The organism is Bifidobacterium tibiigranuli (genome assembly GCF_009371885.1).
Classification (GTDB): Bacteria; Actinomycetota; Actinomycetes; order Actinomycetales; family Bifidobacteriaceae; genus Bifidobacterium; species Bifidobacterium tibiigranuli.
The window spans coordinates 1-115,343 of the sequence record NZ_QLZA01000011.1; the positions used below are offsets into that span (position 1 = coordinate 1).

Consider the following 115,343-nt stretch of genomic DNA (forward strand, 5'->3'; position numbering starts at 1 on the left):
GGCAACAGGCGACGAGCCAGCCGCAGGCACCGCCATCAGCTGGAACGAACTGCACGCCAGCACCCCATACCCTGACAGCACCAGCTAAAAACCAAACCTAAAACACCACGAAATGGCCTATAACCCATACATACACGAAGGCCCCCGAACTATACAGCTCGGGGGCCCCGCGGACTAACAGGGGATGGGCAAGAAACCACCCCACCGGATTCGGCAACGCTCCCTGAAAGTTCTTAGCGCCTGCCGAGAGTGTCGGGAACGTGTGGAAGTGCCGTGTCCAGCATCTCCATCATAACCGATAGTCTGGAACACGTCGAGCGAAATCCTGTGGAAGGGACAAGCACCGACCGTCCGGCAACCGTCGGACGACGCGCCGCACCCTTGCGGTGCGGACTAACAGAAAGGCATTTATTATGCCTAGCAGGAATGAGGAGCCGCATGGCGGTTCCATGTTGTGGCTCTTGGCAGTCCTCGTGATTGTCATCGCGACCAAAGTGGATTCCACTGTGGCCGACATCACCACGCTGGCAATAGCCGGCTGGGCGATGAAGACCCATAGCGCAGGCCGCAACTAGCGGCACACTCAGCCGCCCCGGCCGCAAGACCGGGGCGGTCTCTCATGGCCGTCCAGCACACCCCGAACGGCTACTGGAACGAATACGCCACTGACTGGACTATATAATTTCTGGCCTAATTAACTCGAAAACCAATGACTGAAGCTGCAAAGCAGAGCGAAGACTGTCCGGCCCGAACACGACTGAGGCCGGGAACCCTTGCGGTGACTGGGTTTCCGGCCTTGAAACTGTGGAGCGGATGACGGGAATCGAACCCGCGTAATCAGTTTGGAAGACTGAGGCTCTACCATTGAGCTACATCCGCGTGGGACTGCTCGTGTGCACCGTCCGAAAACCGCAGCGCCGGCTTTCCAGACCGACTGCACAACAAACAACCTGAGTCATTATACATGGATTGCGTCATTGAGCAACCTTTATGCAAGTCCCAGCGTAACTACGGCGGAGGCTATCGGGCCGTCATGACTCAGGGAGATATGCCACTGCAAACCTTTACTCCGCGCCGCCACACCCGGTTCGGCCACACCCTGCGCCTCTACACTCTGCGCCGCCACAGACAGAGATTCCGCCTCAGTCGCAAAACCGAGCGACTCGCGCAGCGTCGCCTCGGCATCCGCTCTGAACACAACATGCGGCCGCGAGCGCGAATCGTCAAGGATCTCAACGCCGGCCCACGGGAAATCATCGAGCGTATACGGATTCGCAGCATCGCCAAGCGCTTCGCACCACGCCTTAAGTACCGCTTCCTTGCCGGCCCAGCGCGCGGCGAGATGCGCCGATTCGCTGTCGTGCTTGACCTGCGCACGCATCGTGCACTGGCGCAGCTCGCGTGCGGAGAACAACTCGCGCATGTGCGACCCCGGCTCGGCAAGCTGGCTGGCGAAGGCGGCGACATCGACAACGTCATGGCCTATGGCAATGAGTTCCATGCGCGTGCCTTCTTTCTGCGTTTTTCACCTGCCCTCTGAGCCATAGGACTCGAAACCTCGACGGCGGCAGACTTCAGCGCCGCACCAGCTTCGCCTCGTAGGCCCCGAGATCGGCGTCCATCGGCCCCATGATACCGTCGCTGCCGCCGAGCCACGCGTGCTGAGCCTGCCCGGTGAAGTTGAACAGGCCGACCAGCGTCTCGCCGTGCGATTTGCGCACGAGCGCGAACACTCCGTCGTTATGCGCGTCCCAGGTCGAGACCCATGCGTCCGGCGCGAAGCAGGGGTCGTCGCGCATCGAGCGCAGCTCCGCCATGCCATCCCACAGCCGGTTTTGCAACGTGCCGGGCTGGGTGCGCAGCGCGGCTTTGCCCCAATCGAAGCGGCTGCGATGCAGGTTGCGGCTGTCCTCAACGCGGTCGGGGTCTTCTTTGTAATCCCAGCCGTTGAGCTGCGCGATCTCGTCGCCGCAGCTGAGCATGGGGAATCCGCGCAGGAAGGCCATCGCCTTGTGCATGAGCAGGTCGCGGCTTACCGCGGTTTCGAGCGCAGGCTTGTCGTGCGTGATCACCGCGCGTTCGACGCCGCACAGGCTCGCCGTGGTGCCGCAGCTGCGCGCGTCGCTGCTCGCGGCATCGTAGTTGTACAGCTCCCCCATCGCCCAGCTGCCGGGCACCGCGCCCTCGTAGAAATGGTACAGAAACTCCTTGTGTTCAAGCGGGTCGATGCCCAGCTCGCGCTCCTTGTCCTCGTCCAGCCCCCAGCCGATGTCGTCGTGGCAGCGCAGGTAATTCACGAACCAGCAGTTGGGCGGCAAGGCGTTGAGCGCATCGGTCTGCGCCTTGAGCAGCCGTGTGTCGCCGTTGGCCAGCGCGCTCCACAGGTTGACCATCATCGAAACGTTGTAGAGCATATGGCATTCGGGCTTCTCGGGCGTGCCGAAGTACGCGGCGAGCTCCTTGGGCGCCATCACGACCTCGCCTTTGAGCACGACGGCTGGGCAGACGCATTCGAGCGCGATGCGCAGCATGCGCACGATGGCATGCACCTGCGGCAGGTTGCGGCAGTTGGTGCCGAGCTGCTTCCAGATATACGGCACCGCGTCGAGGCGCAGCACTTCGACGCCGAGGTTCGCCAGGTGCATGGCGCTGCTGAGCATGGCGACGAGCACCTTGGGGTTGCGGTAGTTGAGGTCCCACTGGAAGGGGTAGAACTGGGTCATCACCCATTTGCCCATCTGCTCGTTCCAGCTGAAATTGCCCGGCGCGGCGCTGGGGAAGACCTGCGGCACGGTGCCGTCGAACTGGTCAGGCACCGTGCGGTCGTCGTAGCAGAAGTAATACGACTGGTACTCGGGGTCGCCCTCCTGCGCGCGCTTGGCCCAGCGGTGCGTGGAGGCGGTGTGGTTCATCACGAAGTCGAGGCACAGACTGATGCCGGCCTTGCGCAGCTTGGCCGTCAGCGCCGCCAAATCCTCGTTCGTGCCGAATGCCGGGTCGACGTTGTCGAAGTCCTCGACCGCGTAGCCGCCGTCATTGTGCGGGTGCGGCATCTGCAGGATCGGCATCAGGTGCAGGTAGGTGAGCTGCTGCTCCTGCAAATAAGGTATGCGATCAGCGAGCGCGTTGAGGCTGCCGGCGAACAGATCGGAGTACATCGTCATGCCGAACATGTCGCCGCGCTTGTACCATTCCGGGTCGGCCTCGCGGGCCTCGTCCAGCTCGCGCAAGTCGCCCGGCCGCGCGGCATAGGCCTCAGCCATCGCCTCTTTCAACGCATCGAGCGCTGATTGGTCGTCGTACAGCCCCATGAACAACTGGTCGAGTTCGTCGCTGCGTTCAGCGAGTCGCGTGCGGAAAACATCGTCGGCCTGCGCTGCATATCCCATGGGAAACTCCTTCGTTTCAGCTCTACGCCCACCAGTGTATCGCACAACGGACACGCGATAAAACCGGTTTGATGTACGCGGAGGCGTTAAGCGCAGAACCCTGTGGGTTCTGCGCAACCGACGCCGAGGCTCCACCAAGGGGCCGAGGTAGCAACGGAGATCCATCAACATCGCATTTCGCGCGCGAGGTCGCCAGCCTCGTCATCTTCACCGACGCCGGCGTGATCGACGAGGAAGGCACCCCCGACGAGATCTTCGGCAATCCCCAGAGCGAGCGCCTGAAGTCCTTCCTCTCGAAGGTGCTGTAAGAGGGGGGGGGCTGGCTACACCCTGCTATATCCCGTCGTCCCGCTATCCCGTTTGAAACGTCACAAGGCCCGCACTATTACGAAGATGGTGCGGGAATTGTGACGTATTCCGGCAGTTATATGACACAATTCCCGCACAAGGGTCGCGATAGTGCGGGAATTGTGACGGTTCGTGACTTCAATGACTGGCCAAGGGCGAACCCCGTTGTTTCCTCGGGCCCTTAGTGGACCCTCGGCATCGGCTGCGCACTGATGATGCCTTTGGTATCGTCCTTCGCGGCCTCGGTGGCCGATCACCCCAGCTACGGACAGCCCGCAGGGCTGTCCGCGTGACGCTTCGGCACCGTGCTGTCTGTTTTACGGCTCAGCACAGCGCTGCCCGCTAATGCCTCCGCCCGAATAAGCGTCACAAGTGAAGTACTCCGCTCCGACTTATACGCATACGGCGCCACCGATAACCGACATACTGCCCCTTTTGTGACGCTACCTAGTGCATCAGCGTCACAAAAGGGGCATTGCTATCCACGCCATCCACGGTGCCGGCTTGGCATTCGTCGACATAATGCCGCCTCAACAACGCTTCCACATATAAGCTCATATATATACATATAAGGTCATATAGGCACTTATAAATTTTTGGTATCTTTCGCGCCAATCGCCAAATTGCCCAAAAAAGACTGCAATGACGCGGTTTCTTCGATAACCCGAATTTTCGCGAAATAAGATATAAGAACTTATAAGGCCGTATAAATTCGCATGCCTGTTCTCTCACCGTGCAACAGCGTTAAGCGAACAGCCAGTACAGTGTTTGCTAGGCTGTATAGCCAGCATATATAAGGAGTAATCAGATGAACGACGACAAGCAGGGGCGCGAAAGCCACAATAGCCGCAATAACCAAGAGGACGCATGCACCCACGAGAATGACCGTGCATGCGGCTGCGGGAGCGGGCATCATGCCGATGCCCATGCGCACGCTCCGGCCCATGTGTCAGGAGGCGTCGATCACCCGGCGACAAAGATGCATATGAGCGAGGTCGAGGATCTTCCGTCCCTGGTCAGCATCCAGCCGGAGGCCACGGTCTCGCGCACCGTGCTGAGCGAAGACGGGCTGCGCATCGTCCTGTTCGCGTTCGACAAGGGCCAGGTGCTCACCGAGCATACCGCAGCCATGCCTGTCATGCTGCAGGTGAGCGAAGGGCGCCTGCTCATCACAGCCGACGGCCGCGACACCGAACTCGTGCCCGGCAAGGTAATCTATTTCAGTACCCGGCTGCCGCACACCGTGGAAGCGATCGAGCCCAGCAAGATGATGCTCTCGATGTTCGACACCCGCCAGCACTAGCCATTATTCGCCGTACGGACGCTCGACTCTACCTTCTGCGCACAGAGGGCATGGTCACACGTGCAGACGGCCATCCGCGCGCAGCCGATTCACATAATCCTCGGCCCATTGCAGGTCGAGGTCGCGCATGGCCTGGCCGAAGAATCCGCTGGCATTCACCACGCCGGGAACCGCGTGTTTACGGCCGTGCGCGGCGGCGAGGGAACGCGTCAGCGCGTCTTCGATGGATTGCAGCACCGCGTGGCCGTGTCCGCACAGATACATGTGCGCCCCGGAGTCCAGCCATTGCAGCAGGTCGTCGCCCAGCCGAGGCAGCGCATCCTGAATATGCTCGCCACGTCTAAACTCGCCGTCATGCCTCGACCAGACTGTATCCAAACGAGAGAGCACGCCGCAATCACGCCACTGTTCAAGTTCGTCGCGATACAAGAAATCCTCATCGGGAGACCGGTCGGCGAAAATCAGCCAATCGCCGATACGACTCTCCTGCGGTTCCGGCTGCGGCTCCGGCTCTGCTGCTGCGCGCTTTCGCACAGCCTCGCGCTCCTGCAGAAAGGCGCGGAACGGGGCGATGGCGCTACCCAGCGCAATCATAATCATCGGCGTGGCATCGTTCTGGGGCATATGGAAACGAGAATTCGGCACGAGCGAAAGCGAAATCCGCGTGCCAATCGGCGCATCGACCAGATACGACGTGCATGCTCCGCGATACTCGCGTCCGCAGGCGCGATACCGCACCGCAGTAATGGTCAGCTCGATGGCGCGGCCGCCCGCGCTCGGCGCGTTCGAAATCGAATACAGCCGTGTATTGCGCGCGGTGAACACATCCAGCAGTTGCTCGGGCGCAAACGCGGCGGGGTAATCCTCAAAGATCGCGGTCACAGGGTGGGTCCGTCCGTAATCGCGAGCCTGTTGCTCGTCAGTCAGCAGCTCCATCAGCCGCGTATTGCCGCCGATCTGCGCATAGCGGGTCATCAGCGCGAGATTGTTCTTCGTCACGTCGCGCGAAGTGCGCAGCGTCTCGTACACGTCCGCCACGCTTGCCGTATCCTGCGGCCGAGCGTTCTGCCCGGGGAAAGCGCAGGAGAACAGCCGCTCCATAATCTCGTCGCTATTGACATAACGCACCGCGACCATGTCTCCCGGCTGGTAGTCGGTTCCCGCGTCCGCCAGTTCCAGCCGGATTGCGAACACCTGCTTGTCCGAACCCTGCTTGTACGAACCCTGTTCATCCGACCCCAGCGCCGTCAGCAATGTTCGACTAGTCAGCACCGCGCTGTATTCGTTGGTTTCGGCATGCGAAGCTGCAGCAGAGGCTTTCGGCGGCTGCGCGAATCCGGGGCTTGGCATGCTGCCTGCAGTTGCGCATGCGCTCGATTCAGCGCGCGCCGAGGGTATTGTCACCGAACGTACGAGTGACGATCGCGTATCCAGCGCAGGCGCGGTCTGCGGCGCTTCCGCAGGTGGCATCGAGGGTGGCAGTGCAGGTGACGATGCAGACGGCATTGCGGCTGCAACATCCGCTGCCGACTGCTGAGGCTGCGTCCACCCTTCGCCGCCGGAGGCGGAAGACAGCTCGCCGCTGCACCCTTCGATACCGTGCCCTTCGCCACTGCACTCTTCAACACCGTGCCCTTCAACACCGAGCTCATTGCGGAGCACCGGAAGGAGCGCATCAATCCACGCGGCGGCGGTGCCCTCGTAGTCGTAATCGCATTCGCCGTGTTCGATCAGCCGCCGACCGCCCAGCTGCTCGTATCGTTTGTCGAATTGGCGGGCCATGCGATTGAAATCGTCGCCATAGTCGCTGTCGCCCAGTCCCAGCACCGCGAAAGCAACGCCATCAAGTGGCGTATCGCGGCACGTCATGACATAGTCATGCAGCTGCTCGGCCCCATACGGCGGCTCCCCCATGCCCTGGGTCGAGGTGACCATGAGCAGGATATCCTCCGAAGCGAGCCGAGCGGTGTCATAATCTGCCGCCTCCACCAGTTCGATGTCGCTCCAAAATTGCGCCACGGCATCTAGCAGCTGCTCGGCCACTTCCAAGGAGTTGCCAGTTTCCGAAGCGGCCAGTATCGTGACGTGACGCCGCTGCGATCCGAGCGCCTCGCTGAGCGTTTCGGTTCCGCCGTGTGTTTCGATTTCGCTGTGTATCTCTGCTTCGCCGCGCATTTCATCTTCGCCGCGTATCCCAGCTCCGCTACCTGCCTCAGCCCCGCTGTGTATCTCTGCTCCGCCGCGCATATCCGCTGTTTCGCTCATCCTGCCCGCCTTTCAGTCATATGGCCCTCCATGTCGGACACGGTCATATATCAGCGCATCCGTCCGCTCCTACTCAACGTGTCCGGCCCGCAGAAAGCGCGAGTCCTCGCTGCCACGCCGAGCGTTCGCACTTGAATCCTGCCGCGTTGACGACTCCATTATGAAGAAGACCGCTGCACACATCAAGACTTGATTTTCCACGATCCTGTGGTAACGGAAATCAGCCGGCCCGTGAGACAAGGAGCACGAAACGTGAGCACAACAGCGGGCGGGTCAACTACATATTCACCGAGCCTAGCGCCGGGCCAGCCACAAGCAAGCGTCGTACTTCTATCGAGAACTCACGCCCAGGCAAGCGCTGCCCGGCCTGCTCTCCCCCGATTCGCAAACTCAGCCTCTTCGCGAACTCATCGAACATCTCAGGAAATCTTGCACAGTCCTCAATGTGAATTTGGTCCCTTCCGGGGGGGCAAAGTTGGCAAAAAGGGCAACTTTGCCCCCCCGGAAGGCCGCATTATTCGGCATCATATTGCTTGTGCGACGAATCCCTTACCACCTATTGCGGTAGACGCGCGGGGAAGCGCCGACACACTGCTTGGACTGGGCGGAGAAGCAAGGCGAGGAATATTCAGTCCAAGCGTCGATCTTCCAAGAGAAGAATCATATCGAGGCCTGACAGATTTATACCATAGTCCATGGCAATGCGAATGCGGAAATGCAGCAATGCATATTCCCCTATTTGCGGCACCATGATTCCAAGTAAAAGCATATATCAGTCCGCCAATGACATAGACGAGCCTTCGCTAGCAAGAGGCCGCGGGAGTCGCAGTCGGCCGGACCAGAGTTTATCCTTCGTTCGCTCGATCCAGCACGGCCTCGGCGCGGGTTTCGATGAAGCCGCGCCGAGGCTGCGGAGAGCTTGTCCTGTGGAGAACAGTGAGCTCAGTGTGCCTGTGCGGTATCCGAGGTTCGCCCAAGGACGCTGGTGACGAGGATGGCGGCGGCGATGAAGACGCCCGATGCGCTCGCGACGGCGAGATGGAAACCATCAAGGAACGGCCCGGTGGCGACCATGGTGCCCAGAACCGCCACGCCGATGACGCTGCCGGTCTGGCGTGCCGCGTTGATCACGCCGCCTGCGAGCCCGGTGTACTGGGGCGGGGACGCCATGACGGCCGCGGAGGTCACGGCGGGCATGGCGAACGCCATCCCGAATCCGCCGATGAAGGTCAGCGCGGCGACCACCGGATAAGGCGTGCTCGCGGTGACGCGGACGAGGCTGGCGAACCCGGCCGCGCCGACGAGTAGGCCGATCAGCGTGGTGGGGAACGCGCCGATCCTCGCGGCGGCGCGCCCGCCGAGCGGGGACGCGATCACGCCGCTGCACGCCTGCGGGGCCAGGGCGAGGCCGGCGAGCCATGGCGCAAGCCCAAGGTAGTGCTGGAAGAACAGGGAGAGGACGAACAGCTGGCCGAAGAAGCTGATGTTCAGGGCCAGCCCGACGAGGCTGGCCACGGTGAACCGCGGGTCCCGGAAGATGCCCATGGGCAGCATCGGACGCCTTGAGCGCCGTTCGGCCAGCGCGAAGCCGGCGAGGATGAGCAGGCCGCACACGGCCGCGATGATCGCGCCAAGCGCCCAGCGGGTGTCGCCGCCTGAGATGATCCCGTAGGTCAGGACCGCCAGACCCAGCACACAGAGGAGCTGGCCGGGCAGGTCGATCCCATGCTCCCTGCGGGACTGGGACGCCGTGGCGGCGGGCAAGCCTTTCCAGGTCAGCCAGAGCGTGGCGACGACAATAGGAAAGTTGACCCAGAACACGGCGCGCCACCCGATCCAGGAAATCAGCGCCCCGCCCAGCACCGGCCCCACGGCGGCGGCCACCGCTCCGGCCCCGCCCCACAGGCCGATGGCGCGGGAGCGCTCGCGCGGATCATCGTAGATGCCGGAAAGCAGAGCCAGGGAGCCGGGCACGACCGCGGCGGCGCCAATGCCCTGCACCGCGCGTGCGCCGATCAGGACCGCCCCGTTCGGCGCGAACGCGCACACGGCGGACAGCGCGCCGAACAGCGCGAGACCGGCAATGTAGACGCGGCGCGCGCCGAGCCGGTCGCACGCGGTCCCGGCCGTCAGGAGCAAGGCGGCGAACACGAGCGTGTACGCGTCCACGACCCATTGCAGAACCGGGACCGGGGCGTGCAAGTCCGATCCCATCGCGGACAGGGCCACGTTCACGATGGTGGTGTCGAGCATGACGATGAAGAAGCCCAGCAGCACCGCGGCAAGCGCGGCGGGACGGCGAGATGAAGTCAATTCCGCACACCTTTGCATCGGGCAATCGCGATTCTCGCGTGACCGGTTTTCCTGCGAGGGAACATGCCGTCGTATTGGCCACGATATCGTCGTCGTTGCCCTATTTGAATATTCATCATCGCTTCCTTTCATGCGAATGGGGCGGCAAAGCCGTCCGCATACAAGTCTCCCGCCATGACTGTTCGGTGCTGGCCGAACAATCGCGGGGCGATAATGGTGGCATGTCGAATCGAGTCTTCCCGGAGGCGCTTCCGGACATCGCCGCCAGCGCCGCGGTTCTCGCCGACCCGTCGCGGGCCGCGATGTGCGCCGCGCTCATGGACGGGCGCGCGTGGACCGTCGGCGAACTGGGCGCGTACACGGGCCTGGCACGCTCCACCGCCAGCGAGCACGTCGACGTGCTCGTGGGCTGCGGGCTGGCCGCCGCAGTGCGGCAGGGACGGCACCGCTACATCCGGCTGGCCGGCGAGGACGTCGCCAACGTCATCGAAGCGCTCGGCGTGATCGCCGGAGGCACGCTTCCCACGCCGCCAAGCCTGCGCGCATGGACCGCGAACAAGAGCCTGCGCGAGGGACGCACCTGCTACAGGCACCTCGCCGGAGCCCTCGGCGTGCGCCTGTCCGAACAGCTGGAGGCGCACGGCTTCATCGACGACCACTGGCAGCCCACCGCCAGCGGCATCCACCTGCTGGACTCGTGGGGAATCCTCACCGACCCGGTGCCCTCGGGCGTGCAGTGCATGGACTCCACCGAGCGCCGCTTCCACCTGGCCGGACCACTCGGCACGGCAATCTGCCAGGCATTTTTCGCCCACGGATGGGTCGCACGCTTGCCCGGCAACAAGCGCGCGGCCCAGCTCACGCCATCAGGCAGCGCAGCCCTCCGCGCCGCCGACCTCAACGTAGACCAGCACAGCGATTCGTAAGACGACTCAGCGACGGCCAATGGGCGGGAAGCATCAACGGAATAAGGGAATCGGTATGCATTGCATTGCCGCAGCGGATACACCCCGCTCAACATGGCAGGCGATACACACCATCAACGGAACAACATGTAAGCGAAAGAAGGCAACGAATGATGAGTGACTATCAGGTTATCAGCATCGGAGCGCCCGACCACTGGCGAGACCATTTCGGCGGTTTCAACTCCGATTTGTCACGTCAGGGAAGACGCATCGTCGATCACGAACTGACCATGCAGTATATCAGCATGACAGCCAACGCTCTCGAACCAGGAGAGGAAGCCGGCTACTGGCACAAGCACTCCAAAATCGAGGAGCTCTACGTGTTCCTGGAAGGGCGAGGAGAGATGGGGCTCGACGACGACGTGATTACGGTCGGCCCCGGCACGGTCGTGAGGGTAGGGCAGAACGTCCTACGCACATGGCGCGCACTCCCGGACAGTGAAACGGAGCTGCGCTGGCTTTGCATCCGAGCAGGAGGCGAGCCTCTGCCGTCATTCCCGGACGATACCGGCCGCGAGCCCGGCCGCCCAATGCCCTGGGCGCAGACCGCCTGAGCCGTCCCTAGACAGATAAGCACTAGGCATATAGGCAATCTCCTTCACCGGACGACTTGGGAAGACTTCCGACAGACCCCCGGCGCGGATCACATGTCTATTGCCGAACAGGCCACAAACACTTGCCTTTGCGGCGTTGTCTGTCAAGCAGTAGCGGTCATCCAGCGCGGTCGGGCTCTCGCCAAGCGCACTGCGTGCGACAGCACAGAAACCAACAGCGAATGCGATCGTTGCCTCCCCAGAACGGCGACCCAGAAGCCAGGAACACCACCGATGCTGGCGACGAGAATGCCAAGGAGCGCGACGCCGATGACAAAGCCGGATGACTGAATTATGACGGGGTCGCCCTGATTCACTCTGATTCAACTGACTGTCCAGCTCTGACTGTCGTTCATTAGGCACTTTTCACCGCCCAACCGCCCGAACAGAGATTTCGTGAGCAACGCCATGCGCTTAGAATCGGCGGAATTTCAACAATCACGTGAAGTGCATGCGGGGCATGTACTTGGGGCAAGTGCCTAATGAACGAAAAAACTACCTAATGAACACTCCACGACAGCTCAGCGACGGCACTTGCACCTGGTGCAAGCACGATATTCGTTCATTAGGTAGTTTTTTCGTTCATTAGGCATTTCTCAAAATAGACGTCGAATCCGGCGTGGAGCATTTTGGCGGAATAACAACGTTTTCAAGAATCGACTCAAAGTATATCGGCCCGTTCAAACGTGCAATCTGCGCAAATGTGCCTAATGAATTTCCCACAGCAGTATAAATAGCGGAGCCGTTAAGCGGAGAGCCCAGTGCTGAGCCGTAAAGCAGACAGCACTGTGCCGAGGCGTTAAGCGGACAGCACTGCGGGCTGTCCGTAGCTGAGGTGAGCGGCCACCAAGGCCGCGAAGGACGGTGCCGCAAGCATCGTCAGTGCGTAGCCGACGCCGAGGGCCCACCAAGGGCCCGAGGTAGCAACGGAGTTCACCTTGAATCATTTACTCATGCACACGAACTGTCACAATTCCCGCATCAACTCGACCCTTATGCGGGCGTTGTAACGTAAAACCGCTGTTATACGAAACAATTCCCGCACCTAGTCGACCTTAGTGCGGGAATTGTGACGTTTGCCGGGCCTGAAACGTTACAACTCCCGCGGCGGCGTTAAGCGGACAGCGCTGTGCGCTGTCCGTAGCCGACGCTGAGGCCCCGCTAAGGGGCCGAGGAAACAACGGAGTTCACCCTGAATCAGTTTCGTGAGCACGAACACAATAAGCGATTGCACGCCCACTACAAACGAAAGGGGCGGAGAGAATCAACATTCTCTCCGCCCCTAATCTACTCAGTCACACTGTTCACGCTTCGAAGTAACCGGAAGTGCCAAGCCGCGCATCAGCATTCAGCAGCATGGCCTTCTCAACCTCATGGGCATCGTAGCTGCGCGAATCCTCGTGGAAGCGGCGGTTATCGATCGGCTCGTAGAGCGCGGCGCGGCCCATCATGCCTTCTTCGAGGTGACGCTGGCCGGCGGCGAGGCGTTCGTTGGCGCGGTTGCGCCATACTTCGAGCGCTTCAGTACCGGCGGTGTTCGCCACGGCGGCCTCGAAGGCACCTGGGTTCACGATGGCCGTGAATCCGCTGACGTGGCCGAAGCCGAGCGAAGTAGCCAAGCCGGCCTTGACCTTGCCGACTTCAAGCGGCTGCTTGAGCCAGACCAGATGGTCGTCGCGCTTGAGCTTGGGGTCGACGCAGTCCAGCGAGGCATTCGCAGGGATGCGGCCGGAGGTGAACAGCTGCGTCAGGCCATTGACCTGGAAGATGCAAGCACCGCCCTTGGCATGGCCGGTGAGCGACTTCTGCGAGATCACGAACAGCGGGTTGCCTTCGCTACGCCCGATGGCGTGCGCGATGGTGTTGTGCAGCTCTGATTCGTTGGGGTCGTTGGCGTTCGTAGAGGTGTCGTGCTTGGAAACCACGGCGATGTCGTCCGGAGTCACGCCCAGCTTCGCCAGATCGTGCACGAGCTTGGAGTCCATGCCGCCCTGCGCCGCCGCGAGCGCGCCGAGGCCAGGGGCCGGAATCGAAGTGTGCGCGCCATCCGCATAGCTGTGGATGAAGCCGACCACGCCGGCGACCGGCAGACCGAGCTTCAGCGCGATATCGCCGCGCGTGAGCAGAATCGTGCCGCCGCCCTGGGATTCCAGGAAGCCGCCGCGACGACGGTCATTGGCCCGCGAGAAGAAGCGCGGCTCGATGCCCTTGTCATACATCTCCTGCGAGTTGGCGGTCGCGTTCATGTTGCCGAAGCCGATCACCGACTCCACGCCGATATCATCGATAGCGCCGGTGACCACGAAATCGGCCTTGCCGAGCGCAATTTTGTCAGCGCCTTCCTCAAGCGACACCGCGGCGGTGGCGCAGGCGGAAACCGGCTGGATCATATTGCCGTAGCCGCCGATATAGGACTGCATGACGTGGGCCGCAACCACATTCGGCAGCGCCTCCTGCAGGATGTCGGTCGGAATCTCGTGGTTGAGGAAGCGGTCGAGGTACAGCTTGCGCATCGAGTTCATGCCGCCGAATCCGGTGCCCTGCGTCGAAGCGACCATCGAGGGGTGAATCGACTGCAGTATCTCGACCGGGCTGAAGCCTGCGGACAGGTAGGCGTCGACCGTGGTGACGATGTTCCACAGCGCGATCTGGTCCACATCGCCCACCATCGAAGCGGGGATGCCCCACTTGAGCGGGTCGAAGCCCTTGGGGAACTGGCCGCCGACCGTGCGGCTCATCGTGGCGCGGCGCGGCACGCGGATCATCGAGCCGGCGTGGCGCGTCACCACCCATTCGCCGGATTCCTCATCCTGCGCGATGGTGGTATGCGCCTCGTCAAGCTTGACGTACTCATCGGCAACGTTTTTGGTCGGCACAGAGAATTCGACATCGTGGTCGAGGAAGACCTCGGCCTCCTCCTCATCGGCACCGTCCTTGTAGTCGCTGCCCATGCCTTCATCGAAGGGGCGAATGCCGGAGCGGGCCACGACCTCGTCATGGTAGCGCTCGGCGATATCCTCCTCGGGCACGAGGTTGCCGTCGACGTCGTACCAGCCCGGAGCCGGGCTGTCCTGCCAAGTGACCAAGCCCATGTTCCACGCCAGTTCGAGCACCGCGCCGGCCGACAGCTCGACCGAGCCATCGGGGCGAATGCCCATCTCGGCCTCGAAGCGCGTACGGCCGGAGCCCCAGGGGCCAAGCTCGCCGACCGAAACGATGACGATCTCATCCTCGGGCTTCGCGCTGACGCCCTGCCAGTCGGCCAGATCGACGGGTGCCTGATGGCGGATGTGCGGAGTGGGGAGGGCCTTGAGAGTGGCGGATGCAGAGCCGTTCTTGTTCTCGTTTTGGCCGTTTTGCGTGATTTCAGCGGCGACGGAAGATTCCTTCAAGGCATCCGTCTCAGCCTCTGAACGCAACGCCTTAATATCAATCGGCGTCGAGCCCAAACCGCCGGTCAGGTCGGCGTCAAGCGGCGCGATGACCGCCTGCTCACGGGCCTGTTTCGTGGCCATATCGAGCAGCTGCACCGCGATTTCCTCGGTCGAATAGGTGCGCAGACCGTGCTTTTCGACGACGGCGACCAGCGGATCGTTGCCGCCCATAAGCCCGGTGCCTCGCACCCAGCCGATCTTCGGATGGGCGAAGGTGACGCGGTCGGACCAGTCCTGCTCGGCATGCGCGCGGGTAACGATGGCATCGAAGGCGCTCTTGACCTCGCCGTACGCGCCGTCGCCGCCGAATACGCCACGGTTCGGCGAGCCAGGCAGCACCACATGCAGCTTGTGCTGCACGTCGGTGTCCGCGCCGATCGCGCTGAAACCGGCGATGGCACGCTCCACGCCCCACAGCATCAGGCGGGACTGCGATTCGAACAGCTCGCCCGAATCGGCCATGGTGCCGTGCACCGGAGGCGCGGCGAAGGGGAAGAACAGCGTCGGCTCGTACGCGGGTTTGAGAATCGTGGTGGTGGCACCGGTCGTCTTTTTGGACACCGAACCGACCCACTGCACGAGCGCATCGACGTCGCGGTAGCTCGACAGATTCGCGGGAACCAGCCAGAGCTTGGCGTTGCCGACCGCATGGTTGCGGTACGTGCGCTTGGCCCATTCCTTCGTCGCCGTGGTGAAGCTGTGCGAGGTCGCAATAACCGTCGCGCCGCCAGCCAGCAGGCCGTTGACGACCTGCGCGCCAATCGAATTCGCAGCGACGCCAGTGACGATGGCCACATCGTTGGCCAAGCGAGAAGACTGCGGATCTTCGGCGAGCGGTTCAAGCGCCTGCTCGGCGATACGCGCGAAGGTCGCGCTGAGTTCCTCATTGCCATCGGCCCGGGCCTTGCCGGCGAACCAGCGGGCCTGAGTGCTCACATCCTGGCCGGCGCCGATGAAGTTCAGCGTGGCGATTGACTCGTCATCTCCGCCATTTTTATTGCCATAGTACAGCCGCGCAAGATCCTCGCGGGCCGAAGCCCAGCGGTCATCCAGCAGCAGCGCACGACGCTCGTCGAAGCGCGGCTCGACCTGCTTGGGCCAGTCAGCCCCCAGCTCGGCTTCGACGGCGGCGACCACGGCGGCGTTCGCATCCTCGGAAGGTGCTACGGCCGGAGCAGCGACGCCAAGCTCGTTCAGCACGAACCGTGCCGTGGCGGCGAGCACGCCGTCAGAGCCGGTGACCTTTTGCGCGAAGGCGTCCAGCGCTGCGGAATCTACAACCGCACCGCCTGCGGCACCGCCCGCATTGGGCAGGCCGACCGTGATGCCCCGGGCTTGCGCCACATGCTGCACGGCGGCATCGATCAGCGCGTTCGCCGCGTTGGCGTTCGCCGCCGGATCAGTGCCCAAGGACGCGAGCTCGCCGCCACGGGCGGAAGCGCCTTCGCGGGTCTCCAGCACCAGTGCGGAGACGACATGCGAAGCCCAGCCAGCGCCGAGCTGCCACGTATCGGTCACGCGCTTCTCGATCTGCGTGAGTTTGACACCCGAAGCGCCGAAGAGACCGCGCACGCGGTCGCGCACGATATCGGAAAGCACCGGGCCGAAGGCCTTGTAGTTCGGCGCGACCTTGTTGACCAGGGCGCTCAGGGCCGGAATCGCAGCCTCGGCGGCACCGTCCACGCTCGCCACGCCAAGTTCGGAGCTGATATCCATGAGCAGCTGGTTGCGGCGGGACGAGACGCCATTGGTCAGTGTGTCGGTCGTGTCCACATCGCCGATCTGATCGGGGCGGACCTTGGCCGCGTACGCCAGCAGCGTGGCGATGGCGTCCGAAGCCTTGTACGCGATGTCAGCCGGGCGTTCGCCGGAGGTGGCGACCGGGACGGATGGTGCGGCTGGAGCATCGTTAGCCGCCGGAGCCGGAACTGCAGCAGGAATAGGAGCGGCGTCCGCCGCCGTTTCTGTTTTCCTCGCGCTCGATGCATCGCGCTCGGCGTCACCTACGGAGAGTCCACTGGACTCTCCGCTTACCGGCGCCGCCGGATCCGTATCCGTCATATACACGCGGCTCTCGTCGCGGCCGAGGTTGTACACGGTGACCTTGCGGCCGGAGAAGTCGGGCAGCCTGAGGGTCTTCGCACCCAGGTTCGCCAGCGTCGGGGCATTGCCCAAGCCCACTTCGACGTACTCTTCGACGCCAAGCCCGCCCTGCGACGGCTCGCCGAACATAAGCGCCTGCGTTTCGATCCAGCGCACCGGGGAGGCGAACTGCCACGAGAGCAGTTCGGTGAGCAGCAGCCGGCCGAGCTTCTGCTCGTCGGCGGCGTAGGAATCCCAGATGGCCGGGTCGTCCAGCGCCTCCTTGATGCGAGCGGAAGGCACCACTTCGAGGATCTTCGCGGCGAATTCGCGGGTCATCGCGAAGGGCGCGGCCACGAGGTTCGGGATATAGCGGCCGACCAGGCGATCGTAGTCGATGGTCTGCGGCAGCAGCTCGTCGAGCTTGTCGCGGAACTCCGGCACGCCCTTGCGCAGCAGCGTGGAGTGGAACGGCACGTCGATGCCCGGCACGAGCATGAACACCGGCTTGCCGCCAGCCTCCTTCGCGCGGCGGTTGCTGTCGGCCTTGAGATATTTGAGGCCCTTGATGGTGCCCGCGATGGCGTACTGCTGCCCGGCGAGGTTGTAGTTGACGATTTCGAGGAATTCGCCGCATTCGGCGGACACCTGCTCGACATAGGCCTTGATCTGATCGTCGCCCACACCGAACTGGTTTGGCCGCAGCGCGCCCATGCGATAGTTCGAACGGCCCTGCGCGTCGCGCTCGATGAGATGGTGCATCGTGGAGCCGCGGTGGAACACGAGTTCCAGCACGGTTTCCAGCGGAATGATGCCAGCGAAGGAGCTCAGCGCATTGTATTCGCCCAGCGAGTGGCCGGCGAAGTACGCGGGCCAGATATCCGAGCCAGACTCGCGCAAGCGGGACGTCTGCGCGAAGGCCACGGTGGCGAGCGCCACCTGAGTGAACTGGGTGAGATTGAGCAGGCCGTCAGGGTGGCGGTAGGTCACGCCGTTGGCGGTCAGCTCGGTCGGATTGTCGCGCACGACGGCGAGGATCGAGAATCCGAGACGCTCGCGGGTGAGCTTGTCGGCGCGCTCCCAGGTCTCACGCGCAGCGGCGGACTGGGCGCGCTCGCCCAGAACCATGCCCTGCTGCTGGATGCCCTGGCCGGGGTAGACGAAGGCGGATTTCGGCGCATGCGCGACGGCGGTGCCGCGCGAGACGATCTGGCCGTCGATGCGGCAGGTCACCTCAAGCACCAGTCCGCCATGGCGCAGCTTGCCCACGCGCTCCACGCTGATCTCCACGGCGTCGTCCAGCTGGACCATGCCGTACATGTTGTAGGTCCACCCGGCGATCTCGTAATGCACGCCCTTGTCGTCAGCGGCCTGCGCCACATGCTGGGCGGTGCCCGAAAGCCACATGCCGTGCACCAGCGGCGCCGTGAGGCCGGAGACCGCAGCCCCGCGATGCGAGGTGTGGATCGGGTTGAAGTCGCCGGAGGTGCGGGCGAAGGCCGTCATCTCGTGCGGCGCGGTCACGGTGACGCGGCGCAGCATGCGACGCGGGGTATTCATCACCAGGTCTTCGTTATCATCGTCATCGAAAGGCGTGCCTTTGCCGTTGGAGCTGCCTCGGAACGAGAGGTAGTCGCCGTATTCGGGAGCCTCGGGCGGCAGCGCCTGCGAGTAGGAGCGGCCGCGGATGGCGAAGCGCTCGACCTCGTGGGCCAGCACGGTGCCGTCAGGCGCGGTGTGGGTCACATGGATGATCACCACGCGCCCGGAGGCGGATTCGAGGTAGTCCTCGGCCCAGCTGGTCAGCGCGATGCGCTCGCCGGTGTGGGCCAGCAGCTCGACCTCGGTCACATCCAGCTCGATCAGGTGGTCCAGGTGAACCGCGTTGAGCAGTCCTTCGATCACCGGGAAGCCGTGGACGTACACCGACCCCAGCGCCGTGTAGATGGCCGGCCAAGCCGGGCCGACCAGCGCGTCGGGCACGATGCGCGAGGCCAGCAGCGAGCCGGGCAGGGTTCCTGCGGTCGCCGCCTCATGGTCGAAGCCGAGGTTGGGAGACAAGGTGTAGCCGGTATGCGCCAGCCCGAAGGGATAGGACGCTTTGTCGTCCACGATTTCGACGGTCGGCATGGCGGCGAGCTTGTCGCCGGTGATGGCGGTGTTGCCGATGCCAGCAGTGTCGGCGAGCATCGCGTAGACGTGCTGCGGCAGCCGCTCGCGATCCACGACCGGGAAGCGGCCGGGCTTGGCGGCGTCGACGGTCAGCGGGATCACGATGTCGCGCACGGCGTGCTTGGACGTGCCGCCGTCAGGATCGTTGTCCCAGAAGGTGTCGAGGTGAATGTCCAGATCGAAGAGCGCATTGCCGTCGCGGCTTCCCGTCGCGGTGATCTCGTAGTGCGGGTCGCCCAGCGCGGTGCCGAAGGCCGGGTTGGCCATGAGGTGGCCGACCCAGGAGATGTTCGGGCTGCGGCGGATGAATTCTTCGGCGCTCGCGGCGGCGCTCAGCTGCGCGAAGGCCTGCTCCGGCTCGGCAGCCGCCCCAGACTCGCTCGCCTCAAGAGCTCGCGTGCGTTCGATGGCGGCCTGCTCGAAGCGGGAGAGGATATCGCCCACCGGCTCGTCCACGCTCGTGATGCCGGCGACCGAAATCGGCCCCGGGATGGCGCGCACGGAATCGGCGGAATAGCGCGGATCCTCAGACTGCCACAGCTGATCCTGGCCCCACCAGCGCAGCAGATCGTTGTCGATGGCCGGCACGAAGGGCATGGGCTTGGGATACTCGCGTACCAGCGAAATGAACCAGGCCACATCGTTGGGGATCACCTTGATCTCCTTGGCCTGCGGGTAGGCCTCGACCAGCGTTGCGATGGCCGCGTACGGGTCGGATTCCACCGAAGCGCGAGAGGCGAAGAGCGAATCGAATTCGCCGGACTCCTGGTCGCGCACGCGGGCCTCGATGCGCTGCAGCAGGTGCAGGAAGCGGTCGGCGTACGTGTCGTCGGCCCACGGGAAGGAGAGCCGTGCGAAGCGCTCGGCCCACTGGGCGTAGGTCATCGCGTCCACATCGCCGAAGTACGGGCGGGAGGTGGTGTTGAGCGTTTCGATGATTTCGTCGCGGCGGGTGAGCAGTTCCTCCGGGTGCTTCATCACGCGCACGAGCAGCCGCCCGCAGCGCGAGGAGGAATTCTCAAGCTCGTAGATATCGGCATGCAAATGGCTCAGACCCGAAGAGACCCCGCCCACTGCCTTGCCGCTCGGCACCCACTTCTCGCCGATCGGCGCGAAGGGGTCCTCGTCGGCCGGCGCCTGCACGATGCCGGGGGTTTCGACCAGCAGCCGCTTGACTTCGGGGCTGGTGTAGGCCTCCTTGGCGGTCATCGCGGCGGTGCCGATCATCACGGCGTCCACCGGCATATCCGGCAGATCGTAAACCTGCGCCCACTGGCCGGAGATGTAGTCCGCGGCGCGATCGGGCGTGCCGATGCCGCCGCCGGCGACCAGCACGAGGTTGTCGCAGGCGCGCACGTCAGCATATGTGTTAATGAGCAGATCGTCCAGCGACTCCCACGAATGGTGCCCGCCCGCAGCGCCGCCTTCGACCTGCGCGATGATCTTCGTCGGCGCGACGGCCTTGGCAATGCGCACCACCTGGCGAATCTGGTCAACGGTGCCCGGCTTGAATGCCACATAGGGGAAGCCGTCGGCGTTCAGCGTGGCGACAAGCTCCTTGGCTTCGTCAAGCTCGGGGATACCTGCGGAGACAACCACGCCGTCGATCGGGGTTCCTGAGGCACGCTTCTTGGGCACGATGCGCTGGGTGCCAAACTGCAGGTTCCACAGGTAGCGGTCCATGAACATCGCGTTGAATTCGATGGTGGCGCCCTCGTCAAGCTCCTGCTCAAGCTTGGTCACATGGCGGTCGAAGACCTCGGCGGTCACCTGGCCGCCGCCAGCCAGCTCGGCCCAGTAGCCGGCGTTGGCCGCAGCCGCGACGATTTCAGGCTCCACGGTGGTGGGGGTCATGCCGGCGAGCAGCACCGGCGGCTTGCCGGTCAGCTCGCTGAACTTGGTGCGGATACGGTCGCCGGAGGGCGTGCGAACCGCCTTGGGAGCGAAGGCCGTCCAGTCCTGCGTGCGGCCCGGCTCGCCTTCCATAGTCGAAAGCGAGGCCCTGTCGGCTCCGCTGGCGGCTTCGACCACGCCGACGCCAGTGCCTTGCACCAGCGCGCCGACGAGCTTGCCGACGGTCGTGCCGGGACCGAGATCGACGATCCACAGCTTGGCTGGGTCAGTCGAGGCGAGCAGTTCGTGCACACGCGCGGCCCAATCCACATGGTTGACCAGCACCTCTTCGGCGAGCGCACGGGAGCGCGATTCGTCCAATCCGCTGGCCGCAGCCCAGGCCACGGTCTGCTCGACGGCCTGCGCCATAAGCGACGAGTGGAAGGGCACGGTGACATCAAGATATTCGAGCACCGGCGCGAACACCGAGCCGCCGCGCACCTTCTCCTCGCGCAGCTTGGCCTGATGCTTGTGTTCCTTCTCGGTTTCCACGGCGAAGGCGGCCAGATCCTCCGGGTAGCCGGAGAGCACATGCTGGTTCGCCGAGTTGGTGACGGCAATCGAAATTGGGCCGCGCGGCTTGTTCACACGGGAAATCAGCGTTTCGACCTGCAGCTGGGTCGCGCCGCGCACCGACAGCATCGGCGTTGCTTCGCCGCTTTTGGGGCGCAGCGCGAGCATGCGGGCCTGGCGCGTGCCGGCCACGCCAATCAGCTGCGCGATGGCGAGAATCTGGTCGATATCATCCTGCGCGGCCTCGATGGAGCCGGCATCCACGATGGCCTGCACCATGTGCTCGGCGATGACGCCCTGCGAATGGCCCAACACGGCGACCGGCTTGGCCGCAATCACGTCATAGCCCAGGCTTGCGGCGTCAATCAATGCGCCCAATTGCGTCAGCGCGATACCCGGCACGCTGGCCGCAGCATCGGCTCCCGCTCCGAGCGAGGCCGTGTTTGCCTCGAAACCGAAGAGATCGACCGGCCCGCCGGTTGTGGCGAGCAGCTCGGGGTTGACGCTCACCAGCAGCCGATTGGCCGCATCGGCGTGCGCGTGCAGCGTGGCGGCAAGCGTAGGGTCGTTGCTCTGGTCGGCGAGCGCCGCCGTCCAAGGGGTCGATTGGCCGCCGAAGGCGAGCGCATGCGGCTCGCTGGACAGGCGGTTGAGGAAGAACGTGGTGTCGGTCATGACATTCCTTAATGGTTGGTTCTGATGAGTTGCGTTACGTGGTTGCGTGGTTGCGATGGCTAGGTTTTCGGCAGTTACGTTTTCAGCGATGGCTGTGTTTTCAGCAGTTGCGCTATCGTGCGAGTCCGTCATAGCGGCTGGTTGCCGTGGTGCTTGCCGGTGCGGCTCACGCGCTTCTTGTTGGCCAGCAGCCGCAGCGATTCGGCGATGGCCTCGCGCGTCTGCTCCGGGTCGATCATCGCGTCGATCTGGCCGGTTTCCAGTGACAGATTCGCGTTGACCGTCGTGCTTTCGTATTCCTCGATGAGCTGCGAGCGCAGCGCGTCTACGTCCTGCCCGCGCTCCTTGGCCTTCTGCAAGTCCTTGCGGTGGATGATGTTGACGGCGCCCTGTGCGCCGAGCACGGCTATCTGGCTGGTGGGCCAGGCGTAGTTCACGTCCGCGCCGATGGCTTTGGAGCCCATGACGATGTACGCGCCGCCGAAGGCCTTGCGCAGGATAACCGTAATAAGCGGCACTTGGGCGTTGGCGTACGCATAGATGACCTTGGCGCCGCGCCGGATGATGCCCGCATGCTCCTGGTCGGAGCCGGGCTTGTAGCCGGGCGTGTCCACCAGCGTGATCACCGGCAGATTGAAGGCGTCGCACAGACGCACGAATCGCGCGATCTTCTCGGAGGATTCGACGTCGAGGATGCCGGCCAGCACATTGGGCTGGTTCGCCACGACGCCGACCGGGCGGCCTTCTATGCAGGCGAAGCCGACTACGGCGCAGGGCGAATAGAGCTCCTGCACCTGCACGAATTCGCCGTAGTCCACGATGCAGCGGATCACTTCGAGCACATCGTAGGGCTGGCGGTCATTGTCGGGAATGATGGTGCCCAGGCGCTGCGCGGTGTCGCGGTCCGACCGGGTGGCGGAGTAGGCGAAGCGCGGCGCAGGGCTTTGCGAGCTGGACGGCAGGTAGGCCAGCACGGTTCTCGTGTAGTCGATGGCATCGGCCTCATCCTCGCCGAGGTAATGCGCCACGCCGGAGGTCGCGTTGTGCACGTAGCCGCCGCCGAGCGCCTCCATGCTGATCGCCTCGCCGGTCGCCGCCTTGACGACGTCGGGGCCGGTGACAAACATATTCGAATTCTCGCGCGTCATGATGATGAAGTCGGTGAGCGCCGGGCAATACACCGCACCGCCCGCGCACGGCCCCAGAATCACCGAGATCTGCGGAATGAAGCCGCTGGCCTCGCAGGTCTTCTGGAAGATTCTGCCGTACTGGGTCAGCGCGGCGACGCCTTCCTGGATGCGCGCGCCGCCGGAGTCGATAAGCGCCACGACCGGCACCTTAATCGACATCGCCATATCCATAAGATGGCAGATCTTCTCGCCTTCCGCCTGGCCAAGCGTGCCGCCCTTGACCGAGAAATCCTGCGCGTAGACAGCCACTTTGCGGCCGTAGACCTCGCCGAAGCCCGTGATGACGGCGCATCCGGCGCGGTCGCCATTGATGTCGCCGCCCGAGAATCGGCCGATCTCCTGGAAGGAGCCGGTGTCGAAGAGCAGATCGAGGCGTTCGCGGGCCGTGCGCTTGCCCTTGCCATGCTGGCGGGTGCGGGCGGCGTTCTCGGCGTCACGCGCGAGCTGCGCGGCGTGGGCGATGGCCGGGCGGATGGGCTGCGACTCGATGGGCGCGCAGCTCTCCATAGCCTTCTTGACGTCCGGGGCGTTCATGATATCAGTCATTGCTTGCCTCCTTCGCTCGCGGCGGTGCTGCTGCCAGCCTTGCCGCTACCGTCAGTGCCGCCATCCCCGTCCACATCGAGCGTGATGAGGGTGTCCCCCGCCTCCACGCCTGATGACGGCCCGACGAATATCTTGGTGACGGTGCCGGCGTCGGGCGCGTAGACGTAGTTCTCCATCTTCATGGATTCGAGCACGATGAGCAGATCGCCTTTGGCCACGCTCTGGCCTTCGGCGACGTTCACGCGGGTGATGACCGCCTGCATCGGGGAGATGATGACGCCGGGCTTCTGATCGGCGGCCTTGCCGCTTTCCACAACGTGCAATCCCTGACCGCGCAACGGCTGGGAAGCTCGCTTGGCACCGCGGGCGCGCGCTGCGCCGGTGAATGCGTTGACGATATCCACCGGGACCTTGAGCGTCACCCGCTTGTCGTTCATCTCGATGGTGAAGGATTCGGTCGCCACGCTCTGCGGCTGCTCGTCTTCGCCGCTCCCGCTCAAGGACGCCGGCTGGCCGCTCGCAAGCGTGGACGGCTCGCGGTTGAGATACTCGCGTTCCAGCCATTTGGTCGACACGTCGAAATCGTGCCCTTCGGCGGTGAACACCGGATCGTTGAAAATCTGCTCGTATAGGCTCGCCGGAGTCGGCACGCCTTCGATTCTCAGCTCGGCCAAGGCGCGACGGGCGCGCGCGACGGCGGAAAGGCGGTCCTGCGCGGTGACGACGAGCTTGCCCATCATCGAATCGAACTTCGGCGAGACCGTGTCGCCCTCCTCGACGCCCGAATCAACGCGGATGCCCGGGCCGGAAGGCCAGCGGATTGCACTGAGCGTACCCGAGCTCGGGGTGAGGTTCGTTGCCGGATCCTCGCAGGTGATGCGCAGCTCGAAGCTGTGGCCGCGCGTTTCCTTGACTTCATGGAGTTCGCCGCCGTTGGCGATGGTGATCTGCTCGCGCACCAAATCCAGCCCGCACACCTCTTCGCTGACCGTGTGCTCGACCTGCAGGCGCGGGTTGACTTCCAGGAAGTAGACCTTGTGCTGGCCGGTGACCATGAACTCGCAGGTGCCCAGGCCCTGGTAGTCGACGGATTCGAAGAGATTGCGCGAGTAGCGATGCAGCTGCTCGTTCGCGTCTTCGGACAGGAACGGCGCCGGAGCCTCTTCGATGAGCTTCTGGTTGCGTCGTTGCACGGAGCAGTCGCGGGTGGAGTACACGGTGAAGTTGCCGTGGCTGTCGCGCCCGCACTGGGTTTCTACGTGGCGCGCCTTGTCGATGAAGCGCTCGACGAAGTACTCGTTCAGGTCCCCGCCCTGCAGCGAGTCATGGCTCATATAGAAGCTGCGCAGCTCGTCGTCGTCATGCACCAGCACGATGCCGCGCCCGCCGCCGCCGTCCGTGCGCTTCATCATCAGCGGGTAGCCGTGCGTGTGCGCGAATTCGAGCAGCGTTCGGATGTCGCTCACCGGGTCGGAGATGCCTGGGACTGGCGGCACCTTGGCGCGCTTGGCGACGCGCCGGGCGGTGATCTTGTCGCCCAAATCGGTCAGCGCCTCAGGCGACGGCCCGATCCAGATGGCACCGGCGTCAATCACTTTCTGGGCGAAGGAAGCCACTTCGGAGAGGAAGCCGTAGCCAGGGTGGACGGCATCCGCGCCGCTGCGACGCAGTACGTCAATCATCAGCTCTTCGTTGAGATAGGTGTCGCGATACGTGTCGCCGGGAAGCAGATACGCCTCGTCGGCCATCTCGACGTACTGCGCGTTGCGGTCCTGCTCGGCATAGACGGCCACGGTGGAAATGCCCATTTCGCGCGCGGTGCGCACGACTCTCAGAGCGATTTCACCACGATTGGCCACCAGTATTGTGTTGACGTTTTTGACCATATATTCTAACGTAACCCGGCTATGCTGCCTCACGTCAGCGGCAAAGCTACAAAACGGCGCGAGCGTCTTTGTGGAATCATACAAACGGCTGGGGCAGCGACGCGCCTGCGAGGCCACGGTTATGAGGTCATACCTATGCTGGCATAGGGGCTCACAGCGACGTAACACTGGTGCCATAGCTTGGTATCGCAACGATATCCATACCCCGCTGCGGTATCAGCCACAGACCTGGCGTCCGCGCATTCGCACAAAAGGAGCGACCGACTTTTGTAGCTTGCGCCCAAGGACAGTCGCCGTCGAACTGGCTACGCTGGGCGACTGGTGCCGGGAGGCAATTGACGCTTCCGGTATCGACAGTGCAGCACGTAATCAGTGCGGCACATCAGTGCAATATGACATCAGTGCAATATGACAGTGCAACCCATTGTCCTGCTTCACACGCGGGCAAGAGATCCAGGAGGACCCATGCAAGCACGAAACACCATCGCATTATCATCATCCCGCCGGTTCGGGTATTCCCTGCTGAAATCCGGCATGTTCGCCCTGCTGCTGTGGGCCGCATCCGCCGCTGGCGCGATTCCGATTCCCGGCACGCCTGTGCCGATCACGCTGCAGACCTTCGTCGTGATGCTGGCCGCGCTGACCCTAAACTGGAAAGAGGCGGCAGGAGCAGTGAGCGCGTATCTCGTGGCAGGTGCCTTGGGCGCTCCGGTCTTCGCCGGCGGCACTTCGACTATGGCTCTGGTCGGCCCCAGCGCCGGCTTCCTCATTGGATTCCTGCCCGGCGTAGTCATCGCGGCGCTGCTCAAGGGCAAGGCCGACACCAACGGATTCGCTGGCTATGCGCGCACTGCGGCGCGCTACATGCTGGCGCTGATCGTCGGCTGCATCGTCGTGGTGTACGCCTTCGGCTTCCTCATCCAGTCGGCGGTGACCGGCGTGCCGCTGGGCGTCGTGGCCATGGCTTCCATGGGCTTCGTGCTCGGCGACCTCATCAAGGCGCTCGTCGCCTCGCTGGCCGTCTCCGGCCTAGCCAAGCTGTTCTGATTGGATTCACATATCGGCGTGAACCTACCGTACATAATGTAACGTTTTGAAGGTCAAATGCGTAGCCTTTTGTACGCTAGCTTCGAGTTAGCGTACAAAAGGCTACGCATACGTATGCTTAGGCGCTTAATACACCCACGTCGCCGGTGCGGACGATGTGCACCTCCCCGGCGTCATCGCGGACGCTGAGCGAGGCATCTGGGTTCAGGGCGATAGCCGTGCCGGAGACGACGCCGCCGGCGGCGAGTCGCGCCCTGACTTGCTTGCCCAGCGTCCAGCATTCCGCGCGCATCTCTTCGAGCAGCGCCGCGCATTGCGTCGGCGTATCGTCAACCAACAGCTGCAGGCGCGCGCGCAGCGAGCGCACGATTCCTGCGGCAATCAGGTCGCGCATAATCGGCGCGTCAGACAGGCCTTTGCGATGCATCTGCAACGAGGTCGAATCGGTTGTGGGCAGGCGCTCGGCCCGCACGGCGAGGTTGAGGCCGATGCCGAATATCACGCCGATATAATCGCGAGCGTCCGCGCTGCCATCCTGCGGCAGCGGCACGAGTTCGCATAGGATTCCGCCGAGTTTCAGACCGTGGCAGAACACGTCATTGGGCCATTTGAGCGAAAACTGGCAATCAGGCTGGATACTTTGGGAGCCGACCTCTTCGAGAGCACTGCGCAGCGCGTCAAGGCTGGCCAGCCCGGCGGTCATCTGAATCCAGCCGTTCACGCTCCCATCAGTTGCGAGCGCGCGCGGCAGCGCCGTGGCGAAGGACACGGTGAAGGACTCTCCGGGGACATTCATCCACTCGCGGCCCAAGCGCCCGTGGCCGTTGGTCTGCATATCCGCGGCGACCGCCATGATTGTGATGCGCCCGTCGCGCCTAAGCATGAGCTGCCCTTCGTCGATCAGGTGCCGGGCTACGGAATTCGTGGAATCCACCGTCGCGCGCGTGACGAGAAGATCGGCAGCTTCGGCGGTCTTCGGCATCTGCGGCGTTGCGGCTTGCAATAAGGTCATCATAGTTCAACAATAATGCGTAAATCCGCGCCATGCGCAGGAAGGCACGCGAATCATAGGGAATTATCACTGGCGGCGTAGCCAACTCGGCGCGGACCAGCACCCCTGACACATCGCGAAGCATCGCGCAGCGTCGTTCGGACGGCCCGCCGTTCGCAAGCCCACGGTAGAATCCATCACATGACCGATGCTTCATCAACCCGGCTGCACGCCCATGAGCCACAGCACGGGATACCCGTCGCATCGTCGCCTCGTACCCACGGCAATCGGAGAACCGGTGCCGCGCCCCGCGCCCGCAGCTTGCGCATAGCCGCCGCAGCGCGCTGGGCCTTGGCCATCGCCGCGTGCCTGTGGCTGAGCCTGTGCACGGCAATCGGCCCGCTGTACTGGTTCGACGGGGATGGCCTCGCACAATTTTCCTGGATTAACGCCGTGTTCGGTGTGCTTTCCTTTGCGATATATGGCACGCTGATCGTCATGCTCGTGCGGTTCGGCAATGGCGAGTCATTGCGCGGTATGCTGCCCGACAAGCTGCGACGGGCATCGCACAAGACGCTGTCAATCCGATTCTCCCGACCACGCTGGGTGGCCCGCGCCGCACATTCCACGCCGAGCCGAATCGCCGCCCGCGCGATGCACGCCGCAGCCCGGCTGTTGGTCAAAGCCACGGACCGGTGGTGGAAAATCGCGCTGATTCTGCTCATCGGCTGGCTATGGGTGCCGGTGACGCTGCTCTCCGCGTTCGGCGCGGACATCCGCTCGCAGATCCGCGAATTCAGCTGGGCCTACAACCAGTGGACCGGTCTGGATCAGCCTTACATCGGCTTCTTCTCCTTCGTGCCGATGGACATCTATCCGACCGCGCATTACCTGTGGCCCATGCACCCCACCTACCTGACCGATCAGCACAACATCGTGCTCACGGTGTTCTACGGGGGCACGACGGCCATCTCACGCGCACTCACCGGCTCCAACGACTGGGGTCTGGTGGCCCTGTCCGCCGTGCAGCTCCTGTTCGCGGCATTCTGCTGCACGTCCGCGCTGGACCGCTTCCTCAACCTGCCTTGGCTGCGGGATAGTGCCCGGATACCTGCACTCGTCACATCACTGCCAGAGCGTTTCCGCCCGCGCGATTTCGCCCATCCCGAATACGGGATGGAGGCTGCCAAGCACTCCGCGCATTCGATTACGTCTGTGCCTATACCTACGCCTGCACGTGCGGGTGCAGGCGTGCGGACGGCGATGCTGCTGTTCTTCCTGTGCTGCCCGCTGGTGCTGTTCTCTACGATATCGCTGACCAAATCGCCAGTGTTCGCCTTCGCCTTCGTCTGGTGGTTCGGCGCGGGGTACGAGCTGCATATGACCTCGGAGCATACGGCGCAACGCCACGGGCAAGGCGCGGCACGCCCGCGCAACTGCACACTGGTCGCGTTTGCGGTTTCCTCGATTATCATGCTTATTTCGGCCAAATACGCCTGGTACATACTGGTGCTCGAAATCGTGCTGCTGCTCATCGCCGACCGCAAGCGGTGGAAGACGTATGCCGTCGCGCTTATCCTGCCGGTGCTGCTGGTGCACGGCGCGCTGACCTTCCTGACGTCCAGCGGCGCGGTCATTCCCGGCGATCCGATCGAATCGCGCGGCGTCCAATTGCAGCAGATCGCGCGGGTCGCCAAGCTCGACCCCGGCTCGATTCCCCAGCAGGCGCGAGACGAGCTGGCCCCGGTCTTCAATCTCGATCAGATGGCCGCCGCCTATACCCCGTATGACACGGATCCGGTGAAATCCTCGGGCATCCAGTCGAAGAAGGTCAGCTACCGCTGGCGCACCGTCACCGAGACGGATATGACGAACTTCAATCGGGCCTGGCTGCGCATCGTCGCGGCGAATCCGCGCGTCACGCTCGATGCCTTCCTCGCGAAATGCTACGGCTATTTCGATGTGGCCGATCGGCCGTACGTTGCGATGGACTACTACGTCACCAGCAGCTACGTGATGCAATGGTCGACCTGGATACGCTACTGGCAGCCCGGATGGCGGCAGGCGGTGGTGCATAATGCCCGGAGTTGGAGCGATATGCCCGTGCTGGGATGGGTCACGCATGGCAATCTCTATGTGGTGCTGACACTGCTGATCGGCGCGGCCGAAGTGGTGCTGCGCCGGTGGCGCACGCTGGTATGGCATATGCCGCTGCTGCTGCTCATGGGAGTGCTGATTGACGCCCCCGCCAACAATTTTGAGCGCCATATGCTTCCTCTTGCCTTCGTGTTCGGCTTTCTCGCGCTGACCTTCTGGCGCGAGTCGCAAGCGGGGTCTCGGACAGGGTCCCAGGAGCAGGCGCAGCATGGCCGCGAGGTGCCGGATGCTGACGAATTCGGACCGCGCCTATCCCCTGCTAGTACGGTCGACTAAGCTGGAAGCATGAGCGACACCGAACTAGGAGACGAGACAGACGAGCGGGGCGATGCCAGCGAAGGCATATCCGTCGATGCCGACTTCCTCGAAGCCTTGGGAATCGCTCGAATTCCTGCGTCAGGCAATCCAGCAGACAGCGCTGCCGACCCTACCGACACTGCCGACCCCGCCAACGATGATTCGCAGCACGAAGCTTTCTGGGCACTGAGCGACGAGGCGCAGACCCGGCTCGAATCCATAGCCTTCGAATCGCTGCTGCATGGTCTGAGCGACGCGCGCGTCGAATCGCTGCTGCGCGTGCTCGGCTGGCCGGGCTCCTTCGCCTGCTTCGCCATCGCGGGCACGCCCAAAGCCTCCTATCACGATAGTCGAAGCACGATAGCCAAAGCCGTGCGCGATCTCGGCGGAAGCAGCTGCCTCATCGGGCGGCACGAATCGTGGTGCGTGGCCTTGGTGGAGGTGCGCGGAGCCGCAACCCCCGAAGTGACCTGCACGGCGGCGCTCAGCGCATTCAGCGACAAGCAGCCGGTCTGCCTGGGGCCGGTCAGAAAGAATGCCTCAGGCGCTGCCAAGGCCGTGAACGGCGTGCTCAATGCGCTGCGTTCCGCCCCTGCCGTGCACCCGCTCCCCCGGCCCATGCGGGCCGACGACGTGCTGCCCGAACGGGCGCTCATCGGAGATAGCGACGCCAGAAACGAACTGTATACGGCCGTGTACCACAGCCTGCTCAGCGACAATGCCGACGACCCGACGCTGAGCACCGTCTCCGCGTTCATCCAGTCCGGCGGCTCCCTCGATGCCACGGCTCGCGAGCTCAATGTGCACCCCAACACCGTGCGTTACCGGCTCAAGCGGGCGGCTGAAACCACCGGCTGGGATGCCACCAACCCGCGCGAATCCTATGTCTTGCAGACGGCCATCGCATTGGGCCGCATCCGCGACGCCCATTAGGGCAGCATCCCATTTAGTGCAGCGTCATAGTTACAGCATCACAGCGCAGCGTCTAAGCCGACCGGATACGACGAAGGCCCACGCCATTGCGACGCGGGCCTTCGGTGATTAGTCTCAGCCGAGCAATCAGGCTAGAGTGGCGACATCCAGCGGGATGCCGGGGCTCATGGTGGAGCTGATCGTTGCCTTGGTGAGGTAGCGGCCCTTCAGGGTGGAGGGCTTGAGACGCTTGATCTCATCGGCCACAACCTTGAAGTTCTCCTCCAACGCGCTCTCATCGAACGACGTCTTGCCGATGATGAACGAGAGGTTGCCGTTCTTGTCCACGCGGAACTCGATCTTGCCGCCCTTGATGTCGGACACGGCCTTGGCCACGTCCATCGTCACGGTGCCGGTCTTCGGGTTCGGCATGAGGCCACGGGGGCCGAGCACGCGGCCCAAGCGGCCGACCTTGCCCATCATGTCCGGGGTAGCCACGACGGCGTCGAAGTCGAGGAAGCCTTCCTGGACCTTCGCCACGAGATCGTCGTCGCCGACGATGTCAGCGCCGGCCTCGGTGGCCTCGCTGGCCTTCGGGCCACGGGCGAACACCGCGACGCGCGCGGTCTTGCCGGTGCCGTTAGGCAGGTTGACCACGCCGCGAACGAGCTGGTCCGCCTTGCGCGGATCGACGTTCAGGCAGTACACGGCCTCGATGGTCTCATCGAAACCGCGCTTCGGCATGCTCTTGATGAGCGCGATAGCCTCGGAAGCGGTGTACAGATTGTTGCGATCGACCTTCTCAGAGGCCTCGCGGTACTTCTTGGAATGCTTGGTCATCAGTCCTCTCCTCTCAGTCCGAAACCGTGATGCCCATCGAGCGCGCAGTGCCCTCGATGATCTTCATGCCGGCTTCAACGTCACGAGCGGAAAGATCAGCCATCTTGGTCTCAGCGATCTCGCGAACCTGAGCCTTGGTGACCGAACCGACCTTGTGCGTCAGCGGATTCTCGGTGCCCTTCGGGATGCCTGCGGCCTTGAGCAGCAGAGCTGCGGCCGGCGGGGTCTTGAGCACGAAGGTGAAGGAGCGATCCTCGAATACGGTGATCTCGACCGGGACGACCTGGCCCATCTTGTCCTGCGTGGCGGCGTTGTACGCCTTGCAGAAGTCCATGATGTTCACGCCGTGCGAGCCCAGAGCCGGGCCGAGCGGCGGGGCCGGATTGGCCTTGCCTGCCTCGATCTGCAGCTTGATCAGCGCCGAGACTTTCTTTTTAGGAGCCATGGTATGTGGTTCTTCTTTCTATGAAGCGGTACCTGCGGTCACCGCCCGCATGCCGTCAGGCTGTTGTCGCGCCATTCACGCACCGAAGTGCGCCCAGCGTCAGCACAGGCCATCCGACTCGCGCGGTTCCCTCCCGCAACTTGTCATGTGCTTGTTTGCGCCAGCAGGTTTCCTCGCCAGACACAAGCCTTCCTATTATGCTGCATCGGCGCGACAAGGGAGGAACGTCCTGAGGCGTTGCACCCCCCCCCATGCGACACGCCCGGATTAAGCTTCACAGGTTGTGGGATAGCTTTTCTGACTGGCGGAATTGCAACAGTCAAAAAAGCTATCAGCCTACTTGTGTATCTGAATCCGGGCGTGTCTGCACATCACCGCATTCGATCGGATGAAACTCCCCGACTACTGCGGCGTGCCTTCATGCTCGACGGCCGCTTTGCGGGCGGACGCTTCGGCGGAGGCGATGATGTCCTCGGCCGGCAGCGGGCGCAGGTGGTTCCACAGCAGGAATCCGATGCCTATCACCAGCATGGCGATGCCGGTCCACAGGTTGATGGCGATGCCGCCGGTCTTGGCGACGTCAGCGCCGGGCTGGAAGATGCCGACTGCGGTGACGATTACGCCGTAGATCGTGAACAGCACGCCGATCAGGCGGCGCAGATCGTTGTTGCGTGCGGACTTGACGGCCTGATCCTTCTGCTCCTGGGTCAGCATCTCCTTATCCGCCTGGGGTTGGGATTGATTTTGGACTTCATCAGTCATTGCATACGCTCCTTAATATTGCTCTCGCGTGTCTATGAGGACTCATGTCTGCGGATTCATGTCTTAGAAGAACGGGATGTAGAACGCGAGGCCGACCACGAAGATGACGCCGCCGAGCACCGCTGGCTTCTTGTACCACGGGACCTTCACCTTGGTCAGATCCTTTCCGGCGGCCTTCGCCGCGCGCTTGGCGTCTTCGAGCTCCTCGGCCTTGGCTGCCCGGAAGTACTTCAAGCCGCCGCTGGCGAAGGTGAGGCCTTCGAGCTCCTTATCCGTCTTGGCCTTGGTGAAGGGCGTGATGGCCGCGGCCACGATCCATGTAGCCAGGCAGGAGAAGATCGCGCCATACCAGGTCTCGGCGGTGGGAGAGCCGAAGATCGGGTTGCCTGCGGCCACGGAGCGCAGATAGAGAATATACGTGATCAGCGGCGCGATGATGCCGCAGATATAGCCGATGGTGCCGGCCTTGTTGGAGACGCGCTTCCACACCAGGCCGAGGATGAACACGGCGAACAGCGGGGCGTTGAAGAAGCTGAACAGGGTCTGCAGATACGTCATGATATTGCCGAACTGGCTGGCGATCCACGCGGTGAACACGGAGACGAACACGCCGATGACGGTGATGATGCGGCCCGTGTTGAGATAGTACTTGTCCTTCTGGCCCGGCTTGACGTAATTCAGCCACAAATCGTAGGTGAACACGGTGTTGAAGGACGAGATGTTCGCGGCCATGCCGGCCATGAACGACGCCATCATGCCGGTGACGGCGATGCCGAGCACGCCGCTGGGCAGGTACTGCTTGAACAGGTAGGGTATGGCTTCGTTGTATTGCAGCACGGGATGGGGGCCGGCGAACAGGTTGCCGACGGTGGCTGCGGCGATGAGCCCGGGGATGACGATAATCATCCAGATGAACATCTTCGGGATGGCGCCCACGATCGGCGTCATGCGCGAGGCGGTCATGCTCTTCGCGGCGAAGGCGCGCTGCACCTCGGTGAAGTTCGTGGTCCAGTAGCCGAAGCCGAGCACGAAGCCCAGGCCCATGATGATGGAGAACCAGTCGCCGCCCACGGGGTTGGTGACGTTGCCGATGCCAGTGCCGACCCATGCATGCATCAGGCCGCCGGAGCCGCCGAGCTTGGTCTGCAGGCCCGACCAGCCGCCGACGCGGTGCAGACCGATGACGGTGACGGAGATCAGCGCCGCGACGATGACGAAGAACTGCATGACCTCGTTGTAGATAGCGGAGGTCAGCCCGCCCAGCGTGATGTAGCTGAGCACGAACACGGCGGACACGATGATGGCGGTCCACTGGCTCCATCCCAGCATGGCCTGCAAAATCAGGGCCATGGCGTACAGGTTGATGCCGGACTGCAGAATCGTGGAGACCGCGAAGCACAGCGAGACGATGAGGTGTGAGCCTTTGCCGAAGCGCTGGTTCATGAACTCGGGCACCGAGCGCACGCCGGAGCCGTAGTAGAACGGCATCATGAAAATGCCGAGGAACACCATGCCGGGCACTGCGCCGATCAGGTAGTAATGAATGGTCGGCATGCCGATCTGCGCGCCGTTCGCGGCCATGCCCAGAATCTCAGTGGCACCGAGATTGGCCGCGCAGAACGCCCGGCGAGCAGGAAGTCCTCACTGGATTTCTGCTGCCTGTGAATCGAGTATCCAATCCAGACGATCATAGCGAAATAAATAGCGAGAATCAGCCAGTCGACCCAGCCTAACGACAGGCGTATCGCCGATTCCCCAGCAGCAAGTTCTACCATGCCACCGCCTTCTTTCCTCTTTGAACAATGATTCATCTTCAGCGCAATCAGACATTCGTTGTCACCGGTTACGCTAATAGCACATCATCGTAGGCTTTTGCGCGGCGCTCTTCAAACTCGTTTGACTGTTCTGCGGCCTGCTGCGCGGCGGCAACAGGCCAGTCGAACACGGTTCGATGTGCGGTTTTATGTGCGCTGTACTTTGCGATTGCGTGAGCTGCGTAAGGCTGCATGTGGCTGCGTATGCCTGTATGCGTTTGCCCCAGTCTGCGCTGACCGTCTTTTGTGATGTGCAGGCACGAGGCAGTCACGGAGCAGCTACGACAACGGAACATCGGTGTCGTGCCGTGTGCGCAGCTGGCATGTTCGGCATACGCAGCCGAAAATTTTTTCATTGACTATGCGACACGCCCGGATTAAGCTTCACAGGTTGTGGGATAGCTTTTCTGACTGGCGGAATTGCAGCAGTCAAAAAAACTATGAGCCTACTTGTGTAGCCCAATCCGGGCGTGTCGACGAAGTTAGAAGGGTAACGGGCAGCGAGCGGACTCAGTCCAGCTTCTCGACCTGTTCGAAGCCGAGTTCGACCGGCGTATCGCGGCCGAAGATGGAGACGAGCACCGTGAGCTTCTGCGTGGTGGGCTCGACGTCGGAGACGACGGCTGCCATCGTGGCGAACGGCCCATCGGTGACGGTGACCTGATCGCCGATCGCGTAGGAGACCTCGACCGTGCGCTTCTTGGCTGCGGCGGGCTTGTCGCCAGCTTCCTTGAGCGCCTCGGAGGCGATCATCGGGGCCATCATGCGCACGACTTCCTTGCGGCTGAGCGGTGCCGGCTCCTTGGTCGGGCCGACGAATCCGGTAACGCCTTCGGTCTCGCGCACGATACGGCGGGCGTTCTCGTCAGGCCACATGCGGATGAGCACGTAGCCGGGCACACGCATGCGCGTGATAATCTTCTTGCCCTTGTCGGTATGCTTCTCGACCTCTTCCATGGGCACTTCGATCTGGAAGATCTTGTCTTCCAGCCCGAAGCTCTGCACACGGGATTCGACGTTAGTCTTCACGCGCTTCTCGTAACCGGAGTAGGTATGCAGCACATACCATTTGCCGTCGAGCGTGCGCAGGCTCTTCGAGAACTCCTTGACGGCCTTGCTGCCCGCGTCATCGGGCTGCTCGGCGTCTTCTGCGTTGGATTGCGCGGCATCACCCTCGGCATCACCTTCGTCAGCGGCACCTTCATCAGCGTCAGCGTCATCAGCGTCAGCGACACCGTCAGCAGCAGTGTCGTCCACAACAGTATTGTCTACAACAGTGTCGTTCGCTACGGCAGCGTCGGCGTCGTTCTCGTTAGTCGAGGTCGCAGCGTCAGCACCGTCCGCAGCCTGCGATTTGGCGTCCTGTGCGGCCGGAGTGGCCGCAGCATCCTGGGCATTGTCTTCGGGGATATCGGGCAGCGCGTCGAGGCTGTCGAAGTTCAATTCATCATTCATGCGTCATTCACCTTAGATTCGCTCGAGCTCAGCCGAAGATCTTCAGGGCGAGCTTGCCAAGCCCCAGATCCATGCCGGTAACGATAAGCATCAGGAACAGCACGAAGACGAAGACGGCGAATGACCAGCCGAGCAACTCCTTGCTCGTAGGGCTTACGACCTTGCGAAGCTCATCGATGATCTGCTTGATGAACAAGCCGATGCGCATGAAAACATTTGGCTTCACGGCCTGTTCCGTTTCGTGTGCCTTCGCCATTTCCATCCTTCGCTTGGCTGATATTGCTTCGAGTACTGGCAGGGAAGGCGGGACTCGAACCCACAACCTACGGTTTTGGAGACCGTTGCGCTACCAATTGCGCCACTTCCCTATGGTGTTTGCCGCTGCCGCACGCAAAGCGTGGCGCATGGCAAAACTGCCAAGTAGCCATACTAGCGAACACCCTAGATTTCGTCCAATGGAGTACCAAGTCGTGTTGCCGGCAATCCTACTGAACCGTTAACAGGCAGCACAGCCGACTCACCCCACCCAGGCAGCCAGCCGCCTCATGCCTTCGGCGAGCTGGTCGTCTGCCAGCGCATACGAGAAGCGCAGATAGCCCGGTGCTCCGAATGCCTCGCCGGGCACGGCGGCGACATGCGCCTGATCGAGCAGTGCGGCGGCGAAGTCGGCGGAAGTCGTGCACACGGTGCCTTCGGGGCCGACAGGGCGGCCGAGCAGCGCCTGCACATTGGCGAAGGCGTAGAAGGCGCCCGTGGGAGTCGGGCAGATAATGCCGTCAACGGCGTTCAGCGCTGCGACGATGGCCTTGCGGCGCACATCGAAGGCGGCGCGCATCGTCGCCACTGCGTCCAGCGGCCCGCCCACGGCGGCCAGCGCCGCACGCTGCGAGACGTTCGAGACGTTCGAGCTCAGATGGCCCTGCAGGGTCGAAACCGCTTTGGCCACGGGGGCAGGCGCGACCATCCAGCCGACGCGCCAGCCGGTCATGGCGTAGGTTTTCGCCACGCCGTTGAGCACCAGCAGCTGGTCGCGCAGCTCGGGGACGCACGCGCCGATGTACGACACGCTGGCGTCGTCATAATGCAGATGCTCGTAGATCTCGTCCGAAATGACCCAGATATGGTGCTCAAGCGCCCACTTGCCGATTGCGGTGATGGTGTCCTTGCTCCACACCGCTCCGGTGGGGTTCGACGGCGTGTTGACCACAATGGCCTTGGTTTTGGCGGTGCGGGCCTGCTCGATGGCGTCGATATCCGGTTCGAAGCCGCGCTCCGCTCCGGCGAAGACCTCGACCGGCACGCCGCCGGCGAGTTTGACCGCCTCGGGGTAGCTCGTCCAGTACGGCGCGGGGATGATGACCTCATCGCCGTCATCGAGCAGCACCTGGAACGTCTCGTACACGGCCTGCTTGCCGCCGTTGGTGACCACGACCTGCGCAGGGTCGACGGCGTAGCCGGAATCGCGCAGGGTCTTGTCGGCTATGGCCTGACGCAGCTCGGGCAGGCCGGCCGTCGGCGTGTAGCGATGGTTGCGCGGGTCACGGCAGGCGTCTGCTGCAGCGTCGACGATGTAATCGGGGGTCGGGAAGTTCGGCTCGCCCGCACCGAAGCCGATGACATCCAGCCCGGCGGCCTTCATCGCCTTGGCCTTGGAATCCACCGCCAGGGTGGCGCTTGGCGCCACATTGCCGATACGTGTGCTCAGTTGTTGCCAGTCTGCCATGCTCATGGCTTCTAATGTAGCGAAGTCGCGGAACAACACACCTGCCGGGGGCACATCGCAATCCTAACGTGCACTTTGTCACGTTTTCGGGCGTCTGTGACGGCTGCGCGTCGCCTTTTGACCGCTAACACGAGGCTGGCGTACAAAATGTAACGAAAATCCACTCGGAAACGTGACAAAACGTACATCAGCATTGAGTTAGCGGTCAAAAGGCGACGCCAACGGCATCGCTACACCAGCACGAGGTTGTCGCGGTGGACGAGCGGATGAGCGTATTCCTGGCCGAGCAAGCGGCGCAGCTGCGCGGTATTGCGCCCGAGCATATGCGGAATCTCTTCGGAATCGAAGCCGCACAGCCCTTTGGCCAGATGCGTGCCTGATTCGTCGTCAATCCAGATCGGGTCGCCGGCGGAGAATTCGCCGCGCACCTCGACCACTCCGGCGGAAAGCAGGCTGGCCCGCCCGGCGCGCACCGCCTTGGCTGCACCTTCATCGACGACCAGCGTGCCGCGCGGCTCGGCGGCGAAGCCGATCCACAGCCGACGCGACGATCCGCGATGCTTCACCGGCGCAAAGGCCGTGCCAACGCCATCGCCCATCAGCGCCGGCCCGGCGTTGCTCGCGCAGGTGAGCACGGTGGGGATGCCGGAAACCGCGGCTACACGGGCCGCTTCAAGCTTGGTGATCATGCCGCCGGTGCCGATGCCCGATTCGCTGCTGGTGACCTGCACATCCTCCAACGCGCTGACAACATTGGGCACATAGGCGATGCGGCGTGCGCCGGGATGCGAGGGCGGCGCGGAATACAGCGCATCCACGTCGGTGAGCAGCACGAGCGCGTCCGCCCGCACGATGTTGGCGATGAGCGCGGAAAGCCGGTCGTTGTCGCCAAAGCGAATCTCATTGCTGGCCAGCGCGTCGTTCTCGTTGACAATCGGCACGACGCCGAGTTCGAGCAATCTGTCCAAGGTGCGCTGCGCATTGCGATACTGCACGGCGCGCGTCGTGTCCTCGGCGGTGATGAGAATCTGCCCGACACGCATGCCGAAATGGCCGAATGCCGCCTCGTAATGGGCCATCAGCAGCCCCTGGCCCACCGAAGCGGTGGCCTGCTGGGTGGCGACATCAGTAGGGCGCTGCGTGAACCCCAGCAGACCGAATCCGGCGGCGATGGCGCCCGAGGACACCAGCACCAGCCGAGCGCCCATCGCAGCAGTGCACGCGAGGGCCTGCACGAGCGCATCGAGCCGGGCCACATCGAGATGGCCGGCAGTATCGGTCAGCGAGCTTGAACCGACTTTGACGACGATGGTGCGCGCCTGCGCGATGGCCTGGCGCACTTGCGTCTGCGACGACGTGTTCATCGAATCCTGCTTCCTTCCGCAGCCGCCTGCTAGATTTCACGCAGCTCTCGCATACCATGCAAACGCTGCCGCTTCACTGTTCGACGGCCTTCTGCCCCCTGTGCTCCCGCCCGCACCACGATCTGGCGCACAGCCAAACCGCATGCGACTGCGGGACTCGTCTACGAGCATAGCGGCGTGGGCACCCACGCCACTATGCGCCTGCGACTATTCGCCGTCCTCGGCACGGCCCAGCAGACCGTGCTCGTCGTGGCGGTCATCGTCCACAGCCGGATCGGCCCAGTGCCCCGACGCCCGCTCCTCCTTCATGACCTCGCGCACGGCCGTCTTGGCATCCATCATCTCGTGATACTCGCGACGACGCTCCTCATTGGTACGCCTGCGGGCGCGGGTCTCGCCCTCGTCAAGGCGCAGATCCTTGCCACGCGCGCCAAGCTGCGCACCATCGAGCATTTCCGCGCCGGCGGCGATGGTCGGATCCCACTCGAATTCGACGGCGTTATTGCCCTGCCCGATGCGAATCGTATCACCGGGATGCGCGCCCTTCTTGCGCAGAGCATCCTCGACGCCGAGCTTGGCCAGCCGGTCGGCGAGATAGCCCACCGCCTCGTCGTTGTCGAAATTCGTCTGCCGCACCCAGCGCTCGGGCTTGGCACCGGTGACGGTGAACCAGAAGTCGCCGCCCTTGTCTTCCTCGCGCTCAATGTGGTAATCGTAGGCGCTGCCGCGCTCCTCGTCGCTGCGACGGCGACGACGGGCCGGCTCCTCCAACGGCTTGATGACCACGCGGGCCTGCTCCTCCTGGCGCTCCTGCTCAGCGATCTTCGCGCGCAGCTCGACCACCATCTCGCCCAGCGCGAAGCCCAGCTCTTTCAAGCCCTCATGCGAGGCCGTCGAGACCGCGAAGACGCGCAGCCCCAGCTTCTCGAACTCTGGGCGCACGAAATCGGCCAGCTCCTTAGCCTCGGGCACATCGACCTTATTGAGAATAATCACGCGCGGACGCTCGGGAATCGCGATGGCGCCCAGCGGCAGTTCCAGCTGATCGGCGTACTGCTCCAGCTCATGCTCGAGCGCACGATAGTCGGAAATCGGGTCGCGGTCGGGTTCGAGCGTCGCGCAGTCAATCACATGCGCGATGATCTCCGTGCGCTCGATATGGCGCAGGAATTCCAGCCCCAGGCCCTTGCCCTGCGAGGCACCGGGAATGAGGCCCGGCACGTCGGCGATGGTGTAGCGGTATTCGCTGGCCATGACCACGCCGAGATTCGGCACCAAGGTGGTAAACGGATAGTCGGCGATCTTCGGCTTGGCCGAGCTCATCGCGCCCACCAGGCTCGACTTGCCCGACGAGGGGAAGCCCACTAGCGCCACATCGGCGATGGACTTGAGCTCAAGCACCACGTCGCGCTCCTCGCCCGGCTCGCCCAGCAGCGCGAAGCCCGGCGCGCGGCGGGTCCGGCTGGCCAGCGCAGCGTTGCCCAGGCCACCCATGCCGCCGGCAGCCGCCACGAATCGATCGCCCTCATGGCGCAGATCGGCAAGCCGATCGCCCGGGCGCTTGGAAGCGCCCTGCGCGCCTTTGGCGGTGAAGATAACCGTGCCCAGCGGCACCGGAAGGATCAGATCCTCGCCTTTGGAGCCATCCTTGGTGTCACCCAGGCCCATAGTGCCGCTGCCCGCAGTGCGATGCGGCATGAACCGGTAATCCAGCAGGCTGTTCGCATTCGACGCCGCGACGAAGGTGACAGAGCCGCCGTCGCCGCCATTGCCGCCATTCGGGCCGGCCAAGGGCTTGTACTTCTCGCGTTTGATCCCGGCGGAGCCATTGCCGCCGTCGCCGCCCTTGACATGGACGGTGACGCGATCCACAAAATCACTCATGGTTTTACCTTACTTGGTGCGTTGTATTCGGGTTGGATTAGGTCGTGTGGGGCTTGAGCGCGGAAGGGTTACGGTCCGCGTAGGGCTTAAGTCGGCTACAGGAGTACAGTCCGTGTGGGGCTTTGGATGGCCCTTCTTCGACACACTCGAGGCCGTTTGGCCAAGCTTACAGTCGAAGAAGGGCCATCCAAAGCCCCACACTCGTAGGTAAGCGTGCGTCGGTAGACCATTCGTTGAGCGGAAAATGAAAAGGCCGTGCCATCGAGGCACGGCCTTTTCTTGAAAGCTGAATGTGCTAGACAGTCACACTGCCAGACAGTCAGGCAATTACTCGGCGGATACTACGTCTACGACTTTGCGGTCGCGGCGGATGCCGAACTTTACGTTGCCGTCGGACAGGGCGAACAGCGTGTGGTCCTTGCCCGTGCCGACGTTTTCGCCGGCGTGGAACTTGGTGCCGCGCTGACGCACGATGATGTTGCCCGCGATGACCGGCTCGCCGCCGAACTTCTTCACACCGAGGTATTGAGGCCCTGAATCGCGGCCGTTGCGTGAGGCGGATGCGCCCTTCTTATGTGCCATGATCTATTCCCTTTCGCTTCTTGTAAGTCGCTGGATTGCCGAGAATCAGGCAATCGCCGTGATCTTGACGGCGGAAAGCGGCTGACGGTGACCCTTGCGACGGGCGACACCGGTCTTGTTCTTGAACTTCTGAATATTGATCTTCGGCCCCTTGGCCTCATCGTCAACGACCTCGGCCTTGACGCTGAGCTTGGCCAGATCCTTGGCACCGAGGGTCACCTTGGAACCGTCGACAACGAGCGCGACCGGGAATTCCACGGCATCGCCCTTCTTCGCATCGAGACGGTTGACCAGGATGACGTCACCGACCTCGACCTTTTCCTGATGGCCACCGGCCTTCACAATCGCGTACATAATCCGTTCCTTGCTGTTTCTGGAAAGCTGTCTGTCCGGCACGTTTGAGCCCTACGGCCAGACACCAGCTATCTAACATACACCGACCCGTCTACCGACGTCAAATCATTGGCGTCACACGTCGTCACACGTCGCCGGTGCCATTTATTTACTCGTATTTATTTACTCGTCGTCGTCACGGTCGTCGCTGCCGTCAACGTCCACAGGCTCGTTCGCGGCAACCGCCGCCGCGGCGATCTGCGCGAGCTTGGCCTTGACGTCAGGGCTTGAGCCCTTCGGCGCCTGCACTTCGGGCGCGCCGTGACCGTGCTTGTTCGTCTTGACGAAGGGATCGCCGCCTTTCATCGCATACGGGTCGGCGTAATCGGAGGAAATCGTCGGCTCGTCGTGCAGGATGAAGCCGCGGCCCTTGCAGGTCGGGCATTCCTCGGAGAAGGCCTCGACCAGACCCTGGCCGACGCGCTTGCGCGTCATCTGCACCAATCCCAGCGAGGTGACCTCGGCCACCTGATGCTTCGTGCGGTCGCGGGCCAGGCATTCCACCAGCCGGCGCAGCACCAGATCGCGGTTCGCGGGCATCACCATATCGACGTAATCGATCATGATCATGCCGCCGATATCACGCAGCCGCAATTGGCGCGCAATCTCCTCGGAGGCTTCCAGGTTGCAGCGGGTCACTGTCTCCTCAAGCGACTTGCCTTTGCCGATGAACCGGCCAGTATTCACGTCGACCGTGGTCATGGCCTCGGTGCGGTCAATGACGATCGAACCGCCGGAAGGCAGGTAGACCTGACGCTCCATGCCCTTGCGCAACTGGCTGTCAATCTGCCACTTGTCGAACACGTCCTTGCCCTCATGCTCGCCCGGATCCCAGAGTTCAAGCTTGTCCTTGAGATCAGGCGCCATCGTGTCAAGGTATTCGGCGATGCGCTCGTAGACGCGCCCGCCCTCGACGATGAGCCTGGAGAAGTCGTCGTTGAAGATGTCGCGCACGACGCGGATGGCCACATCCGGCTCGCCCTGCAGCAGCTTGGGACGCTTGCCGTGCAGGAACTCCTCGCGTTTGGCGCTCACGCGCTCCCACTGGCGCGCCAGATTCTGCAGATCCTTGGTGAGCGCCTCTTCGGAAGCGCCCTCGGCGGCCGTGCGGATGATCACGCCCATATCCTTCGGCGCGATCTTGGAGACGATGGACTTGAGCCGGTTGCGCTCACGCTCGGAAAGCTTGCGGCTGACACCGGTCATGCCGCCGGAAGGCACCAGCACGAGGAAACGCCCGGCGAGCGTGACCTGCGAAGTCAGCCGCGCGCCCTTATGCCCGATCGGGTCCTTCGTGACCTGCACCAGCACCGGATCGCCGGAGCGATAGGCCAGTTCGATGCGCCGGGGCTGGCCCTCAAGGCGCGTCGAATCCCAGTTCACCTCGCCGGCGTAGAGCACGCCGTTGCGCGCCTGGCCGATGTCGACGAACGCAGCCTCCATGCTCGGCAGCACGTTCTGGATGCGGCCGAGGTAGATATTGCCGACGGTGGCGACCTCCTGGATGTCGGAGACGTAATGCTCGACGAGCACATTGTCTTCAATCACGGAGATCTGCGTGTGCCGTTCGCGCTCGCGCACGATCATAAGGCGCTCGACGTTCTCGCGGCGGGCCAGGAAATCCTGCTCCATGAGCTGGCCCTGGCGGCTGCGTTCGCGGCGATTGTCGCGCCGGCGCTGCTTCTTGGCCTCCAAGCGGGTGGAGCCCTCAATGTCGGTGATCTCGTCGATGTACTGCTGCTTGCGCGAACGACGCGCACTCTGGCGCTCATCGACGTCCTCGGCGTCCCGCTGCCCGCGGCGGCGACGGCGACGGCGCGTCAGCGTCGTGCCCTCGGAATCGTCCTCGCTGCGGCGGCGACGGCGCGTCTGCATGTGCTCGCCGCGGCTTTCCTCGTCCTCGTCTTCGTGTTCGTTTCGATCGTTACGGTCGTTGCGCCCATGCCTTGCGTCGTCGCGCTCGTTGCGCTCGTCACGTTCGTCGCGCTCATGTTCGCGCTGCGCAGCATCGTCACGGCTCGCGGCATCGTCGCGATCGGCACGGCTGCGCCGGCGACGACGCGAACGGGTCGAGGCCCCTTCCTCATCGTCATTAATCGGCCGGTAGGCGATGTTGTCGTATTCGAGGTCTTCCTCGATCTGCTCGACTTCACCTGCGGCACGCCGCTCCTGGGCGTTCAAACGACGCGAACGGCCGGAACGACCTGTTGCGGAAGATCCTTCGGACTCATCCTCGCGCTCGCTGCGGCCGCTCCGGGAACCGCTGTGATCGTCATCGCGCGATTCATCGCGAAACTCATCATGAGTATCGTGATTATTATGCCGACGGCGAACATGCGTGGATATTTCGCGCTCGTCGTTCTCAGTGTCCTCGTCACGCGCATCCTGGGCCTGGCCCCGGCGCGAACGGGTACGGCGCGTCACCCGCGGCTGCGCCTCGTCCGAATCCTCATCATCATCGCCCGCGCGAGAATGGCCGCCCGCATCAGCAGCAGCACCTGGCAGCACCGGCTCCTGGAACAGCAGCGAGGTCATAGGACGCGGGTTGTGGTGCGACTCATGGCCGACAGGCAACGACTCGACCACATCCGCCGCACGATCAGTATCATGCGCAGCCGGTTCGGACTCCTGGCGCGAGACCCTGCGCGAGCGGGTGCGGCGAGCCGGCTTGCGCTCTTCATCGGCCGGTTGAGCGGTGTTGGCTGCGGGCTGGTCCTCGACTGCGGCCGACTCATCGTCGGATTCGTGCGTGCGGCGACGGACGCGCGTGCGGCTTGTCGTCGTACGGGCGCGGCGCGAAACAACCGCCTTGCCGCCGCCTCGCCGTGCCGCAGCACCGCCGGACTCGCCATCGGACTGGTCGCCCGAATCGCTTCCAGTCTCGCCTGCTGTCTCATTGTCAGAATCGATATGCGGCTCCTCGAAAACCGGAGTCGCGCGCTCCTCCACCTTCAACGCAAGCGAGGCGCCAGCCGCACCCGCGCCGCGCACGACGCGACGCCCGACTCTGCGCCGGCGCACAGGAGTCTCGGCCGGCTCCGGCGCGGCAGATTCGCTGCCTGCTGCGTTTGCTGACGTATTGGTATTGCTGGTATTAGTGATTTCAGTAGTATCGGGCTGGTCGATGGAATCGACGCCCGCATGGTTTGCTCTGGGCACAATGCTCCTCGACGCCGCGCTGCAATCATGGCGTCTCTTCTGGCTTCCACCGGTTCCCACGCCACGCTCTCACCGCGGCCATACCCGTAGAAGCACCCTAAAAAGTCTTAGCTCATCGACGGCGGACACCGGCGCTCGCATATCATCACACGAGGGGATCAACACCATCGGAGGCTTTGGCGGCTTGCAGAACCACCGATGTCCAGTATGACACAAAAATCTGAACGCATCGGCACTTTCGCGGTTTGCTGTCGGCGATTCTGCCCCGCAGCCGTGTTCTGCCATGCATGCCATGCCATACGCGTGCCATATGCCCGGCTCAGCGTACGTTTTCCAGCATCTTCGCGAGGTCCGTATTGGAAAACGTACGATAACCGTCGCTCAGCGTACGTTTTCCGATACGGGAGTGCGGAAGGTGTGGGAAAACGTACGCTGAGGGTGGGTGCCCGCCTGTTGTAGTGACTCAGGCACTGAGCCATTCTTGGAGAATGTCGGCCAGCAGGGTCAGGTCGCTGATGGCTGCCTGCTCGTCGCGCTTGTGGGCCAGCAGGGCGCTGCCCGCGCCGAGATTCACGGCCGGGATGCCCAGCTGCGCGAAGCGGGCCACATCCGTCCAGCCGAACTTGGCCTGCGGGTCGCGGCCAGTGCGCTCCTTGACCAGAGCCGCCAGCGATGTGGTCAGCGGCGAGTCCATGCCGGGCCGGGCGCTGGGCGATTCATCGCGCATCTCGATGTCGAAGCCGGCGAACATGCCGCCGGTGGCCTTATGCTCGCCGTTGCCCAGCTGCGCACCGCACTCCTGCCCCATCATGAGCGCCTTGGCCTGCTCAAGCGTTTTATCCGGCGCGAAGCGGTAATTGACGTGCACACGGCACTCGTCGGGGATGACATTCGTGCCGGTGCCCCCCGAAATCAGCGTCGCGTTCACGCCCTCGCGATAGGTCAGCCCGTCCACGAGCACATCCTGCGGCTCGTAGGCCTGAAGCCGGTCCAACACCTCGGCGGCCTTATGGATGGCATTGTCGCCCATCCATGCGCGGGCCGAATGCGCGGCGACGCCATGCGTGACGACGTCGAAGCGAATCGTGCCGTTGCACCCGCCCTCGATGCCGCAGCTGGTCGGCTCGGCGATGATGGCAAAATCGCCGCCCACCCAGTCGGGATGCGCCTCGATCAACCGCCGCAGGCCGTTCTTATCCGCCGAGACTTCCTCGTGATCATAGAGAATGTAGGTCAGATCGTATTTCGGCTCGCGCAGAGTCGCCGCCAAGTACAGCAGCACGGCGTCCGAAGCCTTCATATCCGTGGCCCCGCGCCCCCACATCACCCGTTCGCCGGGATGCTCCTGCGCGATATCCTCGCGGATGAGCGGGTCGCCCGGTTCAAGCCAGCGCGGCGGGAAATTGTCCGCCACCGGCACGGTGTCGAGATGGCCGGCGAGCACCACATGCTGGCCGCGCCCGGCGATGTCGTCGGCGATGACCGTGTCGCCGTGGCGGCGGACGCGCAAACGCCCCAGCGAATCCAGGAAGATTTCCACCGCATCGGCCAATGGCCCTTCGTCATCGCTGACCGAATACATGCCCATGATCTGCGCGAAGATGCGGCTCAGCGCTGCCTGCGCGGTCTCGTCAGGGTCTACGGGGTCTATCATCTGCTGCTCGTTCGCCATGCCTGCCATGGTATCAGGGTGCTTGCCGCAGCCCCCACAAGCAGCTCCACATAATCGATATCCCAACATGTACCCCACATGCACCCGCTTACGCACACCGATTTCGTCGTACCCATGTCCAAATATGTGCTCACGCCTTGGGACTGCGCCACGCCGATGACGGCGCGCCATGGCACACTGGAAGCCATAGGTAGGGAAGGGAAGCGCCATGGGTTTGCTCAGCGCCATGCAGGGGTTCTGCGTCATCGGCATCGTGATCCTCGTGGGGTACATCGCCGCCCGAATGCAGATTGGCGGCCCGAGCGCGCAGATGGTGCTCAACCGCTTCAGCTTCTTCATCGCGAGCCCGTGCCTGATGTTTGCGATTATGGCGAAGGAGCCGATAGCGGAGATTTTCCACCCTTCGATCATCGTTGCCTTCTTCAGCGCAATGGCGGTCGGCGTTGCCTTCCTTGTGCTCAACCGGCTGTTCTTCCACCTCAATGCCGCCGAGGCGACCATCGGAGCGCTTAACTCGCTGTATCTCAATTCCAATAACATCGGTCTGCCGATTGCCACCTACATCCTCGGCAATCCGGGGCTGGTGGCTCCGATTCTGGTCATGCAGCAGGCGGTGTTCACGCCGATCGGGCTCACCGTGCTCGATGTGACGACCAAAGGCGAGGTCTCCGTCAAGGAGATCGCAAGCCAGCCGCTGCATCAGCCGCTGCTGCTCGGCTCGCTGGGCGGCATCGTGGTTTCGGCCATCAGCGCGCGCACCGGCTGGTTCGTGGTGCCGAAGTTCCTTTTCGACCCCATCGATATGATCGGCGCGTCGGCGGTCCCGATGATTCTGATGGCCTTCGGCATGTCGCTGTACGGCAGCCAGCCGATGCAGAACAAGCGCAACCGCGATGCGACCGTTGCCGTCGTCGTGCTGAAGAACATCGTCATGCCGGTCATCGCCTTCCTGCTCGCCTACTTCGTCATGGGTTTCCGTGGCGCGACGCTCTACGCCTGCGTGGTGCTCGCCGCGCTGCCGACCGGGCAGAACGTGTACAACTATGCGGCGCGCTACAACGTGGGCCTGAGCTTCGCGCGCGACGGCATCCTCGTCTCCACCCTCACCAGCCCAATCGTCATAGCCGTGGTCGCAGCGATATTGAGCTGAGCCGTTAAGCGAACAGCACGGCTGAACCGTAAAACAGACAGCACAGTGTGCTGTCTGTAGGTGAAGTGAGGCCCCGCCAAGGGGCCGAAGGACGGCGTGTTTTGCGCCGTCAGTACGCAGGCGAGGTGAGCGCCCGCCAAGGGCGCGAAGGATGGTGTCAAAGGCCCGGTGGGCTCTCCGTAGGCGAGGTGAGGCCCCGCTAAGGGGTCGAAGTAAACGATTGCAAACCTAATGGCGAGTCTTCGCTAGATCTCGTGTCCACCGCCAACTTTGCTCAGTCATCCGCGCGATAATCAAGCAGATCGAGTTTCGAGGCCACGCGATTCGAGGCGAAGGCGCCGATGGATACGAGCGCGTAGCACAGCGCGATGCCGCCGAAGAAGGCCAGCAGCGTCGCCGCATTCGTCATGGCTCCGGCCATCAGCGGGAACATAAGCGCCATCGAGCAGCCGCCGGCGATGAGCACCACGACGTTGAGCGGGGTGAGCACCTCGGCGAAGCGCGCCCGGTTGAGCGTGCGTGTATCCGTGCCCTCGAGCGCGAGCATGCGATACTCCTCCGCCTGCTCATAGACGTTGCCGGCCTGCATAACACCGCAGCTCACCGCCGCCAGAATCGCCGCGAAAGCAAGCGTCAGCAGCCCTCCGGTGCCGATATCGCGTATCAGGATCATGCTGGAATCATCGTGCCCGGAACTTGCATTGGCAGCCTGCGAGAACATCGCGCACACCGAGGTGATGCCGGCGATGAACACGGCCAGCGCGATGCCCGACACGTTGCGCCACGCGCGTTTGGGATTGTCGAGGATGCGGCGCATCGCAATCATCGTCGCGGCGTTGCGCGGCCTGCGCAGCCGGCTCTTGGCGCGGGCGGATATGGCCCACGTGCCCACGAGGTTGATCAGGAAAAAGCACAGCATGATGAATCCGATGACGATAACAACCATCGCGCTCTGCCCCATATGCGCAGCCAGTTGCGGCGTGCGGAATGCGCCGATTGCCAGCGCTACCGCACCGATGAACACCACGACGCGCCATGCGGTCGGCAGCGGCTGCGACGCGCGGCTGGTCACCCCAAGCGGCGTGATCGCCACCCGGCGCAACGCCGCCAGCGCCGACACCAATGACATAATCGTCACGCCAAGGCATACGGCCAGCAGCGCCCACGGCCCGACCCAGAGCTGTACGAAGGTGAAACGCTGATTCTGGAAGGGTATCAGCATCACCAGCGGCATCAGCGCCAAATACCCGCCGATGCCGAGCAGCGCGCCAGACAGGGCCTGACCGGCGGCGTCCAGAGCAGTCAGCCCTGAGACCTGCGGCACTGTGGCACCGACCAGTCGCAAGGCGGCGAGCCGTGCGTCGCGGCGGGACGCGGCCAGTCGCGCGGCCGAAGCGGCGAGTGCGGTGAAGGGAACCACGAGCAGCAGGCAGGCGAAGCCCGCAAGCGCTACATAGGTTCCGGCCATGGGGTCCTGCCCGGTTGCGGCCGCCGCGCTGCCTGCCGCACGTGTTGCCGACGCGCAAGCATGTTCGTTGAGCAGGCAGGCAAGCGTGTGATCGGCCGAAGCCCGCCAAATGAACGCATGCACGCCCCCGAGCACGGTGAGGAAAATCGCGCTCGCCGAGGCGAATGCGATGACGGCCAACAACGACGTATGCCGTTGCGCGCGCAAGCCAGGGCGGTGAAACAGCCTCCACAATCCGAAAATATTCATCGCCAGGTTCCCCTTCCGGTTGCCGCTGCGATTGGTGATGACGACAGCGCCGACGCTGCGAATGCCGGCGTCGATGCCGCCGCGCCCAAGGGCGAGAAAGCCGACTGCTGCATCGCCATGAACCCGGCTACTGACGGCCGGTACACCGTCGACCGCTCAGCAGGCAGCTGATTGTTCGCGAACGTTCCGGCTTGATGCGCAGGCATGGATCGCTGCTGCGCCACAGTGGGTGCGGCATTGTGTGGCAGTGCAGAAGCGGGCTGATTCGCTGCGGATGTCGGCTGTTGCGCAGGTTGCGTAGGCTGCACAGGTTGCGCCGCCGCTTGCTGACTGCGATTCGCGCGGCGCGGCTCCGCTTGCGAAAGCCGGCCGTCGCTCATCGTGACCATGCGCGAGCAGAATCCGGCGACGTTGACATCGTGCGTGACGACGATGACGGCGGCACCGCAGTCGTGCGCGGCCTGCATGAGGATGCCCATCACTTCGCGGCCCGTGGTCTGGTCAAGCGCTCCGGTCGGCTCGTCGGCGAAGACCACGGCCGGCTCGATGCACAGCGCGCGGGCGATGGCGATGCGCTGCATCTGCCCGCCGCTCATCTCGCCCGGGCGCTGCGCGGCAAGATGGCGCAGACCGAGGCGTTCGAGCCACAGCATCGCACGGTCGGTGGCCTGCTCGTAAGACAAGCCGCCCAACATCAGCGGCAAGGCGATGTTCTCCACAGCCGGCAGCTCGGGAAGCAGCTGACCCGACTGGAAGACGAAGCCGAATGCTCCGCGCCGCAGCTTGGTGCGCTCGGCGTCTTTCATCGCGGTCAAGTCGTTGCCTTGGAAGCGCACGGTGCCGCTGGTGGGCCGGATGATGCCGGCGAGCGCATGCAGCAGCGTCGTCTTGCCCGAGCCGGAAGGCCCCATCACCGCGACGCTCTCCCCCGCGGCGAGCGCGAAACTCACATGATTGAGCGCCAAGGCGTGCGGCACAGCAGGCATGGCGTTGGGAGAGCTGTTGTATGAGGTGCTGTTATACGGGGCGCCGGCTTGCGGAGCGCCCGCTTGCAGAGCTCCAGGGACTGCCGCCACGCCGGTTGCGCCATGCTCCGACCGCGCCCGGGCGATGTCGGCGGAATAATCCATCACGAGGTCGTTCGACTCAAGGACGATGCGGCCCGGCTGTGTCGCGTCATAGTTTGCCATTGGCGATGCGCCCGGAATTACCGTGCTCTGTGTTGGAGATTGCCAGGCCGGCGGCATCGAATCGCTACGCTGCGCTGAATTACGCGCTGCCGAATTACGCGCCGTAAAAATCCGCGTCCCCGAAATCAGCAGTGCTGCGTTCCGTGTCATTGTGCTCAGTATTGTGTTCATGCCTTTGAGCCTACGTACGCAACAATTCCGTCGTTATCGGGCAACGGGATGATTCCGGTGCAATTCGGCGCTCGCGCCTCATTCTCAAGGACTATGCGGCAGCGTCTTGCCACCATTCGCGCACACTCGATTGCAGCCATGACACAACGCCGATATGGCAAGCCGTTACTATGATTCGCTATGCCTACACTTGCCCAGAATCTTGCCATCGGACTTGCCGTATTCGCGTATATCCTCTACCGGCAGCTGCACACCCGGCCGGTGAAGGGTCGTTCGCTGCTGCCGTGGATCCTGCTTGCGCTCGGCGCGGTGCAAATCGCGGGGACGACGGGTCGTCATGGACCAGGCAGCCACGTTGGGGCGTTCAACACCGATCTGCTCGTAGTCGTGGCCGCCATGCTCATCGGCGCGGGTTTCGCATGCGCCAGAGCGTACACCTTGCGTATCTGGGTCGATAAGGGCATCGCGTATCGCAAAGGCAACGTGTGGACGGCGCTGCTCTGGATGCTGTCCATCGCCGTGCATTTCTCGCTGGACGCCTTCGTGCACACGCCCGGGCTGGCGGGCACATCGCTTGAGGCCTATTTCGGACTCATGCTGCTCATTCAGCGCGAAATCGCAATACGGCGCGCGGCGAAACTGCAATCTGCGATATAAGCCACTCGCCGGCACGTATGCGTAGCTTTTTGTACGCTAACTCGAGTCTGCCGTATGAAATGCAACGTTATGAGGCTCGATTGCGTTGCATTATGCACGTCAGCGTCGAGTTAGCGTACAAAAGAATACGCAGCAGAGCGACGCAAACCGCCAACATGGAACAGCGCATCGCGAACGCTTCGGCTATGCAGACTGTTCGACAGCAGCGTTGCCCGGTGCAGCATGCAAAACGCCATACGACGCGGCAAGCCCTTGCAGTCGCGCTGCAAAGTTGGGCCAGTCGGTGCGCAAGGCGGTCAGGAGACGGCGATCGGGGACCTGGTCGAAGGGCACCCATTCGATTTCGAGGCTTTCATCGTCGTTGGCGCAGGGCATGACGCGGCGGCCGGGCTTTTCGAAGGCGAACACGGTGGTGTAGGCCCACGGACCGTGCTCCTCGCGGTAGGAGCCGACCACTTCGATGTCCTGTGACGTGATATTGGCCTCCTCGAAGCTCTCGCGAAGCGCCCCTTCGATCGGGCTTTCGCCGTCGGCGATGGCACCGCCGGGAATGCCCCAAGCACCGCCTTCGGCACTCCACACGGCGCGGTGCTGCATCACGATGTCGCTTACGGCACCAGTCTGCGGGTCGCGACGTGCCAGCAGCACGCCGGCGGCCCCGTTCGTGCCCCAATGACGACGCCCGCACGCGCAGCTCACCCAGCCATCGCCCGGCTGATGCACGGTTTCCTTGGGCGGAACGGGCTGTGTCGCGTCCTTTTTGCTCGTACCCGCTGGAACGCCACGGCTGACATTCCACAAGTCGGTCCATTCGATGCCGAGTTGTGCAGTCAAATGGCGCAGCAGCGGCAGGCTCACGCCCATCACGCCGTGCGGGTCGCCGTCGATGCCCTCGATGAATGCGGAGCCGAAGCCCTCCAAAGTGAATGAGCCAGCGACTTCCAGCGGCTCGCCGGTGGCGATGTACCGCTCGATCTCCTGATCGGAATAGTTGCCGAATCGCACTGTGGCGTGGCTTGCGCCGCGAGACACATGCCCCGTAGCGAAATCGATGACGCAGTGCCCGGTCCACAATTCGCCATCATGGCCGCGCATCGCACTAAGCCGCCGCTGCGCCACATCGGCGTCATGCGGCTTGCCGTAGCATTCGCCATCAAATAGGAACATCGAATCGCAGCCGATGATAAGCGGCCCGACCGCGCTGTGGGCGATGCCGTCGTGGTTGGCCAGCACTTGAGCAATCGGCTCGGAAGCGGTCGGCACATCGATGCCGGAGAAATCGCGGGTGAAGGTCGAGCGCTCAGCAGGCTCGGAGCCCTTGGTATCGTTGTCGTTGCTGCCGTCGTTGGCTTCGCTGGTCTCGCGCGATGACGCCACAGCCTGCAGCGGATAGGCGGTTACCTGGTCGCCGTGCGCCTCGTCGGCCGCGCCCGCCACGTCTCGGTAGGCCCGGAACACGGCCTGTGCCTTGGCTTGAGCGAGTATCATCACGCGCTGCCCGATGCTCAAATCCTGCACCGTCACCCCGGACTGCGCAGCAGCGCGTTCCAAAGCGGCCGGCTCGTCCACATGCGAGACGCGGATGATCGGGCATACGCCTGCGGTGTACAGCACGTCGCGGCGCGACGGCGACTGCGATGCGAGCACGACTGGTATCGACAACTTCAGGCCTCCTCGATGGCGTTACTTAGCTTCGACCTCGACGCCGGTGGTGTTGACGCTCAGGTGCAGCACCCGCCAGATTCCCGATGACAACTGCCGCTGCGCGATGCGTTCGATGACCTCAGAAGCCGAACCGCTGTGCAGCACCAGCACGCACGGGCCTGCGCCGGAAATGGCCGCAGCGAAGCCCTGCGCACGCAAAGCCTCGATAAGCTCCCATGACGGAGCCATGAGATCCTTGCGATAGGGCTGATGCAGGCGGTCCTGCGTGGCGGCGAATAGCAGCGTGTTGGCATCTTCACGCAACCCCGCGTCATATGAACTGGCACCACGCGGACCCATCGCCGCGGGCAGCAGCGCTATGCGCGATAGGTTGAATGCCGCGTCCGCATAAGGCACCTTCGCGGGCAGCGCCTGTCGAGCCAGCTCGGTTGACTGCTCGAAGTCGGGAATGAAGACACATGCGCGAATCGCGTCGTCGACCGGGTACATCGTGGTGTGGAACCCGACCGACAGCGGCTCGCCGTCGCGAATCGGCACCGAACCAACGCCCTCTCCAGCGTCGAAGCGCCATGAAACCGTCAGCCCGCCGAACACCGCCGGCGCGACATTGTCAGGGTGGCCTTCGATGGACGCGGCCATGTCGAATACCGACTGCCGGTCGAAATGCTCGCCATGCGCGAACGCCGCAGCCGCGCTGATGCCGGCGACAATCGCCTCGGCGGAGGAGCCCATGCCGCGCGCCTGCGGAATGCGGTTGTGCGCCTCAAGCGTGAAGCCGAGCCGCCCCAGTCCGAAGACCTGACAGGCCTTGCGGAAGGTGGAAACCACCAGATGGGTTTCATCGCGCGGCAGCGTGTCTTCCCCCTCGCCGTGGATGATCACGCGCACGGAATCATCAGTGGCGTCATCAGTGGCGGAGCCGCCAGCTGCAGCACCATCAGCCGGGCTGTCATTCAGCGTGAACTTGAGCTCATCGTAATAGTCGAGGGCCAGCCCAACGGTGTCGAAGCCGGACCCCAGATTGGCGCTGGTCGCCGGAACGCGCACATGCACCTGACGGAATAAGGGATTCATAGATGAAGTCTTCCTTTGAAGCTTTGCTGCATATCAGTGCCGCATATCAGTCAAGCACTCGCAGGATCGACGGCGTGCCGGTCACGAAATCGAGGCTGCACACCGCCTTGACGGTCTCGCGCAGGGTCAGCTCGTCGCACTGATGCGTCACGATGCGCAGCTGCTGCAATTCGCCCGAATAGCCCGGATCGTGGCGCGTTGGCTGCAAATCCTGGTTCACGCCGTTGATCGACACGCCGCGATCGGCGAACTCCGTGGCGATGGCGGCGAGTACGCCGGGCTTGTCGTGAATCAGGAAACGGACGGCAAATGCCGCCTTCGAAGCGTCGATCGGCGCCTTGGGCAGGTCCTTGTAGAGCGGGATGGAAGGCCCGGTGCAGCCCTGCGCGATATGCCGCGCCTCGGTGACGATGTCGCCCACAACTGCGGAGGCAGTAGGCGCGCCACCGGCCCCGCGGCCGTAGAACATCAGGTCGTCGGCCGCCTCGGCGTGCACGAAGACCGCGTTGAAGCTGCCATGCACCGAGGCGAGCGGGTGGTTCTCGTCGATCAGCGCCGGGTAGACGCGGGCCGAAACCCCGGCCTCGCCGTTCTCCACGACGGCCAGCAGCTTGACGACCTTGTGCTCGGCGGTCGCGGCAGCGATGTCGTCGGCAGTGATCGAGGTGATGCCTTCGACGGTCACATCGTCGATGCTCGTGGCAGTGTGGAAGGCGAGCGTGGCCATAATCGCAGCCTTGTTCGCCGCATCCTCGCCCTCGATGTCGCCGGTCGGATCGGCCTCAGCGTATCCCTTGGCCTGCGCGTCATTGAGCGCTACCTCGAAGTCCAGCCCCTTGGTGGTCATCTCGTCGAGAATGTAGTTTGTGGTGCCGTTGACGATGCCGAGCATGCTGCTCACCCGGTCGCCGACCAGCGATTCGCGCAGAGGTCGCACGAGCGGAATCGCGCCGCCTACCGCCGCCTCGAAGTAGATATCGACGCCGTGCTCGTTCGCAGCCTGATAGAGCTCCGGGCCGAATTTCGCCAGCAGCGCCTTGTTCGCTGTCACGACGCTCGCCCCGGCTTCGATGGCCGTGAGCACGAAGGTGCGCGCAGGCTCCAGCCCGCCGATAAGCTCCACAACGATGTCGGCACGTTGGCACAGCTCGGCCGTATCGGTCGTCAGCAGCGCCTTATCGATCCACGGCGCATCGACCTTGTCAGGATTAAGGCAGGCCACGCCAACCAGTTCGATGGGCCTACCAGTGCGTGCCGAAAGCTCGTCGCGCTGCTCGACCAGCAGCCGGGCGGTCTGCGAGCCGACCGTTCCTGCGCCAAGCAGCCCTACGCGGATTGGGGCCTCGTCATGCTGTGTCATAGTGTCCTTCCCAAGTGTGTCTCATGTGCCGTCACTGCCCCGCAGGGCAGCCGCAACGCCTTACGCCGATGCATACCACGTCTATTCTAAAGGTTCCCGTCGGCCTTCGCGCCGCATGCCCATGTCGGTACAGGTTAGCGCCGTAAGCATCAGTTGCTTACATCCCACGACAGCAGGTCATCGATGGTCTGGCGTCGTATCATCACATGCGCGCCGGACACGCCCACTGCCACGACTGCGGGAATCAGCGCCTGGTTGTAGTTGCTGGCCATCGTGCGGCCGTACGCGCCGGTCACTGGGATGGCGAGGATGTCGCCGCGCGTGATGTCGGCTGGGAGTTGGCATTCGTGCACGAGGATGTCGCCCGATTCGCAATGCGTGCCGACGACGCGCGCGAGCATGGTCTCAGGCGCACCAGATCGGCTCGCCAGCCGCACCGCGTAATCCGCGTCGTAGAGCGCCGGGCGAATGTTGTCGCTCATGCCGCCATCGACCGAAACGTAAGCCCGCTCGTTGATTGCGCTGCCGTCCTGCGCCGTGGTTCCCTGCGGCAAAGCGACATGCTTGATCGCGCCGACGCGGTAGAGCGTCACGCCGGACGGGGCTGCGATGTAGCGCCCCGGTTCGAAGGAGATAACCGGCGCGGGCATGCCCAGCGCGTCGTTGGTCGCGGTCACAGCGTCGGCCAGCCGGCCGAGTTCGACGTCGATATCCATCGCGTCTTCGGCGTCGGTGTAGGCCACGGAGTAGCCGCCACCCAAGTCCACTTCGGGCAGGGTGTAGGCGTTGGTGGCGTAGAAGGTCTTGCGCAGCAGCATCATGCGCTTGGCCGCCTCGATGAAGGCGTTGGCGTCATGAATCTGCGAGCCGATATGCGAGTGGATGCCGACGAGTTCGAGATCGTCGCTCAGCCCGGCAATCGTCGCGAGCACAGCATGCGCGGGGCCATCCGCCACCGCCTGCATCGCGTCGGCGAGCGCACGGTCCGTGGCTGAGACCTCGTTGCCGTGCAGGTCGTAGGGGTAGCGCACGTCGTACTGCAGCTGGCGTTCCTGCGAGTCTTGAGGCTCTTGTGATTCAGTTGCCTGTTGCTGCGCCGCTGTATCCTGCCGTTTCGGCATAATGCGGGCGTTCGTCACGGCGGGCGTGGCGGCGGCGATCATATCGTCCAGAATGCCGAGCACTGCGGTCGGCGTGCCGGCCGGCAGCAGCGCCACGCCGAATTTCTGGTCTTCGTGCGCCGTGGAAATATACTCATGCCCGCCTGCGTGGATGCCGGATGTGACGCGCAGCATGACCTTGGCGCGTTTGCCGAGCTTGTGTGCGATGGCAGCGATGCGGGCAGGCTCGCCCGGCTCGTCGACGACGATTTTGGCGAAGCCCTGCTCGACGGCGAGCGCGATCTCCTCGTCGGACTTGTTGTTGCCGTGCAGCACCAGCCGCCGGCCTGGAACCCCTGCGGCCAAAGCGATGCGCATTTCGCCTATCGAACACGTATCAACGAACATGCCCGCCTGGGCCACGATGCGCACGACTTCCTTGGACAGGAAAGCCTTGCCTGCGTAGCTCGCATGGGTTGTCGTGTTGCGGAAGGCCTTCGCCGCCGCAGCGACGAAGCGCCGTGCGCGCGCGGAGACCTCGTCCGTGTCCATGACATACAGTGGCGAGCCGAATTCGCCTAGCAGGGACGAGGCGGTGCGTCCGTGGAAGGTCATCTCGCCGGAATCATTGATATCCGTGGCTTCGGGCCAAATCGGCGTCACGCCCATATGCTGCTCCTTGCTTGCTGTGTGTTGTATGTCCCGCTGTGTTGTATGTGGCCGGTTATGACTGGTCGTAGCGTAATTCCTACATCTGCTGCGGGGCGCTGACCCCGAGCAGATCAAGCCCCGATGCGATGACGGTGCGCACGGCGTCGTTGAGCTTGAGCCGTGCCGCGGCACGCGTCGGTTCCGGGTTCTTGGCGATGCGCAATGCCTCGCGCGCCTCCTCCGGCTCGCGCTCCTCAGGGTCGGTCAACGCCATCGGCACGACGCGTTCGAGGTTGTACCACTTGTGATAGGCGGATGCGAGGTCCTCCAGATAATGCGCCACGCGATGCGGCGCACGCGAATCGCCCGCCTGCGCGAGCACCGAGGGCCACTGCGCGAGCGCCGCCAGCACCACTCCGTCCGCTTCGGTGTCCAAAAGGCTGAGATCCGCATTGTCCGCGCTGATTGCGGCGGCCTCGGCATTGCGCCCAACGTTGCAGGAACGCGCATGGGCATACTGCACGTAATAGACCGGATTCTCGTTGGTGTGCGAGGCAAGCAGGTCCAAATCGATGTCCACGCTTGTGTTGTAGTCGGTGCGCGCGAGCGAATACCGCGCCGCATCCACGCCGACTGCCTCAAGCAAATCGTCAATGGTGACGACGTTGCCGGCGCGCTTCGACATGCGTACGGCCTTGCCGTCCTTCATCACGTTGACCAGCTGGCCGATGAGAATCTGCATGTTCTCGCCCGGCGTGTCGCCGAACGCCGCGCACATCGCCATCATGCGGCCGATATAGCCGTGATGGTCGGCGCCGAGCATGTAGATCGCCACGTCGGCCGGGTCCACGGCGCGGTGCCGCTTGTTCCAGTAATAGGCGATATCGGCGGCGAAGTAGGCGTAATTGCCATCCGACTTGATGATCACGCGGTCCTTGTCGTCGCCATGCTTGGTGGATGCGAACCAGGTCGCCCCGTCCTTCTCGAAGAGGTCGCCGTTTTCGCGCAAGACCGCGAAGGCCTTGTCCACCTCGCCGTCCTCGTACACGCTGTTCTCGTGGAACCACACGTCGAAGTTGACACGAAAATCAATCATCGACTGCTGGATTTCGGCGAACATCATCGGCACGGCGCGCTTGCGGAACTCTTCGCGCTGCTCGGAATCGCCTTCACCAAGCGCGTTGCCATCCTTGTCCACGCCGTCGTCGACGCGCGGCAGATTCAGGATATCGACGCCGTCGGCCTTGGCTTCGGCAATCACTCTGTCGGCGATTTCGTTGATATACGCGCCTTTATAGCCGTCAGCAGGCGTTTCCTCGCCGTGCGCCGCAGCGAGCAGGGATTTGGCGAAGCGGTTGATCTGCTCGCCGTGGTCGTTGAAATAATATTCGCGCACGACCTTCGCGCCGTTGGCTTCCAAAACCCTGGCCATGGAATCGCCGGTGGCCGCCCAGCGCACGCCGCCGATGTGAATGGGCCCGGTCGGATTGGCCGAAACGAATTCGAGGTTCAGCGTCTTGCCGCTCAGATGGTCGTTGCGCCCGTATTGTGCGCCCTGCTCGAGGACCGTGTCGACCACAGCCGCCGCCGAAGCGGAGTCGAGGGTGATGTTGATGAAGCCGGGGCCAGCGACCTCGACCGAGGCGATGCCTTCGGCATCGGACAGTTTGGCTGCGAATAACTGCGCGAGATCGCGCGGCTTCATGCCGGCCTTCTTGGCCAGTTGCATGGCGATATTCGACGACCAGTCGCCGTGGGCGCGGTCCTTCGGCCGCATCACGGCCAGCTTCTCGACCGGCGGGATCATCGCGTCATCCAGAGCGCCAGTATCAGGGCCTCCGGCCAGTTCATGGGCAATATCGCAAATCAATGCACTCAATGCTTCGGGATTCATTCTTATCAGTGTAGCTAATACGGCGACAGCGGAGTTCTTTCACGTTTTTGGCTCACACTTTTTTGCACCCGAGGAAAAAGTGTGAGCCAATCGCACACACCACATGGTAGCTTTGATCTGCACAAATGTTGGAATAGCAACGTTTACCGCTAGGCAAAAACGAACAACGAATGTTCGTTTGACTCACACTTTTTCGAGCATGACCAAAAAGTGTGAGTCGCATTGCAGAACACCACTAAATCTCAACGCTCCCACACCAGTGTGCTCAGCGAGCGCGGGGGTAGTTCGACCGGCCACAGCTCGCCTTCGGCCTGCACAGCGATGCGGCACGGGGCTGCGTCGCCGTTATTGACCACAAGCACCAGATGATTGCTCGGCGTAAGAAAAGCCACATGCTGCACGTCGGGCATATCGCGCGAAGCAGCACTGCCTACGCACTGCGAGCCGACCGGCACGAAACGGCCGAAATGGCCGATCACATAGTAATCCGCGTTCTTGGTGACCGCGCCGTTTGCACGATCGACTGTGAGCAGCCCGCGGTTTTGCGAATGCTGGCGGTCATGGCGCAGATAGTAGTAATCCGGGCCGCCGCTCGTATCCAGCGCGACGTTCCACAGCACCACGCATTGCGCCCAGTTGCGCAGCATCGCGATGACGCGGCTGCTCATGCGCAGCAAGGCCGCCTCCCAATTGCGCGGCCCCCAGTCGCCGCCCGAAGCCTCGGTAACCCAGATGCCTTTGCTCGGCCAGCACTCGTGAATCCGGCTCATCGTGGATGACGCCCCGCCGTAGTAATGCCACGCCGACCCGGCCACGGCCCGCAAGGCATCGTCGTGTGCGTAGAGCCTTTTCACGAACGCGCCGTCGGGATAGCGCCCGGTCGAATAGTTGTGATCCCAGCACATGATATTGATTTCACCCAAGCCCTCTGCACGTAGCCGGGGCGCGAGATAATCGGCGATGAACACGGCCTGTTCCTCGGGGCTCATCGCCATCGAAGGCCATATCGCCTGCGCATTATCCGGCTCGTTGACCGGCGTGAGACCGAACACGTCGAGGCCACGATCGCGGTACAGCCGCACGAACGCCGCCAGATAGCGGGCGTAAGCATCGTAATACGACCGACGCAAGCGTCCGACGCGGTGCGGCCAAGCCCAACGCCGGCCCAAGACGCTGAGATTCGTTTTCATCCACCACGGAGCGCTCCACGGCGAGGCGATGATGCGCAGGCCTTGCCGCTGCTGCGGCGCTGCGTCTCGTGTTGCAGCCCGCGCTGCTGTCCGTATCGCAGTCCGCACCACTGTCGGACCGGCACCTTGCCGCGCATTCTGTCGCCCATTCTCCTGTTCCACGCCACGTTCCATGCCTCGCAATGATGCAGCCTGAGCCGCCTTGAGCATCGGCAGAATCCGCTGCTCTTCCGGACCGAATTGCAGCGAGCGCAGCCGTCTGTCAGGCCATCGGCGCACGAATGAGTATGGCCGCGTCACATGATCGGAGGGCCCAATCGGCTGGCGCAGCATCGACAGCCCGATGCCCTCAACCGGGTCGAACAGGTCACGAATCATCTGGTCCGGTTCTGCGACCGCATGCGCCCACAAGTCAGCGGTCGCCTCGGTTATCGACGCTCCGAAGCCGTCAATCCGCTGCCGAAGATTTGCCGCATCCACCACGATTCGGGGCAACGAATCCACCGGTGCCCAAGCTGTTGCTGTTGTCGATTCGGCCGATGACCTCTCAGATACCGGCGCGGCCTCCCCCGGCACTTCAACTTCCTCCATGCAGTGCAGCAGGCCCGAGTCATCATCCCTAGCCTGAGTAACAACCATCCGCATGCCATTCATAGCCCAAGCATACGAACGCACGCCTACAGTGCGCGTGCGTTCACACTGCGTGAATGCACTGTCCGCCGCTCACTCATCATTCATTAGGCTGATTTCGGTGCGAAAATGCCTTTGCATGGTTTTGCCAAATATCGCCGCATTCCGAAAACTGCTGGAATTTCAACGATTTTGCGAGGAACGAGACGAGCAGATACTCGATGGCTATTTTGCGAAAGGCCTAATGAACGAAAAAAGCACCTAACGAACGTAGTTGCGCGGCGGTTAGCGGCGGATAGCCGCGCTTGCTACGATATTTCCTGATGGTTTCATAGGGAATGCGAATATCCATCTGGGTTTCCTGTTTGGGTGCGGCTATCGGGACGCAAAAGATCGTGTTGCTGCGTTCATTAGGTGCTTTTTTCGTTCATTAGGCTCTTTGCAAAGTAGACGACGAAATCAGCTAACACCACTTTGCTGGAATACCAACGTTTCCGACCCCTGACTGTTGCGTACTGCGGCGAGTGAGTCAGCGCAATTCATCCAAATGGGCCTAATGAATTTTCGAAGAGACTGCAGCGCATACACATTACAGATCGTACAAGCCAACGGAGGCTTTCGCGTTGCGGCGGAGCGAAGGCCATACCCCTAGCAAACCGTACGATCTTCATACAAATACACCGCAACGCAGAACAGCCTAGATACCAGGCGACACCAAGTGAGGAGTCTAAGCAGCCTCCCCCCAAAAGATCACGCAATTGCGATGGCATCGATCTCGACCAGCGCACCCTTGGGAATCGAGTTGCCGCCGAAGGCAACGCGGGCGGGCTTGACCGCGCCGGTGAAGCACTGCGCGTATTGCTTGTCGACCTCTGAAAAGTCCTCGACGTTGGCGAGATATATCGTGGCGCGCACGACGCGGCTGACGTCCGAGCCGGCTTCCTTCAATATGGCGGCGATGTTCTTCAACGACTGCGTGGCCTGTTCGGCGGCGCTCGCGCCCGCCAGTTCGCCCGTGGCTGGGTCGATGCCGAGCTGGCCCGAGACGAATACGAATCCGTTGGCCTTCACCGCCTGGCTGTATGCCCCCAAGGCGGCTGGTGCGGATGCGGTCGCTACTGCTTCGATGGCGTCACTCATGTGCTGTTCCCTCGTTTCCTTCGATGAATCCTCAACGTATATGTGTGCCGCGCGGCCCGGGTGGGCTGGTGGGCACTGTGTTCTGGACACAATGACCAATATAGACGCCCGATGTCACCGAAGGCATACTGGGCAGAAGCCAAGTGCCATGAACCTCAAGCTCATGCAAAGAAAAACATCGCAGGCCCCCGCCCATAAGGACAGAGACCTGCGATGTACAAGGCGAGCGAACGGCTATATTCGTTCAACAGTCGATATTCAATAATTGGCATTCAACAGTCGGCATTCAGCTGCCGATAATCACGCCTATTTATTGACCTTGCCCACGATGAACGAGACAATCAGCACGATAATCACCGCACCTACTATGGCAGGGATAATCGCTATTCCAGCCGCCTGCGGACCCCAAGAACCAAGAAGCGCTTGGCCGAGGGACGAACCCACAAGGCCGGCAACGATATTCGCAATCCAACCCATCGACTTGCCCTTGCTGGTGATGGCTCCTGCGATAGCACCAATGATGGCTCCTACAATGAGCACCCATATCCAATGCAACATGATCAGACCTGCTTTCTCTCAATGGCGTAACTGCTTGTGACGCTTGCAATTTTACCCGAGAGCAAAAGGTCGTGCGGGTCCGTTCTTAGCGAAAAAGCCTGGTTGCAAGTTGCGCTTCGTCCGCACAGTGCATCATCTGCACAACGCACCATCCGCACATCACCTCGCGGCACGCCACTGCGCTGCGGCTATCAGCCGCACCACGCCGTCATGGTATTCGTCAATCAGCGGGAAGTAATCGCACCTCGTCGTGCACACGACCTTCATTCCGCACTTTTTCATGACGCGCCCGGACTGCGGATTCGCCGCGTAATGGCCTCCCCACACGCCTTCGGCATGCAGCGTGTCGAAGGCGAATGCAAGCACCGCGTTCAGCGCCTCGGGCATGTAGCCCTTGCCCCAGAACGGCCGGCCAATCCAATAGCCCAGTTCCTTCGCATTGCGCAACGCCTCGCCATACTTCGCCGTGAGCTCGGCATCGGCGGTGATCGGATCGGCAATGTAATGGCTGACCGGCTTCAGCGCGATGCTGCCGACCGGCTCGCCGTAATCCTTGATGGTGATGGCCCAATTCCCGTCGACCGCAAGAACATTCTTGATGACGGACATGCTGTCTTCGACGCTCGTATGTGGCGGCCACCCGCAGCGCGGCCCGATTTCCGGATCGCTGGCGTAGCGGAACAGCGCCTCGGCTTCGGCCCGGTCGTCGGTTTTCCAAGGGCGCAGCAGCAAGCGCTCGGTTTCGATTGTGCTATTCATGCCCGCATCCTATCGCAAACTCAAGCAACTGGAACGTGCACGCGGTATTCGAAAGTCCATGCGACGCGGGCATGCTCGGACGTCAAAGCGAACTCCGGCGATGCAGGATCCATGAGATTGCACAGTTTCGCCCAATCGCCGTCGTCCAATGCAGCCCGGGCGAATGCACCGTGGAAGCACGCGAAGTCCTGCAGCACATATTCCTGCACCGCTTCGGGCAGTGGCGCACGGAACTCGACGGAGTCGGCCCAACTGTCAGTCAACGTCAGCCCAGGAAGGGCGCCGCTTGGCCATGTGTCGCCGCCATCGGCTCCCTGCGACGACCAACGGGCCATGCCTGTTTCAACTGCCGCCGCCACTCGCTCGGCGAATATGGGATCGGCAGCCGGAATCCAGTCGAGCGCAGTCGTCCACCGCAGCACGAGCCGGCCTCCCGGGCGCAGCACGCGCCGCACTTCCGGCAGCATGTCCGGCTGCCAGAAATTGCCTATCCAGACCATGTCAAATGAGCTGTCTGGATAGGGCAGCTGCTGTGTGGCATCAATGCAATCAAGCCGCAGGCCAGCTGCCGGGCCACAAGACTCGGCTGCCTCGATCATCGCAGGATTGGCATCGGCAGCCGTAACGCTTGCGGCACCTGCCGCCAGTACGATACGGCTGATCATCGCAGACCCGCAGGCAAGGTCAAGCACCTTCGCGTGTGTGGCACCTGCCCTCCTTGCCGAGCCAAGCGTGGAGTCAGCGCATGCCATTGCCGCAAGGGCGAGCCTCGCCGGGTAGGTCGCGGCACGCTGCGCCGGATTTCCCGCTCTGTCAGGCGTCGAGGCCGCTTCGGCTAGTCGCGAGTGATCGATGAGCTGAAGTTTTTCGCGGACATCCATCAAGGTGGGGAGCTGCGGCTCATCGGTCATACTGCCGTCCTTTTCGCTGGGCCTTGTGGCTTTCGTGCGCTGCATTGCGTTGTGTTGCGTTGTTTCATGATATTGTACTATGCCATCTCGGGCCTGTTCGCTGCCATGATGCTGCCATGAGTGGTTGTGCAGCGCGGAGACGGCTTGCTCGATTCGTCATAGTCGCACTGTCCATGTCCGGACAGACCATGTAGCCATATTCCCAGCCAAAAGCATGCTGGTTGCAATGCTGGTGACGAAGGCAACGCCACCGGAATCAGAACGCTATCAACCGCAATCACAAACCGCTATCGAGCCGCAATGCATAGGAGCCTAACCATGACGACGACAGTGCTGCACCACGACGACTACGCGCAGTCGCGCTGGAAGAATGGACTCGGCGTCACGCGCACAGTCGACATCGCTCCGGAAGATGCCAGCTTCGATACTTTCGCATGGCGGGTGAGCATGGCGGATGTCGGCGATCCGACGCCATTCTCGCCGCTTCCCGGCGTTGACCGCTGGCTCATGCCCGTCGCCGGATCGGGATTCGAGCTCACCATCAACGGCGTGCCATACCGCCCTGCGCGGGGCGAAGTCGTGCACTTCTCTGGCGACGACGAGGCTGCGGGCGGCGCGTCTGGCTCTGGGTCGCGCGACCTCAATCTCATGGTGCGACGCTCCCACGCCGCTGCCGACCTGCGCACACTTGCGATTGCCGCAAACGCACCGCTCGCCGCCCGCACGCTTACGGCGCATGGCGGTACCGTTCTGGCTATCCTGCTCGACGGCGATGCCGAAGTCGCCGGTGCCAAGCTGTCCACATTCGACGCAGTACGCCTCAGCGAGGATGCGCGCGAGGCCTTTGAGACTGCCGCAGGCTGCCTGCTCGCCGTCGCCTCGCTGGCAGGCCGCTAGCGTATCTGCCGCATCCACTGCACCCGTCGAATCTGCCGAATCCGCTGTATCCACCGAATCCGATGGCTGAATTGCAGCGAGTTGAGGGCGAGGGCGAATAACGTCCCGCCCTCAGCTTTTTGCATAGGAAGGCATGCAATGCGTAGGTCTTACCGCAGCATTAGCCCGACCAGCCGGTTTGCTCATCTTGCGCTTCCCATGTATTTTCAGATTAATGTGATTATAATTAAGTTAATCGTAAGCACATTAAATACATTGTGCTTCCCTGTCAAACCGCGAAGGAATAGTCATGGCATTTATTGGTCGCGAATATGAATTGCAGACGCTCAATCGTCTCGCAGATCAGCCAGGCTTCCACATGTGTGTCGTCTACGGCAGACGGCGCATCGGGAAAACGGCCCTGCTCTCTCGATTCTGCGAGAACCGGAAATCCTTGTGGTTCACGGCTCGCGAGCAGAGTTCCGCAGGAAATCTGCGGGATTTCTCCCAAGCCATCTATCGTTTCTTCTCCATTCCTACAGAAGCCGGAAGCATGGCGAACTGGGTGGATGCACTAAATTTCATTGCCCAGCAGGCCAAAAAACAACTCGATCAACCCTTTGTCTTTGTTTTTGACGAATTCCCTTACGCAGCACTATCGGAACGGTCACTGCCGTCGATATTCCAGATCGCTATCGATCATGTCTTCAAAGATACGAATGTCACTCTGATTCTTTGCGGAAGCAATGAGGGATTCATGGAAAGTGACGTGCTGAGCAGCAAAAGTCCTCTCTATGGGCGACGCAATGCCCAAATCAAGCTGCAAGCCTTCGACATGTTTGACGCCGTCAAATTCCTGCCGACAGCTTCATCATGGGAAGACAAAGTCAATTATTATGCGGCGTTAGGCGGAACTCCGTATTATCTCGAACAGATCGATCACAGCCTTTCCTTCGCCCAGAATATCGCGAATCTGTGTTTTTCGATGTCAGGGATACTCTACGAGGAACCTGCCATGCTCATGCGCCAGGAGTTGAGAGAACCAGCACTCTACAACTCCCTTCTCGACGCGATAGGAGCAGGTTGCACGAAGCCGAAAGAAATCGCCGAGCATGCCGGCGTCGATCACAATAGCGTCGGTGCATATCTGAAAACCTTGCAATCCCTAGGCCTCATCGAGCGCACCGTACCGTTCGGAGACAACCCTGCAAGCTCTCGAAAAGGGCTATGGGGATTCCGGGATCCGTTTTTCGCATACTGGTACCGCTTCGTCAGCCCAGCGACCGCTCTGATAGAAACCAGCACCGCGCAGGCGGCGGCCCATTACGCCACATCGGGCGAGGTCTTCTCAACGTATGTGGGACATCAGTTCGAGAGCATATGCTTGCAATGGCTGCTCAGGCAATGTCGACAGGGACCCATCGACTTCTCTCCCACAAGCTATGGACGCTGGTGGGGCAACGATTCCGAGGCACGTGCGCGGGCCGATATCGACATTGTCATGGCCGATTCACTGCATCGCACAGTACTGCTTGGAGAGTGCAAATGGCGCAATTCGATCAATGAGACCGAGGCGATTGAAACGCTTAAGAGACGCGAAAAACTCATCAGTACGAAGGGACGCAGGTCCTACTACTTCTTCACCAAAAATCCTCCGGCCTCATCCACGAGGGACAAGTCCAACCTCGACCCCAGTCTTACTATCGTAGACGCGGCCACGATGCTGGCTGACCAGAACGAGCCTCATTCGTAGCATGCCTGGATGACCCACGCAAATAGTCTGAATATCATTATTTGCTTGACTCACGATGCACGACCCTAATTCACATCCCCTGTGCCGGGCATACCGAACGCGAATCAATCGTATGGAATCTCGACGCCTCACCTCGCCATCTATGGCGCAACTATACCGAAAATGGTAACGTCGCGCCGTCGCGCCTCTCCTTGCTCGCCTATCGCTACCGGCTGCAGGCAATGGCTATCAGCACGGCTGCCGTTCCCGCGATGTGGTGAAGCGCGATGGGTTCGTGCAGGATGACGGCTCCTAGGGCGATTCCCACGAGCGGCGTCAGATAGGTGACCTGCGAGGCACGCAGCGAGCCCCATCGCGCGGTGATGTCGGTGTTCCACAGGTAGCCGAGGCCGGTGGAAAACACGCCAAGTATGAGTATTGCGATGATTGTTGACACGCTGAGCCGAGGGATTGAGTCGAATGCGCCGTTCCATGGCGAGATTGCCACGGTCAGCGTTGCGGCGATGAGCAGCTGCACAGCGGTGAGTCCAACGGGATCGCGCGCCGTGCCGGTCGGCACGAGAAAACGACGCATCCACACGTATGCGCACCCATAGCAGCAAGTGGCAGCGAGGCATGCCAACGCTGCGAGCCAGAACCGGGGACTACCGGCTGCCACCGTCAGCCGTTCTCCGCCGGGCTGCTTTTCCCACGGTGCCAGCACCAGAATAATTCCGGTCGCACCGAGCAGGACGCCTCTTATCTGCCTGGCGGTAAGACGCTCGCTGCGCAATGCGATCGCGCCGATGATAAGCGTCATCAACGGCGTGGTCGCGTTGAGCACTGCAGAAAGACTGGACGGAAGAAACTGCCCGGCCCAAGAGTAGAGCGCGACTGGAAGCACGAACATGAACACCGCGATGACCGCAAGATGCTTGAAGATACTCGCGCCCCGGGGCCAGGGACGATGCGTCACCAGCATGACAGCGGTTAGCGTCGCTGCGCCGAGCGCTAGGCGAAACAGCCCCACTTGAGCCGGGTTGAGTCCTCGCAGACTGATCTTGATCAGCAGAAAACTCGCGCCCCACAGCAGCCCGAGCAGACCGAATAATACGACAGTAGGCGTTTTATGGTTCTTCACATGCTTCATGTTCCTCATGTGCTTCAGATTGCGCGTATTATTGACATGAATCAAATCAATCGAATTCACCTAGACATGAAGGATGCTCATGGCAGTCACGCTTGCACAGCTCCGTGCGCTCGTCGCTGTGCATGATTTCGAAGGCTTTGCCGCAGCAGCGGATGAAATGGGAGTCTCCCAGTCGGCGGTTTCACATGCCATCACTGCGTTGGAGACCGAGCTTGATGCGACATTAGTCATTCGCAGGCCGGCAATCGCGCTCACCGCGCTTGGCTCCGAGCTCCTCCCCCACGCGCGTTCGGCACTTTCCTCCGCTGACGCCCTCGTGGCTACAGCGGCGCGCGCAGCAGGCAACCTCACCGGAACAGTGCGATTGGCGGCCCCGTCTACGGTCTGCTTCGGATTGCTGCCGAAGCTTCTCGCCGATTGGCAGCAGGCGTTTCCATCCATCACGGTAAGCGTCTTCGAGGGCGACGACCCGGAACTGGTCGAATGGCTTGACGACGGCGCTGCGGATGCTGCCATCCTCGTCAATCCGAGTCATATCCCCGCCGGAGCCGTGACAGTTGGCAAAGACCGCTATTGCGCAGTTCTGCGCGATGACCATCCGCTGGCCTCAGCCGAGAGCGTCACCGCCCGCGACCTCCTTGACGACCCGATTCTGATTTCCGGCGGCGGATGCGGCCCCGAAGTCACCGCGATGTTCCGAGCTGTAGACCCTCGTTTCGTTCCAGCGCAACGAGTGTATGACAATGCCGCACTGCTCAACTTCGTCGCGGCCGGGTTGGGCGTGACGGTCTTTCCCTCGATCGGCATGGGCTTGCTTGCGCCCAACACCCGAATGGTTCCCCTCGCTCCGGCCAAGGAGCGAAAGCTGATCTTCAGCGGGCCGTCGAACCGACCTTGGAGCCCGCTCGTTCAAGTCCTCATCAACACTGTCACGCCTTCCTTCGCCAAACTGTAAGAAGACGGCAATGAATGAACGCGGCACTCTCCCGGCAGATGACAAGAAGTCTCCTTGCCCACGCGGCTGAGTGCGGCCTTCTCACGGAAGAACCTTCATCGAATCGCGAGATTGAGCGCTTTATCAATACGCTGATTGACGGAATCAAAGCGTTGATTGACGGCGATGAACTCGTTGCTGAATTTAGCATCCATAGCCCGTATCTCGCTGCTGTTCCCGTCAATGCGTTTGCCCAGATTGGTCTCGACGCCATCGACGCGAGCGGTGAGACTCTTCTCAACGCCATCGATACGGATAGTGAGACCCTTTTCAACGCCATCGATACGCCCAGTAAGACTGGCTTCAACTTCGTCGATATGCCTAGTGAGACTGCTCTCGACACCGTCAATACGAGCGGTAAGGCTCTTCTCGACACCGTCAATACGCCTGCTGAGACCACTCTCGACACCATCGATATGCTTCTCGACACCGTTAATTTGCCTAGTGAGGCCGCTTTCAACGCCGTCGATGCGGAGGTTCGTGTCATCGATGCGCTTGGCAAGGCTTCGGTTGCCGGTTAGGACGAGCCTGGCCAGAGCCGCGCTGACAGCGAGGATTGCCGCGATGGTGGGGATGCTGTTGATGAGCATGTTCATGGCCAGGTTCCTTTCGTATGCCTTCAAGCATAGGTGATGGTTGCCATCTACGCTATCGGCCGGGTTCGCGCCCATGCAAGCGAAACAGGGCTATGTGGTCGAACGCTCGAACTTATCCACATCGTCGGCGTGTCGCAAGTAACGCAATGTGGATAACTCGTCCGGATGGACTCGCCCTCATACGCCTCACATACCTATATATCAGGCAACAATCTGCGTTGCCGTGGCATCCACTCTGAACTGCTCGCTGACGTATTTGGCGTAGGTCGCATGGCTGGCGACGAGCTCTTCGTGAGTGCCTGAGCCGGTGACCCGGCCATGCTCGACGAAGTAGATCCGGTCGCTGTCTACAATCGTGGCGAGCCTATGGGCGATCACGAGAGTCGTGCGGCCTTTCATCAGGTTCGCGAGCGCCTGCTGCACCATCATCTCGGATTCGCTGTCCAGACTTGCCGTGGCCTCGTCGAGCATGAGTATGGTCGGATTGCGCAGGAAGGCCCGGGCGATGGCGATGCGCTGGCGCTGGCCGCCCGAGATCTTGATGCCGCGCTCGCCCACTTCGGTCGACAGCCCTTGCGGCATCTGCTCGACGAATTCGCGGGCGAAGGCCAGCTCGAGCACATGCCACAGGTCATCATCGTCAAACGTGCCATCGAGTCCATATGTCAGGTTTTCGCGCACTGTGCCCGACATGATGGCGCTATCTTGGGAGACGAAGCCGATCTGATGCCGGTATGCCGTCAGATTCACGTCTCGGATATCGGTCCCATCGAAGCGGACGGCTCCTTGCGACGGGTCATAGAAGCGCTCCAGCAGGCTGAAGATCGTCGATTTTCCGCCTCCCGACGGTCCTGCAAAGGCAATCACCTGGTTGGGCTTCGCCTCGAAGGAGACATCGGTGAGCACCGGCTCTCCCGGCTCATAGGCGAAGCCGAGATGCTCGGCGCGAAGCGTGCGGCCCGCAAGGTCGACGTCGGAGCCAACGCTCAGGTCTTCCGATGCCTCGCCGAGTAGCTCTTGCACCCGTCTGGTGGAGCCGGCCGCCTTCGCCGTTTCGCTGAACAGCGAGGCGATGCCGCCGATGGAGCCCATGAGGTTAAACAGGTACATGATGAAGCTCATAAGCGTGCCGATGGCCATGGCGCCGATGGCGATGCGATGCATGCCGTACGCCAGCAGGCCGAAGATCATGCTCATCATGGTCATCATCATGATTGGCTGCATGACCGCGTCGAACACCGCCTCCTTGCGCCCGACTTTGAACAGTCTGTCGACCTCATGGTTGGCGCGGGTCTGCGCCTGCCGCTCCGCATTGGAGGTTTTCACCAGCCTGATTTCGCTCAGCGTCTCGCTGGCGATGCCGCTGAACCGGGCGAGGGCGTCCTGGCGCATATGGCCGATTCTGGAGCCGAACATCATCAGCGGAATCATGATGGCGAATACGACGGGTACGGCGATCAGCATCGCCAGGCTCATCCGCCAATCCATGCGCACCATCATGGCCACCGAGCCGATGATGAGTATGACGCTCGAGACAGTCTGGGGAAACGTGGTTGCCAGCAGCTGCTTGACCTGTGAGGTGTCGTTGACGAGCCGGCTTGAAGCTTCCCCGGCCTTGACGGTGTCGAAATATTTCACGCGCAGCGTGGTGAGCTTGTTCCACACGTTCTTGCGCAGATTCTGGATGACGTTCTCGCCGAATATTCCCAGCACGGTGCCGCCGAGCGCCGAAACGAGCGCGGAGGCGACGAACAGCAGCACCACTTTGGCCAGCAGCTGGTAGTCGATGCCTTTCGCGAAGCCGTTGACCAGCGATGAGGCCAGCTGCGGCACGTAGATCTGCACGCTTGACGAGGCGACAAGCAGGGCCACGCCAAGCGCCAGCAGGGAGTATTTCGGCTTGGTTGTTGCAATCAGCGACAGGAACTGCCGCATAGAGAATTTGGTGCCGTCTCGCCGCACCGCATCGTTTGGTCGCGCGCCGCTCATCTAGCGCCATCCCCTCTCGCGGGGGCCACCGCGATGTCCGTAGCCGCCGCGGAATGCCTCGCCCTCGTCCGGGAAGCCGCTGCGCCGCATCATATGCGCCCGGGCTCGGCCGAAGCGCGACGACATCTGGCTCAGTCGCCGCCAGCGCGCATCGTTGCCGAAGAGATCGAAGAGCTTGTGCTGGAATTCCTCGCCATCGATGCTGGCCTGCAGACGGGAAAGATAGCTGTCGAAGCTCGCTAGATCCTGTTGCGAGAAGCCCTTAAACAGGGCCTCGTTCAGCGCTGCGATGACGGAGTCACCCTGCTCGGCGCTTTCCCTGCCTTTGTCGGTGAGCCTGACGAAGGTGATTCTGGCGTCGTCTTCGGATTTCACCCGCGCGGCCATGCCCGCGCGCTCCAGTTTGTTGATGATCTGGGTGACGCTCGACGGCCGGATGTCGAGATATTCCGAGATACGGCCGGCCGTCACATTCTCCTCTTCGGAGAGCAGCCGCAGCGTCTCCAGCGTGTTATCGGTTTTCTCTTCGGCCTGCGTGGCGAAGATCAGAAAAGGCTGATAGCCGATGTCAGCTATCTTGTGCAGTATGTCATTGCGATTGACCATATCTGCCTCCATATCATTGTCATTCATCGTTATCGTTCATAACGAAATTAGTTAGTACGTTGTCGATCAACAAAACTAAATATACGACTATTATTTTGTTTGTCAAGTAATAAACTAACTAAATTATGCTGCGCGAAAATACGCACCCCCCCCACAGCTGCACATGATTCCGGTTCCCATATAGCACAAACTTGCGTGTACTCTATTATTGTCGTACAGTTATTTCATGGTACGGCAGTTCGGCATCGAGTTCACCGAATCCGCGGGAAAGCACGGGTTCACGTTTGACGATGTCCTATATGCGGCAAGACACATCATCCATAAAAGAACGTATCAGGAGAACGGCGAAACGTATCTCAAAATCACAGGACGACATCATGGCGACCCTTTGGTACCGAGTCTGGAAATCATCATGAAGATAACGGGCTCCGGGCAGCTTGTAGTCTTTCATGCGAATGCTGAACAAGCAGGGTTCTGGGACAGAGGCTAGGAAAGGAATAACGATGAACGACGATAACATTTGGCGCTGGGATGATACTAAAGCTGTCGATTCAGAAGGCGAGCAGGCCCAGAAGGAAATGGACGCACTGCTCATGAGGGCCACGGGTGCGAGAGACCCGGACGAAGCGGTGAACATGCTGCTAGGCCGCCCCCGCGCAGGCCAGCCTCATGAGGAGACCGTGCGACTTCAGGTGCGCGTGCCCGAATCATGGCAGAAAAGCCTTGACAGGCAGGCCAAAACAAAGCATCTGAGCCGGTCGGAATACCTCCGCCAACTGCTCGGAAAAGCCGCGATGCAAACGGCCTGACGAACAGAGCGGGTTTGCGGCGTTGCGGGTTTACCGTTGCTCGGCATCCGCTATGCAGTGTCTGTCATATGGACAGCGGGTCCGCAACGCCACAACCCACAAGTCCGCTCGTTCGACGGAATCTACGTGAGACGCTTCCCGCCAATTCACAGGCGTGTATCTCACGGAATATGTCGGAGATGCATTTCCGCCCTTATCGGCGAATCCTACGGTTCCACGGTCGCCAGTAACGGAAATAGGCATTCAGATCTTTCAAATCAGCGGATCTCCGCGGTTCCGTTGCTACAGATAACGGTTGCGTGCGGCGTGCCCAGCTTGCTGTCGGCGACGATTCCGCCATGCAGATAATGACTGCCGAAACGAATGCTGCCATTGCGAAGTTGGGCATCATAGCCGAATTCGGGCGGCATGCCGTGGATAGTAGCGCTGCCGTTGTCGCAATCGAGCGTGATATTGCCTAACCGGCCATGCCACCGGACACTTCCCGAATCGATACGAACAGATGACTCGCCCGCCGTCACCCGATTGAGCGCGCACGAGCCTCCCCCGATTTGCAGCGACAACTTCTGCGCTGCGACATTCTTGACAATCAGCCCCGCATGATCTGCTTCCAATCGCAAGGAATGAAGCCGTTCACGCACAGGAACCGTGATATCCAAATGCGGAAACCGCCACCAGCGCGCGGGGTCGAAACGCTCCCACGGTAACGTGATGTTCTCGACGATAATCAACTCCGCATCATACGAAACACGGAAATCCGCCGGGCTGCAGTGGCGAAAATGTACGATCAGCTTATCGTCTTCGTCGCCGGCGTGGATGGTCGCGCCCACTTGATGCAGCAGGATGCTGATATCGGCGCATTGCGGATTGAGGGCGAAGGTCTGTGTTGCGTTGTTTACAGAGTTGTTATTCAAAACAGTGTCGTTTGGGGTGGCGTCATCAAGAATTGCGTTCATAGTTGCCGTGACTCGATTCTTTCCGTCGCAGTTCGTTGCAGCCTGGCTTGCTTGATTCATATACAACGTTGCAATCTGACCGTTCGGAATTAATTAGTTAAATTTGACTAGTACAAATACTATACGCACTATACTGCTAAAATCACAAGTCCAGATACCGATATCGCACAGCGGCCGAACTCGACACGGGACGGCCACTGATAACGATCAGGCACACCATACGCATAAAAGAGGCAAGAACCATTGAGCGTTCAGACGACAAAGCTGCTGGTGCTCGGCGTTGTGCGCCTGCGCCAGCCGACATACGGATACGAAATCGAGCGGGAACTCACCTCGTGGAACGCCGACCAGTGGGCGGGCATCGCCCGTGGTTCGGTTTACAACCAGCTCAAAAGCCTCGTCCGAACCGGTCTGCTCGAATTCGATTCAGTCGCGAAAACCGGCAATATGCCAAGCAAAAACCTCTACCGAATCACGGAAAAGGGCAACACCGAATTCTTCAATCTGCTGCGCGCGATACTCGACAGCGACAAGCCGCAGCCGCTCGATATGCTCCCCGTCCTATGCTTCCTCCCCTCGCTCTCGAAGCAGGAAATCATCGACGCATGCCACCACCGCATCACCCGCATCACCTCGTTTCTGGATGCATTCGATGATCAGATGAAGCAGTGGTTCCCCGAGGATTCCAACACGCTGTATCTCGAAGAGATCTTCTGGCTCGAGCACGAGTCCTTCATCGCTGAAAAACGCTGGCTGGAAGCTTTTCTTGCCCGCATCAACGTCGGCCGATACCATTTCCGCGAAGACAGCGAGGCTGGGCACGACGAATGAGATCGAGTCAGGTTCGACGCCGATGCGCTGTTGCTGATTTCTGAAATGCCCGGATGCATTTTACCGCTGTGTTTCCGCTGCTTCCCACCAGCTGCTATTAAGCATTAAGAACCGAAGGGCGCGATTGGGCAAAAACGCGCGGTGATACACTGGCCGCATGAATGATGGCGATTCGCAATTGGCCTCAGCCGGAACTACTCCCGTGCCCGCAGGCGCGGCTGTGCCCACACCGTCCGTGCTGGCCGACGCCGCCCTCGGGCATATCGGCGTAGCGGGCGTGACGATTCCGGGCACGCTGCTATGCGTGCAGGAAATCGTGGCCGAATGCGCGCGTTTGCAGGGCCGCCCAGGCGCGCACCCGCGTATCACGATGACGAATCCGGAGCACGAGCGCAACGAGGCGCTGATGCTGGCCCACGACTGGGACGGTCTGACCGCGCTGATGCTCGAATCCGTGGGCGTGCTGGCACGGGCAGGTGCTGACTTCGTGGTAATCCCGTCGAATGCGCCGCATTTCGCCATCGACCGCATTCAGCAGGCGGCGACAATTCCGGTGGTGAGCATCGTGGCGGTGACGGTCGCCGAGTGCATGCGTCGCAGTTTCCGCACGGTGGGCGTGCTAGGCGTGAACACGACGGTCGAAGATGGCTTATACGATACGCCGCTCCGGGTGGCAGGCATGGTACCAGTGCGGCTTTCGACCGAGCGTCAGCACGAGTTGGATAAGTTGCTGCACGATGAGGTCATCAACGGCCCGCAGACGCCGACCACGCATGAGCATATGGTCAATCTCATCGGCGACCTGGTGGACGCTGGCTGTGACAGTTTCATCGCCGGCTGCACCGAGATCCCGGTGGTAATTACGAGCGAAGACGAGTCCCCGCTGCCGTTCGTCGACACGACGCGCTTGCTCGCCCATGTCGCCGCCCGTCGCGGACTCGGGCTGGAAAGCTAGCAATAAGGTTCAAAGGGAACAGGTTCATTGCCACTGTGCCGGAGACGTCTCTCTATGCAGACTGTGCCTTACGCACTCCAATCGCCTAGCGCGCCTTGGAGCGCGCCTAGGGCGGCATCGATGAGCGGCCATCGCTCGGCGTCGGGGCAGCCTTTGTCTACCCAGCGTAGGCAAGCGGCGTCGATGAAGCCGAAATAGCCCCACAAGGCATACCCGTGGCGCTCCTGGTCACTGGGGTCAAGCAGTCTGTCAAGACCCTGCACGTAGCGGCGGCGAGCGTCAGCACGCAGTTCGGCGGCAGCGGGCGGCTCGCCTCCCGGCTGGCGCATGGGCATGGCCCAGGCGTCCGGGTGGTGGGCGATGTGGTCGAGGTAGACTTCGGTCGCCGCCGCGATGCGATCGCGCACAGGAGTTCCAGTCGGCAGCACCTTGAGCGCGGCGGCCTGGCGACTCATAAGATCCGCTATGGCCAGCCGCACGACTTCGGCGTAGAGGTCCTCTTTGTTGGCGAAATAGCGGTAAACCAAGGCGTTCGAGGCGTCAGCATCGGCGGCGATCGAGGCGATGGTCACTTCGTTGTAGGGGTGCTCGGCGAAGGCGTTTGCCGCTGCATCCAGTATGGCACCGCGGCGGGAGTCGGGGTCGAGCCGGTGACGCGGCTTGCGGTCAATACGTGTCATGTTGACAGTCTACCGCTAGTGAACTACAGTCACTAATTGTTAGTAAACACAGTTCAGTAATAGGACGACTGGTGATCGGGAGGATGCCAAATGAGTGAAACAGCATCGCTGGCCGCGAGGAAATCGCAAACTCCAAAGTGGACCGAGCACGCAATCTGGTGGCACGTCTACCCGCCGGGATTCTGCGGAGCGCCGATACGCGACGCGGATATGACGCCCGTTCCGCGCTTGCGCAGGCTCACTAACTGGCTGGATTATGCGGTGAAGCTCGGGGCTTCGGGGCTGCTGCTAGGGCCGATTTTCGCCTCGCAGTCGCACGGCTACGATTCGCTGGACCAATTCCGCATCGACCCCAGGCTGGGAAACGACGCGGACTTCGACGCCTTCGTTGCCGCCTGCAAGGAACGCGGCCTGCGCATACTGCTCGACGGGGTGTTCAGCCATGTCGGCGCGCAACATCCCGACGTGCTCCAAGCCTTGGCCGAAGGACCGAACGGCCCGAAGGCCGGCTTGTTCGATATCGATTGGAATGCGCCGGGCGGGGCTGTTCCTCGGGTTTTCGAGGGGCACTCATCGCTCGTGCGGCTCAATCACGCCTCCGAGCAGGCCGCGGAATACACAACACAGGTGATGAATCATTGGCTGGCGCGAGGCATCGACGGATGGCGGCTCGACGCAGCCTACTCCGTCAGCACCGACTTCTGGGCGCGCGTCATTCCCGAAGTTCGGCGGCAATACCCCGATGCGTGGTTCCTTGGCGAAATGATTCACGGAGACTACAGTCGATTCGTCGCCGAATCCGGCGTCGATTCGGTCACCCAATACGAACTCTGGAAGGCGATCTGGTCGTCCATCAAGGACAAGAACCTCTTCGAGCTCGACTGGACGCTGACCCGCCACAACGAGTTTCTTGCCTCGTTCACGCCGAATACCTTCATCGGCAACCACGACGTGACCCGCATCGCCAGCACCCTCGGCCCCGACGGCGCAGTAACCGCGCTGGCCATCCTGCTCACGCTCGGCGGCATACCGTCGATATATTATGGCGACGAGCAGGGCCTCACCGGGATCAAGGAGCAGCGCCTCGGCGGCGATGACGCCGTGCGCCCAGAATTCCTTGAAACACCAGGCGAACTGCCAGCTCAGGCGCAAACCATCTACCGCGCTCATCAGGATCTCATCGGTCTGCGCCGCCGCAATCCCTGGCTCACGACCGCCACCACCACCAAGCTGCACCTCGACAACAAGCGCTATCGCTACCGCAGCACGGCAGCCGACACGAACGCCTATCTCGATGTCGACATCGACCTCACCACAGTGCCTTCAGCGACCATAGCTGATCCCAGCGGGCAGGTTTTGTGGAAGCAGGACCGGGTGTAGTCCGCGAGCAGCGGACGAGGCAGGCTATACAGCTCGATTAGCATTGAGTCCTCATGGCATCACGCAAGACAGTAAACGGCAATCGTTCCCGAGCGCACAGTCTCGTGCGCTCAAAGATCGGCGGCGGATACGCCGCAAAGCGACGGCCTTTGCTTTGCGCATTTCGCCTAAATTCCTGACGCGCTATTAGCTTTATCATGCTACACTTGGTACTTGAACATTGAAGTACCAATATCAAAGTGAAGGATGACATTATGCACATCGACTTTTCGGATCCTCACGTCTGGGATGCAAGCCCCGTGGTTTGGCTGTTCGTCATTGCTATGGGAATTGTGTTTCTCGTAGCGCTCATAGCGGCAATATGGGCCGCACTGCGGAAAAACCGCGACGCGAAGCAGCAAGGAACGCTGCGTTGGCGGCTGAATCTCGCAACGTGGGGCGGATGGCTTGTGCTGCCCCTGCTCCTCGCCGCGTACCCTTGGCACGGTTCAGCTACGTCGATACGAGGGTTCTTCCTAGTACTGTCAATCGTCTCGCTCGTGATGCTTGTGCGAGTATGGCGCTGGCCCGCAATCAGTCGTTGAATGCCAGTCGCCAACAAGTAACAGCCGAATCAGCGAATCAGACCATCAAAAAAAATCAGAACAAGTCCGCCGTGCCGTTCAACGTCGCCCTGATCGAGTCAATGCGACTATCATCCCACAAGACCGTCGGGTCGTTTTCGAAGCAGTAGGCGACAATCGCCGCGGCACCGCGCGAAGCAAGACTGCTGCTGCGCGAGGGGCTGTCCGCACGATTGCGCAGCACCAGACCGCGTATCAGGGCGATGAGCAGGTCGGCGACGTCATCCAGCGTCATATCGAGCTGCCCGCGCAACCGAATGCCGAACATATTCATCAGCAACGCATAATTCGCGACAAGCCGCTCCCGGTAGCGTTTTTCGGCATTGCCGATTTCCTGCTGGGCGATTTCCTTCACATCGCTGTCGGGCAGGCTCATCGTCAGGCTGGTCAGCGCGAAATAAGTGCGCCACTGCCCCGCCAGCGCCGCCGTGTGCTCAAAGTCCGGAGTCGTGGCGGATACGACGAGGCTGATGATGAGCTGCCAGCGGGCGTCGGCATCTCGCAGCTCCCCTATCCGTGGCAGCAATGATTCCTTGAGTTGACTGGTCGCCTCGGCACCTTGGGTGTTTTGCGTCGGAAGCGCTTCTTTGGCCAGCTCCACGATAAGATCGCCGATGAACTGGTCTTTCTGCGGCCAGAGCCGATAGAAGGCAGTGCGGGAAATCTCCGCCTCGCGGATGACATCCTCCATGCTCAGATGCTCCAACCCAAGCGGCAGGCCATTCTCGCGAATTTCGGCAACGGTCGTGCGCAGTGCGGCTTCCCGCGTCTGTGCCTCGCTCATACGAGGCCGCCGATTGCCGATTCTGGCGCGTTCGCGTCGCTGCCCGGTTTCCATTCGTCTGCCTCCCGATAATCGCCTTTGGCTATACGTCTACAAACATGCTACACTTTGTAATTGGACATTGAAGTACCAAATTCACACTACTTATTGAAAATACTGATTGAATTGAAACGAGGAATCATGAAAGCTCTTATCGTCATCGAATCGTGCTTCGGCAATACCGAGCAGATTGCCCAAGCCATTGTCGCAGGCCTGCGCTCTCGCGACATCGAAGCTGCTGTCGTGCAGGCAAACCAATCACCGAAAATCGACGATATTGAACTCCTTATCATCGGAGCGCCAACGCATAGCCTCGGTCTGCCAAAGCCTGCGACCAGGCGTCAGGCCAACGCCAAAGGCGGCCACGCCGAGGAATCAGGCGTATCGGAATGGCTTGACGCGCTGGCGAAATTGCAAGGCCGCCGCGTCGCCGCATTCGCCACCGTTACGGGAGGACGCTTCACGGGATCGGCGGCGCGCGCGATAGCCAAGAAAATGCGCCGTCATTCGGCTGATGTCGTCGCATGCGAGGATTTCCTTGTCAGTGGCACGCAGGGCCCGATTGCTGACGGCGAACTTACGCGCGCCGAGCAGTGGGGCGCTGCGCTGATCTGAGCAGCGCCTCGAAGGCGCTCGAACCGCGTGGGGTATCATCGAGCGAATGGGCAATCACCCTATCGAAGAGCGCACCCTCACAGACCCCGAACTCAACCAACTGCTGCGCGACGCAGTGGAGGAACTGGCTCGGCGCTATGGTTTTGAAGAGTTCCCGGAGGTGACGCCGGGCGCCACATATTGTGTCGCGCTGGCGGACAACGGGCATGCATGCGCATGCGGCGCGCTCCAATCCACCGAAGAAAATGGCCTCGGAGAAATCAAGCGCATCTTCACGCAGCCTCAATTCCGGGGTCACGGGTACGCCCGAGCCATGATGAAGCGAATGGAAGAACTGGCCCGCAGCAAAGGATTCACGCGTTTGCGACTGCAGACCGGAAACCGTCAACCTGAGGCAATCGAGCTGTACACCGCGACCGGGTGGACCCAGTGCGAGGCATACGGCGAATACGTCGGCGACACCTTCAGCGTCTGCTTCATGCGGAATCTGTAGCCGCTTGGAAGGCAGCATTCATATGTAGTAGGCGAAGCTGCGGCCTCTCCCGTCACAAAGCCGGGCCATCTTCTTCTGCGGGAAGCATAATAAAATCGACGACAAGCTGCGCAAGATTTCCATGCGCGTCGAGTCCCCAATACGCCGGATAATAGCCGTCGCCGTTCCCAGAATCACAGGCGAAACCAGTGTCCGACGCCCCAGGCGAGAATTGGATGGCTGCCGGTCTTGGCACCTTATTGATCGATTCCTCTGCTATCGCCTTGTCACGCGGAGTCATAGCGGCATAGGCTGGATAATCTACGATACATATGCACCCGGCATCCACAGGGACGACCTCGCCTGGATCATTCACTAGCGCGGCTGGGTGCCACGAGACTGGGATTTCCTCGCTCAATCGCACCCTCACGGCCGCATTGCGCTTGGCCACGGTCACCCGATCGATTGGATACGTTCCCGGTTCGACCATACGTGCAAGAGGTCGCGCATCATCATTGTCCCACCCGAAATCCCACACCGTAAGCATGCCACTGCTCGTGACAAGCGTCCCTATCGACTCAACTCGCGTCTGCGCCGTCTCCCCACTCCCATAGCGCACTTCATGATTCGTGAAGGTGCGATTCTCATCGAGCGCTGCGTCGCTTTCAGCAAGCGGCCCGAGAGGCGCATCCGGCGAACAGCCGCGAACACGCTCCGCGATGGTCATACCATCCACGAAAGGCTGAACCGGGTCATCGTAATAGGTGAAAATGTTAAGAATCTTGAATCCGTCATTGCGCCTTTGCAAGACATACTCATGGAATTTCTCAAGCGGCCCCTCCACCCGATTAAGCACGTAAGCAGCATCGCCTTGCTCTTCTGACCGGACAAATCGCTCGACCTGCGTCCCATAGTCTGGCGGAGTAGAGAAGCTTCCGCTGAGGTTTTGCGACGAATCGGCGAAATATCGTTGCGTCGTCTGCCCCATCAAATCGCGCCACAATTCGAAAGGATCGGAATCGTTTCGGGTCGTTCTCTTTTCCTCGAACGCCGGACTGGCAATCTGCCACTGCGCCTCGTACTCGCGCTGAAACTGCTGCACAAACAGTTCAGCGGGAGTAGTCGGCTCTACGACGTTGTGCGGTTTCGCTCTTTTCCAGAATTTCCACATGCCGACCACCCTACTGCATATTGCCCGCTAGCACTTCATCTCGCCGAGTAGCCTCCCGCAAGTCGCAAACGAACGTCCGCCTTTTACACAGCTATCGATGTCAACGAAGACCCTGCGCTACTTCGGCGCATTGCTGTGCTCTGCTATGAACTCGCTGATGATGTCGAGCACGCGCTGGCTCCAAAAGTCGTGCTCGTGGTCGGCTCCATCGACCAGCACGAGATGCGCGGCATTGCCGTTCTCAATCAGCCTGTCGCACATCTTGACCGACTGCTGGTACGGCACCACGCGGTCGCCGGTGCCATGCAGCAACAGCATAGGCGGGTAGCGCCGCCCCGGTTCCACCTGCAAATAGGGACTCATATCCGCTGCGCGCCGGCGCACCTCATCGGTGATTCCCGTCTGCGGCGTGGCACCGAGCACGGCTGCGAGCGGGCCTGCGTAGTACAGCCGAAAAGCCTCATTTTCCTGCCCGAACGCTTCAACCGCCTCGGTCAGATCAGTGGGAGGGAAGCAGGCGACCACGTAGTTGACCGCATCGCTCACGCCGGGATTCGTGCCATCCTCGTAGCGCGGATCGTCGGCGGTCAGCCCGATGAGCAGCGCGGTGTTGCCACCCGAAGATGTGCCCCAGATACCGATACGGTCGGCATCAACCTGCCACTCGTCGGCATGGGCGCGCAGGAAGCGCACCGCCGACTTCGCGTCTTCGAGATATGCCGGGAACACATACTCCGGGTTGCGAGACGCGTCGCGATGGTTCACTGTAGCGACCACATATCCCTCGCGAGCCAGCTGGGAAAGCTGCGCAATCTCCGTGTCGCGGTCTGGCGTGGTCCACGCGCTGCCTTGCACGAACACCACGGCCGGGTATCGCCGCGCGTCGTCATCGCCAAACGACTGCGGCGCAATGATATCCATCACCAAATGATCGGCACCGGTTTTGTACGCCACATCACAAGTCAATCGCGCCATCTTCGCCAGCGTCGGATTCGATGGCACACGGACAGCGGAGGACTCGGCAGGAGATGGCATCGGCGTTGGGCGAGCGGATAGGTTCCCCAGCTTCGCCTCAGCGCCATCCGATACGGATACATTGCGCTCCGGCTGATCTGCGTGACTATCATGCATATCGTGTTCCATACGCTTTGCCTACCTCCGATACGGGCCTAGACCGCTTTGTACCACTCAACTCATGCCAATAGTACCGTCCGAGACATGAAAAGCGCGAGACTGACACCTTAGTGTCAATCCCGCGCATTCATATGAATCAGTCCATCTTCACTTGACGAAACTGGCCGGATCCTTATCGAAGCTGGCGGCGCAACCTGGGTTGCAGAAGTAGTAGGTCGTGCCGTTGTAGTCGCGTGTGTCGGAGGCGTCGGCGGGGTCGATGGTCATACCGCAGACCGGGTCGGTGACCTTTGCTGGCGCCTCGATTTGGGTCTCGGAGCCAACGGGCGGCTGGACTTCGGACAGCTCAGGTGATTGGGCCGTTTGGGGCTGTTCCATCGTCGGCGACATCTGGGACTTCTGAGTTGCAGGTGCCGAATCGGCATCATCCGGGCCGCAGCATGCGCAATGCTTGTTATCCATGGTCATGGTGCCGTGGCGGTGGTCGGCAGCGGGCGAACCAGCGGAGCTGGTCGAGGCGGCGTGGCAGCAGTCGTCATCATGATGCATATGGTCCGTATCCATATGATTCATATGATGATGCATCTCACGGGAATCCGTTCCAGTGGCGGAATGATGCTCCGACTTTTCGCCCGAAGATATGCCCGAAGCTACGTTCGAGTCAGCACCCGAAGCTGCATGCTGTTGTTCGATTTTGACCGGACGGAATCCGCGCAGGCGGTTGGCGTTGATGACGACCGAGAGCGAGGAGAAGGCCATGGCAGCTCCGGCGATCATCGGGTTGAGCAGCAGCCCGGTGAACGGGTACAGCACGCCGGCGGCGACCGGGATACCCAAGCCGTTGTAGCCGAAGGCGAACCAGAGGTTCTGCACGATGTTGCGCATCGTGGCCTTCGACAGGTCGTAGGCAGTCACGAGTCCGCTCAGCTCGCCGGAGATCAGCGTGATATCCGAGGACTCGATGGCGATATCAGTGCCGGTACCGATGGCGATGCCCACGTCCGCTGCGGCAAGCGCAGGCGCGTCGTTGATGCCGTCGCCGACCATCGCGACCTTGTGCCCCTGCGCCTTGAGCCTGGTCACGACGCCACCTTTATCCTGCGGCTTCACGCCAGACTCGACCTGCTCAATACCGATCTGACGGGCGACGGCCCGCGCGGTGATATCGTTGTCGCCGGTCACCATCACCACGTCAAGCCCGCGCTGCTGCAAAGCCGTTATAGCCCCAGCAGAACCTGGCTTGATCGCATCAGCAACGGCCAGCACCGCGGTGAGTCGGCCATCGACCGCCAATAGCACCGGCGTCGCGCCTGAAGCGGCGAAACGAGTGGCAGCCTGCTCGGCAGCAGTTACATTGTCGACATTCGCATGCCGCAGATAGTCGGCGTTCCCGACCATGATGTCACGATTGTCAATACGCGCCGAAACGCCGCCGCCCGCATCCGATGAGAAGGATTCGGCGTGCAGCAGTGTCAGCTGATGATCGCGAGCGCCGTGCACGATGGCCTGAGCGAGCGGATGTTCCGACGATTGTTCGGCGCTGGCGGCCAAGGTGAGAAGCCGGTTGCGCGAATCGCTATCCGCTTCATCTGCTTCATCCTTTTCGTCAGCCCCCGAAATCACCTGCATATCGGTCAGACTTGGCTGGCCGGCCGTGATGGTTCCGGTCTTGTCGAGGATGATCATGTCGATCTTGTGCATGGTCTCAAGTGCCTGCGCCGAACGAATCAGGACGCCGTTCTGCGCGGCCTTGCCGGTGCCGATGGTCACCGAAAGCGGTGTGGCGATGCCGAGCGCACAGGGGCAGGCGATGACCAGCACCGACACTGCGGCGACCAAGGCATGGACCCCTTGCGGAGCCGGGCCGAACGCCCACCAGGCCACGAAGGTCCAGATGGCGATGAGGAAGACCGCCGGCACGAAGTATCTCGCGATGCGATCGGCCATGCGCTGGATTGGCGCCTTGGAGGTTTGCGCCCGGCGCACCAGTTCGATGATCTGCGAGAGCATCGTGTCCGCGCCGACCTTGGTCGCCCGGAATCGCAAGGCTCCCGAGCCGTTAACCGTCGCGCCGGTCACGGCGTCGCCGACCGTTTTGCGCGCGGGCAGCGGCTCGCCGGTCACCATCGATTCGTCGATGGCGGACTCCCCCGTGACCACGACGCCGTCGACCGGCAGCTTCTCGCCCGGCCGGATGACGACGATATCGCCCACGCGCACGTCATCGACGGAGATGTCCTGCGTTTGCGTGGATTCGATGGCGGATTGCACCGATTGCCCGGATTGCGCCGCTTCGAGCACGCCTCTATCCACAATCCGCGCGGTCTTGGGTTTCAGCCCGATCAGCCCACGAATCGCCTCACCCGTGCCCAGCCGAGCCTTGGCCTCAAGCAACTGACCGACGAGCATCAGCGCGATAATCGTGCCGACCGCCTCGAAATACGGCTCGCGCGAACTTACTGGCAGTAATTGCGGCGCAACGGTCACGACCACGCTGAACAGATAGGAGGCTGCAGTACCGAGCGCCACCAATGAGTTCATTTCGGGCGAGCGGTGGAGCAGTGAGGTCCAGCCGATGCGGTGGATGGGCCAGCCGGAGTAGAACATCACCGGAGTGATGAGCACGAGTTGGATCCACGGACTCATATGGAACACCATGAACATCGTGGCGACGAACACCGGCAGCGTCAGCACGACGGCGACAATCAGCCTGCGCCATAAATCGCGTATCTCCGTGCGCCGCGCGGCGTCGGAACGTTCCTGCTCGTCAGGTGAGGCAGCGGAACGGGGTGAATCGACTGCGCTGACCGCACTGGGCGTATCGAGTGAGTCGGGTGAGCCAGCTGAAACATGACTCAGCTGTGCTTTGCCTTGCGCCTGAGGAGCACGTGACACATGGCAGTCGCCCGGAACAAGAGTCCACGTTTCAGTTTCACCTGTGGCATCGCTTACGTCAGCTTCGCGCATTTCGTCAGCAGTACTCTTTTCGCCGCTCGCATTCCCCGCCGCAGACTCGCTATCAGACTCATTCGTATCGCACACGATGAGCTTGCCGTGCAGCATATTCATACCGCAGGCGAACTCGTACTCGCCCGGATGCTCGGGCGTGAACTCGACCGGCGTCGTTTCAAAGGCCGGCAGCGTCCTGTCGATGCCGAAATCCGAGAAGACCACATGCGAAGAGCATTCGCCGCTTTCGCGCCGGTCGAACATCAGCCGCACCGGAGTCCCCGCCCGCACGGCAATCGTCGAAGGCGAATAGCCGCCTTTGACCACCACACTAATCTGTTGTACGCCGCCATCGCCTACCCCAGCTTGCGTCGCCGGCGCATCCTTGCGCGGCAGCAGCAACAGCCACACAATCGCCACGGTGAGCAGCACCGCCACAGCCACCACCGCAATCGTTCCCATCATCGGTGTCATCACTCCTCCTCTACCTTCCTTCGCACAGGCACGGCATCACATAGGCAACCCACCATGCAGCCGCCTGCGCACATTCGCATTCCCGCATCGCTAAGTGCAGATACGCCCAGCGAACCATTTCAGCGCGTCGCGCCCTGCATTTTCACATTCCTTATTATACCCTATGGGGGTATATTTACAGACCTAGAATATACCGACGCGGGCTGCCCCGCAATCGCTCAGGCCCTCAGCGAACACGGCCGCGCTATCAGCCCCACGAATCGTTCTTGCAAGGCGCGATTCCTCTCGCACGAACCTATCTTCGTTATGTGAGGCGTTAACTTGACCTTGCGGAGGTCTATCTGCGTTATGTGAGGCGCTATTTCTCGGAGAGTCGGGTATCGACGGCCAGAAACAGCCATTTTCAGGCGGTGCTGCTTGGGGTGCCGCAAGATTAGCGCCTCACATAACGCAGATAGACCTCCGCAGCACCCCAATAACGCCTCACACAAGCGAGATACATGCGCCGCAGCCGAACGATTCACGACTTCGGCTATTGCACCCGCCTCTTATTGAGCCGACAGCGTCATCCTTGGCGTAAGTTGTCGCAAAGTTTTATTACGCTACTAGATTCGTAGCGCTACGATATCCGTGTCGTTATAGAATGACACAGCCAGACATATAGACACCCCAAATTAGCCAGACAACCAACATCCCACATCCCCGAAAGGACCACGCACCCAGCATGAGCAACGTCTTCGCCATTTTCCGCCGCGACTTGATGCGGCTGCTGCGCGTGCCTGCGGCGTGGGTGATCCTGTTTGGGCTCATATTCCTGCCGCCGCTGTACGCCTGGTTCAACATCATCGGGTTCTGGAATCCGTATGGCAACACGCACGGCATCCATGTGGCGGTGGCGAACGAGGACCAGGGCGCAGACAACGAGGTGATGGGGCGCATCGAGCTTGGCGATCAGATCGTCAGCCAGCTCAAAACCGACAACACGCTCGGGTGGCGCTTCGTGAGCCAGCCCGAGGCCATGCGCCAGGTCTATTCGGGCGATAGCTACGCGGCGATCATCATCCCGAAGGATTTCAGCAGGCAGATCAGCGGCATCACGACAGGGGCGGCCACTAAGCCGTCAACAACCACAGGGTCGAAATCACAGCCTGCAACAAATTCAAAGTCAACGACGGGGACATCATCGCGCCCAACGCTCGAATACTACGTCAACGAGAAAAAGAACGGCATCGCGACGAAAATCACCGACACCGGCGCGAATACCGTCGACCGGCAGGTCAATGATGCCTTCGTATCAGCGGTCAGCAAGGCCATAACCTCGGCGACGAACAATGCGGCCGGCGCTATCAACGCGCAGACCGACAGCACCACGAATCAGACGCTGCACGATTTGCGCACTGCCAAGCAGGATATAACCGACATCAGAGCCGTCATCGCTCATCTGCGCGCCACGCTCGCCGCAACCCCGCAGCAGACCCAAAGCGCGCGCGCCGCACTGCAATCGGCCGATTCGGCAGGAAAGCAGGCCGGGTCCAGCCTGCAGAACGCGTCGAAACTGATTGGCGAGACGCAAAACACGGTCGGCGGATTGCTCGCTTCATCCTCCACAAGCCTCGATCAGGGTTCGTCGCTACTCGCACAGGCCAGCGGGCAGACCAATCTCACGGTTTCCTCGCTTGCCGCACAGCTCACCCAGGCGAACGGCAAGGTCGCCACGGCGCTGGACACCGCAACAGCCCTGAACACGAGCAACGCGCAGCTTATTGCTGATCTCAAGCAGCTGCAGCAGGACTCGGGCGTGCAGGGCACGGACGGTATCATCGCCAAATTGCAGGAGCAGAACACGGCGCTGAGCAATTCCATCAACGGCCTCTCGCAGCTCAACACGGACACCGGCAACACCGTCACCGACACTGCGAATTCTTCGAAAGCCCTGAATTCCGCCACACAGGCCACATTGAACGACTTCAGCAAGGCGCGTGGCAGCTTGGTATCCGGCACGCTGCCGAATCTGAACAATTCGCTGACCTCGCTGGCCGGCTCCGCCAACGATTTGGGAGCGGGTCTTAGCACTCAAGGAGCGCTGATCGCGCAGGCGAATGTGGTGCTCAATCAGCTCGATCAGGCGATTTCCACCGCCGACTCCTCGCTGGCGGATACGGACGCCGGCTTGGGCGGCCTTTCGACACGGCTCGATACGCTGATTGTCGACCTCGGAACCCTCGACAGCTCGAATCTGCTCGCTGACGTACTCGGTGATGCCGGACTCGGCGGTGCAAATGGCACGACCGGTGCGAACGCGCTCGGTCCCAACGGCCAGCTCGACGCCGGCGCCATCGCCTCGTTCATGCTCTCCCCCACCCTGCTCAACACGCAGATCGTTTACCCGGTCAACTCCTACGGCTCGGGCATGGCCCCGCTGTTCACAAGCTTGTCGCTGTGGGTCGGGGCGTTCATGCTCGTTCTGCTCATCAAGCTCGAAGTCGACGACGAAGGTCTCGGCGCGCGCAAACCGACGCTGAATCAGCGCTACTGGGGCCGCTGGATGCTGCTGGCGCTCGTCGCCGCGATGCAGGGGCTGGTGACGGCAATCGGCAACCTCATCATCGGCGTGCAGAGCGTGAATGACTTCGCCTTCGTCGTCACGAGCCTTATCACCTCGCTGGTGTACGTGAGCATCGCGTACGCGCTGTCGGTTTCGTTCATGCATATCGGCAAGGTGCTGTGGATCGTGCTGGTGATGGTGCAGATACCCGGCTCTTCGGGCATGTATCCGATCGAACTGCTGCCCGGGTTTTTCCGGGCCATGAGCCCCTTCCTCCCCTTCACGCACGCCGTCAACGCGCAGCGCGAGACGATCGGCGGCTTCTACGATGGGCATTGGGCGGCCGACATCTTCCGCCTGCTGCTGTTCGCCGTCGCGGCCTTCCTGCTCGGTTTGGTGGCTCGCCCGCATCTGATCACGCTCAACCGGCTTGCGGCGAAGGAAATCGCGCAAAGCGACATGATCGTGAGCGAGCCGGTGATGTCGCACGGCCGCGAATACCGGCTTTCGCAGGCCATCGGCGTGCTGGCCGACAAGACAGAATACCGCGCGATGATCGAACGCAGAGCTGCCCGGTTCGCCGAGCTCTACCCCCGGCTTCGCCACGGCGCATTGGTCGCCGGGCTGGTGATTCCGCTGGTGCTGGCCGTGACCTTCTCGCTGACCACCGGCACAAAACTCGTCGCGCTGGCCGCTTGGCTCATTTATTTGTTGCTCATCGTGCAATTCCTCATGGCCATCGAACTCATGCGCGACAGCCTCGAACGCCAGCTGCGGCTGGGCACGCTCAGCGACGAGCGCGTGCGGGGCATCGTGCGCGAATACGCCGCGTCGAGGTGGCACTACGGGACGCATGCGCGGGGTGACGACACGAGTGCAAGTGCCGGCGCTGACGCTGGTGCTGGTCTTGTCAGCGGTATCGCCGGGGCTGCAGTGCTTATTTCAGGCGCGGCTGACGAGGCTGACGGAGTTGGCGAGGCTGACGGCGGCGGTAATGGCAGCGACACCAGCGATATCGAGCAAACCCAGCAGCTTCCTGCGCTGCATGACGCCGCACCGAGCAATGATGACGGGCACCCTGCTAAACGCGATACCAACACCGCCAAACCAATCCACGACCCGACCCACGAAGAAAGGGGGCACACGGCATGACCATGATAGGAAAGCTGTTCGTCGACGACGTGCGCCACCTGCTCAGCACCGTCGTGACCATCGTGATCACCGTCGGACTCGTGATGATACCGGGTCTGTTCGCCTGGTTTAACATCGCGGCCAGTTGGGATCCCTTCGGCAACACCAAAAGCCTCAAAGTCGCCATCGCGAACACCGACGCGGGCTATTCGAGCGACAATCTGCCGATAACCGTGAACGTCGGCGACCAGGTCGTAAGCGAGCTGCGGGCCAATACGGAGCTTGACTGGGCTTTCACCAGCAAGGACGAGGCCATCAACGGCACGAAATCCGGCAAATACTATGCGGCGGTCATTATCCCGAAGGATTTCAGCGCCACCATGCTGACCTTCTTCTCGCCGGGCGCCAAGCATCCTAAGCTCACCTATGTCACCAACGAGAAGCTCAACGCGGTCGCGCCGAAGCTCACCGGGGAAGGCGCCGACCAGATTGCGGCCGAAGTCAATACGACCTTCTCCACGACGCTAACCGGCACGGCGCTGCGCCTCGCCAGAACCGTCGTCAAACAGCTTGACGCCCCACAGGCCCAGCAGCGGCTCGGGAATTTCAGCGGCAATGTGACCGATCTTGCCAACCAGCTGAACGACACAGCCTCCATGCTGCACGCCTACCGCGCGATGCTCGACGCCTCGGGATCGCTGCTCACCAGCTCCGACCAATTGCTTGCCGCCACGGCAGACAGCGCTTCCAAAGCCGGCAATCAGCTCAAAAAGGCCCGCAGCTCGGTCGGCGATATCAACTCGGCGCTGTCAGCAAGTGCGGCAACGCTATCCGGGGCGCTATCGGCCAGCGGCTCCAGCTTTAACGCGGTCAACGGTTCCATCGACAAGACCTTTGCTGATGCTTCGGCGAGCGCAGGCGATGTGTCGGCCGGTTTGCGCCGGCAGTCCACAGCCGTGCAGCACCAGCTCGACCAGTATGGCGCGCTGCGCGATGCCGTGCAGCAGCTCGCCAACGCGACGCCTGAATCTTCGCCAGCCCATGCCCAGCTTGAACACGTTGCAGACGGTCTGCAGACCGTTATCGACCGGCTCACCGCGCTGCGCGATTCGCTCAATGGCGCAGCCAACGACGTGGATGCCAAAAACTCTGATGTCGCCGGGCAGCGAGCGCGGATCAAGCAGCTGTCATCGCAGGCCTCGTCAACCATTGACGGCGTGCACGCAGATGTAGACGGCACGCTCAAACCGCAAATCGCCAGCATCGCCGCAAGCCTGAATGACGCGGCATCCACGCTGGATACGAATTCCGGAGCATTGCAAGGCGCGGTCGACTCGCTGCACAGCACCGCCACGTCAGCCGACGCCGACATGGCCAGCATCAAGAAGGTGCTCGATTCGATGGCCGATCTGCTCACCGGTACGAGCAAGACGCTGTCCGAGTTCAGCGGCAAGCTCAGCGCTGCCTTGTCCAGCGGCGATATGCAGGCCGTGCGACGGCTGCTCAGCCAGGACCCCGCGACGCTGGCCTCGGCGCTGGCCGCCCCGGTGCAGCTGGAACGCAAGGCCGTGTTCCCCGTGGAGAATTTCGGCACCGCGATGACGCCGTTCTACACCATCATCCCGCTGTGGGTGGGTGCGCTGCTCGCTGTACTGATGCTGAAAACCGGGGTGTCGCGCCAGCGGCAGCAGGCTTTGCTGGATGCTGCGCGCGGAGGCAAAGGCGGCAAACGAGGTAAGGCGCGGGGTACCGGTGCCGGTTCTGACGCTGGCGATGGTACCGGCAAATCAGGCGATAACACATATGACGCCAGCCATGCCAGCCGAGCCATGCATGCTGTCGCCCCCGGCACCGCAGCAGACGAAACGGAGGGACAGCGGCTCAAGCCGCATCAGCTTTTCCTCGGCCACTTCGGCATTTTCGCCCTGATCGCACTGGCGCAAAGCACCTTCTCCTGCGCCGGAACCCTGCTGTTCCTGCGCGTGCACGCCGCGCACCCGTGGCTGTTCATGCTCTGCGGCTGGACGAGCTCACTGGTGTTCATGTTCTTCATCTACACCGTGCTGGTGAGCTTCGGCAACGTCGGCAAAGCGATAATCGTCATCGTGCTCGTCATGCAGGTCTCCGGCACCGGCGGCGCATACCCGCTGCAGGTCGTGCCCGGCTTCATCCAGAACTTAAGCCCCTTCCTGCCGGCCTTCCACGCAATCGAGGCCACACGCGCCGCTGTCGCGGGCATCTACATGAACGATTTGTTCCAGCAGCTCGGCATCGTGCTGATATACGCTGCCGCGATGCTGCCTGTCGGCCTGCTCCTGCGCAAGCCGCTGGTGCGCTTCAATCGCTGGGTCGAACGGCAGACATCCAGCACGAAGGTGCTGTGAGTTATGCGTGTATTGAACGAGAATTCAAAGATCAAGGAAGGAGACACCATGAAACGCAGCAACGACGCGGCGTTTGCTGACACAGCAGCTATTCGCGCAACCGATACGGCAGCAAGTGCAACGTCCGGCATGGCGCTAGCGCTATCGACATCGGCGCATGCAGCAGACGGCGCGACCACGGACTCCGCTTCCCACGATGCTCCGACTGCCGGCAAGCGCGGCAGGAGGATGCGCGCGGAAACCGACCGCAAGATACTGCAGGCATGTTTGCAAATCGCCATCACGCAGGGCATCGGCGCAGTCAGCATCGAGGAGGTGGCAAAGCGCAGCGGCGTGGCCAAAACCACGATTTACCGCCGATATCGCAACTCCGAGGACATGCTTGCGCAGGTGCAGACCCTGGAATTCGGCTGCACCCCGGAGCTGGCGGAGCTCAGCGCCACACACCCGAATCTGCAGCTCATGCTCGAACGCATCGTGCAGCATTTCAGCTCGCAAATCGGCATCGAGGCCGTCGGGATGGTGCTCTCCACGCGCAACCGCTATTTCAGCCGCATCGTCGAACAGGCGATTCTGCCCGAACGCCGACGTTTCGCCGATTTCCTGCATCGCGGCGAACGCGCCGGCGTGCTGCGAAGCGGACTGGACGCCGCATTCCTCTTCAACACCATCATCGGCTCGATGATCGCCAGCCAGGCGCTGCCGCTGCAGAGTACCAGCATGGCCGACCTCATCTGGCCTGCCATCGCCGCATAGCCGCATAGCCGGGCAGCCACCCCGCGCGACATGCCCGATAGCCCATACACAAGTCGGGCTATAGCGATTTTCGACCGTTGAAAACCCGCCAATCCTAAAAGCTATCGCCCGACTTGAGCACCTTAATCCGGGCGTGTCGCGGTGAGATATTGGATTGGCATGCCCGACGACCGCCCCCGGCCCTTACGAAATACTGCGGAAACATAACCATCATCTTGCACAAACAGAACGCATTCTAGAATGAAGGCGTTCTTAAGACATATGCCCCGAAACGACAAGATCGAAACGCAGGAAGGAGGGGCCGCATGATACCGAATATCTTCAATATCCAGCATTTTTCGACGCATGACGGCCCCGGCATCCGCACGACGATCTTCTTCAAAGGCTGCCCGCTGCGCTGCGCGTGGTGCCATAACCCCGAAAGCCAGTTGTTCACGCCCGAAATCATGGTGGACGAGAACGGTGTGCGCGAAGTGGTGGGCCGCGAGTATTCCGTTGATGAGCTGATCGAGGATGTCACCGCGGACGAGATGATCTACGACCAGTCGGGCGGCGGCGTCACGCTTTCGGGCGGCGAAGTGCTCTCCCAGGATCGCGGCTTCATTCTCGAACTCGTCCGCAGGCTTGCGGATCGGGAGATCAGCATCGGCATCGACACCTGCGGCGTGGCCCCCACGCGCATGATCGAAGACATCTGCGATGACGCCGATTTCTTCCTCTACGATCTCAAATTCATCAGCAATGCGCTGCACAAGCAGCATACGGGCGGCTCGAACCACCTGGTGCTGCGCAATCTCGAAGTGCTTTCGCGCCGCCAGGCCCGCATCGTCCTGCGGCTGATCATGCTGCCGGGCATCAACATGGACGAGGACACCATCGAGCGCACCATGCTCTGGCTGCGCACCCACGACATCGCCATCGAGCAGATCGATCTGCTGCCCTACCACACCTATGGCATGAACAAATACGCCAAACTCGGCCGCGAAGTCGAGTATTTCGAAGTGCCGCAGGAGGATGAGCTCGCGGGCGTCAAAACCCAGATCGAACGCTTCTATGACAACGTGACGATAGGAGGATGAGCCATATGCGCACAGCACCATTCGCCCGCAACCGCTCCAAAGGCCATCCGGGTGCCCGAAGCGGCGCGGAGACCATCAGCAGACGCTGAGATTCTCTTCTTTGCGCAGGCGCGCTGCTCGCCGCCTGCACATATCAATCGCTCGGTCAGTCGCAAAAGTTTCTATTGACTTTTGACTTTCACTGACCTCTGCATACGTTTCCTTTATATTGGAAAACCGTGGCAGCTGACCGTACGAGGCTTCGTTCCCATACGTGACATGTGCAATATCGACAGCGCAGCATCACCGGTATGTCGTTAGCACCGCTATCGCCACTGCCACCGCACTTCATAATGTTCCAGCGTTTTCCATCAACCAATCGCCACCACGCACCACATCGCAACCATAGAAACCAACCAAACGAGGCAATCATGACCGCTACGCAAACAGCACCAGCACCATTCATCGCAACCAGAAAACCCAAGGAATCCAGCGCCGCATCCGACACAACATCCAGCATGGAACCCAGCGAATCCGGCCGCTACGAGCGCGGCTCGACCCCGCGCACCAAACGATTGCGGCAGCTGAGCGAATCCACGCATCCCTCGATCTCGCTGGAACGCGCGCTTATCGAAACTGAGGTCTACCAGCGCTACGAGGGCAAGGTTCCCGCGCCCGTCCTACGCGGGATGTTCTTCAAAACCCTGATGCAGCGGCGCACCTTGTATTTGGGCGACGACGAGCTGATCGTCGGTGAGAAGGGCGTCGGCCCGCAGTCCGCGCCGACTTTCCCCGAGCTGTGCTGCCACACCCTGACCGATTTCGACAATATGAACAATCGCGAGCACGTTTCGTTCTCCGTCACCGAGCAGGACAGGGAGACGCAGCGCGACATCATCATCCCGTTCTGGTACGAGCGCGCGACCATGACGAAGATGCTCGCGAAGCTGCCCGAGCAGTGGCATCTGCTGTTCGACGGCGGCATGTTCACCGAATTCATGGCGCAGCGCGGTCCGGGCCACACCGTGGCCGACGGCAAGATCTATGGCAAGGGCTATCTGGACTTCATCGATGACATCGACGCGCGCTTAAGCCAGCTCGATTTCAACAGCGATATGCAGGCCGGCGCCAAACGCGACGAACTCGAAGGCATGCGCCTGGTATGCGAAGGCATGCTGATTCTGGGCCAGCGCTACGCCGAACTGGCGCGCAGCACGGCCGCCGAATGCGCCGACGCCGACCCGAAACGTGCGGCCGAACTACTCGACATCGCGGCGGTGTGCGACGTGGTCCCCGCCCACGCGCCGCGCACTTTCCGCCAGGCGCTGCAGATGTACTGGTTCACGCATGTGGGCGTCACCAGCGAGATGAACAACTGGGACTCCTACTCCCCCGGCAAGCTCGACCAGCATCTCGAACCGTTCTACAAGGCCGAAATCGCCAACGGCTCGCTCACCCGCGACGCCGCGCAGGAGCTGCTGGAATGCCTGTGGGTGAAGTTCAACAACCAGCCTGCACCGCCGAAGGTCGGCATCACGCTCAAGGAATCCGCGACCTACACCGATTTCTGCAATATCAACACCGGCGCGCTGCGACCCGACGGCACCAGCGGCGTATCGGAGGTCAGCTACCTGATTCTCGATACTATGGACGAGATGAAGCTGCTGCAGCCCAGCTCCAACGTGCAGATATCGCGCAAAAGCCCCGAGCACTTCCTGCACAAGGCCTGCGAGGTCTCGCGCAAGGGCTGGGGCCAGCCGGCGTTCTACAATTCCGAGGCCCTCATCCAGGAGCTGCTCACTATGGGCAAGTCGCTGGAAGACGCCCGCGAATCCGGCATCGCCTCGGGCTGTGTGGAAACGGGAACCGCAGGCAAGGAAGCCTACGTGCTCACCGGCTATCTCAACGTGCCGAAGGCGCTGGAGCTGGTCATGACGCGCGGATACGACCATTACAGCGGCAAGAAGATCGGCATCGATGTGGGCGACCCGCGCGACTTCAGCGATTACCAGCAGCTCTATGACGCCTTCGAGCGCGAGCTGCGCTATGTGGTCGACGTCAAGGTGGCCGGCAACAACCTGATCGAGCGGCTGTTCATGGACACGATGCCCGTCCCGCTGCTGTCCGTGATCACCGACGACTGCATCGCTTCGGCGAAGGACTACAACTGCGGCGGCGCGCGCTACAACACCAGCTACATCCAATGCGTCGGCATCGCGACCGTCACCGACTCCTTGGCGGTGTTCAAAAAGCAGGTGTTCGATAGCGGCGCGGCGACCATGTCCCAGGTGATTGACGCCTGCGAGGCCGACTTCGACGGCTACGACGAGCTGCATGAGCTGGCGTTCAACCAGACGCCGAAATACGGCAACGATGACGAATATGCGGACGATATTCTGCGCAGCGTGGACCGCAGTCTACAGAGCATCGTAGCCGGGCGGCCCACGCCGAAGGGCTCCAAGACGATTGTCGAATTCCTGCCCACGACCTGCCACGTGTACTTCGGCCAGACGATGATCGCCTCGCCGAACGGCCGCCACGCCGGCATTCCACTCCCTGACGGTATCTCGCCCGAAAAGGGTGCCGACCGCCGGGGCCCGACCGCAGTGATCCGATCGGCCGCGAAGCTCAATCAGCTCAAAACCGGCGGCGCGCTACTCAATCAGAAGTTCACGCCTTCAGTGGCAGCTGGCAAGAAAGGCATTCTGGGCATGTCCGCGCTGATTCGCACCTACTTCGCCATGGACGGTCACCATTTGCAGTTCAACGTGATCGACCGCGCCACGCTGCTCGACGCCCAGCTGCATCCGGAGGACTACACGGATCTCATCGTGCGCGTGGCCGGCTACAGCGACTATTTCAACAACCTTGACAAGGCCCTGCAGGATGAGATCATCGCCCGCACCGAGCAGGAGTTGTAGGGCTAGAACTGGGACCATAGGAGCGGCACTGACTTGCGCCGCGAATGACAAACGTGGGTTTGCTCGCTCTTCATTGCGCGAGCAAACCCACAAATCCACGCGGGTCATAGGTCAAAAGGAAAAAGTTAAGAAAATCCCCGGGGTTTCATGATGTTTCGCATGAGTGACTTACCGAGGCATTACTAGCAGTATAGCCACATGTCACAGGAAAGTCAGTCTCGCTCCGCACAGGTTTGCAATAAGGGCTGGTGCCATATCCGGGAAACTCCACGCTCAGCTACACTGTCGAAACCCGACCGTCTACACCAGGAAGCCTTCGGGGTAGATGTCGTCCTCGTCGAGGACGTAGGTGCTGACGCCGGTGGTGTAGGCCTTGCCGGTGATGCGCGGGATGACCGCGTCGTATTGGGCGACTGCGGTGCGCCTGACCGGCTCGCCGAGGAAGGTCGAGCCGGTGATTGAGGAGAACACGCCGCGTTCACCGAAGTCGATGGCACCGGAGTCCACAAGCGTGGCCAGTTTGGCGCTGGTTCCCGTGCCGCAGGGCGAACGATCAACCTGCAGCTCGCCGAACACCACGCCGTTGCGGTAATAGTGCTGCTTGTTGGGCGAAACGCTGCCGAACTCGACCAGGTCGACGCCGGAGATATCAACCAGCGGATGCTTCACCTCGCATTGCTCGCGTGCTGCAGCCAGAATCGCCATGCCCAGGTCCGCCACTTTGCGCGAGTTCGCCAGCGTGATGTCCAAGCCCAAGGCGTCCGCGTCGACCAGCGCGAAGAAGTTCCCACCGAAGGCGATGGTCGTCCTGACCTCTGGCACGCCGGGCACGTCAAGTTCCAGGGTCACATCGCGCAGCGCCACGAAGGAGGGCACGTTGGTCAGCGTCGCTCCAGTCACCTTGCCTTCGTGCACATGCACGCAGACGGTCACCAGCCCGGCCGGCGTATCGAGGCGCACGTCGATGTCGTCGTTGCGAATCTCGGCGAACGAGTCGTATTTGCCAGTAACAAGACCGGATTCGACGGCGAAGGTGCCCACGCCTATCGACCCGTGGCCGCACATATTCGAGAAGCCCTCGCTGTGCGAATACACGACGCCCAGATCGGCGTCCGGGCGTGTCGGCGGGAAGAGGAAAGCGCCGAACATATCGCGATGCCCGCGCGGCTCAAGCATGAGCAGCCGGCGAATCGAATCGCACTGCTCTTCGAGGCGGTTCCTCACGGCGATGGCGTTCAGCTCGTGCAGCTCTGGCAGCCCGCCCACGACGATGCGCGTCGGCTCGCCCTGCGTATGCGATTCGACTGTGACGATGCGCGGCCGCCCGGCGAGCGACTTGCTCCCAAGCAGAGAGCGGGCCGCAGACCCCGTCGCGTTATAAAACGAGCCGCGCTGAGCCGCTGCCACGGATTGCGCAGATGAAACTGGCGAAGCGGGTAAAACAGATGAAACAGATGGAATGGTGCTTGTTGTCGTCATGGCTCCTCCTCAGGATGCCTCGGATGCCGGTTGCGCGCACCGCCAACCAACCAGAACCAAGCAAGTCCCAAACAAGGCCAGGCAAAGTAAGCAAGCGGGTGGCGGCGTCCAGGCACTCCATCCCGCAGCGAGGAGAAAGAGCGTCCGGATTTACGGCTGTATCACAAATAGGTCGAGCACCCGGGCCACGATTCTGGTGGGTTCCCCGACAAGAGGCTGGGCGCCTTGGTACAGGCACCAGTCATAGAGCATGGAGCGTTCGGCCATCGCATAGAAGCGGACGATGTCGTGCACGGAGGTCGCGCGGGTTATCTCGCCCTTGTCCTGCCCTTCCGCCACGAGCTTGCGGTGGATGGCGAAGTAGTACCGCTCCTGATCCATCAGCGACCGGTCGCCGCGCGGGTTGAGCTGCGAGGCGAGCTGGGCCCGCAGCAGATCAACGGGCACGTTCTGCTCGATGAAGGTGAACAGCTGCACATTCAGCGTCTTGATCTGCTCCACGATGCTGATATCCGGCGACAGCTTCGTTTCGAGTTCGCGGTACTTGTCGTCAAGCACGTCGCTCAATGTGCCTAGCAGCATCGCCTTGCCCTGAAAATGATGGTAGAACGTTCCTTTTGCTATGCCCGCGCGTTCGATAATCTCATCCACCGTGGTTTTTTCGAAGCCCTTGGCCCGAAATAGCTCCCACGAGGCGTGGATGATATCCGCTCTTGCATCGCGCTGCATACATGGCTCCCACCATTCGACATAAGTCCTTAAGCACTATAGCTCAGAAGGCGAATGGCGGAAGTTACCATATCCTGCCGCGCTGTGGCATCATCCAAGATTGGCGAGGCTGGCGCGACTAGCGGGACCACTGGCAGCAAGCCGCTGACAGCGACTAACGAGGGCTGGCGGCGGGGCTGGCTCTGCAGCGCAGCCCTGATCGCGGCCTCGTCGACGGCGTATGGAAGAGAGCAACCTCACACATTGCTATTTCACACATTGTGGCGGTACTCGTACGGCAGCATCTTCAGCTGCCCGAAGTGGTCGAAGCTCTCGACGGCGTCAAGCGTGTCCCTGAGGATGCCGGTCTGCATCTCCTTGTTGTTCGGCTCGCCGGCGTTCGACCCGATTGGCACATGCGGGGCAGTGATGCGCGGCGCGCCCTGCTGCCGGGCGATCGGTGGAAGCGCGGCGATGAGGCAGGTGCTCATGCCCTGTGCCTCGCAGGCCCGCAGCACGATGGTCGCGGAGCGGTGGCATGTCCCACAGCCTCCGGTGGCGAGCACAATGTCTGCGCCCTCTGCCTTCAGCCGCTTGGCAATCTCCGGGCCGGTTTCGTTGCGGAACTTATCGACATTGCCGCCGCCGCCCATGAATCCGAAGAAGGTATCGACCAGGCCGCCGATAACGCCTTCGTCGCGCAGCTCGCGCAAGCGGTCGATGGGCAGCATGGCGTTAACGTCCTTGTTGATGTCCGAGTTGTCGAAGCCGCCGTGGGTGACCATCAGCTCGTCGCTCGGCGTATCGCTCGGTATTTCGCGGAAAGTGTAATCGCCGGCCGTGTTGAACGGCGTCTGCGTCTTCTTGTGGATGCCGCCGGAGGTGATAAAGGCGACGGTGCACTCGCTGAGCGGCTTAGTGATCGGCGTCCAGACGGGCGCGGGCGTAATGGGCACGAAGATCTCTGATCGAAGCCCGGGTGCGGTTGTCAGTGTTGGCATGATGCACTCCTTACTAATTGATAGACGATTGATTGACGAAATTGATGTGGATTGGGCTGTCGGACATTGGCGGGCATTGCAAATGCCGTGTTGCGGACTGTAGTACAGCCAGCAAAACAGCCCGCATTACAGCACATTGACGTAGCTGAGGTAGAACTCGCATTCCTGCCCCAGCGCCAGCGGCTTGTCGGTGTAGATGCTGCGCAGAGGAAGGGAAAGCACGCCCATGCGGCCATTGACGCCGATGCGCACGCCGACCTCGGTTATCTCCTTGATGACGCCGTGCAGCAGCACGGGTCGCAGCTCGATGTTCATGCTGGCCTTCCTCCTTGGTGGTTAGTGGTCGATATCGAACAGTGCAAGAAATGACGAGCAGCCGCTCAGACCAGTTCAGACCAACGCCTGATTGGCCTCGATTACGCTCTCGTCCCACTTGCGTTCCGGCGCGGCGATGGGGATGCCAGCCATCTTGGTCTTGAGCATGAGAATCGCGCGTTCGGCATCATCCTCGGTGAGCGTGTTGTCGGCGAGGATCTCGTTCTCAAAGCCGTCCGGGTCCTTGTTCAGCTCGATCATGGCATCCATGTATTGGTTGCCCACGACGAGCTGGCCTTGGTAGGCCGCGAAGGTGACTCCTACGACCGGCACGCCGCGCGAGCCGATGGCCGCGATGTTCTCCGAGAAGTCGATGTGATTGTTGCCGAAGCCCTCGGTGGTGATGATTGCGCCGTCGACCTCCATCGCCTCGATCAGCGAGCCGAGACGGCCCGAGACGAAGCTCTTCTCGTCGTTGACCTGCGGGGAGCCGATGAAGACCACGCCGGTCAAGTCCACCTCCTCGTCGGCCTGCAGCGCCTCGACCAGCGGTTCGCGGAAGAAGTGCCGCGTGATCTCCTTGGTGGCCGGCCCAATGCAGGCGAGCGCGTGAATGCCGCCGTCGAGCACTTCGTTGGGGCTGAGCACGACCGGCACATTGCCCATGTCGACGTTCTTCTCGCCACCCTGCACGCCGCACGGCTCGGTGGGGACGAGCAGGTTGTCGTGCATCGCGCCCTGGCCCATGATCTCCTTGACCAGCACCACACGCGGCCGGTCCTTGCGGCGCACGTCCTTGAAGGTCTCCTGCGCGACCGGAGTCTGTGCAGAGAGGTCCTTGATCTGCTCGCGGATGGCGTGCACGATGGCATCGCATGCGCTGTGCGCGGCGAAGGGGCCGCGGCGCTCCATGCCGGTGCCCTGCTCGATCTGCACGTCCACGCGAATCATGATGTCGCTCTCATCCGGGCAGCCGGGGCGCCCGTAGCGAATCTTCTCGTCCAGGAAGCCTTCACAGGAGCCGAATTCATGAATCTGCACGCCGGCCTCGTCCATGCCGGTGAGCACGAAGACCGCGCCGGAAAGCACGTTGGTGATGCCTTCGCCGAGTGAGCCTTCGGCCTTGGCGGCGATGGGAATCACATCCATAATCGTGTTGGAATACACATGGCGATCTTCGGGCGCGATCACGTCCATCGTGACTTTTTTGACCAGCGGATCGGCCTGTTCGGCGGCCTCGATCAGCGCGCCGTCGATGCTCAGCACACCGTCAGCGTAGGAGGTCGTCTGCCCGATGACGACGCTGGAAACGGGGTAGTCCTTCTTGACCAGCGTGCGCATGACGCGCTCTTCGGGGGCGGGTTCGGGTTCGGTGTCTGGCCCGGCTGCCGCAGCAGGTGCAAAGTTTGCGGGTATGCCTGACCCAGCCGGGCCAGCCGGGAAGACGAGATCAAGCCCTTCGGCCTTGTCGAGATGCAGATGGATATAGCCGTTCGGCGCATCGGTTGAGGCATCGGCAGAGGCGGCGGGTGCAGCAGAAACCACCGGAGCAGCGGCACTGGCCTCAGCCAGCGACTCCGCCGTTCCCGGCTCGCTCGCAGATTCCACAGCGCCGCCTTCCACCAAATCAGCGGTCAACTGCGTCAACGCCTCGCCGTCGGACTTGAGCGTGCCGCCCAACGCCTGGCCGATGGTGAGACCGTCATCGTTCAGGGTCATAAGATTCGATTCGACCATATCGTCGAAAATCGTCGGATCCTCGAAATCCTGCGCGCTCAGGACAGTTCCTGCCGGGCGTCGGCAGCACAGCACCGCCGGATCGGCCATATGGACCTCAAGCTCGTTGAGTGAGAGTGACATTCGTCTCTTCCTTTCTTAACAACACTGGCTACAAACTGACTGGATATTGGTTAGATTCTGGTTGAAAAATTGCTGGATTGCCGACTGCGCAGGCGCTCACCGGACAGGTCACCCATGTGCCGTTGCCGGCTGGGTTTTGCGGAAGGAGCGGACAAGACGTTCGTCGCCCGCTCGCAGGTAGGCATCCGTGGCGTGGTGCACGCGCAGGCCAAGCTTGGGGGCGATCTGCATGACCGTATTGCTGCAGTCGGTGCAGTGGCCGATCAGCAGTCCGGTCGCTCCCTGCTTCTTCAATGCCAAGACCGCCTGCGCCTGGCCCGGGCAGATGCCGGGATTGGCGCATTTGAGCCGCCCATTGGGCAGCCGCACGGCGTTCTTGCACAATTCAATACCGGCAAGGCTCGCACCTTCGGCGGCAACGATGGACTTGAGCCGCTCCTCGCTGGCCCCGCACGCGCATACGATGATGCCGACCGGGCCAGGGTCCGGGATTTCCGGACCTGCGATCATGATGCCGCCGCAGGTCGCGGTGATAGTGTCGTCCAGCTGCGCCGCGTTGCCCATGTACGGGCCGCCGGTGAGCAGCTGCGCATCCGGTCCCGGCTCGGCAATGTTCAGTGCCGCAAGCACCTCGCGCAGACTGATGCCAATCGGCACGTCATACAGCACGATGCTGGTGTCGCGCTCGTAGCCGCTGCCGTCGATCAGGCCCGCCACCGTGATGTCCTTGGTAGTGACCGGCTTGCGATCTACCACGGCCTCATGCACGCGCAGCAGCGTTTCCACGTTGATGACCACCGCCCCGGCCTCGCCCGGAATCGAGGTGGGCGCGATCAGCGTGCCGAGCACATCGCGCACGATGGCGCGCTCATCGCCCGCAGGGTAACGGTCCTGCAGAAAGAACACAGACAGGTCGAGGCTCCCCTGCGCTGCTTCAAGCGCCGAGTGTGTTGCCGACTGCACTGCTGTCTGCAGCGAGGCGACGGCTGCGACATTCTTCGCTTTGATGGCCACGATGCCCTTGCTCGCCCCGACGATGCGCATGGCGATGATCAGCCCCGAAACAATGCGCTCGGCATCGGTTTCAAGCCGCGCGATATTATGCGCTAGCAGCGGCTCGCACTCGGCGGCGTTTGCGATGACAACCGAAGCGCCTTTGCCGTATTCGAGCTTCTTCCAAGTCAGAAATCCCGCGCCGCCCATGCCCACCAGCCCGGCTTCGCGAATGAGGCTCAGCGCGTCGGCCTGCGGGTCGTCAGGGAGCAGCCGCGCGGCAGGAGCTACGGGAGCAACATGGCTGTCGGGTGCTACGGCGCTTTCGCCCGGCACCGCGCTATTGGCGTGCTGGCTCTGCTGCGCGAAAAGGCTCTCGGCCCCGACGATGCAATGCTTGCGAACCATGGCGTCCCCTTTCTTGGAATACAATTGCTGAATTTCGTTTTGTTCTGTGTTCTAGAATGCGTTCTAGTTATTAAGATACGATTGCCGTGTTTCGCGGCTTATGCTTTCGTGTTAAGACGACGTAACGCGAAAGCATCCGTGAAATCGCCAGCCAGCCCCGCACAGCCACGGCCGGTGGAATGAAAGTTCGCGCGATTTTTCTATTATTAATGATAATCGTTTGCAATTTATGGATTTCGAGTGTACGCTCCGAAAATATGACATTTACAGAGCAGCAATGCGATGGTTCGGTCACTGCTGCGCGTGAATCGCGCAGCAGCCCGGCCCAATCTGCGCCAATCCAAAAGGCGAGTGAGCCTGCGAAGCGGCGTGGCGCTGATATGCCTTCGGCACCGACCTTCTGGAACGACTTCTACACCAATAACACTTGGTCGCACGAGCACGGCACCGTGGGGCGTCATCTCGTCACCGAAGTGACGCATCTCAACCCCGGAACGGCTCTGGACCTGGGCTGCGGCGAGGGATCGGACGCTATTTGGCTCGCGCAGCAGGGCTGGCACGTGCTCGCAGTCGACGCCGCCGAAACCGCGCTCGACCGGGCGCGGGAGCATGCGGCCGCACTTGGCCTCGATCAAAGCATCCAATTCGCGCAATGCGATCTCGCCGTTGACTTCCCGCGCGGGCAGTATGACCTGGTTTCCGCGCAATACCTGCATTCGCCCGTCGCCCAGCCCGGCGAGCGCGAGCGCATTCTGCATCGCGCCACGCAGGCAGTCGCGCCGAACGGCCATCTGCTTGTGGTCTCCCACTGGACCGTGTCGTCCTGGCATCCGAAGATGCCAAACGCCAGTCAGGCGGCGCATCTCACTTTGCCCTCGCCGCAGGAGAATCGCGCCGCGCTCCAACTCGCCGACGGCCAGTGGGAGATACTGCGCGACGAGCTCGCCGATTTCGAGCAGATCGGCCCCGAAGGCCAGCGCGAAGTCCGCCAGGACCATGTGCTGCACGTGCGTCGATTAAGCTGACGGCGCGCCAGAACTTTCAGCCGCATCAGTCCACGTATCGCATTCTGCGAACGAAATCCAATCATCCCCGAATCACCTAGCAAACTCCCCAACCACACCACATATATAGATATATATAGAGAGAAAGAAACAACCATTATGGAGCACATTGCTCAGACGCCGGACCCGGTTCTGGTAGTCAGCGACATCCACAAGTCATACGGGACAGGCGCGAAGCGCAAGGAGGTGCTCAAGGGCCTGAGCCTGAGCATTCCTGCGGGCTCGATTCTTTCGCTGCTCGGCGCGAACGGCGCGGGCAAGACGACGCTGGTCACCATGCTGTCAACCCTTATGCTGCCGACTTCCGGCACCGCGAGCGTGTGCGGCTATGACATCGTGCGCGACGCGAAGCAGGTGCGCGAGCTGATCTCGCTCACCGGCCAGTTCGCCGCCGTCGACGCGGAATTGACAGGCCGAGAGAATCTGATCTTCTTCGCGAGACTGCGCGGGCTGAGCACGTCGGCCGCAAAAATACGAGCCGACGAACTGCTGGAACGTTTCCGGCTGGCCGACGCGGCGAGGCAACTGGTCGGCAGCTACTCGGGCGGCATGAGGCGACGGCTCGATATCGCCGCATCATTGATTGTCAAGCCCCGGCTGCTGTTCTTGGACGAGCCGACCACGGGCCTCGATCCCCTGTCTCGCCGCGAACTGTGGGACTTGGTCGAGGAGCTGCGCGACGACGGCGTGGCGATTCTGCTCACCACGCAGTATCTCGATGAGGCCGAGCGACTTGCCGACACCATCGTGTTGCTGCGCGACGGTCGCAGCGTCTTGGAAGGCTCGCCGGCTCAGGTCCGTTCGCAATTCGGCTCGCAAATCTGCCGGCTCGAACTGGACTCGCACGAGCAGGCGCTCCGTGCTTGCAGCGACATTCTGCCCGCACGTCTGGGTCTGCCCGCCGAAAGCTTCACCGCCGAAGGGCTTACCGTTTCCTTTACGGCAGCGGGCGGGGCCGACGATCTCACACGCGCAATCGGCGCGCTCAAGGACGCAGATGCGAACGTCGATTCCGCCACGCTCGCCATGCCCTCGCTGGACGATGTCTTCCTCGATATGGCGTTTGAGGACAGCGCTGGTGGCGGCGCGGCCGTGAAAGACAATCAGACGGCCGGTGATGCGCGATGAGCACAACTAGCACACCCCCGCTTTCCGGAGCAGCCGGAGCCCTATGGCGCAATACGGTGCGGTTCTTCCGCAACCGGGCCTCGCTGATGTCGGCGTTCATCATGCCCGGCCTGTTCATGGGCGCCTTCCTCATCGTCTTCGGGCACGCCGCCTCTCAAACAGGCCTCGACTACGCGCTCTTCCTGCTGCCCGCAGCGATGTTCCAAGCCGCGATGTTCTCCGCCGCCGCGTCCTCAATGGCGTTCGCCGTCGACGCCGAAAGCGGAATACTGGCACGACTGCGCTCCATGCCTACCTCGGCGCTGGCCATCGTGCTGGGCCGTCTGGGCACCGATCTCATCCGCACGGTGGCATCGCTGGCGACCGTATCCGTGCTCGCGCTGGTCTGCGGGGCCAAGCCGCACAGCTTTGGCGCGCTGGCGTTGGCCTTCCTCGTCGCGGCAGCCATCAGCGAAATACTCTCCATGTTCTTCGGCGGCATCAGCCTGCGGGCCAAGCACCCCGTGTCCGCATCGGGCGTGATTCAGAGCCTCGAAGTGCTGGTGCTCATGCTCTCGACCGCGTTCATACCCGTGGGCACGCTGCCACACTGGCTGCAGCCTATCGTGCGGCATCAGCCCTTCTCGCCCTGCGTCGACACGATGCGCAACATCCTCACCGGCAAGCCGCTCGGCTCGACCGGGTGGGAGGCCCTCGCCTGGCTGGCCATTGGGCTGTGTATTGGCGCGATATGGGTGACACGCTCATTGAGAAGGAGCAAATGATGCAGACGACTTCAACATCTCAGAACATGCAGCCGCTTATGCAGCCGCAACCGTCCGGCGACCCGCGCTACTCCGCCGCTGCAATCGCAGCCGCGCCGGGCCTGACAGCATGGCCCGTGGCGGTGTGGATTCACGCCGCGCGCATGCTGCGCCGCTGGTCGCGCTCCACGACGATACTGATCAGCTCGGTAGCCATGCCCGCCATGATGATGGCAGTCGTCGTCATCATGTTCCGTGGCATGATCGAGCAGTTTAGCGGCAAGCCCATGGATCTGCCCGGCATGAGCGTGATGATCGCCGTCACCGCCATGCTCAGCGGCGCGCTTACGAACGCCGGCAGCACCGTGCGCGAACGACACGAAGGGCTCACCGACCGCGTCCAGACCTTCCCCGGCCGGCCATCCGCCAGCTATATCGGCCGCATTCTGGCCGAGTCGATTCGCTCATTCATCGCCGCGCCTATCGCCATGATTGTCGCACTCATGTTCGGCGCTGACTTCGGCAGCCCCATCGCCGCACTTCGCGTGCTGCTCGTGATGCTGCTCACCGCAATCGCCAGCGGCGCGTTCGGCGTCATGATGGGTTACCTGGCCGAAACGCCCCAAGGCGCGGTGAGCGCCGCACCACTTATCATGGCGGCGATGTTCTTCAACACCGCCATGATGCCGCGCGACCTCTACGCACCCGCGCTGCGCCCCATCGTCGACGCCTCGCCCATGACCGCGCTGGCCGAGCTGACTCAGGAGGCCATCGCCGGGCGCATCAACGCCGGCCACATCGGCATGTTCGCCCTCTGGTTCGGCGGGCTGGGCGTCATCAGCATCGTCGTGGTGACGCTCAAGGCACGACGCCGGTCGTAGCAACGATGCCGATGCACCTTGGCAGTCCCTGAATCAGGTGTATCTCGGTTATGTGAGGCGCTATTGAGACGCTACAGAGGTCTATCTGCGTTACGTGAGGCGCTAATTCCCTAGCACCTCGAGTATCGCCGGCTAAAAAAGGCGGCTTCTTGCCGCCCGATACTCGACGCTCCGAAAAATAGCGCCTCACATAACGCAGATAGACCTCCGCGCGACCAAGTTAACGCCTCATATAACGCAGATACACAAGAAATCGACACTCCATGCCGTCATCAGTCGGAGCCTTGCCACAAAAACGCTACGGCTGGCACACAGCTAGAGCAGATAGAGAACGAGCAATCGCAAGGAAGCGATGCGACTAACAGCAATGACTACGTCTCAATCCTTGACACGTAACATGCCGAGCTATATCATTTGCGTTGGAAACAAAACGAGAATCATTATCATGTATATGTGAAAGAAGTATTGGGCATGAGTTCCAGCAACGCACCATCCACACCATCCACGTCCCCCAGCCAAGACAGCACCAACGCTGCAGCCACAACCAACCGCACGCCCGTCGTCACTACCAAGGCTGTCGGCAAGCTCGAACCGCGCACGCTTATTACTATCGGCGTCTTCGCGGCCATCTACTTCGTCGTCGCCTACGCCACCGGCATGCTGGGCCTCGTCAGCCCCATCGGCGAGGTGGCAGGGTTCATGCTCGGCACGCTTATCAACGGCACCGTAATCATGCTCTTCCTGGTCAAAACCCGCGCATTCGGCGCGATGACCATACTCGGATTCCTTGTCGGGCTGGTGATGATGCTGCTCGGCGAATACTGGGCGGTGCTGCCGATTTCCATCATCGTCGGGCTGCTCGCCGACCTCATCGTGCGCTCGGGCCGCTACCGCTCCAAAGTCCGCAACATCCTCTCTTACCCGGTGTTCCAGCTGTGGCTTATCGGCTGCATTCTGCCAATCTGGCTCAGCCCGGCGAGCTACCGTGAGCACATCAGCGCATCTATGGGCAAGCAGTACGCCGATGGCATGGTCAGCATCTTCTCCTCGCTTGGAATCGTTTTTATTGTTCTTATCATCCTCATCGGCGCTCTCGCGGCGTGGATTGGCACGCGCATCCTCGAACGCAATCTGGCGCACGCTGGCATTCTGTGATGACTGCGGCAGATACCTCAGCTTCGCGCGTTTCACCCACTTTGCCTGCTTTGGGCAAGGTGGGTGAAACGCCGTCAATGGCTGCTCCGGCCGCAAACGCCGCCAGCGTCTCCCCCGCCAGCTGTCGCCATCAGATCTGCGACCCGCGCACCACGCTGCTGACGCTGATCGTCATTAATGTGCTCGCGTTCGGCAGCGTTCCGCCCGAAATCGTCGCCCTGTCCGCCACCTTGGCGGCCGTGCTGCTGGCCACGCAGACCCTAGGCAAAAGCTTCTGGATTTTTCTCGCTGTCGCCTTCGGCTGCATTGCGCTGTATGTAGGCCTGCCATTGCTCGTGGGTGGCTGGTTCGCGGCGATCATCGTGACCATCGCGTACTGGACGTCCCGGCTTGCAATCACCTTCGGCCTGTTCGGGTTCCTGTTCCTTTCCACAAGAGTGGGCGCGCTGATCGCCGCGCTGTCCGCGCTGCGACTGCCCCGAGCACTCATTGTGCCGCTTGCGGTGATGCTGCGCTTCATCCCGACCGCGATGGACGAGCTCAAGGCCATCATGAACGCGATGCGTCTGCGCGGCGTCGTCTCCGGGCCGACCGATATGCTGGTTCACCCGGTTCGCATGGCCGAGTACACCGTGCTGCCGCTGCTGGCCTCGGTCACGCGCATCGCGGACGAGCTGAGCGCTTCGGCGCTGCTGCGCGGGCTGGGCCTGCCCAACCGGCCGACCTCGATCGTGCGGCTGCGCGTGCGCTGGACGGATGTTGTCATTCTGGCTGCCGTCGCGGCAATCGTCGCGCTGCATGTCATCGGATGGACGGTGCTGGGATGAGCGGAATCAGCAGCAGCGAACAAGGACAGTCCCAGACCGCCGAGCCGATTATCGACGTCGACAATGTGCAGTTCACGTATTCGTATGAGAATCTTGACGCCTCGCCCTACGGGCCGGAGGAGAACGCCGCGGCCCAGCCCCAGTCGCGGCAATCCGACGCCGATGCCGGTACAGTTCCTGCGCTGCAGGACGTGAGCTTCTCCGTGCCGCGCGGCTCGCTCACGGTGCTGTGCGGGGGCAGCGGGTCGGGCAAGTCCACGGCCCTGCGCCTGCTCAACGGCCTGATCCCGCAGTTCCACAGCGGCGAGATGTACGGCGACGTGACGGTGTGCGGGCTGGGCATTCCCACGCTCGACCTCGCCCGGTCCGGCGGCGTGAGCGCGACCGTGTTCCAGAACCCGCGCAGCCAGTTCTTCACCACCGACGTGCGCAGCGAGCTCGCCTTCCGCAACGAGAACCACGGCATCGACCCGGCGGAGATCGTGCGCCGCAGCAGTCTCGCCGCACGCCAGGTCGGCATCCAGAGCCTTTTGAACCGCAGCCTAACCGAACTGTCCGGCGGCGAGCTGCAGAACGTGGCCTGCGCCCAGGCCATCGCGCAAGGCACCGAGGTGCTGCTCTTCGACGAGCCGACCTCGAACCTCGACACGGCCGCCATCGCGCGCTTCGGCGAACTGCTCTCCCGGCTCAAGTCGATGGGCAGGACCATCGTCGTGGCCGAGCACCGGCTCTACTTCCTGCGCGACCTCGCCGACCAGGTCATCCACCTCGACAACGGCCGCATCGCGCACCGCTGGACCGACGAGCAGTTCGCCGCCCTGAGCGCCGAAGCGATACGCGGCCTCGGCCTGCGCACCATCACGCCGCCGAAGTCCCTGCCGCTCATGCAGCGGATCGTCGAAGGAAACAGCAGCGAGGTAGCGGACGGCAGCGCAGATACCGCAACAGCGGCGAGCGCAAGCCATGAGACAAGTGCAACCGAGAACGCAGACGATTACATCGCTGCGTCGTCGTCGGCCAATGCATCCGACGAACACCTTGCAGCACCGTCAGCCGAACCATCCAATACGGCATCTGCCGCTTCTACCGCCGCAACATCCGGAGACTCGACCGTTACCCCTGCCACACCCGCCGCATCCGAGCAGAGCGGCTTGCGCCTTGAGGACATCCGCGTGCATTACGGCAGGCGGCTGGTGCTCGACATCCCCTCGCTGGACGTGCACGCGGGCGAGGTCACGATGCTCGTGGGGCCCAACGGCGCGGGCAAGTCCACGCTGGCGAGCGTCATCTGCGGGCTGCTCGCCCCCGACAAGGGCGGCCGCATCCTGCTAGGCGGCAAGGCGATGAACGAGCGCGCGCGGCTGGCGGCCAGCGCCATGGTGATGCAGGACGTCGAACGGCAGCTGTTCTCGGCCACCGTGCGCACGGAGGTCTCGCTCGGCACGAGCGTGGCCGACCCGATGCCATTGCTCGAACGCTTCGACCTGCTGGATTTCGCCGACCGGCACCCCCTCTCGCTCTCCGGCGGCCAGAAGCAGCGCCTCATGATCGCCGCCGCAGTGGCCCGTGACGCCGCCGTGTACCTCTTCGACGAGCCGACCTCGGGCGTCGACCGCCGCCACCTCGACGCCATCGGCCAGCAGCTGCGCGAACTCGCTTCCGCAGGCCACGTCGTGCTCGTCATCACCCACGACCCCGAACTCGTGGACGCCTGCGCCGACACCATCATCGCACTGCACCCGCTTGCCACCACCGACGCGAACACCAATAAGGCCAAGCGCTCGGCACCGCAAGACAGGCACAATCGCGTGGAAAGCATCACGTTGGGCTGACGGAACATGACGGGGCAGGCAAAGCAGACAAAGCAGACAACACTGAGCAATTCAACACTTGGCGCTTCAATACTCAACCCTTCACCACAGAGCACTTCACCACCGAACGCCGCCCGCCTCACGACCTATCCCAAGGCCATACGCACTTCATATCTCACCAATCAGAAAGGATCACAATGACCAACGCCACCGGCGCTCCACCGGATTCAACAACTGCTGACGCGGTTAACGACACAGTTAACGACACGGCCAATAACGCAGTCAACGACGCAGTCAGCGACACCAGCAATATCGCCGCTGACGGCCAACAGCAAGCACAGGCACAATCCGAAACCGCTCCCGCCCCCACCCTCGAATTCACCAAGGAGGCGAAGCAGCAAGCCAAGCAAGAAACGCAGGAACGCAAGCGGCAGCTGAGCGACATGCTGCGCCCGGTACGCAGCGCGACGAATCTCGCAGTCGTATGCCAGGCCGTAGCCTCGTTCTGTACGATTCTGCCCTTCGTGGCAATCACGCAGATCGCGAACGCGCTTATCGCCGGACGTTCAGGATTCCTAGGGCACGGCGCTCCTGTCACGGATGTGCACGGAGCCGTGTGGGCCGGCATCTGGCTGGCGCTCGTCGGACTCGCCGGACGCGCCGTGTTCTCAACGCTTGCGCTGGGCATCACGCATTTCGCGGACGCACGGATGGGCACCTTCCTGCGCCGGCGCATCGTGAAAACGTTGAGCCACGCGCCGCTGGGATGGTTCACCAGCCACTCCTCAGGCGTGGTGCGCAAGGCGGCCATCGACGATATCGCTTCGATTCACTATCTCGTCGCGCACGCCTCCGTCGAAACCACGGGCGCGGCATGCACGCCGATTTTCGCGCTGATCTATCTCTTCGCGCTCGACTGGCGGCTGGCGCTGCTAAGCATCATTCCGCTGCCAACCTACGCGCTTGCCTACGCCTATATGGCCAAGGATTGGGGCGCGATGCAGGTGAAGGTGAATGCCATGATTCAGCAGATCAGCGAGGCGGCCATCGAATTCGTCTCCGGCATCTCGGTCGTCAAAACCTTCGGGAAAACCGGTCAGGCGCATAAGAAATACCGTGATACCGCGCAACGCCTGAGCTCCGAATACACCGAATACTGCCGGCCGATGATCATGACCGACGCCATCGCATCCGTCTGCATCATGACCCCGGTCATGCTCATGATCGGCCTTGCTGGCGGGTTCTGGATGATGGGACTGGGCTGGGTCAACGCGATTCAGGTCTTCGCGGCTTCCCTGGTGGCGGCGACGCTGCCCGCCGCGCTCATCACCGTGAGCTTCGGCATGCAGTCGCGCACCGAGGCCTCCGCCGCGGCCATGCGTATCCATGACCTGCTGGAAACGCCGCAGCTGCCGGCTCCCAAGGTGCCGAAAGCGCCGGAGGGCAACGCCGTGGTCTTCGATCACATCGATTTCTCTTACACGCCGGGCAACCCCGTGCTGCACGACATTTCGCTGGAACTCCAGCCCGGCACGGTCACCGCGCTCGTCGGCCCGTCCGGCTCCGGCAAAAGCACGCTGGCGACGCTGCTGCCAAGGTTCTTCGACCCCGAGCGCGGCTGTGTACGCATCGGCGGCGTCGACGTGCGCGAGATCGAGCCGACCGAGCTGTATAAACACGTCGGCTTCGTGCTGCAGGACGTGCAGCTGGTGCACCTGAGCATATTGGATAATATTCGTCTCGGCCGCCCCGATGTCACGCTTAATCAGGTGCGCGAAGTCGCTAAGCTCGCGCAGATCGACGAGCGCATCATGCAGCTGCCGCGCGGCTACGATTCGGTCGTCGGTGAGGATGCGATGCTCTCCGGCGGCGAAGCGCAGCGCGTGTCAATCGCTCGGGCGCTGCTCGCCGATCCGCCGATTCTGGTGCTGGACGAGGCAACGGCCTTCGCCGACCCTGAATCCGAGGCGGCCATCCAATTGGCACTGTCTCATTTGACTACCGGCCGCACGCTGCTGGTCATCGCGCATCGCCTGGCGACCATCGCCGGCGCGGATCAGATCGTGGTGATGAAGGACGGTCGCATCGCCGAGCAGGGCACACAAAGCGAATTGGTCGCCGCAGGCGGGCTGTATAGCTCGATGTGGCGCGAATATGAGGAGGCAGGGCGATGATCAGAGATTTGCTGACCATACTTGGCGACAAATACAGCGGCATGTTCAAGCGCGCGCTGGTGTGGATGGTGGTGGCCGCAGCCGCCGAAGGCGCGATGATCGTGTCGGTGCTGCCCGTGTTCAAATCGCTGTTCGACGGCACGCTGATCTGGCGGGCGTTCATCCTGCCGCTGGTGCTGACGGTTGTTGCGGCGCTGGTGCATGTGCAGCAGGCCGCGCAGTCGTACCGCGTCTCCGGAGCGGTGATGAGCGTGGAGCATGAGCGGATAGGCGACAAGCTCGTGCGCCTGCCGCTCGGCTGGTTCCATCCCGACACCGTCGGCCAGGTCTCGCAGATGATCACGAAGGGCACGATGTTCGTGTCCACGGCGGCCGCGCATCTGGTCAATCCGCTGATTCACGGTATCGTGACGCCTGCGATCATCGCGATAGGCGTGCTGTTCTTCGACTGGCGCATGGGTCTGGTGATGATTGTTTTCGCCCCGCTGCTCTGGCTCGCATCGAAGGCTTCCGCGTCGCTTATCGGCAAGGCCGACGACATCCTGCACGTCGAAAGCGTCAAGGTCGACAACCGGCTTATCGAATTCGCCCAGGCCCAGCGCGTGCTGCGTGCTTTCGGCCGTGGCGAGGAAGGCTATGCCCCGCTTGAGGACGCGATGAGCGACGAGTTGCAGGCGCACCGCAAGAATCTGTGGATCAGTCTGGCGGGCCTTGCGATATTCGGCATCGTCACCCAGCTTGCCTTCACCGCGCTGATTGTGGCCGGCGGCCTGTTTGCGCTGAACGGCATGAGCAATGCGGCGCTGATGTGCGCCATACTTGCGCTGACGGCACGGTTTATTCAGCCGCTTATGGAGGTCGGCGACTACGCCGGCGCCATCCGCATGGCGCGTAACGAGCTGGATCGCATGGCTGATGTACTCAACGCCAAGGAGCTGCCCGAACCTGCGCAGCCTGCGGCGTTCGACCAGTCGCATGCCAACGAAGTCGAGCTGCGCGACGTGAGCTTCACCTACCCCGGCACCGACCATCAGATACTCGATGATGTTTCGCTGCGCCTCGAACCCGGCACGCTGACCGCGCTGGTCGGCCCGAGCGGGTCGGGCAAAACCACCGTCACGCGGCTTATTGCGCGGTTCTTCGAGGTGGACGATGGCGCGGTGCTCGTCGGTGGCACGGATGTGCGCGAGCAGACGACCGAGCAGCTTATGAGCCAGCTTTCGCTCGTTTTCCAAGACGTGTATCTCTTCGATGACACCCTGTACGAGAACGTGCGGCTCGGCCGGCCTTCCGCCTCGCGCGGCG

84 protein-coding genes, 2 tRNA genes and 1 pseudogene (1 of these 87 running past the window's edge) are annotated in these 115,343 nt (G+C 62.0%); 35 read left to right on the top strand and 52 right to left on the bottom strand.

Annotated elements, in window-relative coordinates; genetic code table 11:
• Positions 1-413: 413 nt before the first annotated feature.
• Positions 414-575 carry a hypothetical protein gene (locus DDF78_RS12005; RefSeq protein ID WP_154677520.1) on the top strand — a complete coding sequence of 54 codons (162 nt, stop codon included), beginning with the start codon at positions 414-416 and terminating at the stop codon, positions 573-575.
• Between the two features lie 230 nt (positions 576-805).
• On the opposite strand, the gene DDF78_RS09790 is transcribed toward DDF78_RS12005, so the two are convergent.
• The 3 genes from DDF78_RS09790 to DDF78_RS09800 all read right to left on the bottom strand — a co-directional run bounded on the left by DDF78_RS09790 (position 806) and on the right by DDF78_RS09800 (position 3,389).
• Positions 806-879 (bottom strand) — tRNA-Gly (locus tag DDF78_RS09790).
• Positions 880-988: 109 nt separating this feature from the next.
• Complete coding sequence (locus tag DDF78_RS09795; RefSeq protein WP_152581555.1) at positions 989-1,501, bottom strand: holo-ACP synthase; 513 nt, start codon at positions 1,499-1,501, stop codon at positions 989-991.
• 73 nt (positions 1,502-1,574) lie between these two features.
• Positions 1,575-3,389 (bottom strand): alpha-amylase family protein, encoded by a 1,815-nt coding sequence (locus DDF78_RS09800; protein WP_152581556.1) that lies wholly within the window; start codon positions 3,387-3,389, stop codon positions 1,575-1,577.
• 68 nt (positions 3,390-3,457) lie between these two features.
• On the opposite strand from DDF78_RS09800, the gene DDF78_RS12465 reads away from it, so the two are divergent.
• A complete protein-coding gene (locus tag DDF78_RS12465; RefSeq protein WP_415482086.1) occupies positions 3,458-3,697 on the top strand; it encodes a hypothetical protein in 240 nt (79 codons plus the stop codon).
• 848 nt (positions 3,698-4,545) lie between these two features.
• Positions 4,546-5,040 carry a cupin domain-containing protein gene (locus DDF78_RS12140; protein WP_237564641.1) on the top strand — a complete coding sequence of 165 codons (495 nt, stop codon included), beginning with the start codon at positions 4,546-4,548 and terminating at the stop codon, positions 5,038-5,040.
• 54 nt (positions 5,041-5,094) lie between these two features.
• Here the strand turns inward: DDF78_RS12140 and DDF78_RS09815 are convergent, their stop codons facing one another.
• Both DDF78_RS09815 and DDF78_RS09820 read right to left on the bottom strand, forming a co-directional pair.
• A complete protein-coding gene (locus DDF78_RS09815) occupies positions 5,095-7,305 on the bottom strand; it encodes a flavodoxin domain-containing protein (protein ID WP_152581557.1) in 2,211 nt (736 codons plus the stop codon).
• Between the two features lie 942 nt (positions 7,306-8,247).
• Positions 8,248-9,618, bottom strand: a complete 1,371-nt coding sequence (locus DDF78_RS09820; protein WP_152581558.1) for an MFS transporter — start codon at positions 9,616-9,618, stop codon at positions 8,248-8,250.
• Here DDF78_RS09820 and DDF78_RS09825 point away from each other — a divergent pair.
• Positions 9,609-10,544, top strand: coding sequence for an ArsR/SmtB family transcription factor (locus DDF78_RS09825; RefSeq protein ID WP_237564642.1), 936 nt, complete (start codon positions 9,609-9,611; stop codon positions 10,542-10,544). The two genes, DDF78_RS09820 and DDF78_RS09825, sit on opposite strands and share 10 nt — an antisense overlap.
• A gap of 152 nt (positions 10,545-10,696) precedes the next feature.
• Positions 10,697-11,137 carry a cupin domain-containing protein gene (locus tag DDF78_RS09830; RefSeq protein ID WP_152581559.1) on the top strand — a complete coding sequence of 147 codons (441 nt, stop codon included), beginning with the start codon at positions 10,697-10,699 and terminating at the stop codon, positions 11,135-11,137.
• An 838-nt stretch (positions 11,138-11,975) separates the two neighbouring features.
• Here DDF78_RS09830 and DDF78_RS11775 read toward each other — a convergent pair.
• From DDF78_RS11775 to DDF78_RS09845, 4 genes are all read right to left on the bottom strand, one after another.
• Positions 11,976-12,113, bottom strand: coding sequence for a hypothetical protein (locus tag DDF78_RS11775; protein WP_154677521.1), 138 nt, complete (start codon positions 12,111-12,113; stop codon positions 11,976-11,978).
• 367 nt (positions 12,114-12,480) lie between these two features.
• Positions 12,481-21,945, bottom strand: coding sequence for a type I polyketide synthase (locus DDF78_RS09835; RefSeq protein WP_152581560.1), 9,465 nt, complete (start codon positions 21,943-21,945; stop codon positions 12,481-12,483).
• A gap of 128 nt (positions 21,946-22,073) precedes the next feature.
• A complete protein-coding gene (locus DDF78_RS09840) occupies positions 22,074-23,642 on the bottom strand; it encodes an acyl-CoA carboxylase subunit beta (protein ID WP_419465478.1) in 1,569 nt (522 codons plus the stop codon).
• A 35-nt stretch (positions 23,643-23,677) separates the two neighbouring features.
• Positions 23,678-25,567: an ATP-binding protein gene (locus DDF78_RS09845; protein WP_152581562.1), complete on the bottom strand. Its 1,890-nt coding sequence runs from the start codon at positions 25,565-25,567 to the stop codon at positions 23,678-23,680.
• Positions 25,568-26,032: 465 nt separating this feature from the next.
• Between DDF78_RS09845 and DDF78_RS09850 the strand changes: the two genes are divergently transcribed.
• Positions 26,033-26,614, top strand: a complete 582-nt coding sequence (locus DDF78_RS09850) for a biotin transporter BioY (RefSeq protein ID WP_152581563.1) — start codon at positions 26,033-26,035, stop codon at positions 26,612-26,614.
• Between the two features lie 118 nt (positions 26,615-26,732).
• On the opposite strand, the gene DDF78_RS09855 is transcribed toward DDF78_RS09850, so the two are convergent.
• Positions 26,733-27,629: a biotin--[acetyl-CoA-carboxylase] ligase gene (locus DDF78_RS09855; protein WP_152581564.1), complete on the bottom strand. Its 897-nt coding sequence runs from the start codon at positions 27,627-27,629 to the stop codon at positions 26,733-26,735.
• A 177-nt stretch (positions 27,630-27,806) separates the two neighbouring features.
• On the opposite strand from DDF78_RS09855, the gene DDF78_RS09860 reads away from it, so the two are divergent.
• Positions 27,807-30,038 carry a DUF6020 family protein gene (locus tag DDF78_RS09860; protein ID WP_237564643.1) on the top strand — a complete coding sequence of 744 codons (2,232 nt, stop codon included), beginning with the start codon at positions 27,807-27,809 and terminating at the stop codon, positions 30,036-30,038.
• A 9-nt stretch (positions 30,039-30,047) separates the two neighbouring features.
• Positions 30,048-30,992 carry a PucR family transcriptional regulator gene (locus tag DDF78_RS09865; RefSeq protein WP_152581565.1) on the top strand — a complete coding sequence of 315 codons (945 nt, stop codon included), beginning with the start codon at positions 30,048-30,050 and terminating at the stop codon, positions 30,990-30,992.
• Between the two features lie 126 nt (positions 30,993-31,118).
• On the opposite strand, the gene rplA is transcribed toward DDF78_RS09865, so the two are convergent.
• The 15 genes from rplA to dapE all read right to left on the bottom strand — a co-directional run bounded on the left by rplA (position 31,119) and on the right by dapE (position 47,046).
• The gene (gene rplA, locus DDF78_RS09870) at positions 31,119-31,811 is read right to left on the bottom strand and encodes a 50S ribosomal protein L1 (RefSeq protein ID WP_152581566.1); all 693 of its coding nucleotides are present in this window, start codon (positions 31,809-31,811) and stop codon (positions 31,119-31,121) included.
• Between the two features lie 13 nt (positions 31,812-31,824).
• The gene (rplK, locus tag DDF78_RS09875; protein WP_152581567.1) at positions 31,825-32,256 is read right to left on the bottom strand and encodes a 50S ribosomal protein L11; all 432 of its coding nucleotides are present in this window, start codon (positions 32,254-32,256) and stop codon (positions 31,825-31,827) included.
• Positions 32,257-32,658: 402 nt separating this feature from the next.
• On the bottom strand, positions 32,659-33,018 hold the full coding sequence (locus DDF78_RS09880) for a hypothetical protein (RefSeq protein ID WP_152581568.1): 360 nt from the start codon (positions 33,016-33,018) through the stop codon (positions 32,659-32,661).
• A 63-nt stretch (positions 33,019-33,081) separates the two neighbouring features.
• Positions 33,082-34,599: a sodium:solute symporter family transporter gene (locus DDF78_RS09885; protein WP_237564644.1), complete on the bottom strand. Its 1,518-nt coding sequence runs from the start codon at positions 34,597-34,599 to the stop codon at positions 33,082-33,084.
• Positions 34,548-34,793, bottom strand: coding sequence for a hypothetical protein (locus tag DDF78_RS12145; RefSeq protein ID WP_237564645.1), 246 nt, complete (start codon positions 34,791-34,793; stop codon positions 34,548-34,550). The genes DDF78_RS09885 and DDF78_RS12145 overlap by 52 nt, the downstream gene beginning before the upstream one ends.
• 549 nt (positions 34,794-35,342) lie before the next feature.
• Positions 35,343-36,287 (bottom strand): transcription termination/antitermination protein NusG, encoded by a 945-nt coding sequence (gene nusG, locus DDF78_RS09890; protein WP_152581569.1) that lies wholly within the window; start codon positions 36,285-36,287, stop codon positions 35,343-35,345.
• A 28-nt stretch (positions 36,288-36,315) separates the two neighbouring features.
• Complete coding sequence (gene secE / locus DDF78_RS09895) at positions 36,316-36,543, bottom strand: preprotein translocase subunit SecE (RefSeq protein WP_152581570.1); 228 nt, start codon at positions 36,541-36,543, stop codon at positions 36,316-36,318.
• 36 nt (positions 36,544-36,579) lie between these two features.
• Positions 36,580-36,655 (bottom strand) — tRNA-Trp (locus tag DDF78_RS09900).
• A 149-nt stretch (positions 36,656-36,804) separates the two neighbouring features.
• Positions 36,805-38,010 carry a pyridoxal phosphate-dependent aminotransferase gene (locus DDF78_RS09905; RefSeq protein ID WP_152581625.1) on the bottom strand — a complete coding sequence of 402 codons (1,206 nt, stop codon included), beginning with the start codon at positions 38,008-38,010 and terminating at the stop codon, positions 36,805-36,807.
• 230 nt (positions 38,011-38,240) lie between these two features.
• Positions 38,241-39,374 (bottom strand): glutamate 5-kinase, encoded by a 1,134-nt coding sequence (proB, locus tag DDF78_RS09910; protein ID WP_152581571.1) that lies wholly within the window; start codon positions 39,372-39,374, stop codon positions 38,241-38,243.
• A gap of 207 nt (positions 39,375-39,581) precedes the next feature.
• Positions 39,582-41,258 (bottom strand): GTPase ObgE, encoded by a 1,677-nt coding sequence (gene obgE / locus DDF78_RS09915; protein WP_152581572.1) that lies wholly within the window; start codon positions 41,256-41,258, stop codon positions 39,582-39,584.
• A 327-nt stretch (positions 41,259-41,585) separates the two neighbouring features.
• Positions 41,586-41,840 (bottom strand): 50S ribosomal protein L27, encoded by a 255-nt coding sequence (gene rpmA / locus DDF78_RS09920; RefSeq protein WP_152581573.1) that lies wholly within the window; start codon positions 41,838-41,840, stop codon positions 41,586-41,588.
• 45 nt (positions 41,841-41,885) lie between these two features.
• Positions 41,886-42,194, bottom strand: coding sequence for a 50S ribosomal protein L21 (gene rplU / locus DDF78_RS09925; protein ID WP_152581574.1), 309 nt, complete (start codon positions 42,192-42,194; stop codon positions 41,886-41,888).
• A gap of 162 nt (positions 42,195-42,356) precedes the next feature.
• Positions 42,357-45,359, bottom strand: a complete 3,003-nt coding sequence (locus tag DDF78_RS09930; protein ID WP_152581626.1) for an Rne/Rng family ribonuclease — start codon at positions 45,357-45,359, stop codon at positions 42,357-42,359.
• 496 nt (positions 45,360-45,855) lie between these two features.
• Positions 45,856-47,046, bottom strand: coding sequence for a succinyl-diaminopimelate desuccinylase (gene dapE, locus DDF78_RS09935; RefSeq protein WP_162000815.1), 1,191 nt, complete (start codon positions 47,044-47,046; stop codon positions 45,856-45,858).
• Between the two features lie 226 nt (positions 47,047-47,272).
• Here dapE and DDF78_RS09940 point away from each other — a divergent pair, with 226 nt between their 5' ends.
• Positions 47,273-48,214 carry an AEC family transporter gene (locus DDF78_RS09940; RefSeq protein WP_152581576.1) on the top strand — a complete coding sequence of 314 codons (942 nt, stop codon included), beginning with the start codon at positions 47,273-47,275 and terminating at the stop codon, positions 48,212-48,214.
• Between the two features lie 274 nt (positions 48,215-48,488).
• On the opposite strand, the gene DDF78_RS09945 is transcribed toward DDF78_RS09940, so the two are convergent.
• Both DDF78_RS09945 and DDF78_RS09950 read right to left on the bottom strand, forming a co-directional pair.
• Positions 48,489-49,931, bottom strand: coding sequence for an ABC transporter permease family protein (locus tag DDF78_RS09945; protein WP_152581577.1), 1,443 nt, complete (start codon positions 49,929-49,931; stop codon positions 48,489-48,491).
• Between the two features lie 227 nt (positions 49,932-50,158).
• Positions 50,159-51,178, bottom strand: a pseudogene (locus DDF78_RS09950) (ABC transporter ATP-binding protein); the annotation flags it as partial.
• A gap of 294 nt (positions 51,179-51,472) precedes the next feature.
• Between DDF78_RS09950 and DDF78_RS09955 the strand changes: the two are divergent.
• Positions 51,473-51,949, top strand: coding sequence for a hypothetical protein (locus DDF78_RS09955; protein WP_152581578.1), 477 nt, complete (start codon positions 51,473-51,475; stop codon positions 51,947-51,949).
• 183 nt (positions 51,950-52,132) lie between these two features.
• Here the strand turns inward: DDF78_RS09955 and DDF78_RS09960 are convergent, their stop codons facing one another.
• The 10 genes from DDF78_RS09960 to DDF78_RS10005 all read right to left on the bottom strand — a co-directional run bounded on the left by DDF78_RS09960 (position 52,133) and on the right by DDF78_RS10005 (position 64,881).
• Positions 52,133-53,611: a Maf family protein gene (locus DDF78_RS09960; RefSeq protein WP_152581579.1), complete on the bottom strand. Its 1,479-nt coding sequence runs from the start codon at positions 53,609-53,611 to the stop codon at positions 52,133-52,135.
• Positions 53,612-53,632: 21 nt separating this feature from the next.
• Positions 53,633-54,688 (bottom strand): homoserine kinase, encoded by a 1,056-nt coding sequence (gene thrB / locus DDF78_RS09965; protein WP_152581580.1) that lies wholly within the window; start codon positions 54,686-54,688, stop codon positions 53,633-53,635.
• Between the two features lie 46 nt (positions 54,689-54,734).
• On the bottom strand, positions 54,735-56,048 hold the full coding sequence (locus DDF78_RS09970) for a homoserine dehydrogenase (RefSeq protein WP_152581581.1): 1,314 nt from the start codon (positions 56,046-56,048) through the stop codon (positions 54,735-54,737).
• A 149-nt stretch (positions 56,049-56,197) separates the two neighbouring features.
• On the bottom strand, positions 56,198-57,817 hold the full coding sequence (locus DDF78_RS09975) for a diaminopimelate decarboxylase family protein (protein WP_152581582.1): 1,620 nt from the start codon (positions 57,815-57,817) through the stop codon (positions 56,198-56,200).
• Positions 57,818-57,896: 79 nt separating this feature from the next.
• Positions 57,897-59,693 (bottom strand): arginine--tRNA ligase, encoded by a 1,797-nt coding sequence (gene argS, locus DDF78_RS09980; protein WP_152581583.1) that lies wholly within the window; start codon positions 59,691-59,693, stop codon positions 57,897-57,899.
• Positions 59,694-59,935: 242 nt separating this feature from the next.
• Positions 59,936-61,537: a glycoside hydrolase family 30 protein gene (locus DDF78_RS09985; RefSeq protein ID WP_237564647.1), complete on the bottom strand. Its 1,602-nt coding sequence runs from the start codon at positions 61,535-61,537 to the stop codon at positions 59,936-59,938.
• A 726-nt stretch (positions 61,538-62,263) separates the two neighbouring features.
• A complete protein-coding gene (locus tag DDF78_RS09990) occupies positions 62,264-62,653 on the bottom strand; it encodes a Rid family detoxifying hydrolase (protein ID WP_152581584.1) in 390 nt (129 codons plus the stop codon).
• Between the two features lie 306 nt (positions 62,654-62,959).
• Positions 62,960-63,211, bottom strand: a complete 252-nt coding sequence (locus tag DDF78_RS09995; protein ID WP_434734875.1) for a GlsB/YeaQ/YmgE family stress response membrane protein — start codon at positions 63,209-63,211, stop codon at positions 62,960-62,962.
• 159 nt (positions 63,212-63,370) lie between these two features.
• Positions 63,371-63,970, bottom strand: a complete 600-nt coding sequence (locus DDF78_RS10000) for a GNAT family N-acetyltransferase (RefSeq protein ID WP_152581585.1) — start codon at positions 63,968-63,970, stop codon at positions 63,371-63,373.
• A gap of 20 nt (positions 63,971-63,990) precedes the next feature.
• The gene (locus DDF78_RS10005) at positions 63,991-64,881 is read right to left on the bottom strand and encodes a class I SAM-dependent methyltransferase (protein WP_162000806.1); all 891 of its coding nucleotides are present in this window, start codon (positions 64,879-64,881) and stop codon (positions 63,991-63,993) included.
• 318 nt (positions 64,882-65,199) lie between these two features.
• On the opposite strand from DDF78_RS10005, the gene DDF78_RS10010 reads away from it, so the two are divergent.
• Together DDF78_RS10010 and DDF78_RS10015 are read left to right on the top strand one after the other, a co-directional pair.
• The gene (locus tag DDF78_RS10010) at positions 65,200-65,778 is read left to right on the top strand and encodes a HutD/Ves family protein (RefSeq protein WP_162000807.1); all 579 of its coding nucleotides are present in this window, start codon (positions 65,200-65,202) and stop codon (positions 65,776-65,778) included.
• A 289-nt stretch (positions 65,779-66,067) separates the two neighbouring features.
• Positions 66,068-67,510, top strand: a complete 1,443-nt coding sequence (locus DDF78_RS10015) for an ATP-binding protein (protein ID WP_152581588.1) — start codon at positions 66,068-66,070, stop codon at positions 67,508-67,510.
• Between the two features lie 205 nt (positions 67,511-67,715).
• Here the strand turns inward: DDF78_RS10015 and DDF78_RS10020 are convergent, their stop codons facing one another.
• Entirely contained in the window at positions 67,716-68,630 is a 915-nt protein-coding gene (locus DDF78_RS10020) for a DMT family transporter (protein ID WP_162000808.1), read from the bottom strand.
• An 88-nt stretch (positions 68,631-68,718) separates the two neighbouring features.
• Between DDF78_RS10020 and DDF78_RS10025 the strand changes: the two genes are divergently transcribed.
• Together DDF78_RS10025 and DDF78_RS10030 are read left to right on the top strand one after the other, a co-directional pair.
• Positions 68,719-69,594, top strand: coding sequence for a LysR family transcriptional regulator (locus DDF78_RS10025; protein WP_162000809.1), 876 nt, complete (start codon positions 68,719-68,721; stop codon positions 69,592-69,594).
• Positions 69,595-69,608: 14 nt separating this feature from the next.
• Complete coding sequence (locus DDF78_RS10030; RefSeq protein ID WP_152581591.1) at positions 69,609-70,154, top strand: hypothetical protein; 546 nt, start codon at positions 69,609-69,611, stop codon at positions 70,152-70,154.
• 276 nt (positions 70,155-70,430) lie between these two features.
• Here the strand turns inward: DDF78_RS10030 and DDF78_RS10035 are convergent, their stop codons facing one another.
• Together DDF78_RS10035 and DDF78_RS10040 are read right to left on the bottom strand one after the other, a co-directional pair.
• Positions 70,431-72,218 (bottom strand): ABC transporter ATP-binding protein, encoded by a 1,788-nt coding sequence (locus DDF78_RS10035; RefSeq protein ID WP_152581592.1) that lies wholly within the window; start codon positions 72,216-72,218, stop codon positions 70,431-70,433.
• Positions 72,219-72,851: a MarR family winged helix-turn-helix transcriptional regulator gene (locus DDF78_RS10040; protein ID WP_202613267.1), complete on the bottom strand. Its 633-nt coding sequence runs from the start codon at positions 72,849-72,851 to the stop codon at positions 72,219-72,221.
• A 199-nt stretch (positions 72,852-73,050) separates the two neighbouring features.
• Between DDF78_RS10040 and DDF78_RS10045 the strand changes: the two genes are divergently transcribed.
• Together DDF78_RS10045 and DDF78_RS10050 are read left to right on the top strand one after the other, a co-directional pair.
• Positions 73,051-73,314 (top strand): hypothetical protein, encoded by a 264-nt coding sequence (locus DDF78_RS10045; protein WP_152581593.1) that lies wholly within the window; start codon positions 73,051-73,053, stop codon positions 73,312-73,314.
• Between the two features lie 13 nt (positions 73,315-73,327).
• On the top strand, positions 73,328-73,633 hold the full coding sequence (locus tag DDF78_RS10050; protein ID WP_152581594.1) for a ribbon-helix-helix domain-containing protein: 306 nt from the start codon (positions 73,328-73,330) through the stop codon (positions 73,631-73,633).
• A gap of 257 nt (positions 73,634-73,890) precedes the next feature.
• Here the strand turns inward: DDF78_RS10050 and DDF78_RS10055 are convergent, their stop codons facing one another.
• Positions 73,891-74,649 (bottom strand): DUF4097 family beta strand repeat-containing protein, encoded by a 759-nt coding sequence (locus DDF78_RS10055; protein WP_152581595.1) that lies wholly within the window; start codon positions 74,647-74,649, stop codon positions 73,891-73,893.
• A gap of 183 nt (positions 74,650-74,832) precedes the next feature.
• Between DDF78_RS10055 and DDF78_RS10060 the strand changes: the two genes are divergently transcribed.
• Entirely contained in the window at positions 74,833-75,420 is a 588-nt protein-coding gene (locus DDF78_RS10060; RefSeq protein ID WP_152581596.1) for a PadR family transcriptional regulator, read from the top strand.
• Positions 75,421-75,577: 157 nt separating this feature from the next.
• Positions 75,578-76,375, top strand: a complete 798-nt coding sequence (locus tag DDF78_RS10065) for an aspartate/glutamate racemase family protein (RefSeq protein WP_152581597.1) — start codon at positions 75,578-75,580, stop codon at positions 76,373-76,375.
• Positions 76,376-76,443: 68 nt separating this feature from the next.
• Here the strand turns inward: DDF78_RS10065 and DDF78_RS10070 are convergent, their stop codons facing one another.
• Positions 76,444-77,055, bottom strand: a complete 612-nt coding sequence (locus DDF78_RS10070; RefSeq protein WP_152581598.1) for a TetR/AcrR family transcriptional regulator — start codon at positions 77,053-77,055, stop codon at positions 76,444-76,446.
• A gap of 90 nt (positions 77,056-77,145) precedes the next feature.
• Between DDF78_RS10070 and DDF78_RS10075 the strand changes: the two genes are divergently transcribed.
• Positions 77,146-78,435, top strand: a complete 1,290-nt coding sequence (locus DDF78_RS10075) for an alpha-amylase family protein (RefSeq protein WP_152581599.1) — start codon at positions 77,146-77,148, stop codon at positions 78,433-78,435.
• A 639-nt stretch (positions 78,436-79,074) separates the two neighbouring features.
• Here the strand turns inward: DDF78_RS10075 and DDF78_RS10080 are convergent.
• Positions 79,075-79,896 (bottom strand): TetR/AcrR family transcriptional regulator, encoded by an 822-nt coding sequence (locus tag DDF78_RS10080; RefSeq protein WP_152581600.1) that lies wholly within the window; start codon positions 79,894-79,896, stop codon positions 79,075-79,077.
• 126 nt (positions 79,897-80,022) lie between these two features.
• On the opposite strand from DDF78_RS10080, the gene DDF78_RS10085 reads away from it, so the two are divergent.
• Both DDF78_RS10085 and DDF78_RS10090 read left to right on the top strand, forming a co-directional pair.
• Entirely contained in the window at positions 80,023-80,496 is a 474-nt protein-coding gene (locus DDF78_RS10085) for a flavodoxin family protein (RefSeq protein WP_152581601.1), read from the top strand.
• 46 nt (positions 80,497-80,542) lie between these two features.
• Entirely contained in the window at positions 80,543-80,989 is a 447-nt protein-coding gene (locus DDF78_RS10090) for a GNAT family N-acetyltransferase (RefSeq protein WP_152581602.1), read from the top strand.
• Positions 80,990-81,041: 52 nt separating this feature from the next.
• Here DDF78_RS10090 and DDF78_RS10095 read toward each other — a convergent pair whose 3' ends face one another.
• The 3 genes from DDF78_RS10095 to DDF78_RS10105 all read right to left on the bottom strand — a co-directional run bounded on the left by DDF78_RS10095 (position 81,042) and on the right by DDF78_RS10105 (position 86,696).
• Positions 81,042-82,139: a DUF4241 domain-containing protein gene (locus DDF78_RS10095; protein ID WP_152581603.1), complete on the bottom strand. Its 1,098-nt coding sequence runs from the start codon at positions 82,137-82,139 to the stop codon at positions 81,042-81,044.
• Positions 82,140-82,256: 117 nt separating this feature from the next.
• On the bottom strand, positions 82,257-83,174 hold the full coding sequence (locus DDF78_RS10100) for an alpha/beta hydrolase (protein WP_152581631.1): 918 nt from the start codon (positions 83,172-83,174) through the stop codon (positions 82,257-82,259).
• 246 nt (positions 83,175-83,420) lie between these two features.
• Positions 83,421-86,696 carry a heavy metal translocating P-type ATPase gene (locus DDF78_RS10105; protein WP_152581604.1) on the bottom strand — a complete coding sequence of 1,092 codons (3,276 nt, stop codon included), beginning with the start codon at positions 86,694-86,696 and terminating at the stop codon, positions 83,421-83,423.
• 724 nt (positions 86,697-87,420) lie between these two features.
• Here DDF78_RS10105 and DDF78_RS10110 point away from each other — a divergent pair.
• The 5 genes from DDF78_RS10110 to hypD all read left to right on the top strand — a co-directional run bounded on the left by DDF78_RS10110 (position 87,421) and on the right by hypD (position 97,491).
• On the top strand, positions 87,421-90,393 hold the full coding sequence (locus DDF78_RS10110; RefSeq protein WP_152581605.1) for a YhgE/Pip domain-containing protein: 2,973 nt from the start codon (positions 87,421-87,423) through the stop codon (positions 90,391-90,393).
• Positions 90,390-92,756 (top strand): YhgE/Pip domain-containing protein, encoded by a 2,367-nt coding sequence (locus DDF78_RS10115; protein WP_152581606.1) that lies wholly within the window; start codon positions 90,390-90,392, stop codon positions 92,754-92,756. The genes DDF78_RS10110 and DDF78_RS10115 overlap by 4 nt, the downstream gene beginning before the upstream one ends.
• A gap of 48 nt (positions 92,757-92,804) precedes the next feature.
• The gene (locus DDF78_RS10120; protein WP_162000810.1) at positions 92,805-93,512 is read left to right on the top strand and encodes a TetR/AcrR family transcriptional regulator; all 708 of its coding nucleotides are present in this window, start codon (positions 92,805-92,807) and stop codon (positions 93,510-93,512) included.
• Between the two features lie 305 nt (positions 93,513-93,817).
• The gene (locus DDF78_RS10125) at positions 93,818-94,591 is read left to right on the top strand and encodes a radical SAM protein (protein WP_202613268.1); all 774 of its coding nucleotides are present in this window, start codon (positions 93,818-93,820) and stop codon (positions 94,589-94,591) included.
• 410 nt (positions 94,592-95,001) lie between these two features.
• A complete protein-coding gene (gene hypD, locus DDF78_RS10130) occupies positions 95,002-97,491 on the top strand; it encodes a trans-4-hydroxy-L-proline dehydratase (RefSeq protein ID WP_202613269.1) in 2,490 nt (829 codons plus the stop codon).
• A gap of 300 nt (positions 97,492-97,791) precedes the next feature.
• On the opposite strand, the gene DDF78_RS10135 is transcribed toward hypD, so the two are convergent.
• From DDF78_RS10135 to DDF78_RS10160, 6 genes are all read right to left on the bottom strand, one after another.
• The gene (locus tag DDF78_RS10135) at positions 97,792-98,970 is read right to left on the bottom strand and encodes a proline racemase family protein (RefSeq protein ID WP_152581608.1); all 1,179 of its coding nucleotides are present in this window, start codon (positions 98,968-98,970) and stop codon (positions 97,792-97,794) included.
• A gap of 150 nt (positions 98,971-99,120) precedes the next feature.
• Positions 99,121-99,699 (bottom strand): TetR/AcrR family transcriptional regulator, encoded by a 579-nt coding sequence (locus DDF78_RS10140; protein ID WP_152581609.1) that lies wholly within the window; start codon positions 99,697-99,699, stop codon positions 99,121-99,123.
• Between the two features lie 251 nt (positions 99,700-99,950).
• Positions 99,951-100,679 carry a D-proline reductase (dithiol) protein PrdB gene (prdB, locus tag DDF78_RS10145; RefSeq protein WP_152581610.1) on the bottom strand — a complete coding sequence of 243 codons (729 nt, stop codon included), beginning with the start codon at positions 100,677-100,679 and terminating at the stop codon, positions 99,951-99,953.
• A gap of 126 nt (positions 100,680-100,805) precedes the next feature.
• Complete coding sequence (locus tag DDF78_RS10150; protein WP_024464149.1) at positions 100,806-100,994, bottom strand: CBO2463/CBO2479 domain-containing protein; 189 nt, start codon at positions 100,992-100,994, stop codon at positions 100,806-100,808.
• A gap of 75 nt (positions 100,995-101,069) precedes the next feature.
• Positions 101,070-102,854 carry a D-proline reductase (dithiol) proprotein PrdA gene (gene prdA, locus DDF78_RS10155; protein ID WP_152587872.1) on the bottom strand — a complete coding sequence of 595 codons (1,785 nt, stop codon included), beginning with the start codon at positions 102,852-102,854 and terminating at the stop codon, positions 101,070-101,072.
• A gap of 108 nt (positions 102,855-102,962) precedes the next feature.
• Positions 102,963-104,255 carry a proline reductase-associated electron transfer protein PrdC gene (locus DDF78_RS10160; RefSeq protein WP_152581612.1) on the bottom strand — a complete coding sequence of 431 codons (1,293 nt, stop codon included), beginning with the start codon at positions 104,253-104,255 and terminating at the stop codon, positions 102,963-102,965.
• 257 nt (positions 104,256-104,512) lie between these two features.
• Between DDF78_RS10160 and DDF78_RS10165 the strand changes: the two genes are divergently transcribed.
• From DDF78_RS10165 to DDF78_RS10205, 9 genes are all read left to right on the top strand, one after another.
• Positions 104,513-105,280: a class I SAM-dependent methyltransferase gene (locus DDF78_RS10165; protein ID WP_202613270.1), complete on the top strand. Its 768-nt coding sequence runs from the start codon at positions 104,513-104,515 to the stop codon at positions 105,278-105,280.
• 138 nt (positions 105,281-105,418) lie between these two features.
• Positions 105,419-106,447: an ATP-binding cassette domain-containing protein gene (locus DDF78_RS10170; RefSeq protein WP_152581613.1), complete on the top strand. Its 1,029-nt coding sequence runs from the start codon at positions 105,419-105,421 to the stop codon at positions 106,445-106,447.
• Entirely contained in the window at positions 106,444-107,211 is a 768-nt protein-coding gene (locus DDF78_RS10175) for an ABC transporter permease (RefSeq protein ID WP_152581614.1), read from the top strand. Before DDF78_RS10170 ends, DDF78_RS10175 begins: the two co-directional genes overlap by 4 nt.
• Entirely contained in the window at positions 107,208-108,071 is an 864-nt protein-coding gene (locus DDF78_RS10180; protein ID WP_202613271.1) for an ABC transporter permease, read from the top strand. Before DDF78_RS10175 ends, DDF78_RS10180 begins: the two co-directional genes overlap by 4 nt.
• A 471-nt stretch (positions 108,072-108,542) precedes the next feature.
• Entirely contained in the window at positions 108,543-109,226 is a 684-nt protein-coding gene (locus tag DDF78_RS10185; RefSeq protein WP_152581615.1) for an MptD family putative ECF transporter S component, read from the top strand.
• Positions 109,226-110,053 (top strand): energy-coupling factor transporter transmembrane component T, encoded by an 828-nt coding sequence (locus tag DDF78_RS10190; RefSeq protein ID WP_152581616.1) that lies wholly within the window; start codon positions 109,226-109,228, stop codon positions 110,051-110,053. Before DDF78_RS10185 ends, DDF78_RS10190 begins: the two co-directional genes overlap by 1 nt.
• Entirely contained in the window at positions 110,050-111,885 is a 1,836-nt protein-coding gene (locus tag DDF78_RS10195) for an ABC transporter ATP-binding protein (protein ID WP_162000812.1), read from the top strand. Before DDF78_RS10190 ends, DDF78_RS10195 begins: the two co-directional genes overlap by 4 nt.
• 176 nt (positions 111,886-112,061) lie before the next feature.
• The gene (locus DDF78_RS10200) at positions 112,062-114,038 is read left to right on the top strand and encodes an ABC transporter ATP-binding protein (RefSeq protein WP_152581618.1); all 1,977 of its coding nucleotides are present in this window, start codon (positions 112,062-112,064) and stop codon (positions 114,036-114,038) included.
• Positions 114,035-115,343: the 5' portion of an ABC transporter ATP-binding protein gene (locus DDF78_RS10205; RefSeq protein WP_152581619.1), read on the top strand. It continues 422 nt past the right edge of the window; the window shows 1,309 of its 1,731 coding nt (coding positions 1-1,309); it begins with the start codon at positions 114,035-114,037; its stop codon lies off the right edge, out of view. The genes DDF78_RS10200 and DDF78_RS10205 overlap by 4 nt, the downstream gene beginning before the upstream one ends.

What these genes read in the sequence shown, in the direction of transcription:
- DDF78_RS09940 (WP_152581576.1), top strand. Translation starts at nt 47,273, where the DNA reads ATGGGTTTGCTCAGCGCCATGCAGGGGTTCTGCGTCATCGGCATCGTG.
- thrB (WP_152581580.1), bottom strand. Translation starts at nt 54,688, where the DNA reads ATGAATCCCTTATTCCGTCAGGTGCATGTGCGCGTTCCGGCGACCAGC.
- DDF78_RS09945 (WP_152581577.1), bottom strand. Translation starts at nt 49,931, where the DNA reads ATGAATATTTTCGGATTGTGGAGGCTGTTTCACCGCCCTGGCTTGCGC.
- DDF78_RS09955 (WP_152581578.1), top strand. Translation starts at nt 51,473, where the DNA reads ATGCCTACACTTGCCCAGAATCTTGCCATCGGACTTGCCGTATTCGCG.
- DDF78_RS10045 (WP_152581593.1), top strand. Translation starts at nt 73,051, where the DNA reads ATGGTACGGCAGTTCGGCATCGAGTTCACCGAATCCGCGGGAAAGCAC.
- hypD (WP_202613269.1), top strand. Translation starts at nt 95,002, where the DNA reads ATGACCGCTACGCAAACAGCACCAGCACCATTCATCGCAACCAGAAAA.
- DDF78_RS10180 (WP_202613271.1), top strand. Translation starts at nt 107,208, where the DNA reads ATGATGCAGACGACTTCAACATCTCAGAACATGCAGCCGCTTATGCAG.
- DDF78_RS10105 (WP_152581604.1), bottom strand. Translation starts at nt 86,696, where the DNA reads ATGACACCGATGATGGGAACGATTGCGGTGGTGGCTGTGGCGGTGCTG.
- DDF78_RS10050 (WP_152581594.1), top strand. Translation starts at nt 73,328, where the DNA reads ATGAACGACGATAACATTTGGCGCTGGGATGATACTAAAGCTGTCGAT.
- DDF78_RS10100 (WP_152581631.1), bottom strand. Translation starts at nt 83,174, where the DNA reads ATGCCATCTCCTGCCGAGTCCTCCGCTGTCCGTGTGCCATCGAATCCG.
- DDF78_RS09840 (WP_419465478.1), bottom strand. Translation starts at nt 23,642, where the DNA reads ATGGAGAGCTGCGCGCCCATCGAGTCGCAGCCCATCCGCCCGGCCATC.
- DDF78_RS10040 (WP_202613267.1), bottom strand. Translation starts at nt 72,851, where the DNA reads ATGAATGACAATGATATGGAGGCAGATATGGTCAATCGCAATGACATA.
- DDF78_RS10110 (WP_152581605.1), top strand. Translation starts at nt 87,421, where the DNA reads ATGAGCAACGTCTTCGCCATTTTCCGCCGCGACTTGATGCGGCTGCTG.
- DDF78_RS10085 (WP_152581601.1), top strand. Translation starts at nt 80,023, where the DNA reads ATGAAAGCTCTTATCGTCATCGAATCGTGCTTCGGCAATACCGAGCAG.
- DDF78_RS09975 (WP_152581582.1), bottom strand. Translation starts at nt 57,817, where the DNA reads ATGGGCGTGACGCCGATTTGGCCCGAAGCCACGGATATCAATGATTCC.
- DDF78_RS10000 (WP_152581585.1), bottom strand. Translation starts at nt 63,970, where the DNA reads ATGAATAGCACAATCGAAACCGAGCGCTTGCTGCTGCGCCCTTGGAAA.
- DDF78_RS10005 (WP_162000806.1), bottom strand. Translation starts at nt 64,881, where the DNA reads ATGACCGATGAGCCGCAGCTCCCCACCTTGATGGATGTCCGCGAAAAA.
- DDF78_RS10185 (WP_152581615.1), top strand. Translation starts at nt 108,543, where the DNA reads ATGAGTTCCAGCAACGCACCATCCACACCATCCACGTCCCCCAGCCAA.
- DDF78_RS10035 (WP_152581592.1), bottom strand. Translation starts at nt 72,218, where the DNA reads ATGAGCGGCGCGCGACCAAACGATGCGGTGCGGCGAGACGGCACCAAA.
- DDF78_RS10190 (WP_152581616.1), top strand. Translation starts at nt 109,226, where the DNA reads ATGACTGCGGCAGATACCTCAGCTTCGCGCGTTTCACCCACTTTGCCT.
- DDF78_RS09825 (WP_237564642.1), top strand. Translation starts at nt 9,609, where the DNA reads ATGAAGTCAATTCCGCACACCTTTGCATCGGGCAATCGCGATTCTCGC.
- DDF78_RS10170 (WP_152581613.1), top strand. Translation starts at nt 105,419, where the DNA reads ATGGAGCACATTGCTCAGACGCCGGACCCGGTTCTGGTAGTCAGCGAC.
- rpmA (WP_152581573.1), bottom strand. Translation starts at nt 41,840, where the DNA reads ATGGCACATAAGAAGGGCGCATCCGCCTCACGCAACGGCCGCGATTCA.
- DDF78_RS10095 (WP_152581603.1), bottom strand. Translation starts at nt 82,139, where the DNA reads ATGTGGAAATTCTGGAAAAGAGCGAAACCGCACAACGTCGTAGAGCCG.
- DDF78_RS10195 (WP_162000812.1), top strand. Translation starts at nt 110,050, where the DNA reads ATGAGCGGAATCAGCAGCAGCGAACAAGGACAGTCCCAGACCGCCGAG.
- secE (WP_152581570.1), bottom strand. Translation starts at nt 36,543, where the DNA reads ATGGCGAAGGCACACGAAACGGAACAGGCCGTGAAGCCAAATGTTTTC.
- rplK (WP_152581567.1), bottom strand. Translation starts at nt 32,256, where the DNA reads ATGGCTCCTAAAAAGAAAGTCTCGGCGCTGATCAAGCTGCAGATCGAG.
- nusG (WP_152581569.1), bottom strand. Translation starts at nt 36,287, where the DNA reads ATGAATGATGAATTGAACTTCGACAGCCTCGACGCGCTGCCCGATATC.
- DDF78_RS09905 (WP_152581625.1), bottom strand. Translation starts at nt 38,010, where the DNA reads ATGGCAGACTGGCAACAACTGAGCACACGTATCGGCAATGTGGCGCCA.
- DDF78_RS10150 (WP_024464149.1), bottom strand. Translation starts at nt 100,994, where the DNA reads ATGAACATCGAGCTGCGACCCGTGCTGCTGCACGGCGTCATCAAGGAG.
- DDF78_RS09885 (WP_237564644.1), bottom strand. Translation starts at nt 34,599, where the DNA reads ATGGCCGCGAACGGCGCGCAGATCGGCATGCCGACCATTCATTACTAC.
- DDF78_RS10115 (WP_152581606.1), top strand. Translation starts at nt 90,390, where the DNA reads ATGACCATGATAGGAAAGCTGTTCGTCGACGACGTGCGCCACCTGCTC.
- rplA (WP_152581566.1), bottom strand. Translation starts at nt 31,811, where the DNA reads ATGACCAAGCATTCCAAGAAGTACCGCGAGGCCTCTGAGAAGGTCGAT.
- DDF78_RS09985 (WP_237564647.1), bottom strand. Translation starts at nt 61,537, where the DNA reads ATGAATGGCATGCGGATGGTTGTTACTCAGGCTAGGGATGATGACTCG.
- DDF78_RS09970 (WP_152581581.1), bottom strand. Translation starts at nt 56,048, where the DNA reads ATGACACAGCATGACGAGGCCCCAATCCGCGTAGGGCTGCTTGGCGCA.
- DDF78_RS10015 (WP_152581588.1), top strand. Translation starts at nt 66,068, where the DNA reads ATGGCATTTATTGGTCGCGAATATGAATTGCAGACGCTCAATCGTCTC.
- DDF78_RS10125 (WP_202613268.1), top strand. Translation starts at nt 93,818, where the DNA reads ATGATACCGAATATCTTCAATATCCAGCATTTTTCGACGCATGACGGC.
- DDF78_RS10200 (WP_152581618.1), top strand. Translation starts at nt 112,062, where the DNA reads ATGACCAACGCCACCGGCGCTCCACCGGATTCAACAACTGCTGACGCG.
- prdB (WP_152581610.1), bottom strand. Translation starts at nt 100,679, where the DNA reads ATGCCAACACTGACAACCGCACCCGGGCTTCGATCAGAGATCTTCGTG.
- DDF78_RS09795 (WP_152581555.1), bottom strand. Translation starts at nt 1,501, where the DNA reads ATGGAACTCATTGCCATAGGCCATGACGTTGTCGATGTCGCCGCCTTC.
- DDF78_RS10025 (WP_162000809.1), top strand. Translation starts at nt 68,719, where the DNA reads ATGGCAGTCACGCTTGCACAGCTCCGTGCGCTCGTCGCTGTGCATGAT.
- obgE (WP_152581572.1), bottom strand. Translation starts at nt 41,258, where the DNA reads ATGAGTGATTTTGTGGATCGCGTCACCGTCCATGTCAAGGGCGGCGAC.
- argS (WP_152581583.1), bottom strand. Translation starts at nt 59,693, where the DNA reads ATGAATCCCGAAGCATTGAGTGCATTGATTTGCGATATTGCCCATGAA.
- DDF78_RS09815 (WP_152581557.1), bottom strand. Translation starts at nt 7,305, where the DNA reads ATGAGCGAAACAGCGGATATGCGCGGCGGAGCAGAGATACACAGCGGG.
- DDF78_RS10120 (WP_162000810.1), top strand. Translation starts at nt 92,805, where the DNA reads ATGAAACGCAGCAACGACGCGGCGTTTGCTGACACAGCAGCTATTCGC.
- DDF78_RS10080 (WP_152581600.1), bottom strand. Translation starts at nt 79,896, where the DNA reads ATGGAAACCGGGCAGCGACGCGAACGCGCCAGAATCGGCAATCGGCGG.
- DDF78_RS09830 (WP_152581559.1), top strand. Translation starts at nt 10,697, where the DNA reads ATGAGTGACTATCAGGTTATCAGCATCGGAGCGCCCGACCACTGGCGA.
- DDF78_RS09880 (WP_152581568.1), bottom strand. Translation starts at nt 33,018, where the DNA reads ATGACTGATGAAGTCCAAAATCAATCCCAACCCCAGGCGGATAAGGAG.
- prdA (WP_152587872.1), bottom strand. Translation starts at nt 102,854, where the DNA reads ATGTCACTCTCACTCAACGAGCTTGAGGTCCATATGGCCGATCCGGCG.
- DDF78_RS10010 (WP_162000807.1), top strand. Translation starts at nt 65,200, where the DNA reads ATGACGACGACAGTGCTGCACCACGACGACTACGCGCAGTCGCGCTGG.
- DDF78_RS09855 (WP_152581564.1), bottom strand. Translation starts at nt 27,629, where the DNA reads ATGATGACCTTATTGCAAGCCGCAACGCCGCAGATGCCGAAGACCGCC.
- DDF78_RS10160 (WP_152581612.1), bottom strand. Translation starts at nt 104,255, where the DNA reads ATGGTTCGCAAGCATTGCATCGTCGGGGCCGAGAGCCTTTTCGCGCAG.
- proB (WP_152581571.1), bottom strand. Translation starts at nt 39,374, where the DNA reads ATGAACACGTCGTCGCAGACGCAAGTGCGCCAGGCCATCGCGCAGGCG.
- dapE (WP_162000815.1), bottom strand. Translation starts at nt 47,046, where the DNA reads ATGATAGACCCCGTAGACCCTGACGAGACCGCGCAGGCAGCGCTGAGC.
- DDF78_RS09995 (WP_434734875.1), bottom strand. Translation starts at nt 63,211, where the DNA reads ATGTTGCATTGGATATGGGTGCTCATTGTAGGAGCCATCATTGGTGCT.
- DDF78_RS10175 (WP_152581614.1), top strand. Translation starts at nt 106,444, where the DNA reads ATGAGCACAACTAGCACACCCCCGCTTTCCGGAGCAGCCGGAGCCCTA.
- DDF78_RS12140 (WP_237564641.1), top strand. Translation starts at nt 4,546, where the DNA reads ATGAACGACGACAAGCAGGGGCGCGAAAGCCACAATAGCCGCAATAAC.
- DDF78_RS10165 (WP_202613270.1), top strand. Translation starts at nt 104,513, where the DNA reads ATGACATTTACAGAGCAGCAATGCGATGGTTCGGTCACTGCTGCGCGT.
- DDF78_RS10140 (WP_152581609.1), bottom strand. Translation starts at nt 99,699, where the DNA reads ATGCAGCGCGATGCAAGAGCGGATATCATCCACGCCTCGTGGGAGCTA.
- DDF78_RS09850 (WP_152581563.1), top strand. Translation starts at nt 26,033, where the DNA reads ATGCAAGCACGAAACACCATCGCATTATCATCATCCCGCCGGTTCGGG.
- DDF78_RS10065 (WP_152581597.1), top strand. Translation starts at nt 75,578, where the DNA reads ATGAATGATGGCGATTCGCAATTGGCCTCAGCCGGAACTACTCCCGTG.
- DDF78_RS09860 (WP_237564643.1), top strand. Translation starts at nt 27,807, where the DNA reads ATGACCGATGCTTCATCAACCCGGCTGCACGCCCATGAGCCACAGCAC.
- DDF78_RS12005 (WP_154677520.1), top strand. Translation starts at nt 414, where the DNA reads ATGCCTAGCAGGAATGAGGAGCCGCATGGCGGTTCCATGTTGTGGCTC.
- DDF78_RS09865 (WP_152581565.1), top strand. Translation starts at nt 30,048, where the DNA reads ATGAGCGACACCGAACTAGGAGACGAGACAGACGAGCGGGGCGATGCC.
- DDF78_RS10070 (WP_152581598.1), bottom strand. Translation starts at nt 77,055, where the DNA reads ATGACACGTATTGACCGCAAGCCGCGTCACCGGCTCGACCCCGACTCC.
- DDF78_RS10075 (WP_152581599.1), top strand. Translation starts at nt 77,146, where the DNA reads ATGAGTGAAACAGCATCGCTGGCCGCGAGGAAATCGCAAACTCCAAAG.
- DDF78_RS10090 (WP_152581602.1), top strand. Translation starts at nt 80,543, where the DNA reads ATGGGCAATCACCCTATCGAAGAGCGCACCCTCACAGACCCCGAACTC.
- DDF78_RS09835 (WP_152581560.1), bottom strand. Translation starts at nt 21,945, where the DNA reads ATGACCGACACCACGTTCTTCCTCAACCGCCTGTCCAGCGAGCCGCAT.
- DDF78_RS09800 (WP_152581556.1), bottom strand. Translation starts at nt 3,389, where the DNA reads ATGGGATATGCAGCGCAGGCCGACGATGTTTTCCGCACGCGACTCGCT.
- DDF78_RS09990 (WP_152581584.1), bottom strand. Translation starts at nt 62,653, where the DNA reads ATGAGTGACGCCATCGAAGCAGTAGCGACCGCATCCGCACCAGCCGCC.
- DDF78_RS10135 (WP_152581608.1), bottom strand. Translation starts at nt 98,970, where the DNA reads ATGACGACAACAAGCACCATTCCATCTGTTTCATCTGTTTTACCCGCT.
- DDF78_RS09845 (WP_152581562.1), bottom strand. Translation starts at nt 25,567, where the DNA reads ATGGTCAAAAACGTCAACACAATACTGGTGGCCAATCGTGGTGAAATC.
- DDF78_RS12145 (WP_237564645.1), bottom strand. Translation starts at nt 34,793, where the DNA reads ATGGTAGAACTTGCTGCTGGGGAATCGGCGATACGCCTGTCGTTAGGC.
- rplU (WP_152581574.1), bottom strand. Translation starts at nt 42,194, where the DNA reads ATGTACGCGATTGTGAAGGCCGGTGGCCATCAGGAAAAGGTCGAGGTC.
- DDF78_RS10055 (WP_152581595.1), bottom strand. Translation starts at nt 74,649, where the DNA reads ATGAATCAAGCAAGCCAGGCTGCAACGAACTGCGACGGAAAGAATCGA.
- DDF78_RS10030 (WP_152581591.1), top strand. Translation starts at nt 69,609, where the DNA reads ATGAACGCGGCACTCTCCCGGCAGATGACAAGAAGTCTCCTTGCCCAC.